We start from the raw sequence: 112,199 nt of genomic DNA on the forward strand, positions 1-112,199 counted from the left end.
CTGATATAAAACAACTGCAACTGCCGAGTCAGCGTCAGTTGGTCGATCGGGTGCTGCATCTGGTCGAGTTTGATTCCCCTTTCGTACTGGTTAGCGGTCGGCCAGGCTCTGGCCGCTCCACCCTGTGCGAGCAGATCCTCGGACAACTGCCGGACACGCTGCGCCCGGTGACACTGATCCCGAACTCGGCCATGAAGATGGAAACGGTACGTGAGTACCTGTTGCGTCAGATGGTGCCCTCACCCCTCTTCAATCCTGCCGATGCCTTGGCCGACAGTTTCTTGCGCATGGCGCAGGGACTAAGGCAGCAGCTGGTGATCCTGATTGACGGTGTAGACAGGCTGCCTCGAGAGCTGCTGTCCGAGTTGTGGGCATTGATGCTGGCCAATGACACCTTGCCACAGCCCCATCGTCTTGCCATCCTGCTCACCGCCGATGAGCAATGGGTTCGGCAGCACCGTCCTCAGCTCAAGGGGAGGGCATTGCCCGCTCTGGAGGTGGAGATGGCACCGCTGACCGCTCCCGAGCAGAAGATTTTTCTCTATGAGAAGGGCAATCAACTCAAGGTGCCCTCTCTGTTGCTGACCAAAGAAAAGGTGGCCGAGATCCTGGCTTCGGCCAAGGGGCACCCGGCCACCATCATGATGTCTCTGGAGGAGCTGATGAGCGATCGTCGACCGCGTAAACGTCCGGAACCCTTTCCTGTTCGCAAGGCGGCCATCGGGTTGGCGGCGACCGCCGTGATATTGCTGGGATTGACCTATCTGGTGCCCGCGATTATGGGGGGCAAGGCTGACACACCCAAGGTTGAGAACATCTCCGGCACCTTGCCTGCCCCAGTGCCGACTGAGCCGGTTTCCACTGAGCAGAGTCAGCCTGCCACGCCGACGGCGCCGAGTAACCCGGCTGCGGTCGTTCAGGAGTGGAAGTCGGAGCAACCAACTCTGCCCGAGCAGGTGAAGAGTGCCACCCTCACCACTGAGACCCACAACTACGAGGGACGCCGTGTGGTGATCGGCGACGAAGTGGTGGAGCAACTGATGAAGAACAAGCCGGTCAGCGGCGCTCTGCCCACCGAGGTGGAGCAGGCCGTGGTGCCCGGCAAACCGGTGAGTGAGGTGCCAAGCGCCTCGGTTAAGACTCCTGTTCCTGTTCCTGCCCCTGCCGCCAAGCCCGACCGGCAGACGCTGAGTGTGACCCCGGCCAGCACCCTCAATCAAAAGCGTAGCAACCACTTCAGCGTGCAGCTGATGGGGGCAAGCAACATGAAGGCGGTCGAGGAATTTGTCGCTACCCATCAGCTGGCAGGTCAGGTTTGGGTCTATCAGACCAAGTTCAAGGGAACCCCTTGGTACGTCGTCATCAAGGGTGATTACGCCACTCTGGAGCTGGCACGGGCCGCCGTGCGGCAACTACCGCCTGCTCTGCTCAAGGAGCAGCCCTGGCCAAAGTCATTTGCCCAAGTGAAGAAAGAATTGAAGAAATAGCTCGGAAAAGGGGGTAAACTTCGCCCCCTTTCGGGCCTCACTCCACTCACCGGAACTCCATGAAAAAAACGCGTGCCTTCCTGAAATGGGCCGGGGGCAAGTTCTCCCTGATCGAAGAGATTGCCGAGCGGCTGCCCGAGGGGCGCGTGTTGCTGGAGCCGTTTGTCGGTGCCGGCTCCGTGTTTCTGAACACAGACTTCGAAGAGTATGTGCTCAACGACATCAATCCTGACCTCATCGACTTCTATAACCATCTCAAGTATTCCCCGGATCGCCTGATTGGTGAGGCGCGGCGCTGGTTTGAACCCGAGTTCAACAACAAGGCCGCCTACTACCGTTTACGCACCCAGTTCAATCAGGCCAGCGACAGTCTCGAGCGGGCTCAGCTGTTTCTTTACCTGAATCGACACGGTTTTAACGGTCTGTGCCGTTACAACAAGAAGGGCGGCTTCAACGTCCCCTTCGGCTCCTACAAGAAGCCCTATTTCCCGGAAAAAGAGCTGTGGCTGTTCGCCGAGAAGGCCAAGAAGGCCACCTTCATCTGCGAGAGCTATGTGGACGCCATGGCCCGCGCCGAGTCCGACTGGGTCATCTATTGCGATCCCCCTTATGCCCCCCTCTCTACCACTGCCAGCTTCACCAGCTATGCAGCCAGTGGCTTCACTCTGGACGATCAGGCCGTGCTGGCCCGAGTCGCGAGGCACACGGCGGCTGAGAAAGGTGTACCGGTACTCATCAGCAACCACGACATCGAGTTGACCCGCGAACTCTATCGCGGTGCCCGCCTCGACGAGGTGCAGGTCAAGCGCACCATCAGTCGAAATGGCGGTGGGCGTAACAAGGTGGCCGAGCTGCTCGCACTCTACCTGCCCGGTATCTCGCCCGAGCAGGGTTGGTATCCCGAGGCGCCTCACTCAGAGCCCGCCCGGCCGGCGTGATTCGGCCTCGTCTCGGCTCGGGCTTTGCGGTAAAATTGCGCCGTTTTTGTGCCCCGCAGCCAATGGATGACGCCGATGAAAGACTTTCTGATTGCCCCTTCGATCCTCTCAGCCGACTTTGCCCGCCTGGGTGAGGACGTGACCAAGGTGTTGGCCGCCGGTGCCGATGTGGTTCACTTCGATGTGATGGACAACCACTATGTGCCCAACCTGACCATTGGACCCATGGTGTGCCAGGCCCTGCGTGACTATGGCATCGAGGCGCCCATCGATGTGCATCTGATGGTCAAGCCGGTCGATCGTATCATCCCCGACTTCGCCAAGGCCGGTGCGTCTCTCATCACCTTCCACCCCGAAGCCTCTGATCACATCGACCGCACCCTGGGGCTCATCAAGGAGCAGGGCTGCCAGGCCGGCCTGGTGTTCAATCCGGCGACCCCCCTTTTCCACCTGGACCATGTGATGGACAAGCTGGACGTGATCCTGCTGATGTCGGTCAACCCGGGCTTCGGCGGTCAGAGTTTCATTCCTGGCACTCTCGACAAGCTGCGCCAGGTGCGCCGTCTGATCGACGAGAGTGGCCGTGACATCCGCCTCGAGATCGATGGTGGCGTCAAGGTCGATAACATTCGCGAGATCGCCGAAGCCGGCGCCGACATGTTCGTGGCAGGCTCTGCCATCTTCGGCAAGCCCGACTACAAGGCGGTGATCGATCAGATGCGTACGGAGCTGGCCCATGTCCGTCGTTGAGCGCCCCTTCGATCTCGTCCTGTTCGATCTCGATGGCACCCTGATCGACAGCGTTCCCCAGCTGGCGCTGGCGGTTAATCGTATGCTGGTTGAGTGTGGTTTTGATGAGGTGCCCGAGGCGCTGGTGCGAACCTGGGTCGGGAACGGTGCCGATAAGCTGGTACAGCGTGCCCTGCAGCATGTCGGTGCCGGCGAAGAGCTGTTTGCCACTGCCCGTCCCGCCTTCGGCCGCCATTACGACGCCTGCCTGTTGGAAGGTCTTGAGATGTACCAAGGGGTGGCCGCCACCCTGGCACGCCTCGATGCGGCCGGTTACCGCCTGGCCGTGGTGACCAACAAGCCGACCTCTTTCGTACAGCCGATCCTCGATGCCCTCGATATCGGCCGCCACTTTGCCCTCTGGCTCGGTGGCAACTGCCTGCCCGAGAAGAAGCCCCATCCCGCGCCCCTGCTGCACGCCTGCCACGAGTTGCAGGTGGCTGCGACGCGCACCCTCATGGTTGGCGATTCCGAAAACGACGTGTTGGCGGCCAAGGCGGCTGGCATGCAGGTAGTGGGTCTCACCTATGGCTACAACTACGGGCGCCCGATTGCCGACTCCCAACCCGATTGGGTCTTTGAACACTTTTCCGGGCTGGATACGATCCTGCCCGGTTAATAAAGGAACTCACACTCTATGGCTAAACCAATCGTACTGAGCGGCGCCCAGCCCTCGGGCCAACTCACCATCGGTAACTACATGGGGGCCTTGCGTCAGTGGGTCAACATGCAGGACGACTATGACTGCCTCTACTGCATCGTCGATATGCATGCCGTCACCGTGCGCCAGGATCCCCTGGCCCTGCGCAAGGCGTGCCTCGATGCGGCGGCGCTCTACCTGGCAGTCGGTATCGATCCCAAGAAGAGCACCGTCTTCATTCAGTCTCATGTACCTCAGCACGCCGAGCTGGGGTGGGTTCTCAACTGCTACACCCAGATGGGCGAGCTGTCACGGATGACCCAATTCAAGGACAAGTCGGCCCGTTTCGAGAACAACGTTAACGTCGGTCTGTTCGGTTACCCGGTGCTGATGGCCGCCGATATCCTGCTCTATCAGGCCAACCAGGTGCCGGTCGGTAATGACCAGAAGCAGCATCTGGAACTGACCCGCGACATCGCCTATCGCTTCAACAGCCTCTATGGTGAGGTCTTCACCATGCCGGACCCCTTCATCCCGACCGAAGGGGCACGGGTGATGAGCCTGCAAGACCCGACCAAGAAGATGTCCAAGTCCGATGATAACGAGGCCAACTTCATCGGCCTGTTGGAAGATCCCAAGCAGATCGCCAAGAAGATCAAGCGTGCGGTCACCGACTCCGACAACCCGCCCGTGGTGCGCTTCGATGTCGAGAACAAACCCGGCGTCTCCAACCTGTTGACCCTGATGTCCGGCGCGACCGGTCGCTCCATCCCGGAGCTGGTCGAGCACTTCGATGGCAAGATGTACGGTCATCTCAAGGGAGAGTGTGCCGACGCCGTGGTGGCCATGCTCGAGCCGATGCAGGCCCGTTTCCACGAGCTGCGCCAGGATGAGGCGTTGCTGCTCTCCATTTTGGCGCAAGGCGCACAAAAGGCGCGTGAAAGGGCTGAAAAAACTCTTTCCAGAGTATATGATGTAATCGGCTTCGTTCCTCGAGCCTGACATACTGGGAAGGTGTAGTAGAAGAGAGCTGGGTTATGACCTGGCTTTCTTTGTTTTTGTTGCCGACAATGGTCACTGATGGATCGATTGCCGAATATTCCCGTTCAAAGTAATTCTATTGAGAAAGCATGACCGCTCACGCCGACATACCCATGACCGAATTGGAAGACAAGGGGCACTGGCTCCGTAAATTCCGTAAGGCAAAGAACGTAAATACCCTGCAACTGATGGTCTCCAATGCCATCGACAGACATCACACCATGCCCTCGGTGGCCGCTGCCATCTATCTGGCCGAGTGCCAACGCGAGCGTGAGCTGGAGCAAGGGCGTCTGCTGGATCGTTAAGCGGGCCCCCCTCTGTTTTGTGTGCCGGGCTGCCCGGGTGCACCTGGAAGGACCGTTTATCCCTGCGTCCAACCGTGTCAGAATGTGCCCCCGCCGGGCCAGCCTTGTCCCTTAGCCGAGTGTGTTCGCCTTTCTATGTTGCTGCTTATCGATAACTACGACTCGTTTACCTGGAACCTGGTGCAATATTTTGGGGCGCTGGGCACCGAGGTCGTGGTGCGCCGCAACGATGAGATCACCCTGGACGGAATTGCCGACCTGGCTCCGGATCATCTCGTTATTTCCCCCGGCCCCTGCACCCCCAATGAAGCGGGGATCTCTCTCGAGGCGATCCGTCACTTTGCCGGGCAGTTACCCATTCTCGGAGTCTGTCTTGGTCATCAGTCCCTGGCCCAGGCGTTTGGTGCCAGAGTGGTGCGTGCCCGCCGGGTGATGCACGGTAAAACCTCTGCCATTCGTCACACGGGGGAGGGGGTGTTTCGCGGCCTGGCCGATCCCCTGACCGTGACCCGCTATCATTCGCTGGTGGTGGAGTGGGACTCCCTGCCCGATGCGTTGGCGGTCACCGCCTGGAGCCAGGATGAGCAAGGGCGTCCCGACGAGATCATGGGGCTGCGGCATCAATCTCTTAACATTGAGGGGGTGCAGTTTCATCCGGAGAGCATTCTCAGCCAGCAGGGACTCGATCTGTTGGCCAATTTTGTCGGCGCCGCCCGCTGATTTCGTGATTTTCCTCGCAATTTTGATGTCAGATTCGCGTTCCCTCGCCTGATATTTTATTCATTCCTCATTACCGCCATATTGGGTCTTGCCAAGCAAGCCTGCTCCGTTATGCAATAGGCCCGCCTATTTTCTCATGCCCTGTCGAACATTGTTTGCCTAAGTCCGGCAGGTTGCAGACTTTTTTCTTTTTTTTTGTGATAATCCGGTCGTGTTTACACGGATTTAACTTTTCGGCGGTCAAATATTCTGAGTGCCGATCACAAGGAGCAAGCTATGTCAGTGCAAGTGACACGTGAGTCGTTCGATGAAGTGATGGTACCCAACTATGCCCCGGCCAAAATCATCCCGGTGCGTGGCGCCGGCTCCCATGTCTGGGATCAAGAAGGGCGTGAGTACATCGACTTTGCCGGCGGAATCGCGGTCAACGGCCTCGGCCACTGCCACCCCAAGCTGGTGGAGGCCCTCAAGAGCCAGGGTGAGCAGCTCTGGCACCTCTCCAACGTCATGACCAACGAGCCGGCCCTGCGCCTGGCGAAGAAACTGGTCGCGGCTACCTTTGCCGAAAAGGTTTACTTCTGTAACTCCGGCGCCGAGGCCAACGAGGCCGCCCTCAAGCTGGCCCGTCGCTACGCCCTGGAGCGCTTCGGTGAGCAAAAGACTCAGATCATCGCCTTCCACCAGGGCTTCCATGGTCGCACCTTCTTCACCGTGAGCGTCGGTGGCCAGGCTGCCTATTCCGACGGTTTCGGCCCCAAGCCGGGCGACATCACCCACGTCGCCTACAACGATCTGGCGGCCCTGGAGGCGGTGATCTCCGATAACACCTGCGCCGTGGTCATGGAGCCGCTGCAAGGGGAGGGTGGCATCATCAGCCCCACCGATGAGTTCGCCAAGGGAGTGCGAGCCCTGTGTGACAAGCACAACGCCCTGCTGATCTTCGACGAAGTCCAGTCTGGCGTGGGCCGCACCGGCCACCTCTACGCCTACATGGGGCTGGGCGTCACCCCTGACATCCTCACCAGTGCCAAGGCACTTGGCGGTGGCTTCCCGATCGGCGCCATGCTGACCACCACCGATATCGCCTCCCACCTGAAAGTGGGGACTCACGGCTCTACCTATGGTGGCAACCCGCTGGCCTGTGCCGTGGCCGAGGCGGTGCTCGACGTGGTCAACACCCCGGAGGTACTCGACGGCGTGAAGCGTCGTGAACAGCTGTTCCGCGAGGGCCTGGAGGCGATCAACGCCAAGTATCACTGCTTTAGCGAGGTGCGTGGCCAGGGCCTGCTGCTCGGCGCCGTGCTGAATGAGGACTACAAGGGGCGCTCCCGCGACTTCCTGTTGGCCTCCATCGACCAGGGGCTGATGGCCCTGGTGGCCGGGACCAACGTGGTGCGCTTCACCCCATCCCTGATCATCCCCGAAGCGGATATCAAGGAAGGGTTGGCCCGCTTCGAGAAGGCGGTTGCCCAGGTGGTCGGCGCCTGATCCTGTATTGAGGCGGGGAGATGATCCTGGCAGGAGCCGGGATCCCCGCCTGTCGTCAATCAAGGGAGTTGTCATACATGTTGGTTATTCGCCCCATAGAGCAGAAAGATTTTGCGGGCCTCAAGACCTGTGCCATCGAGTCCGGCACCGGCATGACCTCGCTGCCGGTCAACGACGAGTTGCTGCAGCGCAAGATCGATGCATCCATGCAGACCTTCTCCGATAAGCCGGCCGGCAAGGGAGATTGCCTCTACTTCTTCGTGGCCGAGGATCTCGAGACCGGCGAGATGGTCGGAACCTGCGCCATCGACGCCGCCGTCGGGCTCTCCCAGCCCTTCTACAACTACCACATCGGCAAGGTGGTGCACTCCTCGCCCAAGCTCGGCATCTACAACGTGGTCGAGACGCTGACGCTCTCCAACGACTACACCGGCAGCACCGAGCTCTGCACCCTGTTCCTGCGCGAATGTGCCCGTGAGGGGCAGAACGGGCGACTGCTCTCCAAGCACCGTTTCCTGTTTATGGCAGAGCATCAGGAGTTGTTCGACAACACCGTCTTCGCCGAGATGCGCGGTGTCTCCGATGAAGAGGGCCATAGCCCCTTCTATGAGTGGTTGCAGACCCACTTCTTCTCCCTCGACTTCCCGACCGTGGACTACCTGACCGGCATCGGCAAAAAGAGATTCATCGCCGAACTGATGCCCAAGTACCCCATCTACGTAAACCTGCTCTCCGATGCGGCCCGCGCCGTCATCGGCAAGACTCACGATAAGACCCGTCCGGCTATCAAGATGCTGCACGATGAAGGCTTCGTGAACCGCGGTTATGTGGACATCTTCGATGCCGGCCCCGCCGTGGAGTGCGAGCTGCAGAACATTCGCAGCGTGCGCCGCAGTCGCCGTCTGTCGGTGCAGGTGGGCGATCCGGTGGGTGGGCAGCCCTTCCTCATCTGCAACAACCGTTTCAGCCAGTATCGTGCCTGCTACGGTAGCATCAGCATCAACCCCGACACCCACGAGGCCATTATTCCGCCCAAGATGGCGGCGGCCCTCAAGGTGCAGGACGGGGACATGGTGCGGGTGGTTGAACTCGACTGATGATTTGCCGGGCGAGGGTCCGGTGTGACGGGCGCTGCCCGCTGGAGACAATGGAATGAATGTACAGCTGATTAACGGCCAGTGGCTGGCCGGTGAAGGAACAGAATTCGTCTCGGTCGATCCGGCCAAGAATCTGGTGGTCTGGCGTGGCCAGGCCGCCAGCCCGGCCCAGGTGGATGCCGCCGTCAAGGCGGCGCGCGCCGCCTTCTACCACTGGGGGGATCGCCCTCTGGATGAGCGTCTGGAGATAGTGACCCGTTTCGCCGAGCTGCTCGGCGAGCATAAGGAGTCCCTGGCCCTGACCATAGCCCGTGAAACCGGCAAGCCCCTGTGGGAGACCCGTACCGAGGTGGCCGCCATGCAGGGCAAGATAGCGATCTCGATCCGTGCCCACGAAGAGCGTACCGGCACCGTCGAGAACCCCATGCCGGGTGCCAAGGCGTTCGTTCGTCACAAGCCCCACGGTGTGGTGGCGGTGTTTGGCCCCTATAACTTCCCCGGTCACCTGCCCAACGGCCACATAGTGCCGGCCCTCATCGCCGGTAACACTGTCATCTTCAAGCCCTCCGAGCTGACCCCCCTGGTGGCCGAGGCGACCCTCAAGGTCTGGCAGGAGGCCGGTCTGCCGGCCGGCGTGATTAACCTGGTGCAGGGCGAGGTCGATACCGGCAAGGCCCTGGCGGGCCATGCCGATATCGATGGCCTCTTCTTCACCGGCTCGTCGCGCACCGGCCATCTGCTGCACCAGCAGTATGCCGGTCAGCCGGGCAAGATCCTGGCCCTCGAGATGGGCGGCAACAACCCGCTTATCGTCAAGGATGTGAGCGACATCGACGGCGCCGTGCATGCCATCGTGCAGTCCGCCTTCATCACCTCTGGCCAGCGTTGCACCTGCTCGCGCCGCCTCTTTATCCAGCGCGGTGCCGCGGGCGACGCCTTGCTGGCGCGTCTGCGCGACGTGGCGAGCCGCATTCGTGTTGGCCATTACGACGACGCGGACCAGCCCTTCATGGGCGCCATGATAAGCGAGAAGGCGGCGCTGGGCATGGTCGCGGCCCAGAGCCATCTCAAGAGCCTGGGCGCCGAGTCCCTGCTCGAGCTCAAGCACCTGGAGCCGGGCACCGGCTTTGTCTCCCCCGGCATCATAGACGTCACCGGCGTCGCCTCCCTGCCGGACGAGGAGTACTTCGGCCCACTGCTGCAAGTCATTCGCTACGACGACTTCGACGCCGCCATCGATCAAGGTAATGCCACGAGTTTCGGCCTCTCCGCCGGTCTACTGGGTGACCGCGAGGCCGACTGGCAGCACTTCTTCAAGCGCATCCGTGCCGGTATCGTCAACTGGAACAAGCCCATCACGGGCGCCTCCAGTGCCGCACCGTTTGGCGGCATCGGCGCCTCGGGCAACCACCGCGCCAGCGCCTACTATGCGGCCGACTACTGTGCCTACCCGGTCGCCTCGGTCGAGGATGGCAAGGCGGCCATGCCGGAACAGCTGTCGCCTGGTCTTCATTTCTAAAACAAGGGGGGCCCATGAAGGCGCCCCGGTTTGTACCCCGCAAGCAAAGGAAAGAGAGATGCAAAAGGATATCGAGACCCTGTTCGGTCATCTGTGGGACAACTACATCAAGGTCACCCCGAGCGCCCACAAGGTGCACGCACTGCTGGGCGGTGGCGAGCCCATCGTCAACGATCATGTCGCCTTCCGTACCTTCAACCTGCCCAAGGTGGGGTTGGAGAAGCTGGCGGCCCACTTCCTGGCCCTGGGCTATGAGGAGAAGGGGCAGTACGAATTCAAGGCCAAGAAGCTCAAGGCCAAGCATTTCGAGCACAAGGATCCGGATGCCCCCAAGGTCTTCATCAGCGAGTTGAAGGTGGAGGAGCTCAGTGCCCCGGCCCAGGCCATCATCCAGTCTCTTGTTGATCAGGTGCCCGACTATCTGACCGATGCCCCGGCCTTCCTCTATGCCGGCGCCCCGTGGCGCGTCTCCTACGCCGACTACCAGACCCTGCTGGCCGAGAGCGAGTACGCCGCCTGGATGGCCGCCTGGGGCTATCGCGCCAACCACTTCACCGTCAGCATCAACCGTCTTCGCGACTTTGACACCATAGAGGCGGTCAATGCGGCCCTGAAGAACGCCGGCTTCGTGCTCAACTCGGTTGGTGGTGAGGTGAAGGGCGATCCGGAAGTGATGCTGGAGCAGTCCTCCACCATGGCCGACAAGGCCGATGTGGCCTTTACCGACGGGGTGAAGACTATCCCGAGCTGTTTCTACGAGTTTGCCCTGCGCTACCCGCAGGCCGACGGCATCCTCTACCCGGGCTTCGTCGAAGCCTCGGCCGACAAGATCTTCGAGTCGACCAACGCCATGTAATCGCGGGCGCCCTCGGGCGCCTTGTTTTTTCTCTCCCCGCCACAAGCTTTACGCGCCCTTGACGGCGCCGTTCAATCCCTTTGGTTAGTATCTCCTTGCCTGCATGATGGCCTGCGACAAGCACGCACCCAACAGGGTCTGCTTGTTCCATTTTCTGCGAGGAGTCGTTCTATGAAAGCCCTTTTACTCTTGCTCGTTTACCTCTTTGCCCTGTCGGCCAGTGCCGCCGAGCAGGCACGCAATGCCCCACCCGAAGGGCCGCGCGAGATGCCGGTCGAGATGAAGGCGGCCCTGGAGGCGTGCAAAGAGAATGGCCGCCCCCTGGGCGAGGCGTTTGACAGCTGCATGGAGCGCAAGGGATTTGGCAAGGCGAAAGGGGGTAAGGCGCACCTTGAGGAGATTCTGCCCGGTTTGGGGGCCTTGGCCTGATACCTCAGGGCGACCCATGGTCGCCCTGCTCTGCGGTCAGGCCGGTTGTTGGTTTAGAACCCCGTCGGTGGCCAGCACCGTATCCATGCCGGCGGCGCGACCGGCTTGCAGGCCGATCTCGGTATCTTCGAACACCAGGCAGCGAGCCGGTGTGACACCGAGCCGTGCGGCGACGGTGAGGAAGGTATCGGGGTGGGGCTTGTGATTGTCCACGTCATCGGCGCTCACTACGGTCTCGATATAGGCGTCCAGACCGGTCTGGCGCAGGATCTGCTCCACATGGCGGCGCGGTGAGCCGGTGCCAATGCCCATGGGGCGCTTGCCGTACTGGCTCTTCACCAGCTCCCACATCTGGGGATAGACCCGTACCTTGTCGATACTGGCCAAATAGAGGGCGACCTTGCGCCGGGTGAAGGCCTCGACATCGATATCGAGCCCCAGCTCGGCGGCCAGAAAGGCGACGATCTTGCGCGTCGGTATGCCGCCCATGCCGTGAATGCGAGTGCGATCGAACGGCAAGCCGAATTCGGCTGCCGTCTGCTCCCAGGCCTCCAGATGCAGGGACATGGAGTCCACCAGGGTGCCATCGAGATCGAAAATCAGGGCGTCATACTGCTCAAACATGGGCCTACCTCGCAATGTTGAAGAGGGCCAGACTAGCAGAGATCGCAGCGGGATGTTGAGGTGCCGCTCTCAGGGTATTGCTAATGTGGTTTTTGGGAATAAAGAATGCCTTTTTATTCTTTGTTGTTATTCACTCACCCCGTTAGGCTCGATGAAAACCTCCTCATGGAAGATTCGAGCTATGTCATTGAAGGGTCTCTCCCCCCTGTCGGATGAGCAGCAACAACAGCTCTCCCAGGTGCTATCCGGTCTCAACGTCCAGCAGCTGGCCTGGGTCAGCGGTTATCTCTATGGTCTCTCTCAGGGCGGCATCGCGCCGGCTGCTCCCGTCATCGCCGCAGCATCCGGCTCCCTGACCATCCTCTACGGCTCCCAGACCGGCAACGCCAAGGGCGCCGCCGAGGGCGTGCGCAAGCTGGCCGAAGGGAAGGGGATCCCTGTCACCCTGGTCTCCATGGCCGACTACAAACCCAAGCAGCTCAAGAAAGAGACCCACCTGCTGGTGGTAGTGAGCACCTACGGCGAGGGCGAGCCGCCCGAGAGCGCGGTGGATCTGCACGAGCAGCTTAAGAAAGGCAAGGTCGGCAAGCTCGATGGCCTCAAATTCGCCGTGCTGGGGCTGGGTGACAGCTCCTACGAGTTCTTCTGCCAGACCGGTAAGGATTTCGAGACCTTCCTCACCCAGGCTGGCGCCGAGCGCGTGGTCGAGAGCGCCTTGCTCGACGTGGATTACCAGGCGGCCGCCGCCAGCTGGGGTGAGCAGGCGCTCACTGCCCTCGCCGCGACCCTGAGCACAGGCACCAGCGTCAGCAAGGCCGTCGCCCAAGCGGTCGGCCACAGCCAGTACAGCAAGGAGCACCCCTTCCCGGCACGGCTCTCGGTCAACCAGAAGATCACCGGCCGCGATTCCACCAAGGACATCCGTCACATCGAGATCAGCCTGGAAGAGTCCGGCATCCGCTACCAGCCGGGGGATGCGCTGGGCATCTGGTTCGACAACGATGCCGATCTCGTGGGCGAAGTGTTGGCCCTGGCCGGTCTGACCGGCGATGAGGCGACCGCCCACGGCGACCTGCGCAGCGCACTGACCCGTCATTTCGAACTGACCCGGCTGCACGGCGGCTTTATCACCGGCCTTGCCGAGATCTCGGACAACGCGGCGCTCAAAGATCTGGCCGGTGACAAGGCCCAGGTCAACGCGCAGGTGTCCTCCGCCCAGGTGGTGGATGTGCTCAAGCGCTTCCCGACCGCTCTCTCTGCCGAACAGCTGATCGGCCTGCTGCGCCCGCTCACTCCACGCCTCTACTCCATCGCTTCCAGCCAGAGCGAGGTGGAAGAAGAGGTACACCTGACTGTCGGCGTGGTGCGCTACCCGCAGGAAGACGGCACTGTGCGCTCTGGCGCCGCCTCTTCCTATCTGGCGGACCGCTTGGCCGAAGAGGCCGAGGTGCGGGTGTTCGTGGAGCACAACGACAACTTCCGCCTGCCGCAAAACCCCGATACCCCCGTCATCATGGTGGGGCCAGGCACCGGCATCGCCCCCTTCCGCGCCTTTATGCAGGAGCGGGAAGCGCAAGGGGCCGAGGGCAAGAACTGGCTCTTCTTCGGCAATCCGCACTTTACCCAGGATTTCCTCTATCAGGTGGAGTGGCAGCGCTATGTGAAATCCGGCCTGCTGTCGAAGATCTCCCTGGCCTTCAGCCGGGATCAGGCCGAGAAGATTTATGTGCAGGATCGCCTGCGCCAGGAAGGGCGTGAGCTCTATGCCTGGCTGGAGCAAGGGGCCCACCTCTACGTGTGCGGTGATGCCAATCGCATGGCGAAAGACGTGCAAGAGGCCCTGCTGGAGGTGATTGCCGAACACGGTCGCAAGAGTCGTGAGGAAGCAGAAGAGTATTTGAGCGAACTGCGTCGTGCCAAACGTTATCAAAGGGATGTCTACTGATGAGCAAGCAAATCGTTCCCGGTCCGGTGGAAGGACCGCTCTCCGACAACGAGCGCCTCAAGCGTGAGAGCCACTTCCTGCGCGGCACCATAGAGCAGGATCTGCAAGACCCGCTTACCGGTGGCTTCAACGGCGACAACTTCCAGCTGATCCGCTTTCACGGCATGTATCAGCAGGATGACCGTGACATCCGCCCCGAGCGCGCCGCCCAAAAACTCGAGCCGCTGCACAACGTCATGCTGCGCGCCCGCCTGCCCGGCGGCATCATCACCCCGGCCCAGTGGCTGGTGATCGACCAGTTCGCCGAAGAGCACAGCCTGTATGGCAGCATCCGCCTGACCACCCGCCAGACCTTCCAGTTCCACGGGGTGCTCAAGCGCGACATCAAGCTGATGCACCAGACCCTCAATAGCACCGGCATCGACTCCATCGCCACCGCGGGCGACGTGAACCGCAACGTGCTCTGCACCAGCAACCCGGTGGAGTCCGAGCTGCACCAGGAGGCCTACGAGTGGGCCAAGAAGATCTCCGAGCACCTGCTGCCCAAGACCCGCGCCTACGTGGAGATCTGGCTGGACGGCGAGAAGCTGGGGGAGGACGAGGAGCCGATCCTGGGGTCGACCTACCTGCCGCGCAAATTCAAGACGACCGTGGTGATCCCGCCCCACAACGACGTGGACATCCACGCCAACGATCTCAACTTCGTGGCGATTGCCGAAGGTGGCAAGCTGGTGGGCTTCAACGTGCTGGTGGGCGGGGGTCTGGCCATGACCCACGGCGACACCAGCACCTATCCGCGCAAGGCGAGTGACTTCGGGTTTATCCCCCTCTCCCACGTGCTGGAGGTGGCAGCCGCCGTGGTCAGCACCCAGCGCGACTGGGGCAACCGGGTCAACCGCAAGAACGCCAAGACCAAGTACACCCTCGAACGGGTGGGCGTCGAGGCCTTCAAGGCCGAGGTGGAGAAGCGCGCCGGCATTCAATTTGGCGAGGTGCGCCCCTATGCCTTCACCAGCCGCGGTGATCGTTTCGGCTGGGTCGAGGGGATCGACGGCAAGCACCACCTGACCCTGTTTATCGAGAACGGCCGCCTGCTGGACTTCCCGGGCAAGCCGCTCAAGACCGGCATGCTGGAGATCGCCAAGGTGCATCAGGGGGATTTTCGCCTCACCGCCAACCAGAACCTCATCATCGCCGGCGTCCCGGCCGGCGAGAAGGCCCGAATCGAGGCGCTGGCGCGCCAGTACGGCCTGCTGGATGACGGCGTGAGCGAGCAGCGCAAGCAGTCCATGGCCTGCGTCGCCCTGCCCACCTGCCCGCTGGCGATGGCCGAGGCCGAGCGTATGCTGCCGGCGTTTGTCACCGACATCGAAGGCTTGCTGGCCAAACACGGTCTGGCCGATGACGCCATCATCTTCCGGGTCACCGGCTGCCCCAACGGCTGCGGCCGCGCCATGCTGGCGGAGGTGGGCCTGGTGGGCAAGGCGCCGGGGCGATACAACCTGCACCTGGGGGGAAATCTCGAGGGGACGCGCATTCCGCGCCTGTACCGGGAGAACATCACAGAGGCGCAGATCCTGGCCGAGCTGGACGCCCTGATCGGTCGTTGGGCCAAGGATCGCAACGGTGGCGAGTGCTTCGGCGATTTCGTCATTCGCGCCGGGATCATCGCCCCGGTCATCGACTCCGCGAGGGACTTCTATGCAGCCTGAACAGACTGATACAGCCCGGCTGGCGCGCACCGCCGACGGTCGGCTCGACCTCGACGCCCTGCTGGCCTTGAGCCGGGAGGAGCAGGTCGAGGCGCTGGCTCCCCTCAACCGGGAGCTGGACGCCATGAGCGCCCCCGAGCGGGTACGCTGGGCCCTGGCCAACCTGCCGGGAGAGCATGTGCTGTCGTCGAGCTTCGGCATCCAGGCGGCGCTGATGCTGCACCTGGTGAGCCGCGAGCGGGCCGACGTGCCCGTGGTGCTGACCGATACCGGTTATCTCTTCCCCGAGACCTACCGTTTCATCGACGAGCTGACCGAGCGCCTCGCCCTCAACCTCAAGATCTACCGGGCAGAACTCAGCCCGGCCTGGCAGGAGGCCCGTTTTGGCCTCTTGTGGGAGCAGGGCGTGGAGGGGATCACCCGCTACAACCAGCTCAACAAGGTGGAGCCCATGGACCGCGCCCTGAACGAGCTGGGTGCCCGCACCTGGTTCTCGGGCCTGCGCCGTGAGCAGTCAGGCAGCCGGGGCAAGCTGCCGGTGCTGGCCATCCAGCGCGGCCGCTTCAAGTTCCTGCCGGTGATCGACTGGAGCAACAAGGACGTCTTCTACTACTTCAAGGAGTTCGACCTCCCCTACCACCCCTTGTGGGAGCAGGGTTATCTGTCGGTCGGCGACGTGCACACCACCACCAAGTGGGAGCCTGGCATGAGCGAGGAGCAGACCCGCTTCTTCGGCCTCAAGCGCGAGTGCGGGCTGCACGAAGAGGGCAAGGAGCAGGACGGCTCCGGGATTTGAGACTTCACATCGATGAAGAAGGGGCCGGTCGGCCCCTTCTGCATTGAGTGCTCCCGGCGGGGCGCTCCCCCAGATAACGAGTCAGGCGCAATAGATAGCCGTCGGGATCCTATGGCAGGAACGCCTGTTGTCCGCTCTCTCTTTGGCCGCACGGCCGCGGCTCATGTCTCGCATCAGGGCGGTGGCGCTTCCAGAACATGGCGCTTGTCCTTGAGTAGAAGAACTTAGGGTGGGCGTCAAATGGGCTTTTTGGCAGTGACGGCCCGAGGCAGAAGGACTAGCATGGCGTTGCTCGTCGTCGGGCTGTGGGCATCCTCGTTTCCTTATGGAGAATTCAGGCATGAATGCACCAATCGATACCCAGATCAACACCAAGACCGGCCTCTTCCTTGCGTCCTTCCAGATCGGCAAAGCCATGCCCGGGGCACCCTTGCTGCATCTGAACCTGGCTGTCTACACACCGGGCGAAACGGTGACTGGGGTCTCCCACGTGACTCAGGCGACCAATCCGCCCCTGGATGTGGCCTCTGAGCTGAAGGGTCAATACACCTATATGACCGTCATGCCGAACAAGAGTCACATACTGGTGACGGCTCAGGGTTATCCCATCGTCAAGTGGCCTCAGCATGGGGGGCTCGGCCCCGTAATCCAGCCGAATCTGGAGCTGCGCATGGTGCTGAGTGACGACTGGAAATCCGGCACGGCCAACTATAAGTATCAGGATGGCAATCAGGTGTGGCATGAGGTGAAGGATGTGCCCGTCACCCTGGTGCCAGCCGCCGTGCTGGCGTGAGTCGCCGGTGTTATGAGACAGACGCGCCTTCGGGCGCGTCTTTCGTTAGTCGGGCTCAGAGGGCGCGCATTACCTCGGCGCCGATGGCGAAGGATCGCTTGCGTGCATCGTGATCCGTGATGGGGCCGTTGAACATCAGCTCGTCGGCACCCGTCTCGACCAGCAGGGACTTGACCCCGTGGTAGATCTCGTCCGGGTTGCCAACCAGGGAGCGGGCCAGGGTTCGTTCCATGGCGAGCAGCTCGTGAGGCGCCCAGCCGTCGAGCTCCTCCACCGGGTGGGGCAGTTCGCCCGCGTCACCCCGGTGCAGGCGCAAGAACTGCTGCTGCACAGTGGTGAAGAGGCGCCGGGCCGTGGCCGAATCGTCGGCGGCGACCAGGTTTACGCACACCAGGGCATGGGGTTTCGGCCAACGCGCCGAGGGTCTGTACTGGCTGCGGTAGAGTTCGAGGGCCTGCAGCAGCATGGCCGGCGCGAAGTGGGAGGCGAAACCAAACGGCAGTCCCATGGCGGCGGCGAGTTGGGCACCGTAGAGGCTGGAGCCGAGCAACCAGACCGGCACCTCGAGGCCGCGTCCGGGGACGGCGCGCACCGGACCGCGGCTCTTGCCGAAGTAGTCCATCAGCTCGGCCACCTCGGCCGGGAAGTCGTCGATGCTCTGATCCTTGTTGCGGCGCAGGGCCCGCATGGTGGTCTGGTCGGTGCCGGGGGCGCGGCCGAGGCCGAGATCGATGCGATCTCCGAACAGGGAGGCCAGGGTGCCAAACTGCTCGGCCACCACCAGGGGGGCGTGGTTGGGCAGCATGATGCCGCCGGCCCCGAGGCGAATGCGCGAGGTGCCGTTGCCGAGGTGGCACAGCAGCACCGAGGTGGCGGCGCTGGCGATCCCCGGCATGTTGTGGTGCTCGGCGAGCCAGTAGCGGGTGTAACCGAGCTCTTCGGCGTGGCGGGCGAGATCCAGCGAATGGCGGAATGACTCGGCCGGGCTCGAGCCTTCCGGAACGGGCACCAGGTCGAGCAGGGAATAGAGGGTCATGAGGGTCTCCACGATTGAGGCGAATATCCACTCTAACAGGGTGATACCAAATGAGTCACCATGGAAAAAAGCGGTAAATACGTCAATAAGTAATGTCGACTTTCTCAACGGATTGAGGACGACACATGTCCACCAGCTTGCCTTACCGACGCCCTTTCTACCTGCACATCGCCAGCCTGTTTTTCGGCCTGTTCGCCGTGATAGGGGGCTTGTTACTGTTCCAGCAATATCGGCAGACGCGGGATCTCGCCGTGGAGCATCAGCGCGAGAGTTTCAGCCTCTATCGCCAGCAGCTCAATCTGGCGCTGCAGCAGAATCTGGTGCCGGCGCGCACCAGCCTGAGCCTGTTACAGGCCGGCCAGCTGCCGACCATGGGAAGCCTGGCCGAGCGGCTCACCGCGCTCCCTCAGCTCGCCAAGGTGCTGGAGGGGAACCCTGGTCTGGCAGCCGTCTATGCCGGCTATGATGATGGCGACTTCTTTCTGGTGCGCCCGCTGGATCGTCAGGTGCTGGCGCGGCTCGGCCTGAGCGCGCCTGGTGGCAGCCGGCTGCTGGTGCAGAGCCGCGCCGGAGGAGAGGGGCACTACCTCTTCTTCGATCTCTCCCTCTCCCTGCTTGAGCAGAGAGCCATGCCCGGTTACGACTTCGATCCCCGTAGTCGCAACTGGTTCAATATGGCCAAGGGGAGCACAGATACCGTGGTCACCCGCCCCTATCTCTTCTACAGCACCCGGGAGCCGGGGGTGACCCTGGCCCTGAGGGCCGGGCGCGCCGTGCTAGGTATAGACGGCAGCGTGCACAGCCTGTCCGAGGTGATTGGCCGGTTGCCCTTGCCGGAGGGGGGGCGGCTCGCCCTGATCGATGACGAAGGGCATCTGCTGGCGGCGGATCGGGACACCCTGCTCGGCCTCGAGGGTGCAGAGACCCTGCCCGATCTCACCCGGATGCCGGCTCCCTTCGTCGAGCTGGCCGGCCACTTGAGGCAGGGGGAGTTTGAACTGGTGTCGGGGGGCAATACCTGGTTCGGCTCGCTGGCTCGTTTGTCGCCCCATTCACGCTTCTCCCTGGTGTTGCTGGTGCCGGATGCCGTGTTGACCCGGGCTGCGGTGAGGCAGGCCTGGCACTCGGTTCTGCTGGGAGGGCTGGTGCTGTTGTTTCTGTTGCCGGCCATCTGGCTGGTGGCCCGCAGCACGGCCCGGCCGTTGCAGGCTCTGACGCTGGCGGCGCAGCAGCTGCGCCGGTTCGACTTCGGCGGTGGCGCCCTGCCCGGCTCGACCATCAAGGAGATCGACGAGCTCTCGGTGGCCATTTCGGGCATGAAGCAGACACTGTGCAACTTCATCGCCATGGGGCGCAGCCTGTCGGCCGAGCGCCAGCTCGAGTCCCTGCTCGATCGCATGCTGCAAGAGAGTGTGGATGCGGTCGATGCCCTGGGCGGCGCTATCTTCCTGGCCCAAGAGAGCGGTTACAGCCCGGTACGGGGATGCTGGGGGACGGCGCCGCGGCCGGCTGAGTCCACAGACGCACTGCTTGCACGCTTTAGCGGCGAGCAGCGCCTGGTGCACGAGCTGACCGAGCCTCTGTGGCAGGAGACCCTGGCTGAGATGGCCCCCTATCCGGGGCCACACTGGCTGGTGATGGAGCCCCTGTGCAACGTTGAGCATACCCGGGTCGGCCTGTTGGTGTTGATCCTGCCTTACTGCGACCATGAGGAGCTGGCGTCGAGGCTTGCTTTGATTGAGGCCCTTGCCGGCAGCGCCGCCTCGGCCATCGAGACGCGGCGTCTGCTGGAAGAGCAGAAGCGCCTGTTGTCGGCCTTCATCGAGTTGATCGCCGGCGCCATCGATGCCAAGAGTCCCTACACGGGGGGGCACTGCCAGCGGGTGCCCGAGCTGACCCGCATGTTGACCCAGGCCGCCTGCGACCAGAGTGACGGTCCCTTCGCCGGGTTTGCCCTGACCGAAGAACAGTGGGAGGCGGTGCACATAGCGAGCTGGCTGCACGACTGTGGCAAGGTCACCACACCCGAGTTCGTGGTGGACAAGGCCACCAAGCTGGAGACGCTGTACGATCGGATCCACGAAATCCGCACCCGTTTCGAGGTGCTCAAACGCGACGCCTATATCGAGGCCCTGAGTGCCCGCCTGGCCGAAGAGGAGCGGGAGCGGGCCAGGGCCGAGGCAGCACCGCGCTGGAGCGAGTTGGATGAGGAGTTCGCCTTCGTCGCCGAGTGCAACCTGGGCAGCGAGGGGATGGACCCGGCCCGGCTCGAGCGGCTCACCGCCATCGCTGCGCGCACCTGGTTGCGTACCCTGGACGATGGGCTGGGGCTCTCCCACGAGGAGCGGGCCCGGCGCGGTGAGCGGCCGGCACCTCCCTGCCTCGAGACCCTGTTGGCGGACAAGCCGGAGCACCGCATCGTGCGCCCCGAGGAGGATAGGCTGGACGACGACAACCCCTGGGGATTTAGGGTCAAGGTGCCAGAATGGCTCTACAACCGGGGCGAGCTCTACAACCTCTCGGTGATGCGCGGCACCCTGACCGAGGAGGAGCGCTACAAGATCAACGAGCACATCATCCAGACCATCCGCATGCTGCGCCGTCTGCCCTTCCCCGGGCATCTGGCGGCCGTGCCCGAGATGGCGGGGGGGCACCACGAGAAGATGGACGGCACCGGCTATCCCTGTGGCCTCAAAGGGGAACAGATGAGTGTGCCGGCCAGGATCATGGCTATCGCCGACGTGTTCGAGGCGCTGACCGCCTCGGATCGCCCCTACAAGAGCGGCAAGACCCTCTCTCAGTCTCTCGCCATCCTGCGCTCGATGGCGGCGGGCGGCCACCTGGATCCGGATCTCTATCGCCTGTTCCTGGAGAGTGGCGTCTGGCGCGACTACGGAGTTCGCTTCTTGCGCCCCGAGCAGCAGGACTCGGTCGATCTCGCCGCCCTGCGCCTGCCCGAGGCGGATGCGGGACTCGTGCCCTCCTGAGCGGCAGTAGAAGAGCTCATTCAGGAGCCCTTTTGGGTGGCAGGGTGCCTGTCCTCAGCTGGCGAGGCGCACCGGGCGCAGGGCGAGAATGGCCCCTCCAAACAGCAGCAGGGCCAGCAGGGCCATAGCCATGGGGCCGGCGCTGTAGGCAAAGCCGGCGACGGCGGACCAGAGCGCCACCCCGAGGTGCATCAGGGTCATGGCCAGCGACATCAGCATGCCGCGCTGGGCCGGGGCAAGCTGGGCGATGTAACCCTGCAGCGCCGGCGAGCCGATGCCGCCGGCCAGCGCCCACAGGCCCAGCGGCAGGGCGAGGCTGGCCAGGCTGCCGGCCGGATAGAGGTAGAAGAAGGCGCTGACCAGGGCGCACACCACCAGGGCGCCGCGCATCAGGGGGCGGCCGCTTTCCACATAGCCGGCCAGGCGCGGCATCAGCACGTTGCCGACCACGCTGATCACGCCAAGGGCGCCGTAGAGCAGCCCCACCGACCAGACGGGCAGCCCCTGGCTGTCGTGCAGGTGTTGGCCGACCAGGTTGAACAGGCCGATGCCGCCCCCCAGTCCCAACCCCATGGCGAGCAGGGCACCGAGTGCCCCCGGAATGGCCAGTACCGAGCCCTGCGGCGCGGGGTGCGTGCCGCTGGCATGCACTTGCGGCGTGCGCACCGTGAGCCAGGTCAAGGCTCCTGCCACGGCCCAGGCGCAGAGGCCGAGCACGATGAAGGGGGTGCGCCAGCTGCTGAGCTGGGCCAGCAGGGCGCCCACCGCCGGGCTCGAGATCATGCCGAGGGTCAGCCCCGACTGCACCCAGGCGATGCGCTTCATGGCATCGGCCGGCGCCCCGTCCGCCGCCATGGCGAAGGCGATGGGGAGCATGCCGGCGCTGGCCAGCCCGGTGATCACCCGGGTCGCCAGCCCAACCTCGAAGTTCGCCACCAGGCCGGTGGCCACCGAGGCGGCGCCAAACAGCAGGGAGGCCGGCAGCATCACCCGCAGCCGGCCGTAGCGATCCGACAGGCCGCCGAGCAGGGGGGCGATGAGGGCCAGCGCCACGCTGTAGGCGGTGATGAACAGAGTCACCCGCTCCGGAGCGACCCCCAGCTCGGCGCCGATGGGGGCGAGCAGGGGGCCCAGCATCAGCTCATCGGCCCCGACCAGAAACGCAATCAAAAACAGCAGTACTTTCAGTAACATAATTTTTATTCCTTAAGCTTGGGTCGACACGGCGGCGAACTGCTGGATGTCCACCACCCGATCCGGCCAGTCGGCCACAAAGGCCGGATCGTGGCAGACGGCGAGCACGCTGCCCGGGTAGTCGCACAGGGCCTGGCGCAAGGCGGCCTTGGTGGCGGCATCCAGGTGGGTGGTCGGCTCATCCAATATCAGCAGATGAGTGGGCTGCAGCGCCAGTCGGCACAGCTTGACCCGGGTCTGCTCGCCGCCGCTCAGGGCACTGATGGGCTGGATGGCCAGCTTGCCGCCGATGCCAAGGCGCGCCAGCTGCTGGCGGGCCCCCTTGTCATCCAGCCCGGGGGCGACGGCCTTGACCAGGGCCAGCGGGGTGGCCGCGGGATCGGGCCAGTGCAGCGCCTGCTCGAAGTAACCCGACTTGAGGCCGGGGGCCAGGGCCAGTTCACCGGCAAGCGGGGTGAGGCGGCCGGTCAGGGTGTTGAGCAGGGTCGACTTGCCGATGCCGTTGAAGCCGGCGATCACCACCTTCTCGCCGCGGCGCAGCTGCAGGCTGAGCGGCGCCAGCAGGGGCTGGTGGTAGCCGATCTCCAGCTCGCTTGCGGTCAGCAGCTGCGGGTGGCCCCCCTGGGCTGTGCGAAAGCTGAGGGTGACCGGTTTGGCCTGCTCGGGGGCGGCCAGGCGCTCGATGCGCGCCAGCTGCTTCTTGCGGCCGTTGGCGATGCTGGCGTTGACCCCGGCCCCGTTCTTGGCGATGAACTGCTCGAGCCTGTCGATCTGCCGCTGCTGGGCCTGGTATTGACGGGCGTGCAGCGCCTCGGCTGCGCCCTTCTGGGCCAGCGCCTGGTCGAGGTTGCCGCGATAGGTGTGGATCTGCTGGCGGTCTATGTCGGCGATGGCGGTGGCGATGCGATTGACGAAGGCGCGGTCGTGGGAGACCACCAGGAAGGCGCCGGGGAAGCGCTCCAGGTAGCCCGCCAGCCAGTCGACGTGGGCCGTGTCCAGGTAGTTGGTCGGCTCGTCGAGCAACAGCACCTCGGGCGTGCGCAGCAGCAGGCCGGCCAGCATCACCTTGTGGCGCTGGCCGCCGCTGACATTGGCGAGCAGGGTCTGCATCCCGAGCTGGGTCAGGCCGAGGCCGGCCGCCACCTCGTCGATACGCGGATCTAACTGGTAAAAGCCCTGACTCTCCAGGTGCGCCTGCAGATCGGCCGCCCGGGCCAGCTGCCGCGGCCCCAGTTCGGGGTCGGCGTAGAGGGCCAGCATCTCGGCTTCCGCCTCATAGAGGTCGGCGAACACCGACTGCAGGTAGCCCCGCAGGGTGAGGTGGCCATCCCGCGCGGCGTGCTGGTCGAGATAGCCCGCCTTGATGCCGGGCTGCCAGAGGATGTCGCCGCCGTCTGGCAGACGCTCCCCCTGGATCAGCTGGAGCAGGGTGCTCTTGCCGGCACCGTTGTGGCCGGTGAGGCAGACATGCTCGCCGGCGTTGAGACGAAAGCTCGCCTGCTGGTACAGGGTCTTGTCGCCGATGTGGTAGGTCAGGTTGTGGATAGTGAGCACACTCATGGTTGTAACATCCATAAAAAAACGGGGGGCAGGTACGCGACGTACCGGGCCCCCCGTCTCAGCAAGGTGAAACGCTGCCAAATGGCAGAGACAAAAAGGCCGGCGATGAAGCATCTCGCCGGCCTGTGTCTCCTGTTTTCATCAGATGCGGGGCAGCCTCCCAAAGAGAGGGCATTCGCGCAGCTGATGAAGATTCAGTCGATGGGCTCCGGGCAACACTTCATCGTGTTAGTGCACGGAGCACAGCCTCCTGACCGAGCATTTGAACAGGATGTACAACATTGAAAAGCGGTCCTACAAAAATTCTGGTCGCAAAATACCCAGCTTGCGCCCGTGCGTCAACCCGTGAGTTTTTTCGCCGCCATACTCGTGGCGGTAAGGCATGTGGCCAGCACCAGGCTTCCCCCGAAAACCGGTGCATCGCCATCTCAGGCTTTCTGCTGCTCGCGTTGCTCCTCGAGCTCCTTGCCGAGGAAGTAGTTGAGGAAGGTGCGGATCACCGCGATCACCGCCAGACGGATCAGCTCCTCCTGGCTCGGGGCTATGGTGGTGGCCAGGATGTCGGCGGCGAGCTGGAACTCCAGCGCCAGGATGAGCCAGCTGCCAAAGCAGAGGCGGATGCGCGGGAAGCCGGGTTCATGGTCCCGTTGGCGCAGGGCCAGCAGCAGGGTCTTGCCAAGGCCGATGACCACGCAGGCCACCGAGATGAGTTCGAGAGCGAACTGGACCAGCTCCACGCCGTGCAGCATCGCCGATTTCCACTGTGCAAGTTCCAGCCAGGGCATGGTCGCAACCTTTGGGTGCAAGATAGATGAACTCATCTTATTAACATATTGATCCATAAAGGACAAACGGACCAAGGCGAGATGGCCGATGGCCGTGGTGAACATGATTGGGTTCCACTTGACTGCAATGCTATGCCCTCGCGACAATTCGGGCTTCGAGATGGATGTGACCGATAAAGGGGTATCGTCATGACAGTGATGCAGGCGCCGGCCATAGGGATCGACCTGGGAACCACCAACAGTGCGATCGCCATATGGCGGGAGGGCAAGGCGCAGCTTATTGCCAACGCCCATGGGGAGGAGTTGACGCCCTCCATCGTCTGTATCGGTGAGGACAACACCCTGCTGGTGGGTCAGGCTGCGGCCACCCGCCTGCTGACGGACCCGGCCAATACCGCGTCTCACTTCAAGCGTTTTCTCGGCAGCGAGCGTCGTTACCGACTGGGCAAGGAGCACTACACGCCGACCGAACTGTGCGCCCTGGTGCTGGGCAGCCTGAAGACGGATGCCGAGGCCTGGCTGGGTCAGAGTGTGCGCGAGGTGGTGATCTCGGTGCCGGCCTATTTTGGCGATCAGCAGCGCAAGCAGGTGCGGCTGGCGGCCGAGTTGGCCGGGCTCGATGCGGTGCGTCTCATCAACGAGCCGACGGCGGCGGCCATGGCTTACAGCCTGCACGAGCAGCACAGCCGGCGTTTTCTGGTGTTTGACCTGGGGGGCGGTACCTTCGATGTGACCGTGGTGGAGTATCAGGATGGCATCATGGAGGTGCGCGCCTCGGCCGGTGACAACCGGCTCGGTGGTGAAGACTTCACCCAGGATCTGGTCGATGCGGTGCTCGGCCGGCTGGGGGCCGATCGCGGCGACCTGCCACTGTCGCAGCTGGGTCAGGTCTATCTGGCGTGCGAGCGAGCCAAGCGGCACCGCAGCGGCGACGGTCTGACCATAGAGCTGGGCGGCACCTGGAGCCAGGCGGTCAGCTTCTCCGAGAGCGAGCTGGCCGAGATCTGGCGCGAGACCCTCACCCGGCTACGTAAACCCCTGAGTCAGGCGCTCTCCGATGCGCGCCTGCGGCCCGACGAGGTGGATGAGCTGATCTTCGTCGGCGGGGCGAGTCGTCAGAGCGAGGTGCAGCAAACGGCGGTGCGCCTGCTCGGCCGCTTTGGCCGCTACGAGCTGGATCCGGATCGGGTGGTGGCCATGGGCGCCGCTATCCAGGCAGCCTGCCGCCTGCGCGACAGCGCGGTGGAGGAGCTCATCATGACCGACGTCTGTCCCTTCACGCTGGGTATCGCCGTCAGCCAGGGTGACCAGCACGGCATCTTCAGTCCGATCCTGGAGCGCAATACAGTGGTGCCGGCCTCACGGGTGGAGCGTTACCGCAGTGGCCACGAACAACAGAGCTCGGTGTGCATCAGCATCTATCAGGGGGAGCGGTTCTGGGTGCGCGACAACCTGCATGTGGACGATCTCGAGATCCCGTTACCGACCGGCAAGGGCATTCAGGAGGTGGATGTGCGTTTCAGCTATGACATCAACGGCATGCTGGAGGTGGACGTGACCCTGGTGAATTCGGGTGAGCAGTTCCAGAAGGTGATCGACAGGAGTCCGGCCGGCGTGACCGAGGAGGGCAAGCGCGAGAGTCGCGAGCGTCTGGCCCGTCTCAAGCACCATCCACGCGATACGCTGCCCAATCTGACCCTGAGCGAGCGGCTGGAGCAGCTGTATGAAGAGAGCACAGGAGATGAGCGGCGTCAGATAGAGCAGTGGCTGCTGCAATTTGAGCGGGTCCTGGCTGGCCAGGACCCGCAGCAGATCCGCTCATTTCGTGAAGAGATGAACGCCCTGCTCAAGCAGTGGCACTAGCCAATAATCTCCTCAAGCGACATGCGGCCCTTGGCATAGAATGCCTTGGGCCACCCGTGGCGCAGCTCTCCCGCTTTGACGCCAGAGATGGCGAGCAGATGCCCCAACCAGATGGGCAGCCCCCAAAACGCCGAATTGGAGAGAAACAGAATCGAAAACCACATCGCGCTCCATAGCCAATAGAGCTGTAACACGGGCCGCCGTTTGGTGCTCCGCGTGACCTGATAGATGAGATAGACGTTCAAGAACAAGACGCTACAGAGGGAGACCAGACTGGCGCGCTCCGTCTTCCAGGCCATGTAGGGATCACCCAGTATGGAGAAGGGGTGGTCGCTCAACGGGAAGACCATGAAGAGTTGCAGCAAGCCGATGAGCATGGTGAACAGGAGCGCGCCCTTACCCAGCTGTTTGAAGCGTGAGCGGTCATGGGCTCTGTCATGTTCAAGCTGTTGATTGAGCTTGTCTTCGAGGTAACCGAGCGTGAGGCTGGCCGCCTCTCGCTGGGGTGGGGAGAGCGATTCCTGGTCCCTTAGCAGCGGCTGGATGAGTCGGCTGTTAAAACCACTTCGATTCACGTCATGGGTCAGTAGCCCGAGGCAATAGCAACTGGGATGGACAAAGGTGGCGGCATTCTCACAAGGAAGATGCTGCTCCAGAATCGTGGGCGCGGTGATCGTGTCGGTGTCCTGAATCAGATATCCGTATATGAGGGACTCCTTGTTATACGGATAGTTTGCCAAATCCAGATTCCACTCCTTTCTGATGGCCTCCATTCGTCTGCGTAGCGGGCTCAGCAGGTAGGCATAGGCCGCGTTGCTCTCCGGGTGGCAGAGCAGCAGGTTCCACAGCACTATGTTACTGGCGAGATCCGGCTCGTTATCGAGGCGCCGGCCAATCAGGGCGGCGAGCGCGGGCAACTCATGGGCCCTGGCTCTGTCGAGCAGCGACTGATCGCTCACCTCCGAGTTACGCAGCAGATCGGTCTGATTGCTCAGGGTCACTGACAGCACATATTGCTCTGGCCAGCGGGCGCACGCCGTGGTGATGGCCGCCTGATAGACAGTGGGCTGTGCCGAGAGACGCAGTACGGTGGCGAGTGGGGTGTCATCCTGGCTGGGGGGCAGCACGCCCATGGCGTGGCGCAGGGCAGCGAGATGCGGTATCGGTGTCCAGGCGTAGGCGTAATAGAACTGTGCCCAGCGGAAACAACCGGGCCAGCTCTCGCCGTGCCAGGCGTCGCCAAGGCGGGTGTCGCTGTAGAGACGCTGGTGTGAGAGATAAGCCCCCAGATGTGTCCCCTTAACCATGTCGTCTTGCCACCCTTCCTCGTCGGCACGCTGAGCGATGGCCTGGAACCAGGCGTCCGGCATCAGCGGATAGCGGCGCAGGCACTCGAGCCACTGCTGCGGCGTGGCGCAGGCAATCTGCTCGGCACTGGGGGGCGCGATACTCAGCCAGTCATCGCTGCCGTACTGACTGAGCAGGCCGCCAAGCAGCGGTAACTCGGGGCGCTCGGCCAGCGTGCGGCGAGCGTGACGCTGCAGCAGGCGCGCCACGAATAGCCAGCCCCCTTCGGCCTCGGCCAGCTCGGGCTGTGTCAGAGCCTCCTCCAGCGCTTGCCAGGTGCCGAACTCACTGCACCACCAGAGGCGGGCCAGTGCGCCCCTAAGTCCAGGAATGGGCTCGAGTACCAGTATCGTCCGGGGCGCCTGGTCCAGTCTCAGCATCAGATCATGCAACCACTCCTCCATGGGGTCGGGCTGTTGCCAGGGCAGCATCAGCCACTGGGGCTCCCAAAAGGCACTGCGGGCGGTGGACCAGTCGCTGGCGATGGCAAAGGCCTGTAACCAGCGGGCCAGCGTCTGATCGCTGCCCAGATGCCACTGGATAAGGTGATTGGCGAGCAGCGCCTCGAATTCCCTCTCTTCCAGCGCCTCGGCGATCTGCATCACCAGCTGCTCCTTGCCACAGCGCAGGGCGGCGTCGGAGAGCAGGTGCCAGTCGTCTTCACTCAGCGACTCTTGCTCCAGCAGGGCGAGCGCGAGTGAGAGGCGATGAGTGGTATCGCCGTCGTCACCGGTGGCGCGCAGGGCTCGCAGCTGCAGGCGCAGCAGATCAGGGTGATCGCCGACCAGGTGCTGGGGGTAGTGATAGAGCAGCCCCAACACGCTGTTGCGATCGCCGGCCTCGAGCGATAGCAGCAGTGGCTGATAGAAGGAGAGCACGGCGCGCTGGCGTGCATGATCCAGGGTTGCGAGCCACGCCAGCGGCGCCGGCAGCGGTGCCTGGCGCCAACTGTCGAGATATTCGCCCTGCCGTTGCAGATCGCCGTTACGGCGCAGCAGCGCGGCCCAGTCGAGCGCCTGCCACAGGCGCTCGATGAGTGGTCCCGGCAGCCAGTGCCACGCGAAGATGCGCTCAAGCACTTCGTCCGAGAGTTGGCTCTGCTGCAGCAGCGAGAGCGGCTGCAATGACGCCTGCCAGCGATCCCACTCGCTGGCGACAAAGCGGCGCTTGGCGTCCCCGAGCAGCGCCAGCAGCGCGGCCAGCTCGGGGGCCTCGGCCGGACGGGCCAAGCCGCCCGCTTGCTCTGCGGCATCATGCATGGCGGGGCGTGGCCGGCTGGCGGCCTCATAAGCCTCACGCAGCAGGCGAAATCCCTCTGGGTCATCCTCCGGGTGGCAGTCACGCAGCTTGAGGTGGTAGGCGCGCTTGATGGCGGCCAGATCGTCGGTCTCCGGGATCCCGAGTCGTTGCCAGATATCCATGTTTATTCCTGCGGCTCGCTGTTGAAGAGGTCGATGAGGCTTTGCGGTTGTGCGACGTCAGGCAGTGGCACCTCATACCAGCTCTGCCCGTGGATCGGGTTGTCGGGATCCTTGAGGGCGTCCGTCAACATGGATCGCATCAGCTTGGCGATCCAGCCGTGCAGCAACGCATGAGCGGCCTGCTCCGGATCGCCCTCTTCATGGCTGAACTTCCAGAGGCAGCGACCGGCATACCAGGCCTGGGTGTACTGCTCCCAGGAGTGGTAACGCCGACGAGCCTGGTGGGCGAGATGGTTGTGGATGAAGCAGAACTCCTCCTCGCTGACCCAGCCAAAGCGCAGCCCCTCGCGGGTGAGGTACGAGGCGCGCCCATAGTCCCACGCCTGCACACCATGGGGGCCGATGTAGGGGGCGGTGCGAGCGACAAAATCGAGAGAGGCGCGGTGACGCGGCGAGGTGGCGCGCTCACACATGGCCTGCCACTGGCTCGGTGGCAGGCAGTGAAAGGCGCCGTACTCCTCGAGCATGAGGTGGCCATGGCATTGGCCGAAGGCCAGCTCACGGACCTGCATGTGCAGATCGATGCGATTCTCTATGCCCCAGTCGTCGGCGAGCACACTCCTCTCTTCCAGACCATCTCGCAGTGAGGTGGGTTTGAGATACTCGCGCCACTCGGTCTGGAAGGCGATCTGCGGCGAGGTCAGGGTCAGCCACCATCGTTCATGTGGGGCAAGATTGGCACTGTCTAACATGGGCTTCACCAGGGGGCATTTGAGTCAGCAGCAGACTATAAAGGCGTGCAAAAGTGGATGCAATTGATCCTCTTTTACCGGCCGCGCAGCCAGCCGGCGAGCTGGTCGATGAGCTGGCGCGCCGCCGGGCTGATGGCAGCCAGCTGGAAGTAGCCATGGGTGACCCCGAGCTGGCGCTGGCAGGCGGCCTCGACCCCATGCTCTATCAGGGCGCGGTAGAGCGCCTCCCCTTCGTCCCGCAGGGGGTCAAACTCGGCGGTGAGGATCAGGGTCGGCGGCAGGGCTGGCAGTGCCGGATGGTGCAGGGGGCAGGCCTCGGGGTGGTCGGGCGCCACGGGGCCGAGGTAGGCGGCAAAGCCGCTTTGCAGCATGTCGGCTGTGATGAGGTAGTCCTCACCGAGGGTGCGGTAGCTGTCGCTGCGCCCGGCCGGGTCGAGCATGGGGTAGAGCAGGCACAGGGCAGAGGGCAGCCTGGCCCCCGCACTGGCGAGACGTAGGGCGGTGACCAGGGCCAGGTGGCCGCCGGCGCTGTCGCCGGCCAGGGCCAGACGCTCGGGGCTGCCGCCCCAGGTGGCCAGCGATCCCATGATGGCACGGGTCGCGGCCAGGGCGTCGTCGTGGGCGGCGGGGTAGGGGTGCTCAGGGGCGAGGCGGGTGTGCACGGCAAACACCAGGGCGCCGGCGCAGCGACAGAGCATACGCAGCTGGCGGTCGTGGGTGTCGAAGTCGCCGCTCACGAAACAGCCGCCGTGAAAGTAGATGAGTGCCGGCCGATCGAGCCCGGCCCCATCCGGTTGGTAGAGGCGCACCCGGCACTCACCTTCCTGCCACTCCTGGATGGCGCCCACGTCCTCGACCTCACCGCCGAGGGGGGCGCTGGCCCGGTAACCGTCGCGGCGGGCCTGCCAGCTCTGCTCGCTGGCCTTGGGGCGACCGGCGGCGACAAACTCATCGACCATCTTGGCCAGGGCGGGTTCGAGAATAGGATTCATAACGTTGCCTGTATAAAAAAACAGTTATTTTGCACCTTGGATACCAAATGGCAATGAATTTAGGGGAGGGGCCCACCATGCGGGGTCAATGAGCCCCGCGCAGGAGCGATGAGGGCAATCGTCGGAAGTGCGGCGGTTTGGTATGCCTTGCCCCCGTGTTTCCGGTAGAATCATCGCCGTTTTTTCAAACCGGTGAGGAGAGGGGATGACGGTCCAGTTCCAGGCGTTTCACACAGTCGGTGCACTCGATGAAGAGCAGGTGTTGCTCAACTGGTCCGGCACCAATCCGTTGGCCCGGATCGAGCAGATTTACCGCCCCCGCAGCGAGACCGAGTTGCAGCAGCGCCTGCGCGACGAGCCGGCGCGAGCCATTCGCCTGATCGGCTCCAGCCTCTCGTATGAGCCTATCCACAGCGTCTTTCATGACCCCCATGCCCTGTTGGTGGATCTCTGTCACCTGCAGGGGAAGGTGGCGCAAGATGAGCAGAGTGTGACCTATCGGGCCGGCACACCGGTCGATACCCTCTATGCCGATCTCATCGCCATGGATCGCATGTTGCCTGCCTCACCGGGGGTGATCGGCATCCAGACCCTGGGCGGGGCGCTCAGCACCGGCACCCACGGCCAGGGGCTCGGGCAGTCTTCCCTGTGCGAGGCTGTGCTCGCCCTGCGGGTGCTGCTGGCGAGCGGAGAGATAGTCCGGATTGAGCGGGATGATCCCCGCTTCGGCGCCTTCGTGATGGGGCTCGGCTGCCTCGGCATCCTGCTCGAGGTGTGCCTGCGCACTGTGCCCAACCGCATCATGCGCTGCACCAAGTTCACCACAGATTACGACTGGTTGTTTGAGCACAACGAACGGGTCAACCGCGAGCACGGCTTCGTCAAGAGTTGGTGGTTTGCCTGGACCGGGGAGAGCCATCTCTGGTTGGTCGATCCGGCCTCGGAGGAGGAGGTGGCCCGCTATCGGGCGGGGGGCAGCGAGGTACTGCCCCTTGGCGATGTCCTCGACTCGCGCATGAATGCCACCATAGAGCAGACCCTCGGCAAGATGGCCCGGGACACCAAGGATCTGCAGCAGGCCGGCGAGCACTTCGAGACGGTGCGCCGCTTCAAGGATGCCACCAACCTGGTGGGCAACGTCTACCAGATCCTCTGCAAGGGGATCCCGGCGCCCCAGATCAACTGCGAGATCGCCGTTCCCCTGGATCGCATGCAAGAGGCCCTCACCCTGCTCAGCCAATGGCAGGAGGCCAATCCGGGGGTGCTGCACTATCCCTTCATCCTGCGCTGCTGTGGTGCCTCGCAGGCCTGGCTCAGCCCGGCCTATGGTCGCGAGGTGTGCTGGATTGGCTTCCTGGTCTATCTGGCGGCAGACGGCACCTTCGTCGGGGGATCCCTCGATCAGATGCACGAGCTGCAGCGTCTGCTCGCCCCCCTGGGTGGCTTGCCCCATTTCGGCAAGCACCTGGTCCCCTCCCTTTATGACTTTCCGGCCCGCCTGCCGCGCTGGCACGACTTCCAGGCCCTGCGCCGGGAGCTGGACCCGAGTGGCCGTCTACTCAATCCCTGGCTGCGCAACCTGTTTGAACCGGAGACCTCTTCATGCTGACCGACGCCAACGATCCGCGTATTCCCGTCACCCTGCTCACCGGCTTCCTCGGCAGCGGCAAGACCACGCTGCTCAACCACTGGGTCAAGCAGCCCGAGCTCGGCGAGTGCGCCGTGCTTATCAACGAGTTTGGCTCGGTCGGGCTCGACCACCATCTGGTGCAGCAGATCGACGAGCAGGTGGTGCTGCTCGATTCCGGTTGCATCTGCTGCTCGGTGCAGGGCTCTCTGGTGGAAGCCCTGCAAGGGCTCTTCATGAAGGCGGTGCAAAAACAGATCAAGCCGTTCAAGCGCCTCATCATAGAGACGACTGGGTTGGCCGATCCGGCCCCCGTGCTGTTCACCCTGCGCGAGGAGGGCTTCATCGCCCAGCGTTATCGCTTCGATGGCACCGTCACCGTGGTCGATGCGGGCCACATCGGCCAGCAGCTGGCGACTCAGTATGAGGCGGTCAAGCAGGTGGCCCTGGCCGATCTGCTGGTGGTGAGCAAGGGGGATCTGAGCGACGAGGCGACCCTGGGCGAGGTCGAGGCGCGCCTGAGCGCCCTCAACCCGGCCGCCCCCATCGAGCGGGTCAGCCACGGCGCGCTCTCGCCGGCCGTACTGGATAAGCTCGGCGTTTACAACGCGGCGGCGGGGCGCGATGTGCGTCAGCTGCTGGCCTGGCTGCGGACCGAGGCGCCGCGTCAGGGGCTGGCCTCTCCCATGCGGCCCCGAGTCGCACCGCTGGTTGCTCAGGTGGGGGCCAGTTCCCCCTCCCACTTCGAACACTCGGATGTGGAGAGCTTCTCCCTGCGTATCGGCGAGCCGCTCAAGGCGAGCCGCTTGCTGGCCGCCATCGATGCGGTTCAGGCCCAGTTTGGGGATGCCCTGTTAAGACTGAAGGGGATCTTGCAACTGGAAGGGGAGAGTCAGCCTGTGGTGATCCACGGGGTACACGGACAGCTCTACCCCCTGCAGACACTGGGCGATTGGCCGGAGGGCAAGGCCCAGTCACGTCTGGTGTTTATCGTACGCAGTGCCGATCGGGCCGCGATCCAGCGCCTGTTCGAGCAGACCCTGAGCGCCCCTGAACCGAGCCTCGAGGAGCGACTGCGCGCCATGCTGGGTGGTGACATCTCATAAAGGGGGGGGGAGTGCATGTCTGTGAGTGCGTTTGAACGCAAGGTGCTGCCGGGGCTCGCCGCCTTCGGCTTCTTCATGCAGGCGTTGGACTCCACCATCCTCAACACGGCCCTGCCCACCATGGCCAGGGCGCTCGGCGAGAGCCCGGTGCAGATGCAGGCCGTGGTGATCGCCTACGTGCTGACCGTGGCCCTGCTTATTCCCGCCTCGGGTTGGCTGGCCGACCGTTTCGGCACGCGCATCGTCTATCTCTGGGCCATCGCCCTGTTCACCCTGGGCTCGCTCGCCTGTGCCCTGGCCTCGACCCTGTCGGCCCTGGTGGCGGCGCGGGTGCTGCAAGGGGTCGGCGGGGCGCTGCTGGTGCCGGTGGGGCGGCTGGCGGTGCTGCGGGTCTTTCAGGGCAGTGAGCTGCTGCGGGCCATGTCGTTCGTCACCATTCCGGGTCTGGTGGGGCCGCTCATCGGCCCGGCCCTCGGCGGCTGGCTGGTGGAGGTGGCGAGTTGGCACTGGGTATTTCTCATCAATCTGCCGGTGGGGCTGCTCGGGCTGCTGGTGTGCTGGCGTTTCATGCCGGATCTGCGTCAGGAGACGCGCGGCTTCGACTGGCAGGGATTCATCCTCTTCAGTCTGGGATTGGTACTGGCCTCCCTCGGTCTGCAGGGGATGGGAGAGCGCAGCTTCTCCCTCGGGATCTCACTGCTGATGCTGCTCGGCGGCCTGGCGGCCATGGCCGGATACTGGCTCTATGCCGCCCGGGTCGAGCGCCCCCTGTTCGCCCTCTCCCTCTTTGCGACCCCCACCTTCGCCATCGGTATCCTCGGCAACCTGTTTGCGCGCCTCGGGAGCGGCGCCATGCCGTTTCTCACCCCGCTGTTTCTGCAGCTGGGGCTCGGCTTTGCTCCGAGCGTGGCAGGCATGACCATGATCCCCACCGTGCTCGGTGCCATCCTCACCAAGACGCTGGTCAATCGCCTCATCCCCCGCCTCGGTTTTCGCCGCATCCTCATCGGCAATACCCTGCTGCTGGGGGTCATGATGGGGGCCTTCTCTCTCATCGACAATGAGCTCCCCTACTGGGCGCTGCTCGGTTGGATGGGGCTGTTCGGTGCCGTCAACTCGCTGCAGTTTTCGGCCATGAACACCCTGACTCTCAAGGATCTCGGGTCCGAGCAGGCGAGTGGTGGCAACAGCCTGCTGTCGGTGGTGATGCAGCTGGCCATGAGCATGGGCATAGCGGTGGCCGCCAGCCTGCTGAGCCTGTTTCACCCCGAGGGGGGGCAGTGGCTGCCCACCTTCCATCTCACCTATCTCTGTGTCGGCCTGATGTCGATGCTGGCCGCCCTCATCTTCTATCAGCTGGATCAGACCCGGAACTGATCCACGGCGCGGGCCAGCTTGCCGGTCTGCTCTTCGACCTGCAGGGTGGCCGCCAGGGACTCCTCGGCCTGGCCGCGCACCTGGTTGGCGATGTCGCGGATCATCACGGCGTTGCGGTTGATCTCGCTGGCCACCGAGCTCTGCTCTTCGACCGCGGTGGCGATCTGGGTGTTCATGTCGAGCACCGCCTCCATGCGTTCGGTGATCAGGCTGAGCTGTTCGCCCGCCAGGTTGGCGGCGGCGACGCTCTGCTCGCCATTGTCACGGCATTCGCCGATCTGGGCGACCATGCTGGCGGTGCGTGATTGCAGGCTGCCTATGATGGTGGCGATCTCTGTGGTGCTCTGCTGGGTACGCATGGCGAGGCTGCGCACCTCGTCGGCGACCACGGCAAAACCGCGCCCCTGTTCCCCGGCCCGGGCCGCCTCGATGGCGGCGTTGAGGGCCAGCAGGTTGGTCTGCTCGGCAATGGCACGGATCACATCCAGCACGCTGCTGATGGTTTGGCTCTCGCTGGCGAGGGCTGCCCCCTCCTGGCTGGTGCCGACCAGTCGCTCAGAGAGCTGACGAATGGTCTGGCGGGTCTGTTGCACGCTGTCGCGTCCCTGTCCGGCTGCGTGGTGGGTGTCGCGAGCACTGGCGGCGGCGGTCTCAGTGTTGTCGGCGATGTTGGCGATGGTGGATTCCATCTCGGTGGCGGCGCTGGCCACCAGATCGCTCTCCTCGAGCTGTTTGAGCAGGGCGAGCTGGGTCTGCTCGGCCTGACGGCTCAGCATCCTGGTCTGGGATTCGAGATGGCTCACCGAGCCCTTCACCTGCTCGATGAGGGCGTGGAAGTGATCGAGCATGGTGTCAAAGTCGCGCCCCATGGCGGCCAGCTCGTCCTCTCCGCGCAGGCGGGCGCGCAGGGTCAGATCGCTGCTCTGGGTCACCCGGCGCATCACGCCGGCCAGCTGATCTATGCTCCCCATGATGCTGCGGCCCAGGCCGAGGTTGAGCAGCAGAGCCGTGAGAATGCCGGCGGCGCAGAGCAGGATGATCATCCACATCTGACGAGTGTGCTGGGCATCGGCATAGCGGGTCAGCTCCTCGAGCAGGGTGGCACTATAGCTGGCCATCTGCTGCTCCTTCCCGGTCAGGCTGGCGCGCAGCCCCTCCTGGCCGGTCAGCCCCAGCTGCTGTTCGGCGGCGACCAGATCGCGAAAGTGCTGGCGATAGCGTGCCAGCAGGGCGGCCTGCTCGGGGGTCGCCGCAAGGGCCTCGGCCAGGGGGGCTGAGTCCTCCTCCAGCTTGGTCAGATAGCGCATGTCCCGGCGCAGCATGAAGTCTTTCTCGTTGCGGCGCAGTTGCAGCAGCATCACCTGGAGCTGGGGCTCGTTACGCTCCTTGAGGGAAGCCTCGAGCGCATGGGTGGCGGCCCTGAGCTGACCGTAGAGGCCGCTCTCCGGGGTGAGGCCCACCTTCTCCTGTTGCTGCTGAAGGTTGAGAAACTCCCCCTGATACTCGTCCAGCCCCTTACCCAGGTTGGTCAGGTGGTTAGCGAGCTCTGCGGGCAGCACCTCGCCGAGGCGTGCCATGGTCTCGCGCGCCAGTTGGAGTTCGCGGGAAAATTCTTGAACCAGCGCAGGATCCTTGCGCAGCAGATAGAGCTTCTCGTCGAGGGCCAGTTGGGTGCGCTGGGTATCCAGTTGCTGGGTCAGCCGCTTGGCGGTCGCGAGAGCTTCACTGCGTTCGGAGAAATAGAACAAACCACCCACCAGCAGCAGCTGGATCAGGGTGATGAGAAGGGCGGACCAAAGTAATTTCTGTCTGACACTCATTACAGCCTCACAACGACGGGGGGTCTCTATTGCTATCGACCTGTTCAGAAATTACTTTAATAAAATCTTTATTATCAATAGGTTATTGATTCACCACTCGGTTCAGATGAGGCCTGTGACCAGCTGAAATCGACGGGCTGCAGCCGCTGGCTCTGCTTGTCATAGGCGGCCCACAGGGCGCCATAGCTCTGGCCTGTGACAGGATGGCGACGCCGGGGGGCCAGCTCGGCTAGGGGCCAGAGTACGAAGGCGTTGGTCAGGATCTCGGCACGCGGCAGGCTAACCGGCTCGGCACAGACCAGATCGTCGTAGAGCAGCAGGTCGAGATCCAGGGTGCGTGGCGCAAACTTCTTGGCATCGACGGCGCGGCCGTGGGCAAACTCAAGTTCGCGCAGATCCCGGGTGACCCGGGGGAGGGGGTGATCGGTATCGGCGCCGACCACCAGGTTGTAGAAGGGGCTGCCGGCAAAACCGACCGCCTCGCTCTCGAAGACCCGTGAGACCTCTAGCGGGCCATAGAGACGGAGCAGGGCGTCGAGACCGGCACGAATGTGCTGCTCCCTGTCTATGTTAGAGCCGAGGCTGATATAGATGCGCGCCATTACTGCTCGCTTGGTCCGGGCTGCTGATGGCGCAGGATCTCGACGCCGACACCGGCTGCGTTGGGGACGGCGCCGGGTTTGGTCAGGGTGACACGGACCCACTGCACCCGGTTATCGGTCAGCACCAGGGTGGCGACCTGCTCGGCCATGGTCTCGACCAGTTCCACCACAGTCGTGCTCATGTGGCGAGTGATGCGTTCGCTCAGGGTCGCATAGTCGAGCGCCTGGTGAATGTCATCACCGGCGGCGGCCGGGCGGTTGTTGAACCCCATCTCGAGATCCACGATCAGCTTGCGGCGGATCCCCTTCTCCCACTGGTAAACGCCAATGGTAGACAAAACCTCCAGACCGCGAATAAACACCTTGTCCATAGCACTACTTCTTCTTTACTCTTGGGTTATTGCAAGCATCAGGATGCTGGCAGCGGCAGACCTTCTGCCGCGGGGCACACAGGGATGAACCGTGCGCCACAGGGAGCCCGCATTCTACTCCATTCACCGCTAGGTAAGAACGACCAAGATGACGGCCCTGACGTTTTTGATGATTGTTCTGGCGTATCTGGGAGGCTCACTCTCCAGTGCCGTGCTGATCTCCCGCGCCTGTGGCCTGCCTGACCCCCGCGACTATGGCTCGCACAATCCCGGCGCCACCAATGTACTGCGGCTCGGTGGACGCGGTGCCGCCGCCGCCGTGCTGGTGCTCGATATCCTCAAGGGGTTGATCCCCGTCTATCTCTCCTGGTTTCTCGGCATTACCCCCCTCTTCCTCGGCTTTATCGGGGTGGCCGCCTGCCTCGGACACATGTACCCCGTGTTCTTTCGCTTTCGTGGTGGCAAGGGGGTGGCGACGGCGCTCGGTACCATGCTTCCCATCGGCTTCACCATGGGGGGGCTGGTGATCGGTTGCTGGCTGTTGGTGTTGCTCGTCAGCGGTTACTCTTCCCTGGCCTCCATCATCACTGTCCTGCTCACCCCTGTGTTCACCTATCTGCTCAAACCCGAGTACACCCTGCCGGTCTCGCTGCTCTCCTGTCTTATCCTGATCCGCCACCACGAGAATGTGGCGCGCCTGATGCGGGGCGAAGAGCCCAGGGTGTGGCGCCGCTGCACTCCTCGAAAAGACACAACTGATTAAAATCGGGTCCGGTGGATAAAAAAGAGACGAACGAGACGAAAACTGAAATTTCCCGTTGACCCGCCGAACCAAAATCCGTTTAATAGCGGCCACGCCCAGATAGCTCAGTCGGTAGAGCAGGGGATTGAAAATCCCCGTGTCGGCGGTTCGATTCCGTCTCTGGGCACCACTTTAAAGTGGTGAAGCAGAAAAATCTGTTTTGCACACAAAGGCTTAACGTGTGCCGGCTTAGCTCAGTAGGTAGAGCAACTGACTTGTAATCAGTAGGTCACCAGTTCGATTCCGGTAGCCGGCACCATTTGCCCAGATAGCTCAGTCGGTAGAGCAGGGGATTGAAAATCCCCGTGTCGGCGGTTCGATTCCGTCTCTGGGCACCACTTTAAACAGCTTGGCTGTAGAAAGGTTTGTTCCTCCGTAGTTCAGTCGGTAGAACGGCGGACTGTTAATCCGTATGTCACTGGTTCGAGTCCAGTCGGAGGAGCCATATAAGAAGCCCCTGTCGCAAGACAGGGGCTTTTTTCATTTCATCACAACAACAAAACAATCACCGCTCAGAGACAGGACAGACATGGATAATCAAGCCGTCACCGAATCCCGGGAGATTCGCCACACTTCACTGCGACGCTGGCTCGAGCCGGTGCTGGTGCTGACCATTTTGGGCAGCCTGTTTGGTTACCTTGGTAGCCAGATGGGGCTCTCCGCCATGGTCAACACCCTGTTCAACACGGCCCACCAGCTGTTGCTCAATACGGTGCTCTTTATCATGGGGATCACGGTTCTCTCGGGGGCGCTCAGCCAACTGCTCAGCGAGTTTGGCGTGATCCGTCTGCTCGAGGTGCTGCTGGCCCCCCTGATGAAGCCGGTGTTCCGCTTGCCCGGTCGCACCGCGCTGGCGGCCCTGATGACCTTCTTCTCCGACAACCCGGCGGTCATCAGCCTCGCCAGGGACAGCCGCTTTCGCAAGGGCTTCACCCCCTGGCAGCTGGTGTCGCTGACCAACTTCGGTACCGCCTTCGGCATGGGGCTTATCGTGGTCACCTTCATGGCTACCCTGCAACTGGGGGACGGCGGTTCGACCGTCAAGGCTGCCATGATTGGTCTGCTCGGAGCCCTGATTGGCTCGGTTGTCTCGACGCGCCTGATGCAGCGAATGATCCGCCCCCTGGTGGGAGAGACGCCGGTTGACGACGGCGCCGTCTCCCAAGGCCCCAAGCCGGGTCTCTCTCATGAGCAGGCGCCGACCTGGCTGCGGGTGCTCAACTCCCTGCTCGACGGGGGCAAGTCCGGGGTCGAGCTGGGGATGGCGGTGATCCCCGGGGTGCTCATCATCAGCACCTTCGTCATGCTGCTCACCTTCGGCCCGGGTGACAAGGGCTACACCGGCGAGGCCTTCCAGGGGGTCGCCCTGCTGCCGGTGCTGGCGGCCAAGGTCGGTTGGCTGTTTGAGCTGCTGTTCGGTTTCACCCAGCCCGAGCTGGTTGCCTTCCCGGTGACGTCCCTCGGCGCCGTGGGGGCGGCCATGTCCCTGGTGCCGCCCTTTATCGCCAAGGGTTGGATCGGTGGCAACGAGATCGCCGTCTTCACCGCCATGGGGATGTGCTGGAGCGGATTTTTGAGCACCCATACGGCCATGCTCGATGCCCTCGGCTATCGACACCTTACCTCGCGAGCCATCGTCGCCCACACCCTGGGCGGGCTCAGTGCCGGCATAGCGGCGCATCAGCTGTTCGCTCTGTTGGGGTGAGTCTGGGTTGAAAATAACAAGAGGCGCTGCGGCGCCTCTTTGCATTTCTGTCATTCATGCCATCAGCCCTGTGCTTTCCTTACCTATATGGCTGCTGCGTCGTGGCAAGGGCCGACTGGCCTCTGGCAGGAGAGGGGAGCATGAAAACAGGTGTGTGTGGGGCCATGTTGCTGGCCGGGTCGCTCTGGGCGGCCGAGCCACCGGTGCAGATCTGCCTCGGTGATGGCAACGAGTGGGCGCCCTTTACCTATTGGGAGCGCAGCAATGGTGAGCCGGATCGCACGCGTCTGACCGGCATCGCCAGCGGTCTGGTACTCGAGGCCCTGCGCCAGAGCGGGTTCGACTATCGCATCAGCTATCTGCCCTGGGCCAGGGTGCAGCAGGAGCTCAAGGAGTTTGCCCGCAACCGGGAGTGCGAACTGACCTGGGATGCCAGTTACAAGGCCGAGCGCGCCGAATTCGCCCTCTACAGTGTCCCTCTCTACCAGACCCGCCTCGGTCTCTTCTATCTGGGGCGGCGTTTCCCCGAGGGGCCCGACATGCAGACGGTGCAGCGCTCCCGGGTGTGCGGCGTCGTGGGTTACAACTACACCCCCTATGAGTTGCAGCAGGAGGTGCGTCTGGTGCGCCAGATCCAGCAGGTGCTGGACATGATGGAGCGCGAGCGCTGCGACTTCTTCCCAAGCGAGATAGAGCCGCTGCTCGGCGGCTTGCAACTTGGCATCTATCACAGCCAGGGCGAGCTACAGACCCTGGCGATACCGCGCAGCAAGCGTTTCTATCTGCTGGTGAGCAAGGGCTCACCGCGGGCCGATGCCCTGCTTAACCGACTCAATCAGGCGTTGATCCGTTTCGACGAGGAGGGCTACAGCGCGACGCAGTTTCGCCGCTTCCTGCCCAAGGCGCAGCCATAAAAAAACCGGGCCAGGGGCCCGGTTTGTCATCGCACTGGGGTTACTGGAGTACCAGTACCATCAGCAGACCTACCGTGATGGCTGACACCAGGAAGGCGAAGCCATAGAACACATAGTGGTGCAGCTTGGTGGTGTGGATCCCCAGATCGTGCAGACCGTGGTAGACCCGGTGCATGCCGTGCCAGATGGGCAGAGCGATGAGCACCAGTACGATGGCGGCACCCCACCAGGAGCTGGCGAACTCGAGCACGCGATCATAGCTCATGGTCTCTACGTCCATGATGCCGAGCGGCACCAGGATGCCGGTGATGAGGACGATGATCGGCAGCAGCATGGCGACCACCATGCCACCCGCACCAAACAGACCCCAGTAGATAGGTTCATCGGAACGTCTCATGGTCTCACTCCTCATGCCACGATGATCAGAACAAGCACGGATACCACCGCCAGGGCCACGTACTGGGCCAGCACGATGGGCTTCTCGGGGATCAGCTGATCGCCCTTGAAGATACGCATGGCCTTGGGTGCCAGCGCAAACCAGGTCTTGGCATGGAACAGGCAGGCGGCCAGGGCAACCACGTGGAACAGGATGGCCAGCGGGCTCTGCAGGGACTCGAGCCAGCCGTTGAAGGCATCGGCCCCCTGTACCAGGCGCATCAGGCCCCACATCAGCACCACGGCGTAGATGGAGACGAACAGGCTGGTCCCTTCGCGCACCATGTAACCGGTGTAGAAGGCGTTCTTCAGCCACCAGTCCTTCTTCATCTCGCGCACATAAGGCTTGCGTTTGCTGTTTGCGTTATTCATGGTCTCACTCCGGCTTGAACATGGCGATCATGTAGTCCTTGGCGCTCTCGACCTTGCCGAGCTGGATGGCTGCGGCGGGGTCGACCCCCTTCGGGCACACGTCGGAGCAGTAGCCCACGAAGGTGCAGCTCCACACGCCGGCGTCCGCGTTGACGATCTTCATGCGCTCGGCGGCCGCGCCGTCACGGCTGTCGGCGTTGTAGCGGTAGAGCAGCGCCAGGGCGGCAGGACCGGTGAACTCCTTGTTCAGGCCATACTGGGGGCAGGCTGCATAGCAGAGACCACAGTTGATGCACATGGAGAACTGGCGGTACTTCTCGAGCTGGGCCGGGGTCTGGGTGTATTCACCCTCGCACAGGCTGCGCTCTTCCTTCGGCACGATATAGGGCTTGATGCTCTCGAGCTTCTCGATGAAGTCGGACATGTCCACCACCAGATCGCGCTCGATCGGGAAGTTGTTGAGGGGCTCGATGCGCATCTTGCCCGGGGTGTAGTCGCGCAGGAAGGTCTTGCAGCCCAGCTTGGGAATGCCGTTGACCATCATGCCGCAGGAGCCGCAGATCGCCATCCGGCAGGACCAGCGGAAGCTTAAGGTTGAGTCCAGGTGGTCCTTGATGTAGTTCAGGGCCTCCAGCAGGGACATCTCCTTGGCGAAGGGCACCTGGAAGGTCTGGAACCAGGGCTCGTTATCCTGCTCGGGACGGTAGCGCAGGATCTCAATTTCCATCATCTCAGCCATTCTTCTTGGCCTCCTGTTGTTCTGCCTCGGCACCGTAGACACGCTTGGCCGGCTGCGACTTGGTGATCTTCACGTCGGAGTACTCCAGGTTCGGTGCCCCTTCGGGGTTGTAGAACGCCAGGGTGTGCTTGAGGAAGTTCACGTCATCACGCTCTTCGTAACCGTCCAGGCGCTGGTGGGAGCCGCGGGACTCTTTACGGTTGATGGCGGAGTGGGCCATGGATTCGGCCACGTCGAGCAGGTAGCCCAGCTCGATGGCGTACAGCAGGTCGGTGTTGAAGACGGACGACTTGTCGTTGATCTTCACCTTCTTGTAGCGGGCCTTCAGCTCGGTGATCTTGTCGATGGTCTCTTGCATCAGCTCACCGGTGCGATAGATACCGACGCCGGCTTCCATGGTGCGACCCAGGTCGTTGCGGATATCGGCCGGGTTCTCGGTACCCTCGTTGTCCATCAGGGCCAGGTGCTGGTCGATCAGCGCCTTGGCCTTGGCGGCCAGGGCCTCGGTGTTGCCGTGCTCGCTCTCGAGGGCGTGCTTGGCGGCCGACTCACCGGCGACCTTGCCGAAGACCACGATCTCGGACAGGGAGTTGGAGCCCAGACGGTTGGCACCGTGCAGACCGACCGAGGCGCATTCGCCGACGGCGAACAGGCCAGGCAGGCGGGTGGCGCACTGGCCGTTGGTTTCGATACCGCCCATGGTGTAGTGCACGGTCGGGCGCACCGGGATCGGCTCCTTGACCGGGTCCACACCCACGTAGGCCTTGGCCAACTCGCAGATGAAGGGGAGACGCTCTTTGAGGTACTTCTCGCCGAGGTGGCGCAGGTCCAGGTGCACATAGTCGCCCATGGGGGACTCGAACACGCGGCCCTTTTGCTGCTCCTGCCAGAAAGCCTGGGAGAGGCGGTCGCGCGGACCCAGCTCCATGTACTTGTTCTTCGGCTGGCCGACCGGGGTTTCCGGGCCGAGGCCGTACTCCTGCAGATAGCGGTAGCCATCCTTGTTGAGCATGATGCCGCCTTCACCGCGGCAGCCTTCGGTCATCAGGATGCCGCTGCCCGGCAGACCGGTCGGGTGGTACTGAACGAACTCCATGTCGCGCAGGGGCACGCCGTGACGGTAGGCCAGCGCCATGCCGTCGCCGGTCACTATGCCGCCGTTGGTGTTGAAGCGATAGACACGGCCGGCACCGCCGGTGGCGAAGATCACCGACTTGGCCTGGATGAAGCGGGTGATGCCGTTCTGGATATCGAACACCACCACGCCCTGGACGCGGCCCTCTTCGACGACGAGATCGAGACAGAAGTGCTCGTCGAAGCGCTGGATGCTGGGGTACTTGATGGAGGTCTGGAACAGGGTGTGGAGGATGTGGAAGCCGGACTTGTCGGCGGCGAACCAGGTGCGCGGGATCTTCATCCCGCCGAAGCGGCGGACGTTGGCCTTGCCGTCCGGCTTGCGGCTCCAGGGGCAGCCCCAGTGCTCCAGCTGGATCATCTCTTCGGTGGCGTGCTCGACGAAGTAGTCCACCACGTCTTGTTCGCACAGCCAGTCACCGCCGGAGACGGTGTCGTTGAAGTGGTTCTCGAGGGAGTCATCGTCACGCACGACGCCGGCGGCACCACCCTCGGCGGCCACGGTGTGGCTGCGCATCGGATAGACCTTGGAGATGAGGGCGATCTTCATCTCCGGATGGGCTTCTGCTACGGCGATAGCGGCACGCAGGCCACCACCACCGGCACCGATGATGGCAACATCGGTCTTGATAATATCCACATCTGCCTCCTTTGGGATAGATTTGCTGGGCACGATTTTGCTCTATGAAAAAAATTCAGGCTTGATGCAAGTCAAACAGGTCTGTTTTAGCGTTCTGGCATAGTGAATTTCTCCACGTGCCCCGTGTTCCATGGGTAAAGACTCTGCGGTCTCTCGCCATCCAAGGATTAGATACAGACGTCGTCTGGTCAGTTAAGCGTTCCAAGACAAGGCATTATAGGCCAGCGGTGCTGACTAAAATGCGAAATGCCTCTCTTTTTAGGTACTCACCCCTATAATTTTTAAGGTTTTTATTGAGTTAGTTGAGCGACCCTGTTGCTACATTACTCAATTTGATGCGAAACGCTCTCAATTTCATTCATGATGGTGAATGATTATGCGTAAATGTCGCCTTCTCTGGGTCAGATCAGGTGGAAGTGAATGACGAAGAGAGGGGGCCGGTGAGGATAGATGGTGTCGATCACCGCCCTGAGCTCATCCAGGGTCATGTTCTCCTGACGGGCGTGCTCCTCGGTGAGCAAATCGAAGGCGATGGGGGTGACCGACTCCACCTCGATGAGGCCAAACGGTTCGTTCTCAGGGTTGGTAAAGAGTGCCAGATGCTGGCCTGGCACCCACTGGGCCTCACTCTCGTCACGGATGGTGATGGTCTTGCGTCCGGCACGAATGTCATCGACGAAGCGGCGGTAGAAGGTAAAGACGGGATGACTCATAGGCTCCTCACAGTTTCAGATAGGCGCGCAGCGCCTGGTGGTCGCGGATGACCAGCTCCCCCTCCCGCTTCTCGACCAGCCCCTGGGCGATCAGTTCGCCGACGGCGCGCCGGTAGACCCGCTCGGTAGTGCCGAAACGGGCGGCCTCGAGGGCACTCTGGCGAGAGCCCAGCATGGGGGTGCGCCGCTTGGCGTGCCACAACTCGAAGGCGATGTTGTAGGCGATAGGGTGGAGTAGCCGCTGGGTGGTGATCTCCAGGCTGTCGAGGTAGTCGCCGGCCAGGGCGCAGGTGAAGAAGAGCAGCAGCTCCGGGGCCTGCTCGAGGCGGGCGCTGAGCCTGCCGGCGTCGATCACCTCGGCGTCGAGCTCGCAGCGGGCTTCGACGCTCCACTGGATCGGCGTGCCGCCAAAGAGTTCCATCTCGCCGAGGATCTGGTCGTGGCACTCCACCTCGCCGAGCTGGAACAGACGCCCGGAGGCGACGCCGGAATAGAAGGCGATGCGTCCGCTGGCGACCCGCAGCAGTTCGAGCAGGGGCTCACCTTGGGTCAGCATGCGCTCGCCGGGTAGGAAACGGCGGGTGTAGAGGCAACAGTCGGCCAGCATGGCGTCGAATTGGGGCTGCAGGCGAGAGAGGGTCTCACCGAAGCGGGGGTGGGGATAGGGGGTACGCTGCATGGCCTCCTCCAGACGGGTAGGAGAGCGTAGCAGCGCAGCCCCCTCAGGACCAAGGGGATTGCTCTCAGTTCGTGAGCGCGCTCAGGGCGGCGCGGATGGCGAGTTGCTCGGCCTCCATCATACGTGCCGCGGCGGCGGCGTAGTCGGCCACCCCCTCCTGCACCTCCTGCTGCCAGGCCACCACGTTGCAGAGCACGGCGGCGACGCGCACTCCCCGGTAACGCCCCACCGCCAGCAGGGCTCCGCTCTCCATGTCGGCGGCCAGGATGCCACGCCGGTGCCACAGATCACATACCGCCTGCTCGTCGTCCCGATAGAAGGCGTCATGAGAGCGAACCAGGCCGTGATGCAGCGGGTGGCCGGTGGCGCGGACTGCCGCCAGCAAACCTTGCTGCAGGCCGAGATCGGCGCAGGCAGGGTATTCGGCGGGCAGGTAGGCCAGCGAGGCCCCGTCGTGGCGTACCGCTCCCTCTACCACCACCAGATCGCCGAGGGCGACGGCGGGTTGCAGACTGCCGGCCGAGCCCACTCGCACCAGCTGGCGGGCACCGGACTGAACCAGCTCCTCCAGGGCTATGATCGCCGAGGGAGCGCCGATGCCGGTGCTGCAGACCGTGATATTTCGGCCCCGGTAGCGGCCGTTTGCCAGGCGAAACTCGCGGCTCTGGCCGAGCAGCGCTACGTCATCGAGCTGGGCCGCGATGCGATCGACCCGGGCCGGATCGCCGCACACCACGACCCGTTCGGCGATCTGCTCGGGGTGACACTGAAGATGGGGCAGCAGGCTCATGCCAGGGCCTCCTCACGGCGATCGCGGCGAGCGGCCAGTATCCAGAGGCGGGTGCCGTTGGCGGCGATGAAGAGCAGGATCAGGTACTCCAGGGACATGGCATAGACCCCCTGGGCGGCGTAGACGCCGACGCTGATGATGTTGATGACCACCCAGAGGATCCAGTTTTCCACGTACTTGCGGGTCATCAGGATCTGGGCGACCACGGAGAGCACCGTCATGGTGGCATCCCAGAAGGGGAAGGCATCCGGCTGGGGCTCGGGCAGGGTCAGGCCGGCACCCAAGGCATTGAGCAGGGAGACGGAGGTGCGGGCCAGGGCGGCGAACACCGGATCTATGTACAGGGTGAGCAGGGCGATGGCGATGGCCGAGATGGCGGCCGTCGTGATCAGCTTGTTTCTGGGGAGCCAACGGATCGCCAGGGTGTCACCCTGATCGTTGGCTGGCCGACTCCAGGCATACCAGCCGTAAAGGTTGGCGCAGAAGAAGAAGAGCTGCAGCAACAGCAGGCCGTAGAGCTGGATCTGGAAGAAGATGATGGCAAACAGGGTGACGTTGATGAGGCCGAACAGGTAGTTGATGGTCTTCTCCTGGCTGGCCAACCAGATGCAAGCGAGGCCAAACAGGGTGCCAACAGCCTCGATCCAGGACATGGCATAACCCCCTTCGCCGAGGGGAATGGTGACTAGCGTGTTGCCGATATCGAACCAGGACATGGGATGCTCCTTGGGGAAAGGGGGATAGACGGCGGCATTCTAGATTGCCCTGGTCCAAGAGGGCAGGACTTTTGTCCGCCTGAATTGGAGCCAGGCCGCATTTTGGGCAAAGAGGGGATACAGGGTGCAGAAACGAAAAAACCAGCCGAATGGCTGGTTTTGACTGTGTGGCAATGGTGCGGAAGGAGAGACTCGAACTCTCACGCCTAGGCGCCAGAACCTAAATCTGGTGCGTCTACCAATTTCGCCACTTCCGCAAAGAAGATGGTGGCTATGACGGGATTCGAACCTGTGACCCCCGCATTATGAGTGCGATGCTCTAACCAACTGAGCTACATAGCCGGAATATGGCTGGGGTACTAGGATTCGAACCTAGGTATGGCGGGATCAAAACCCGCTGCCTTACCGCTTGGCGATACCCCAACAGCGGCGACGATCAGTGATCGAAGCGCTTTTAAAATGGCTGGGGTACTAGGATTCGAACCTAGGTATGGCGGGATCAAAACCCGCTGCCTTACCGCTTGGCGATACCCCAACAGAATATGGTGGCTATGACGGGATTCGAACCTGTGACCCCCGCATTATGAGTGCGATGCTCTAACCAACTGAGCTACATAGCCGTGTGTCAACGATGCATGGCACCGATAACGAAAGATGGCTGGGGTACTAGGATTCGAACCTAGGTATGGCGGGATCAAAACCCGCTGCCTTACCGCTTGGCGATACCCCAAGAGTGATGCTCGCCTTGGCAAACATCCTTTGAAAATGGCTGGGGTACTAGGATTCGAACCTAGGTATGGCGGGATCAAAACCCGCTGCCTTACCGCTTGGCGATACCCCAGCAGAGATGGTGGCTATGACGGGATTCGAACCTGTGACCCCCGCATTATGAGTGCGATGCTCTAACCAACTGAGCTACATAGCCATCACTGCTGTCAGTGCGAGTCACCTCGTCACTGTGCGGCGAGATTATGCGGATCGAGCCTGGGGGCGTCAACCCTTTTTTTGGTTGAGAAACTCAATTTGAGTGCGTTTGACCAGTTATTGGTCGCTATTGCGCAAAAGCCCAACAATTCTGGCATTTTCACGCCTGGCCGAGGCGTTTACGGGGGAATGGACCCGGGGGATTGGCGCGCAGTGGATGGGGCTGACAGGATGGCCTCGCAGGGAAAATAGGCCAAGCCGGAGAACTAAATATCATCTAAATCATGCCATTGCTTTGATCGGAAACCCATCTCTTGATAGCTGTCACCGACCCGCAGGGGCTTGCTCTAAGCGCCGGCAGTGGGAAGGCACTGTCACAGCCTGATGGGGCTTGTCTTGGCTGCCAATCCTGATTGAAGCAGCCGGCCCAGCCGGATATGACAGCATGTTTTCACGGTTGCGCCGTGATTTTGGCCGGAACCTCAATCTTGTCGGCTCTGCCGAGGGGTGGCCGCGTTTAATCAGGGTCATGTCAGTGCATCCCGGCTGGAACATGTCCACTTGCTCGCAGTGATGGGTCAGGGCATGCGGTGAGCGAACCCGACACCAAAAAATAATGTTAACCATTTTCATAAGAATTTTTAATGGTGAATCGAGAGTGCCTATGCATTGAATTTAAAAAATATTTTGGTTGGCGGCTTCGCGAGGGCCAACGTGGAGCTTGCCGGCAAGGGTGGGTGTGCGAGTGACGGAACTATAATGATTACTCGCAAGTCCAGAGTATTTGCTGGATAGAGGACGTTGACATGAAGACGTTAAAACTTGCCTTGCTCATAGCGACATCGCTATTGATCGTAGCCTGCTCCTCTTCGCCCATTCCGGATGAACCAACTTCATCGGGTGGTGCTGCATCCGGAGACATGATGAGTCCTTATGGTAAAGGAGGGGGTCGGAATAACTTTGCGGCCATCACACCGCAGGTTGACCAGAGAGATACAGTTGTTTTAACAAGATGAGTGCATTGCCCTGGCTCGATCCCACAAGCCAGGGCATACAGACGGCCAGTTTGTCGCTGCCCGCTTCCCCTGTCACAAGACCCATGTCTTCCCATCCTGATACCTGAAGAGCAGACCGACGTGCTCTATTCAGGATGCCTGCGCCTCGCTGCCATGCTATTCGCCCTGAGCTTGAAGGCGGCGTTTTCTGTGCGGTAAGGCGGCAACCGGGATTTCACGCAGGAAAGGAGTGGTTGGCACCTCTGGTGTTGGGGTTAGTCCCAATGAGTCTCGTGGTGGCGCCTGGGTTGTCTTGAGCTGGAGGGGGCTGATGGGGTCGGCGGCCAGAATACTGGGCGGGGCAAGCATAACGTCAATGCTTGAAAACAAGCGGGGTTGCCCCCTGGTCCGATCGGTGTCAAACCCGGGAAGCAACCCCGCACTCATACCATGCGTTTTAATGACGCGGGGTATTACACATTGAACAGGAAGTTCATGATGTCACCGTCTTTGACGATGTAATCCTTCCCTTCGGCGCGCATCTTGCCCGCTTCTTTGGCACCCTGTTCGCCCTTGAACTGGATAAAGTCGTCGAAGGCGATGGTCTGGGCGCGGATAAAGCCCTTCTCGAAGTCGGTGTGGATCTTGCCGGCCGCCTGCGGGGCGGTGGCACCGACCGGGATGGTCCAGGCGCGCACTTCCTTCACACCGGCGGTGAAGTAGGTCTGCAGGTTGAGCAGGGTGTAGCCTGAGCGGATCACCCGGTTCAGGCCCGGCTCTTCGATGCCCAGATCGGCCATGAAGTCTGCGCGATCGGCGTCGTCCAGCTCGGCGATGTCGGACTCGATGGCGCAGCAGACAGGTACCACCACGGCGTTCTCGGCGGCGGCGATCTCACGTACCTTATCCAGGAAGGGGTTGTTCTCGAACCCGTCCTCGGCCACGTTGGCGATGTACATGGTGGGCTTCAAGGTCAGGAAGTTGAGGTAATCGACGGCGGCGATCTCCTCCTTGGAGAGGTTCAGACCACGGATCATCTTGTCCGCTTCCAGGCCGGCCTTGATCTTCTCTAGCACTTCCACCTCGAACTTGGCGTCCTTGTCGCCACCCTTGGCACGCTTGGATTGGCGCAGGATGGCGCGATCGCATGCCTCCAGGTCGGAGAGGGCCAACTCGGTGTTGATCACCTCGATGTCGTCGGCCGGGGAGACCTTGCCCGCCACGTGAACGATGTTCTCGTCTTCGAAGCAGCGTACCACGTGACCGATGGCGTCGGTCTCGCGGATGTTGGCCAAGAACTGGTTACCCAGGCCTTCACCCTTGGAGGCACCGGCCACCAGGCCGGCGATGTCCACGAACTCCATGGTGGTCGGCACGGTACGCTGGGGTTTTACGATCTCGGCCAGCTGGTCCATGCGGGGATCCGGCACCGGCACCACGCCGGTATTCGGCTCTATGGTGCAGAAGGGGAAGTTGGCGGCTTCGATACCGGCCTTGGTCAGCGCATTGAACAGGGTGGATTTGCCCACATTGGGCAGGCCCACGATACCGCATTTAAAACCCATGGTCGTTTACCTTACTTGATTGATGCTGTGGAGTGGCTCACTCGGCCTTGAAGCTGTGCAGCCGGTTCATGGCCTTGGTCATGTCCTGCTTGAACAGGATGTCGGTGGCGCGCAGGGATTCGTCCAGCGCGGCATCGATCAGATCCTGCTCCTTGGCCGGAGCCTTGGTCAGCACGAAGCCGGCGACCAGCTCCTTGCTGCCGGGATGGCCGATCCCGAGGCGCAGCCGGTAGAAATTATTGTTGTTGCCAAGCTTGGCAATGATGTCCTTGAGGCCGTTATGCCCCCCGTGACCACCGCCCTGCTTGAACTTGGCGATGCCGGGTGGCAGGTCCAGCTCGTCGTGGGCCACCAGGATGGCCTCCGGCTCGATCTGGTAGAAGCGCGCCAGGGCGGCGACCGCCTTGCCCGACAGATTCATATAGGTGGCCGGGATGAGCAGGCGCACATCCTGGCCGTCCACCTGCAGACGAGCGGTGTGACCGAAGAACTTGGGTTCCTCGCGCAGGCTGACGTTGTGCCAGCGCGCCAGCTGCTCCACATACCAGGCGCCCGCGTTGTGGCGGGTCTTGGCGTATTCGGGGCCGGGATTGCCGAGGCCCACAATCAACTTGATCTGGCTTGTCACGGGTTCACTCTTTCGTCGATATCAGGATGACTGGCAGGGGTGTGCCCGAAGGCAAGAGGCGTATTCTAGCCGTGGGGCGGCGATCTCTCAACCAAACCGCCCCGCAGAACGCTCAAGGATGGCGGTTCAGGGCAGACGCTTGAGGGTCACCACCTCGTCACCCAGGGCGATGAGGGGGTTGCGAGCAGCCCGCACATACTCGGTAAAGGCGGCCGCGTCGGTGCCACAGTCGAGCCCCTTGGCCTTGCAGTCGAGGGCCGTGCCCCGATAGCGCACCGCCACCTTGTCCCCCGTTCGGGTGACGCCGGCAACGGGGAAGGCGGTGAGAGCCCCATCGACCCGGGCCAGCTCGACCCGCTCGCTGCCCGGCTGTTGCTGGGCGCGGTAGAGGGCATCCCAGCCGTCGTTGCCGTTGGCGCTGTAACCGTTCATCACCACCCGATAGCGGGCGTTATCCAGCAGCGGTTGCCATTGGCCATCGCGGCTCTGCCACTCCAGCACCGTCACCTTGCCGCCTTTGCCAGCGCTTGTCTCTTCGAAGGTGTAGCGCAGGTGGCCACCGTAGGGGAACTTGCCCGCGTGGGCACCGGCCGCCAGGGTTGCGCTCACCGTCTCGGTAATGAGAGCGCGCACATCGCTGCCGCTGACGGTCAGCACCGACAGCTGGTTCTTGAAGGGGAGCAGGGTGAGGGCGGCATCCCCCTCGCGCCACTCACCGGCACCTATGTCGGCGCGCACGCCGCCGACCGCCGTGATGGCAAAGTCGACCGGCTGGCCGAGCAGGGCCTGCACCGGGGCGCTGTTGGCCCACCAGTACTGGGATTCGGCCACCAGGGGCGCCACGTCGGAGCCATGAGCATCGCTCTTGTCGTCGCCGGGACGGCGCGGGTTGGGTAGATCGGCGGGCACGCTGGCGATCACCTTGCCGAAGGCCTGCTCCAGATCCGGCTTGTAGTGGCTGTCGATGAGGCCGCGCAGGCGGGCATCCTCATCGACCCTCAGTATGTTTTCCTGCTTGTCGACGAAGGCGATGGCCTGTTCCCGGGCCTGGCTCGCCAGCGGCGCCTGGCGGGCCGCATCCCCATAGAAGTCGGCGCTGGCGAGCAGGGTGTTCTTGCCCTCGCATCCGGTGATGCGGCCATCACCATCGAAGCTTACCTCGACCAGTCCCATCGCCTGGGCATAGGAGCCGGCCTGTACCACGCAGGTCTGGCCTATGCCGTCCGGGTTGGTGACCAGCTGGGCGTAGCGGGTGGCGCTTTGGCCCATGCCAAGGTTACTGAAATCCCCCAGCAGGCTGTGGGAGTGGCCACCGACGATGACGTCGATGCCGTTGACCTGGGCGGCGAGGGTCAGATCGCGCTGGTTGCCGATGTGGGTCAGCAGCACCACCTTGTTGACCCCTTTCTGCTTGAGCAGATCCACGGTGGCCTGGGCCGAGGCCGCCTCCTTGGCAAAGCGCAATTTGCCGGTGTTCGGCGCTATGTCACCCATCTCTTCCAGCACCAGACCGACCACGGCCACGATGGGCTTGTCGGCGGGAAGGGGATCCCCCTCCTTGAGCGGGGTCTTCTGGTTGCCATCGAAGGTGAACAGGGCGTAGGGCTTGAGGTTGGTCATGCCCTGCAGATCGGCATCCTGACGGGTATCCAGATTGGCGGCCAGCAGCGGGAAGTTGACCCCCTTGATGAAACGCGCCAGCCGGGCGTTGTCGAGGTCGAACTCATGATTGCCGAGCGCCATGGCGTCGAGACCGAACTGGCTGAGCAGCTCGGCATTGGCCATCCCCTCGTTGAGCTTGAAGTAGCCGCTCCCCTGCCAGGCATCTCCCCCGTGCAGGGTGAGCAGGGCCCGATTCTGACGCCGGGCATCGGCCTGCAGCGCCTTGGTCATGGTGAGCAGGCGCGGATAGCCGCCGAAGCGGGTGTAGACGGTGTCGTTCTCAACGCCCTGAGCCGCCAGCGCCGGGTTGCGCAGGGTGGCGTTAACCGGATCGAACTGGGAGTGGGTGTCGTTCATGTGGGCGATGCTGAGCACGAAGGTCTGGGGCTCATTGCCTTGCTGGCAGGCAAACAGGGCACTACAGAGGGTCGCGACAAGCAGGGGACGGAGTGGAGACATGGAAACTTCCTCGCTGCCTTGGTGGGTGGGATACGTTTTCGTGGATATCAAAAAGACGAAAACCGCCGTGCGGCGGTTTTCGTGAATCACTCTCTATCAATGCTCAAACATGGCAGAGATGGACTCTTCGTTGCTGATGCGGCGAATGGCCTCGGCCAGCATGGAGGCCAGGCTGAGCTGCTTGACCTTGCCGATGGCCTTCATCTCGTCGGTCAGCGGGATGGAGTCGGTGATGATCACCTCGTCGATCACGGAGTCCTTGATGTTCTGCAGGGCGTTGCCGGAGAAGATCGGGTGGGTGGCGTAGGCAAACACACGCTTGGCACCGCGCTCCTTCAGGGCTTCGGCCGCCTTGCACAGGGTGCCGCCGGTGTCGATCATGTCGTCGACTATGATGCAGTCGCGGTCGGCCACGTCGCCGATCAGGTGCATGACCTGGGAGACGTTGGCGCGCGGACGGCGCTTGTCGATGATGGCGATGTCGGTGTCATCCAGCAGCTTGGCGATAGCACGGGCACGCACCACGCCGCCGATGTCCGGAGAGACCACGACCGGGGCTTCCAGGTTCTTGGCCTTCATGTCTTCGAGCAGCACCGGGCTGCCGAACACGTTGTCCACCGGCACATCGAAGAAGCCCTGGATCTGTTCGGCGTGCAGATCCACGGTCAGCACGCGGTCGACACCGACGCTGGAGAGGAAGTCGGCGACCACCTTGGCGGTGATGGGCACACGGGCGGAGCGGACACGACGGTCCTGACGGGCATAGCCGAAGTAGGGGATCACGGCGGTGATCCGACCGGCAGAGGCACGACGCAGGGCATCCACCATCACGATCAACTCCATCAGGTTGTCGTTGGTCGGGGCGCAGGTGGATTGAATGATGAAGATATCGCCGCCACGTACATTCTCGTTGATCTGTACGCTGATCTCGCCGTCGCTAAAGCGACCTACGGCAGCATTGCCGAGTTTGATAAACAGGCGATCTGCGATCTTCTGGGCCAGTTCCGGCGTAGCGTTACCAGCAAACAGCTTCATGTCAGGCACGGTTTGAAACCTCGGGGTTGCATCCAGTATGTGGGGTGGACCAAGAGTCCGCTCGTTCGGGGGCAAACGATTTATCAAGGTGGCGGACGAAGCCCGGCCAGGGAAGTGAGGCGCTCATCTCTGCTCGCCTAGATGCTGCCGGCCACATTTGCATGACGAGCCAGTTGCAAGATATTGGCCAGAGGTGATATGTTCACGCCCTTGGCAACAAATCCCATCCAGCCGTCAGGCAGTTTTGCCAACACTTCCCGAGCAAGGCTCTCGTCTTCGAATGCTGCGAAGACGCAGGCTCCGGTGCCCGTCATTCTTGACGGCGCGTATTCTAGCAACCAGCCGAGCGCATTGGCAACCTCGGGGTGGCGCTTTTTGACAAGCCCCTCGCAATCGTTTTTCCATTCTCCTGCCAGCAGATCCTGCAATCTCATTTTCGGGGTATCTCTCGGCAGGTCCGGATCCTGAAAAATGGCGGCCGTGGCCACATGGCATTCGGGCTTGATCACCAGATACCAACGCTCCGGGATCTCGATCGGCCGGAGCCGCTCACCGACCCCCTCGGCAAAGGCCGCTACCCCGCGAACAAACACCGGCACGTCGGCGCCGAGGCGCACCCCTATCTCGGCCAGCTCATCCACCGACAAATCGGCGCCCCAGAGATGGTTGAGGGCCACTAGCGTGGTGGCCGCATCCGACGAGCCACCGCCGATGCCACCGCCCATGGGCAGCACCTTGGTGAGCCGGATCCTGGCTCCCTTGGGCGTCGGCAGACGTGTCTGCAACAGGCGCGCGGCGCGGATGATGAGATTCTCCTCATCCGGTACGCCGGGGATCGCTGGGGAGAGGGTGAGGGCGGGATCCTCGGTTACCTCGAAGCTCAGGGTGTCGCCGTGGTCGAGGAAGATAAACAGGGTCTGCAACTCGTGGTAACCGTCGGGACGACGACCGTTGACGTGCAAGAACAGGTTCAGCTTGGCAGGCGCCGGCCAGAGGATGTTGCTCATTTCAGGCTCCACTCGTTGATCAGCAGCTTGAGGCGGGTGCCTTCCCCCTGCAGGGAGAGTTGATGGGGCAGGCGATAGCCGTCCTGGTCACGGTATTGCTGGTAGTCGATCTGCCAGGCGCCGTCGGTGACGCTGGCCAGACTCTTGTCCGGATTGAGCTGGTACTGGGCATCGCCCGGTAGCCCCTTGATCCACTCGGGCAGGCCGTCGATGGGCAGCTCCCAGCCGGTCAGGCGGTAGATGAGCTCGCCCGCATCCTGACTCTGGTGGCGGTTGCCATCCCGGTCAGTCAGGGTGAGGCGGCCATGCTGGCGGGTCAGCTCGAGGATGTGGGTGCCGATGACGCTGGTGAGATTGAGGCGGTAGTCATCCCCCTCCTGCTGCCAGTTGAGGCGGGCGCTGCCCTTCTCTTTTTCGGTGATGATGGCGAGCTTGCCCGAGAGCTGCCAGTGGGTCAGCTGCTCGAGGCGTTGCCGCTCCTGGCTCCAGTCCACCTGCTGGCGCTGGGGTTGGGGAGTGGTGGCGCAGCCTGCCAGTAGCAGGGCCAGGGTGAGGAGTATGAGACGAAGGGGCACGGGGTCGGCTCCGGATGATGATTTGCGACAGTATAAGTGGCGGCCGTATCGCTTTTAAAGGCCTACCCTTTCCCGTACAATTAGCGCCCTGCCACTGCCCTGCTCCAAGGATTACCCCACAGCCCCATGAGTCTGCTCGCGCTAGGAATCAACCACAAGACGGCCAGCGTCTCGTTGCGCGAGCGTGTGGCCTTCGGTCCCGACTGCATCGAGCGCGCGCTGCACGATCTGGTGCAGCAGCCCGGGGTGAGCGAGGCGGTGATCGTCTCTACCTGCAATCGCACCGAGATCTACTGCAACCTGGATGCGGGGCAGGGGGAACAGGTGCTGCACTGGTTGCAGCGCTTCCACCGGCTGGAGTGCGGTGAGCTCGACAATGCCACCTACCTCCATCACGACGAGGAGGCGGTGCGCCATCTGATGCGGGTGGCCTGTGGCCTCGACTCCCTGGTGCTCGGCGAGCCCCAGATCCTGGGGCAGATCAAGCAATCCTACGGCACCGCCCAACAGGTCGGCGGCCTGCGGGCGATCCTGGAGCGGCTGTTCCAGAAAGCCTTCTCGGTGGCCAAGCGGGTGCGTACCGACACCGAGATTGGCGCCAGCGCCGTGTCGGTGGCGTTTGCCGCCGTCAGCCTGGCGCGCCAGATCTTCGCCGATCTCTCCCAGACCAAGGTGCTGCTGGTCGGCGCCGGTGAGACCATAGAACTGGTGGCCCGCCATCTGCGCGAGCAGAACGTGACCCAGATGATGGTCGCTAACCGTACCCTGCAGCGGGCCCAGGGACTGGCCGAGGAGTTCGGTGCCCAGGTGATGACCCTGGAGGCGATCCCCGAGCATCTGCACGAGGCGGACATCGTCATCAGCTCGACCGCGAGCCCATTGCCCCTCATCGGTAAGGGGATGGTGGAGCGGGCCCTCAAGGCGCGCCGCTACCGCCCCATGTTTCTGGTCGACATCGCCGTGCCGCGCGACATCGAGGAGGAGGTGGACGAGCTCTCCGATGCCTATCTCTACACGGTGGACGACCTGCAGGGGATCATCGAGCAGAACCTGGAGGCGCGCCGCCGCGCCGCCCAGCAGGCCGAGCGCATCGTGCTGGAGGAGCGCGACGACTTCATGGGGTGGTTCCGTTCCCTCCATGCGGTCGATCTGATCCGCGACTATCGCCAGCAGGCTCAGGGTTATGCCGAGGAGGAACTCTCCCGCGCCTTGCAGAGCCTGCAACAGGGTGAGGAGCCCGAGGCGGCGCTGCGGCGTTTGGCCCATCGCCTCACCAACAAACTGATCCATAATCCGACCCAGGCCCTGCGTCACGCCGGTGAGCAGGACGATCGGGAACAGTTGGCCCTGCTGCGAAGTGCCCTCGGCCTGCAGCAGGAGTGACCCGTCGGCCACCCTTGGCCAATGCCCATTTTTGAGAGAACCATGAATCCATCTGTCATTCGCAAGCTGGAAGGGCTCATCGAGCGCCACGAGGAAGTGCAGGCCCTGCTCGGGGAGCCGGACGTCATCAACGATCAGGATCGCTATCGCGGCCTGACCCGGGAGTACTCCCAGCTCGAGGAGATCGTCGGTGGCTTCCGCCGCTGGCGCCAGGCCGAGGAGGACCTCGAGGCCGCCAGGCTGATGCTGGAGGAAGATGACCCCGAGCTGCGCGAGATGGCGCAGGAGGAGCTGCCGCTCGCCAAGGCCAACCTGGAGAGCCTGGAGCAGGAGTTGCAAATCATGCTGCTGCCCAAGGATCCCAAGGATGACAACAACTGCTACCTCGAGATTCGCGCCGGAGCCGGTGGCGATGAGGCGGCCATCTTCGCCGGCGACCTCTATCGCATGTATTCGCGCTATGCCGAGCGCCAGGGCTGGCGCATCAGCATGGTCAGCTGCAACGAGGGGGAGCACGGTGGCTTCAAAGAGGTGATCGCCAAGGTCGACGGTGAGCGGGTCTACGGCCGCCTCAAGTTCGAGTCCGGTGGTCACCGGGTGCAGCGGGTGCCCGAGACCGAGTCTCAGGGGCGGATCCACACCTCCGCCTGCACGGTTGCCGTCTTGCCCGAGGTGCCCGAGGCCGAGCAGATCGAAATCAACCCGGCGGACCTGAAGGTCGACACCTTCCGTGCCTCCGGCGCCGGTGGCCAGCACGTCAACAAGACCGACTCGGCCATCCGTATCACCCACCTGCCGACCGGTCTGGTGGTGGAGTGTCAGGACGAGCGCTCCCAGCACAAGAACCGCGCCAAGGCGCTGGCGGTGCTGGCGGCGCGTCTGCAAGCGGCCGAGGATGAGCGTCACCGCGCCGCCGAGCAGAACACCCGTCGCAACCTGGTGGGCTCGGGTGATCGCTCCGAGCGCATCCGCACCTACAACTACCCCCAGGGGCGCCTGTCGGAGCACCGCATCAATCTCACACTTTACCGTCTCTCCGAGGTGCTGGAAGGGGATCTGGACTGCGTCATCACCCCGCTGGTGCAAGAGTATCAGGCCGATCAGCTCGCCTCCCTGGCGGATAACAGCTGATGCGCCTGGACGCCGCCCGCGCCTGGCTGACCGAGGCCCTCGCTGGAGGCGAGTCGCCGCGGGCCGATGCCGACGCCCTGCTCTGTCATCTGCTGGAGCGGGATCGCGGCTATCTGCTGAGCTGGCCTGAGCGTGAGCTCACTCCCGATCAGCTTGCCCGGCTCGAGGGATGGCTGGCGCGTCGCCAGCATGGTGAGCCGGTGGCGCACATCCTCGGGGAGCGGGAGTTCTGGTCCCTCTCCCTGTTGGTGAGCCCGGCCACCCTGATCCCGCGCCCCGACACCGAGGTGCTGGTGGAGCAGGCTCTGATGCGCCTGCCGGCCACCCCCGCCCGGGTGCTCGATCTCGGAACCGGCACCGGTGCCATCGCCTTGGCCCTCAAGTCGGAGCGACCCGATGACGAGGTGTGGGCAGTCGATGCCCAGCCCGATGCGGTGGCGCTGGCGAGGCGTAACTGCGAGCGGCTTCGCTTGCCGCTGCTATTGCGCCTCGGCTCCTGGTTTGAACCTCTGGGCGATGCACCCCGTTTCGACCTCATCGTCTCCAACCCGCCCTATATCGATGGGACGGACCCCCATCTTGCCCAAGGGGACGTGCGTTTCGAGCCCCTCACGGCGTTGGTGGCCGACGAGGAGGGGCTGGCGGATTTGCGCCATATCGTGTTCGGGGCCAGGGCCCATCTGGCTTTCGGCGGCTGGTTGCTGCTCGAGCACGGCTGGCAGCAGGGCGCCAGCGTGCGCCGTCTCCTGGCCGAGGCGGGCTATGACGCCATCGAGACGGTACGCGATTATGGTGATAACGACCGCGTCACACTGGGACGCTTCCAAGGAACTACCTGATGTACCCAATCCTGAAACATCTTCATCTGCTGCTCATCGCCCTGGCTGTGTTGGCCTTTATCCTGCGCTTTGCCCTGCTGCAGCGCGCCGCCAACCCGGTCAGACAGGCCCAGCTGGTGCGTGCCAGCGGACTGCTCAACGGTCTGGTGGTGCTGTCGGGACTGGCCCTGTGCCTGTTGCTTGGCATCAACCCTATCAACAACGCTGTGCCCTGGCTCAGTGAGAAACTGGTCTGCATCCTGATTGCCGCCTTCCTGGGCTGGATGTCCCTGAGTCGCTTCGGCAGCCGGACCACCCGCTGGTTCGCCTTCCTCGGCTCCCTGGGTTGGGTCTACTTCGCGGCCAAGCTGGCTGTGCTCAAGCTGCCTACCCTGTTTGGTTGAGGAAAAAATGGCGAGTTTGCATATCGACGAGTGGACCGACTTCGAGGGGCACGAGCTGGCCGAGCTGGCCCTCAGCGTCGCCGGTGAGGTCTACGGCGATGAGCGTGCGGCCGAAGGGCAGGCCCACCTCAAGGCGCTGGAGGCGCGGCTGACCCTGCTGCGACAGGCGCCTCAAGAGGGGCTGCGTCCCTCCCTGCTTGACCTGCTCTATCGTGAGTTGGGTTTTTGCGGCGACTGGCAGGATTATTTCAATTCGGAAAACTGCGATCTCGGCTCTGTGTTGGCCCGGCGCCGCGGCATACCCGTGAGTCTCGGCATCCTGCTGATCCAGCTGGGGCGAGAGCTCGGCCTCAAGGTGGAGGGGCTCTGCTTCCCCGGCCACTTCCTGGTCTGTTTCGAGGAAGGGGATCAGCAGGTCTATGTGGACCCCTTCAACGGTGAGGTGCTCTCACTGCACCGGGTCGAGCTGCTGCTGCGCGGTGCGCTCGGCAATTTCGCTACCCTGAGCGGCCAGTACCTGATGCCGGCGAGCCAGTGGGAGATCCTCGAGCGCCTGCTCAACGTGAGCAAGGCGGCCCTGCTGCGGGAGGGGCGCATGAACGAGGCCCTGCGCTGCTGCGAGTTGCTGCTGCGGATGAAGCCGGGCGATCCCCTCGAGACCCGGGATCGCGGCTTTATTTACGAACAGCTCGATTGTCCCCAGTTTGCTGCGGGGGACTTTGAATACTTTATTGAACAGTGTCCGGATGACCCTGTGGCCGATCTGCTCAAGGCGCAGCTCAAGGCCCTGGATCTCACCCCCAAGACCCTCCATTAAGGAACCCGTGATGGAACAGAAAATCGTCAAGGTAAATGCCATCGACGTCGCCAATGACAAGCCCTTCGTGCTGTTTGGTGGCATGAACGTGCTGGAGTCCCGCGACATGGCCATGGCCGTTTGCGAGAAGTACGTGGAAGTGACCAGCAAGCTGGGCATTCCGTTTGTGTTCAAGGCAAGCTGGGACAAGGCGAACCGCTCCTCCATCCACTCCTACCGCGGTCCGGGTCTGGAAGAGGGGATGAAGATCTTCCAGGAGCTGAAGGCGACCTTCGGCATGCCGGTCATCTCCGATCTGCACGAAACCTGGCAGGCCAAGCCGGTGGCCGAGGTGGTGGACGTGATCCAGCTGCCCGCCTTCCTGGCGCGCCAGACCGATCTGGTGGAGGCCATGGCCCGCACCGGCAACGTCATCAACATCAAGAAGCCGCAGTTCCTGAGCCCGAGCCAGATGAAGAACATCACCGAGAAGTTCGAGGAGTGTGGCAACGATCGCCTCATTCTGTGCGAGCGCGGTGCCAACTTTGGCTATGACAACCTGGTGGTGGACATGCTGGGCTTCGGTGTGATGCAACGCAGCACCGGCGGCTATCCGGTCATCTTCGACGTGACCCACTCCCTGCAGTGCCGCGATCCGCTGGGGGCCGCCTCCGGCGGGCGCCGTGATCAGGTGACCGAGCTGGCCCGTGCCGGCATGGCGGTCGGCCTGGCTGGCCTGTTTATCGAGTCCCACCCCGATCCTAAGGCGGCGCGCTGCGACGGCCCGAGTGCCCTGCCGCTCGACAAGCTGGAAGGCTTCCTCAAGCAGATGAAGGCTATCGACGACCTGGTGAAGGGGTTTGAACCCCTCGATACCTCGGCCTGATGAGCCCCCGACGCCCCGCACCGCGGGGCGTTGTCGTTCAGGTGCCTCAAGCGCCGGTTTCCACAGGGATTTTCACCGATCCTCCGCTTGTGCTTTCTTTTGTCTTGAGGCCGAATATGGGAAACTAGGCCGCTTCAAGGAGACACACTGCATGCGGCTATTCACCCTGATCCTGCTGGCCCTGCTCGGCGGCCTGCAATATCACCTCTGGTTCGGCAAGAACGGCCTCGATGACTACTACATGATGTCCGATACGGTCGCGCGCCAGCAGCAGGACAATCAGTCGCTCAAGGATCGCAACGGCCTCATCTACCGGGAGATCGCCGATCTCACCAGCGGCCTGGAGGCGATCGAGGAGCTGTCGCGCAACGATCTCGGCTATATCAAGCAGGGGGAGACCTTCTACCGCATCATCCCCAAGAAGGAGAAGCAGGAGGAGGCGAGCCATGAGTAACACCGTGACCGCCGTGGTCCCTGCCGCCGGTATCGGCAGTCGCATGGGAAGCGAGCTGCCCAAGCAGTATCTGATGCTCAATGGCAAGACCATACTCGAGCACACCCTCGGCCGCCTGCTGGCCCATCCGGCCATCGAGCAGCTGGTGGTGGCCCTGGCGCCCCACGATACCTGGTTCGATGCCCTGCCGATGGCCCGGGATCCGCGTGTGCTGCGGGTCGAGGGGGGCGGCGAGCGGGCCAATTCGGTGCTCAATGCCCTGATGGTGGTGCAGAGCGACTGGGTCATGGTGCATGACGCGGCGCGCCCCTGCATCACGGCGGGGGATCTCGATCGGCTGATCGCCGTGGCGCGGGAGGGGGAGGGCGCCCTGCTCGGCAGCCGGGTGCGCGATACCATGAAGCGCACCAACGCCGCGGACGAGGTGATCGCCACCGTCGATCGCGACCAGCTGTGGCATGCCCTGACCCCCCAGATGTTTCCAACCCGTACCCTGCGCCGCGCCCTCGAAGAGGGGCTGGCACTGGGGGCTCTGATTACGGATGAGGCGTCGGCCATGGAGCGGGCCGGCTATTGCCCAAGGATGGTGGAGGGGCGGGCCGACAACCTCAAGGTGACCCGTCCCGAGGATCTGGCGCTGGCCAGCCTCTACTTGCGTCAACAAGACGCCTAACGTTTTTCAATCGCGCGGCCGAGGCCGCGGCAGGAGGAGATGGCGTGATCCGGATCGGACATGGTTTTGACGTGCACAAGTTCGGGGGCGAGGGCCCCTGCATGCTGGGTGGTGTGGCCGTTCCCTATGAACAGGGGCTGCTGGCTCACTCGGACGGCGATGTGGTGCTGCACGCGGTGAGCGACGCCCTGCTCGGCGCCATCGCTGCCGGCGACATCGGCCGCCACTTCCCGGACACCAGCGCCGAGTTCGAGAATATCGACAGCCGCATCCTGCTGCGCGACGTGTTCGCCCGCGTCAAGGGGGCCGGCTATCGTATCGGCAACCTGGATGTCACCATCATCGCTCAGGCACCCAAGATGGCGCCCCACATCGACGCCATGTGCGCCGTGCTGGCGGCCGATCTCGAATGTGAGCTGAACCGGGTCAACGTCAAGGCGACCACCACAGAGAAACTCGGCTTTACCGGCCGCAAAGAAGGGATCGCCACCGAAGCCGTGGTATTGCTGGTGAAACAATAATGCTCGAACAACTGACTTATCTGCACGGCCAGCCGGCCGTCACCGGCGTGCTCAAGGCCGCTCCGTCCGACTTCGTCGTTATCGAGGATCTCGGTTTCGAGCCCTGCGGCGAGGGAGAACATATCTTCGTTCGGGTGCGCAAGACCGGCGAGAACACCGCCTGGGTGGCGGGCCTGTTGGCCGACGCCGCCGGGGTGAACCGCAATGCGGTGACCTGGGCCGGGCTTAAGGATCGCCACGCGGTGACCGAGCAGTGGTTCGGCATCCACCTGCCCGGCAAGGCAGAGCCGGACTTGAGCGTCATCGAGAGCGACAGCATCCAGATCCTCGAGGCCAAGCGCCACAACCGCAAGCTGCGTACCGGCTATCTCAAGGGTAACCGCTTCACCCTGCGCCTGACCGGGCTGTCGGGCAGCGAGGGGCTCGAGGCCCGCCTGCAGGCGGTAGCCGAGCAGGGTGTACCCAACTACTACGGCGAACAGCGCTTCGGCCGGGGGGGCAACAACCTGGAGGCTGCCAAGGCCATGTTCGGCGGTAAGCGGATCAAGGATCGCAACAAGCGCTCCCTCTACCTGTCGGCGGCGCGCAGCATGCTGTTCAACACGGCCGTGACCGCCCGCATCGAACAGGGGCTGGCTCACACCCTGCTCGCCGGCGACTGCCTGATGCTCAAGGGCTCACACTCCATCTTCAGTGAGCCCGAGGTTACGCCCGAGCTGGCCGCCCGTCTGGCCAGTGGCGATGTGCAGCTGACCGCGCCCCTGTGGGGACGTGGTCGTCTGGCCAGCCAACATGAGGCCGCCGCGTTTGAAGAGGCGGCCCTGAGCGAACTTGCCGAGTGGCGCGAGGGGCTCGAGAAGGCCGGGATGGATCAGGAGCGCCGCCCGCTATTGCTGCGTCCCGAGGCGATGAGCTGGCAGCTGGAAGGCGATACCCTGACCCTGGCGTTCTTCCTGCCGGCCGGGGCGTTTGCCACCAGCGTGGTGCGCGAGCTGATCGATGCCCGCGAGGCGGATCACCACGGAGAGGCCCATGCGCATTCTGGTGAGTAATGACGACGGGGTGCATGCCCGCGGCATCCGGGTGCTCTCTCGGGCGCTGACCGAGTGCGGCGAGGTGGTTGTGGTCGCCCCGGATCGCAATCGCAGCGGCGCCAGTCACTCCCTGACCCTGGAGGTGCCCCTTCGGGTCAGCCTGATGGAGGAGACCGGTTTTCATGCGGTAAAAGGGACGCCGACCGACTGCGTGCACCTGGCGGCCAACGAGCTGCTCAAGCCCGAGCCCGACATGGTTGTGGCGGGTATCAACCACGGCGCCAACCTGGGGGATGACGTCATCTACTCCGGGACAGTGGCGGCGGCCACCGAGGGGCGCCATCTCGGCTTCCCCTCCATTGCCGTCTCCCTGGTCGGTGACACCCATTTCGAGAGCGCCGCCCACTACGCGGTGCAGCTGGTACGCGCCCTGATGCGCTACCCGCTGCCGGCGGACCAGATCCTCAACGTCAACGTGCCGGATCTGCCGCTGGAGCAGATCAAGGGAATGAGGGTGACCCGCCTGGGTAACCGCCACCGGGCCGAGTCGGTGATCCGTGAACGCGATCCGCGTGGTCACGCGATCTACTGGATTGGCCCACCGGGCGCGCGCCAGGACGCCGGGGAAGGAACCGACTTTGCCGCCATCGAGCAGGGTTATGTCTCCATCACCCCGCTGACCATCGACATGACGGCATATCGCAACATGAGCAACCTGGAGGCCTGGCTGGCACAGCAAGGGTGAGGGTGTGATAGAGCAGCGCCTATTGAATCAACTTATTGCCAAAGGGATCACCGATTATCGCGTGCTGGCCGCTATTGCCGATATTCCGCGGGAATACTTCGTGGATGAGGCGATGGCACACCAGGCTTGGGATAACACGGCCCTGCCCATCGGGCACGGCCAGACCATCTCCCAACCCTATATGGTGGCGCGTATGACCGAGCTGGTGGTGGCGAACGAGCCGGCCCATGTGTTGGAGATCGGCACAGGTTCTGGCTATCAGACGGCGGTGTTGGCGCGCCTGGTGGATCACGTCTACACGGTTGAGCGCATCAAGTCCCTGCAATATCAGGCGCGGCGGCGGCTGCGAAATCTCGATCTACACAATATCTCGACCCGGCACGGCAATGGCTGGGAAGGGTGGGCATCGAAGGGGCCCTTTGATGCCATTTTGGTGACGGCGGCCGCCAGCGAAGTGCCCCAGGCATTGCTGGAACAGCTGGCCGATGGCGGGCGCATGGTGATCCCGGTGGGAGAGAATCTGCAGGCCCTGATGCTGATTGAACGCAATGGCTCCCAGCTGACTCAACGAGCGCTGGAGCCGGTGCGATTTGTGCCTCTTGTGAACGGAGAAATTGAGTGAAGTTATTTTCCCGCCTCTACATCATGGTCATGGTGTGGGCTCGTCACCGCCATGCCCCCTTCTATCTGTCGGGTACTGCCTTTATCGAATCCATCTTCTGGCCGATCCCGGTCGATGTGATGTTGGCTCCCATGGCGTTGGCCAAGCCGCAGAAGGCGTGGCATTACGCCGGGCTGGCGACCCTCTTCTCTGTGCTGGGGGCGCTGTTTGGTTATGCCCTGGGCTACGCCCTGTGGGAACCCGTCGTGCAGCCCATGGTGGCGGCCGTGGGTTATCAGGACAAGATAGTGCTGGCCGAGCAGTGGTTCGAGCACTGGGGGATCTGGGTCATCTTCATCGCCAGTTTCACCCCCATCCCCTACAAGGTGTTCACTGTGACGGCCGGACTGTTGCATATGGCGTTGCTCCCCTTTATTGTCACCTCCCTCATCGGGCGCGGCATGCGTTTCTTCCTGGTCGCGGGGTTGATGCGCTGGGGAGGCGAGAAGATGGAGCGCAAGCTGATGCACTATGTGGATGTGCTGGGCTGGCTCTGTATCGCTCTGGCCGTGGCGGCCTATTTCTGGTTTAGCAAGTAAGGGATTGTTATGAGTCTGTCGCAGTGGCGAAAGAGTAGCGCGGTGCTGTTGTCCGGTCTGTTGTTTGCCTGCTCTTCCAGTCAAAACCCGGCACCGGTCGGCAGTATCAATAATGACTATCAGTCAGGCAGTGCGGCGCGCTATGTGGGCAAGCAGCGGACCCTGTCTGGCAACAGTTATACGGTGAGAAAGGGCGACACGCTCTACTCCATCGCCTTCAATGCCGGCACCAATGTGCCCGCCATTGCCAGCCTCAACGGCATCTCTGCGCCTTACAACATCTATCCGGGGCAACAGCTGCGTCTGCACGTCTTCGAATCCCAGTCTCTGGGCAGCAAGTCCGCTGGGGGCGCCGTGGTGGTCGCACAGCCGGCGGTTGTCAAGCCAACTGGTCAGACTTCCCGTTGGGTGGAGAAGAAAACCGTTGCTGCGCCTGCGCCAAAAGAATACGCTCAAGAAACCGCTCAAAATAACAACAACCCTGTTAGTAGCACGCTTGGATGGCGCTGGCCTGCTGAAGGAAAACTGGTCGAGGGATTCTCTACTGCCGAACAGGGCAACAAGGGAATCGATATCGCCGGCTCCAAGGGACAGCCCGTTTTTGCGGCAAGTGACGGCAAGGTGGTCTATGCCGGCAGTGCACTGCGGGGATACGGCAAGCTGATCATTCTCAAACATGACGATGAGTATCTCTCCGCTTATGCCCACAACGACCAGTTGCGGGTGCAGGAGGGACAGAGTGTCAAGAAAGGGATGGTCATTGCCGATATGGGAAGCACGGATGCGCCGGATGTGCGTCTGCACTTTGAAATCCGGTACAAGGGCAAGTCGGTTAATCCGATGAGCTATCTGCCCAAGCGTTAACCCCAGAGAGAAAGCGTGACTCTGGTTCTGGAGGGATGCCATGAGCCAAGAAGATAAGCTGGATGTACAGGACGTTGAATTCGAGCTTGATGAAGAGATAGAGAGCGCAGAAGAAGAGGAGGAGCTCACCGTCGTTGCCACCGAAGAAGGGGTGAGTGACGAGGTGTTTAGCCCTGAACTCAATCGGGTCATGGATGCGACCCAGCTCTATCTGGGAGAGATTGGTTTCTCTCCGCTCCTCACTGCCGAAGAGGAAGTCTACTTTGCCCGCCGCGCCCTGCGTGGCGACAAGGCCGCCCGCAAGCGGATGATCGAATCCAACTTGCGACTGGTTGTAAAAATTGCCCGCCGTTACAACAATCGTGGTCTTGCCCTGCTCGATCTGATCGAAGAGGGGAATCTGGGCCTCATCCGCGCCGTTGAGAAGTTTGACCCCGAGCGGGGTTTTCGCTTCTCCACCTACGCCACCTGGTGGATCCGCCAAACCATAGAGCGGGCCATCATGAATCAGACCCGCACCATTCGACTGCCGATCCACGTCGTCAAAGAGCTCAATGTCTACTTGCGTACCGCCCGTGAACTGGCACACCGCCTGGATCACGAACCTACCGCAGAAGATATCGCCTCTGCCTTGGACAAACCGGTCGAAGATGTGAGCCGCATGCTCAAACTCAATGAGAAGATAAGCTCGGTCGATACGCCGATCGGTGGAGACAAGGACAAGGCTCTGCTCGATGTCCTCTCCGATGAGCGGGGATCCGGTCCCGAGCTGGAGACTCAGGAAGATGACATGCGCAGCAGCATAGTGCACTGGCTGGAGGAGCTTAACCCGAAGCAGCGAGAGGTTCTCGCCCGTCGCTTTGGCCTGTTGGGCTATGAGGCGGCGACGCTGGAGGATGTGGGGCATGAGATCGGATTAACCCGCGAGCGGGTGCGTCAGATCCAGGTGGAGGCCCTGCGTCGTCTGCGTGAGGTGCTGCTCTCTCAGGGGCTCTCTATCGACGCTCTCTTTCGTAACGGTTGAGCAGGATAAGTGAAATGGGGAGGGGGCTGGTCCCCCTCATTTTATTGGCGGGATGTACAGGTCTGCGGCCAGAGTCGCCGGTTGTGTGATTGTTTCCGCAGATCTTGATGAAAAGCCCGCCATTTGAGGGCTCAAAGGGGATAAAGGCTTTGCCTGACAACCTCTTTTTGCATAGAGTGAAGCCGTGCTAATTGCCAGTTGATAAAGGATAACTTATGAACAAAGCGCAACTTGTCGATGCTATCGCCGCGAAAGCCGATCTGAGCAAGGCTCAGGCCAAGGCTGCTCTGGAGGAGATCCTGGCAGGTATCACCCAGAGCCTGAAAGAGGGCGATGCCGTCCAGCTGGTTGGTTTCGGCACCTTCAAGGTTAACCACCGTGCTGGCCGTACCGGTCGCAACCCCCAGACCGGCAAGGAGATCCAGATCGCCGCTGCCAACGTGCCTTCTTTTGTTGCCGGCAAGGCGCTCAAGGATGCCGTCAAGTAAGACGCTCGTTTCTACCGAAAACCCGGCCTGATGTGCCGGGTTTTTTATTGTGCTTACCCCTCTCTTTTTCGGATAAACTGAAGGGAAAGCGGTAGCGGGAGGTAGGTATGGCACATCCCATGACCATAGGCCAGGTGGCCATTCCCTGGGCCCCTTCCAGGCAGTTATCGCCCGGGTTGGTGGTAGTCGATCTGCATCACGACATCTGGGGTGATACCCTGAATATCGCCTTGGGACGAGCTCGCAGTATCGATATTCCCCCGCTGACCCAGTGTCATGTCTATTTCCACCATGTGTTCGCCCTGCGGGTGGTGGAGGATGGGGATCTCTCCGATGGTATGAGTAGCCACACCGTCGAGGAGCAGATCCAGATCATCACCCCGTCGCGCTTCGCGGCCTGGTTTCATCAAGAGTCCAAGGGTGTGCATCTGGATGAGGATCTGCAGCACTACCGGATCTCGACCTGGGATTATTGTGTCGACATCCTGACCTCACGCCCCCCCGAGTTGCATCTGGTTGAATAAAACAGGGGAGACCCTGGTCTCCCCCGTGACAACCTGAATAGGGATTACTCCACGTAGAAGGTGTGCTGGAACTCCAGCGGCCACTGCTTGCCGTTGCCCATCAGGGTCAGGGAAATGCGATAGGTATCTTCATTGCGGTAGGGAAGCTCGGCCAGGTAGTAGATGGCCTTACCCTCTTTGACTTCCCTAAAGGTAAGAGTCCGTACCGTGCCGGTCAGATTGCGTGCCTCACCGACGATGCCGACCGTCTGGGAAACCCCCTGCTTGTCTTGTACTGCTATGTTGATGACGCCGTTATAGCGGCTGCGCTCAACCTGGTATTGAGTGGCGACCTCCGGTGTCAGGAAGCTGGAGGCGAAGGCACTGTAGTGCACATTCCATGGACCCACCTCCTTCACTTGCTCTGCCTGGCTGGGGAGTGCCAGCATCATCCCCAGCAGAGCGCCTAACCATGCTCTCATCGTCGCTTCTCCTTGTCCGTGACATTCACTCTCAGTTTAACAGGGCTGCAATCTCATCGGGGATGACGCGCGGCGCGTCTATGCTGACCGCCTTATGGCGCCCCAACTCGCCGCGAATCACCTTCACCTGCCCCTTGGCCACCTTGAACTGCTTGGCCAGATATTTGACCAGGTGGGCATTGGCCTGTCCGTCCACCGGAGGTGCCGTAATGGCCACTTTGACCTCTTCCCCGTGGAGCCCAACGATCTGATCCCGGCTCGCCTTGGGCTGGATAAGGAGCTGAAGTACCAGTACTTCGCCCTGCCAGCAGGCCGCCGTCATCAGATCATCCACCAGAGTTGACCGAAGAGATCGCCGAGCAGGTAGTTGATTGCCTGTAGGGCGATGAAGGCGACCAATACGGAGAGATCCAGCCCGCCCAGGGAGGGCAGAATGCGGCGAATCGGCTGCAAGAAGGGTTCGGTCAGCTGATGCATCACGTACTCGATGGGGTTACGGCCCTGGCTTACCCAGCTCAGGATGGCGCGGATAAGCAGGATCCAGAAGACCATAGAGCCGGCCTTCTTGAGGACGGTCAGACCGGCGAAGAGAGCGAGGCTGAGCCAGTCGGCCTGCAACACCCCCAGACTCTTGAGCAGTGCCAGCTTACCCATCGCCACGGCCAGGGCCAGCACCACAGAGGCGAGATCCAGGTTGCCCACGCTGGGGATCACCCGGCGCAGGGGGATGAGCAGCGGTGAGGTGAGCTTGACCACGGTCTGGCTCAGGGGGTTATAGAAGTCGGCGCGGGCCCATTGCAGCCAGAGGCGCAGCAGCACGACCATGAGGTAGAGATCGAAGACGGTGTTGATAAGGAAAAAGGCGGTATTCATCGAGACTCCTTAAAAGAGTGATTCCATCTCGCCCGCACGGCGAACGGCGGCCTGCATGGCGTGGCTGGTGATCTGCTGCAACCCCTGCTCCTGGAAGGTGCGGATCGCTTCGGCGGTCGTACCTCCCTTACTGGTCACCTGCTCGCGCAGCTGTGACAGGGAGAGGGTTGGATTTTGCTCCACCATGGCGGCGGCGCCGATGGCGGTCTGCTGGACCAGGGTGCGGGCCTGCTCGGGGGTGAACCCCATCCGCTCGGCTTCTTCACAGATGGCCTGCATGAAGAGAAAGAAGTAGGCCGGAGCGCTGCCGGCGGCGGCAATGACGCCGTTGATGCCCGCCTCTTCGGCAACCCAGAGGGTCTGGCCAACGGCCTGCAACATCTGCTCTGCGAAGTGGCGATCGGCCTCATCCACTTGGACAGGCGCGTAAAGCCCGGTCATGCCGAGCCCGAGCAGGGCGGGGGTGTTGGGCATGCAGCGGATGATACGGGTCTGCCGCGTCATCTGGGCGAGGCGCTCGACCCGGATTCCTGCGGCGATGGAGATAAGCAGCTTACCCTCCAGTATGCCCGGCTCGGCGCATAGCTGCGCCAGCATATCGGCCATCAGCTGGGGCTTGACCGCCAGCACGATCACGTCGGCTCCCCGCGCCGCCTCAAGATTGTTCTGGGTGATCTGGATGCCGGTTTCGCCGGCCAGAGCATCGAGCTTGGGACGGCTGGGGTTGGCGGCCGTGATACAGCGGGCCGGATAACCGGCGCGCACCAGCCCCAGTATGATGCTGCGGCTCATGTTGCCGGCCCCGATAAAGGCGATCTGTCTGTGTTGCATAGGCATCCTGCTTATGAATAGTCGCGGGCACCGAAGATGGCGGTGCCGATCCTCACCATGGTGCTGCCATGGCAGATCGCGGGTTCGAGATCCTCGGTCATGCCCATGGAGAGGGTGTCGACAGAGGGATATTGTGCCTTGAGACGAGTGAACAGTTGCTGCATACGCGCCATCTGCTCGGCCAGACGCCCGGCATCGGCGGTGTGCTCGGGAATGGCCATCAGGCCTCTGAGCACCAGTCGATCACAGCCTGAAACCAGTCTGGCTAGGTGGAAAATCTCCTCCTCCGTGGTTCCTGATTTGCTGCTCTCTCCGCTAATATTGATTTGCAGACAGATATTTAGCGGCGGCATATGGGGCGGTCTCTGGGATTGCAGGCGCTCGATCAGCTTGGGTCTGTCTACACTCTGTACCCAGTGGAAGCGTTCAGCCACCGGCCGGGTCTTGTTGGACTGCAGGGGGCCGATAAAGTGCCACTCCAGGGTATCAAAGGCGGGATCCTGGCGCAGATGGTCGATCTTATCGACCGCCTCCTGGGCATAGGATTCACCGAAGCGACGCTGTCCGCAGCCAAAAGCGGCAACAATGGCCTCCAGGGGCTTGGTCTTGCTGACCGCCAACAGGGCGACGCTGCCAGCGGCACGGCCGGCCTTGGTTTCAGCGTTGGCAATTCTATCCGCCACCTCGGCGAGGTGCTGGGCAATCTGGCTCATGGTTCAGTTAGTGATGCGCAATGGGAGAATGACAAGTCTATGGATATCACAGAGTTATTGGCCTTCAGTGTAAAGCATAAAGCCTCGGATCTACACCTTTCTGCCGGGGTGCCGCCCATGATCCGAGTCGATGGGGAGATGCGCAAGATCAATCTGCCTGTCCTGGAGCACAGGGAGGTTCATGCCCTCATCTACGACATCATGAATGACCAACAACGCAAGGAACTTGAGGAGAATTACGAGGTCGACTTCTCCTTCGAGATCCCCGGCTTGGCCCGTTTTCGTGTCAACGCCTTCCAGCAATCCCGTGGCTCTGGCGCCGTCTTTCGGACCATTCCGAGTACGGTATTGACCCTGGATGAACTCGATGCCCCCGAGGTATTTCGCAAGATCGCCGAGTACCCGCGCGGGTTGGTGTTGGTGACGGGGCCGACCGGTTCGGGTAAGTCGACGACCCTGGCCGCCATGGTCAACTACATCAACGAAACCTTTCACCATCACATCCTCACCATCGAGGACCCCATCGAATTTGTGCATGAGAACAAGCGTTGCCTGGTCAACCAGCGCGAGGTGCACCGGGATACCAAGAGTTTTAATAACGCCTTGCGCTCGGCACTGCGTGAAGACCCCGACATCATACTGGTGGGGGAAATGCGGGATCTCGAAACCATTCGCCTGGCGATGACGGCGGCCGAGACGGGTCACCTTGTGTTCGGTACCCTGCACACCTCGTCTGCGGCCAAGACCATCGATCGTATCATCGACGTCTTCCCCGGGGCGGAAAAGGACATGGTGCGTTCCATGCTGTCCGAGTCACTGCGGGCGGTCATCTCACAGACCCTGCTCAAGCGTATCGGCGGGGGGCGGGTAGCCGCACACGAGATCATGATAGGTATCCCGGCGGTGCGAAACTTGATTCGCGAGGACAAGGTCCCCCAGCTTTACTCGGTGATCCAGACCGGTATGACGCACGGCATGCAGACCATGGATCAGTGCCTCAAGCAGTTGGTGGGGCGCGGTGTGGTTACTCAACAGGATGCCAGGAGTAAGGCAGCCGATCCCAACAGCATATAGGAGTTCCTATGAGCATGGATGCCTGGTTGTCCGAGCTGGTGGCACGACGCGGATCCGATCTCTTCGTCACCACCGGCATGGCCCCCACAGTGAAACAGGCTGGGCACTTGGTAGCCCTTGCTGATGGGCCCTTGTCAGCAGAGGGGGTCACCGCGGCGATGACGGCGATCATGGATGAGGAGACTCGCCGCCGTTTTGAGCAGACCCGTGAGGCCAACTTCGCGATTCATCGTCCGGGACTGGGTCGTTTTCGGGTCAGTGCTTTCTTGCAGCTGGCCCAGCCCGGTATGGTGCTGCGCCGTATCGAGAGCCGTATTCCCACCTTTGAGGATCTCAAGCTGCCGCCTGTTCTCAAAGAGGTGGTGATGGCCAAACGGGGGCTGATCCTCTTCGTCGGTGCCACCGGCGCCGGTAAGACCACCACCCAGGCGGCCATGATTGGCTATCGCAACCAGCATGCGGACGGCCATATTCTCACGGTGGAGGATCCGGTGGAATTCGTGCACCAGCATGGGCGCAGCATCGTCACCCAGCGGGAGGTGGGGCTGGATACTGTGTCCTTTGATGCCGCGTTACGCAGTTCACTGCGCCAGGCACCGGACCTTATCCTGATCGGTGAGATCCGCTCTCAGGAGACCATGGAGTTTGCCCTCCAGTTCGCCGAAACGGGCCACATTTGCATGGCAACCCTGCACGCCAACAACGCCGACCAGGCGATCGAGCGGATCATGCATCTGATGCCTGAGGGGCGCCAGCGCCAGCTACGCTACGATCTCGCCTTCAACCTCAAGGCCATCGTCGCTCAGCAGTTATTGCCGCTGCAGCAGGGGGAAGGGCGCTGCGCCGCCTTCGAGATCCTGTTTAACACCCCGTTAATTGGCGACATCATCCGCAAGGGAGAGGTGGACAGGCTCAAGGAGGTGATGGGGCGCTCCCGCGAGTTGGGGATGGTGACTTTCGATCAATCCCTGTTCGATCTCTATGTGGCCGGGCAGATCAGCATGGAAACGGCCCTTGCTCATGCCGATTCGGTGAATGACCTCAGGTTGATGATCAAGTTGAAGGGGGGTGAGAAACTTGGCTCCGGCTCTCTGGATAATGTTACCCTGCAGCCGGATATGGACTGATACTGAGGACGCTTATGCTGATGGTGGTCTCTCCGGCCAAGACGCTGGATTATGAATCCCCCCTGCCGACCCAACGCCACACCTTGCCTGGACTCCTGGATCACTCGGCCGAGCTGATCGCCAGGGCTCGCCAGCTGACCCCTGCCCAAATTGGCGCGCTGATGAAGATCAGCGACAAGTTGGCGGGGCTCAATGCGGCACGGTTCGCCGAGTGGCAGCCGGGCTTTACCCTCGACAATGCGCGTCAGGCCATCTTCGCCTTCAAGGGCGATGTCTATACCGGGCTGGATGCCGAGAGCCTGGACGAGGCCGATCTGCGCTACGCTCAGGAGCACCTGCGCATGCTCTCCGGTCTCTACGGCGTACTGCGTCCGCTCGATCTGATGATGCCCTATCGCCTCGAGATGGGGACTCGTCTCGATAACCCGCGCGGCAAGGATCTCTATACCTTCTGGGGCGACATCATCACCGCCACGCTGAACCAGGCTCTGGTCGACCAGGGTGACGACGTGCTGGTGAACCTCGCCTCCGACGAGTACTTCAAGTCGGTGCGCCCCAAGGCACTCCAAGGGCGCATCGTGACCCCGGTGTTCAAGGATGCCAAGAACGGCCAGTACAAGATCATCAGCTTCTATGCCAAGAAGGCGAGGGGAATGATGGCCCGCTGGCTACTGGTTAATCGCATCAGTCGGGTAGAGGATGTGTCGGCGTTTGATGTGGATGGCTATTACTTCGTGCCGCAGGAGTCGAATGCTGACACGCTGGTATTCAAACGGGAAGAAAAAGCATCGTAACGATGGAACCAACAGTGCTGACCGGAGTCTTATTCATTGAATCCTCTGTTGTAAGCACTTTCTTAAGGCCGATGTCTGAATGATATCGGCTTTTTTTATGGACCCGCGTCACGGTCTGGCACTCAGCCCGACTTCGTCAACCCTGGCGTGCAGCCAGTCGAGGAAGGCGCGCAGACGCCGGCTCATGTGGCGGCGCTCGGCATAGAGCACTGCGAAGGGCAGGGGCGGGGGGAGGTGGGTTGGCAAGATGGCCTTGAGCTCACCGCTCGCCAGCCAGTGGCGCACCCCGTACTCGGGGGCCTGGATGATGCCGATGCCGGCAAGGCAGGCGGCGGTGTAGGCCTCGGCACTGTTGACCGTGAGTGCTGCCGCCATGGGCAGGGGATCGCCTCCCGCGCGCTCGAAACCGGCCGGTCTCCCTGCGAGCCGGGCGCTGAACTGGATCAGGCGGTGTCCGGTGAGGTCCGCCAGTGTGCTGGGTACGCCGTGGCGGGCGAGATAATCCGGGCTGGCGCAGTTGATCTGGGGCAGCCAGCCAAGTGGGCGAGCCACCAGGCTGGAGTCCTCCAGCGGACCGACCCGGATCACCGCATCGAATCCCTCGGCCACCGGATCGACCCGGCGATCTGTGCTGCTCAGCTGCAGGTGCAAGTCGGGATGGCGCTCGAGGAAGGTGGGCAGGGCCGGGATCACCAGATGGCGGGCCATGCCGGTCGGCATGTCGATGCGCAGCACACCACGCAGCTGTTGCTCGGGGCGAAACAGCTGCTCCAGCTCGTCGAACTCCCCGAGCAGGACCAGGCTGCGCTCGTAGTAGTGCTGACCGTCCTGGGTCAGCTCCACCCGGCGGGTGGTGCGGTGCAGCAGGCGCACCCCGAGCTGGGCTTCCAGCCGTTGCAGCGCCTGTGAGACGCTGCTGCGCGGCAGGCCGATCTGCTCGGCGGCGCGCACGAAGCTGCCGAGTTCGGCGACGCGCAAGAAGATGCGGATCTGGGTCAAACGGTCCATTGTTCGCTCCATGCGGATAGTGCATCCGAGTACTGGGGGCTTATTCGCTGTTATTCGCACAATACACTGAGCGCGTCTCAATGCGAATCACAGGAGTCGACCATGACACAGAAGATTGTTCTCATTACCGGCGCCAGCCGCGGTCTCGGCCGCCAGATGGCGCGTTCCCTGGCACAGCGTGGTGTCGATCTGGTGCTGACCTATCGCAGTGGTCGTGCCGAGGCCGAGGCGCTGCAGAGCGAACTCACCGCCTTGGGGCGGCGTGTTGCCATCCTGCCGCTCGACACCGCCGAGTGCGGCGGCTTTGCCGCCTTCGCCGAGGTGCTTGACGACACCCTGCGTACCACCTGGGGGCGTGAGCGCCTCGATGCCCTGGTCAACAACGCCGGCATCGGCATCCACGTCCCCTTCGTCGAGACCACTGAGGCGCAGTTCGACGCCCTGATGCAGGTGCACCTCAAGGGGGTCTTCTTCCTCACCCGGGCCTTGCTGCCGCGTATCGAGGACGGTGGGCAGATCCTCAACGTCTCCACCGGGCTGGCCCGCTTTGCCCTGCCGGGCTACGCCGCCTACGCAGCCATGAAAGGGGGCGTCGAGGTGCTCACCCGCTACCTTGCCAAGGAACAGGGCGGGCGCGGGATCCGGGTCAATGTGCTGGCGCCGGGGGCCATCGAGACCGATTTCGGGGGCGGGGTGGTGCGCGACAACGCGGACGTGAACCGCTACATCGCCAGCCAGACCGCTTTGGGGCGGGTCGGCCTGCCGGAGGACATCGGCAACGCGGTGGCCATGCTACTGTGCGAGCCGGGACTCTGGGTCACCGGTCAACGCATCGAGGCCTCGGGGGGCATGTTCCTGTAAAACGCGACAGGCCGGGGAAACCCGGCCTGTTGTGTTAGCGCTTCTTGCCCTTCTTCTTGGCCGACTTCTTCTTGTCGTCCTTGGGCTTCTTCTTCTTGGTCGGCACCTTGGCTTCTTTGTGCTGGGGACGCAGGCCATCGATGACGCGGCGCTTGAGGCGCTCCTCGGTGTAGCGTTCAATCTTGCCAACCACGGCCATGTCGTGGGCTTCGGTCAGGCTGATGGCACAGCCACGATTGCCGGCGCGGCCGGTACGGCCGATACGGTGTACGTAGACGTCGGCGCTGTAGGGCATGTCGTAGTTGATGACATGGCTGACGTTGGGCAGGTCGATGCCGCGGGCCGCCACGTCGGTGGCGATCAGGAAGGGCACGTCACCCTCGCTGAACTTGCGGATCGCCTCGACCCGTTTCTCTTGCTCCATCTCGCCACGGATCCAGGCACACGGGATGCCGGCGGTCTGCAGCTGGCCGGAGAGCTCGGCCAGGCGCTCGCGGGTCTTGACGAAGATGATCGCCTTCTTGGTCTCCGGATCGCGCAGTATGTGGGTCAGCAGGGCCAGCTTGTGGGCGGCGCTGTCGGCCAGGTGGACCCACTGGGTGATCTTGCGGCGCTCGCTGCGCGGCGGTTCGGCGTGCAGTTCGACCGGCTCTTTCAGGATCTCGTTGGCGAAGCGGGTCAGACCCGTCCCCTCCAGGGTGGCGGAGAAGAGCAGGGTATGCTTGCGGTAGCGCGCCTCGGCGGCGATACGGCTCACGTCATCGATGAAGCCCATGTCGAGCATGCGGTCGGCCTCGTCGAGCACCAGCACCTCGATGTCGTCGCTCTCGAACTCACCGGCGTTGATGTACTCGAGCAGGCGGCCCGGGGTGGCGACCACTATGTCGGTGGTGCGGGTCAGTGCCGGGCGCTGCTCTTCGTGGCTCACGCCGCCGATGATGGTCTCGATGGCCAGATGGGCGTGAGCGGCCAGCGCCTTGGCGTGGGCGGTCACCTGCAAGGCCAGCTCGCGGGTCGGCGTCAGCACCAGCATGCGGCAGGGGCCGGGTTTGCGGCGCGGGAAGTCGAGCAGGTGCTGCAGGGCCGGCAGCAGGAAGGCGGCGGTCTTGCCGGTGCCGGTGGGGGCAGAAGCCAGAATATCGCGACCTTCGAGGGCCGGCTCCAGCACCATCTGCTGAATGGTCGTGGGGCGGGTGAAGCCCATCTCGGCCAGGGCCTGGTTGAGGGCTGGGTGCAGGTCGAAGTCGTCGAAGGACATGCTCATGGCGATACTCGATTAGAAGGGAAACGCCGCATTATAGGTGATTGTGGCCGCTACTCCTATGGTTGATGCGGCGGCTGTCGTTATAATCCGCGCCGCTTGGCGAAGGAGGAGTGGATGGCAAGTCCTGGCTTTACGTTCAAACAGTTTCATGTGGCTCACGATCGCTGCGCCATGAAGGTGGGCACCGATGGGGTGTTGCTGGGGGCCTGGGCCCCGGTGGCGGGCGTGCGGCGGATCCTCGACATCGGTAGCGGCACCGGTCTGGTTGCCCTGATGCTGGCACAGCGCAGTGACCCCGAGTGCCGAATCGACGCGGTGGAGATAGACCCGGCGGCGGCGGCACAGGCGCGAGACAACATTGCCGCCTCTCCCTGGCCGGAGAAGATCCGGCTACATGAGGGCGCCATCCAGGCGTTTGCTGGAGGCCCGTTTGATCTGATCGTCTCAAATCCGCCTTATTTCGTGAGCGGTCAATCCTTTAGCGATCCAGCAAGAGCGCAGGCAAGGCATACGGGGAGCCTGGACCAGCAGGATCTACTGGCCGCCTGTCGACGGTTGATTGCTCCAAATGGACTGGTTGCACTGGTACTTCCCCGCACAGAAGGCGAACGTTTGCGTGACTTGGCAGCACAATATGATCTTCATTGTGTATGTAACGAAACTGTTATCGCCAAGGAAGGAAAAGAGGCAAATCGTGTTTTGCTACTGCTTTCCAGAGTATTTAATCGGTGTGAGGTGGGGCAAATTGTGATCCATTCTGCTGAAGGTGGCTATGCCGACAGATATGTCCAACTGGTCCGCGCCTTCTATTTGAAGATGTAAATTTCGTCTTGCACTTATTTTTCACTCCTTTATTCTGACTCATAAATGAGCACCCGCTCCCGGCCAGCGAAAACCACTGATGCTGACCAAAAAAACAGCGGTGCTCTTTTTTTTAACCCCTCGCTCAACTCGGAAGAGCGGGAATAAAAAATATAAAAAGCAATAAGTTACAAGACAGACGAGGTTGACCTTGACGAAATCACTCAAACTCTCCGACGTGCTCGGACTCGGCTTTATGACCTTCGCCTTTTATCTGGGCGCCGGTAATATCATCTTCCCCCCGTTGGCAGGCTTCCTCGCCGGAGAAAACCTCTCCTTCGCCATGCTGGGCTTTCTGGTGACCGCCGTCGGTCTGCCGCTGATCACTATCATTGCGGTCGCCAAGGCCGGTGATGGTTGGGAGGGGATGACCCGTTTGCTGCCTGCCGGTATCGCAACCGCTCTGGCTGTCGCTATCTATATCATCATAGGCCCGGCCTTCGCCGCTCCGCGGACCGGTCTGGTGGCCTACGAGATGGGTCTCAAGCCGTTCCTGGGTGAAGCTGGCCAGTCGGGTCTGCTGATCTACACCCTGGTCTTCTTCGGCATGGCCATGTTGGTGTCGCTGAATCAGGGCAAGCTGATGGACGCCATCGGCAAGTTTCTGACTCCTGTGCTGATCGTGCTGCTGCTGGCCCTGGCCGCCGGCGTGGTGATTGCCCCTCAGGGCTCTATGCCTGCCGCCTCCGGTGACTATGTCAACAGCCCCTTCATCAAGGGGATGCTGGAAGGCTACAACACCATGGATACCCTGGCTTCCCTGATGTTTGGTGCCCTGATCGTCGATCTGCTGCGCCAGAAGGGGATCAATGACTACCGCAGCCAGTTCAAGTATCTGGCGATTGCCGGCACCATCTCTGCCGTCGGTCTCTCCATCGTCTATGTTTCCCTGTTCCAGTTGGGCAACACCGCCCTGGGAGTGGTGAGTGAAGCCAGCAACGGTGGCGCCATCGTCAGTGCCTATGTGCTCAGCCTGTTTGGTCAACCGGGTCTCTTCATCCTGGCCGGCATCATCACTCTGGCCTGCTTTACCACTGCCGTGGGCCTTATCTCCGCCTGTGCCGACTTCTTCCACAACTTGACCGGCATGGCCTATCGCAAGCTGGTGCTGATCCTGGGTGTCATCTGTGCCATCGTGGCCAACGTAGGCCTGAGCCAGCTCATCAGCCTCTCCATCCCTGTGCTGGTGGCCATCTACCCGGTCGCCGTGGCCCTGGTGCTGGTGACCTTCTTCAAGGAGCAGTTCGGTCGCCCCAAACTGACCTTCCGTCTGGTGCTGACCATCGCCTTCCTGTTTGGTTGCCTGGATGGTCTGGGTGCTGCCGGCCTGAAGATGGATGCCTTCTCCTTCCTGCCCCTGTTTGACAAGGGCCTGGCCTGGTTGCTGCCGACCCTGTTGGCCTGTGTCGTGGGAATGCTGATCCGTCGCAACGATGAGGTTGCCGCCGAGGTCGCCTGATCCCATATCTGCTAATACAAGAGGGCCTGCATACCGCAGGCCCTCTCTGTTATCAGGGGTGGTTAGTTCCCTGAATTAATAAGGCCTGCATCTGCAGGCCTTATTCTTGTGGGTTATCGCTCATCCTTGATGGGGTGATCCGGGCCCTCTAACCCATACCAGTCGCCCTGCCATTCACCGGCATGCCAGATGACCCTGGCCCAGGGAAAGAGGGGTTGCCAGCGCGGCAGACGTACTTCAACCCGGTTATCCTCGTATTTATAGAGGGAGGTGTGAATACGAAAGTCACAGATGATGAGCAACATGGCCCAGAGTATGAAAATCCATTTCAGTATTCGCCACATCCTGTGGCCTCCTTATTCGAAGCAGATCTCTATGGTTGCGCGCCCAAACTCTGACTCGAAGGGCATCATCAACTTCATACCATCGGCCTTGTGAGTGATGGTGTGGCTCGGCCCAGAGACCACCACAGGGGTCGCCATGTCGAACTCGTAGCCCTTCTCACCCAGCATCCGCTTGGCACCCCCGGTGACCATGTTGGTGATCTCGCCAACCATGTCGGTCACCTCTTCATTGATGCTGCTCGGCGCTTCTCCCAGCATACGGCGCATAATCTCCAGCGCCAGCCCCTTCTCAAAGCTGATGGAGAGGGACCCGCGCGTCTGGGGGCCCACCATGCCGATAAGACCCGAAACGTCACCCCGGGCCAGCTCGTCGGATTTGCGCTTGGGTTTCCCCGGCTTGAGTTCGAGCTGAGCCATGGTGGACATGACGTTGAGCAGTGACAAGAGAAATGGATTGATGAAATCTGCCTTCATGTTGCTTCCCCGCAGGTCAGGCGCACCGGGCGCACTGACCATGAGCCTCAATGGTCTTGTTAGTAATAGTAAAGCCGTGCTGCCTGGCCTGCTCGAGAAACGCGCTGTCAATTGTGCTGTCATGCAACTCCACCACATTGCCGCAGCTATCGCAGATGAGCAGTTGCATGGGGTGGGCGTGGTCGAAGTGACAGCAATAGATATAGGCGTTGAGTGACTCCACCTTGTGGGCAAAACCCTGCTCGAGCAAGAAATCGAGGGCTCGATAGATGGTGGGTGGCTTGGCATTGGGTTCGGTGAGGCGCAGTTGGTCAAGCAGATCGTAGGCACTGATGGCATTACCGTGTCTGGCGAGCAGGCAGAGTACCTGCTGACGCGTGGCGGTAAAACGCAAACCCCGCTGTTCACACAGACGCCGGGCGCGGCTTAACAGTTGTTCCAGATCCATGACTCGACCAATGACCCCTCAAGTGAGGTCTCATAGTATCACAGGGGGAAAAATTGAGATGCCCTTTCCCCTTGGGGGCGGGGCTCCCGTCAACCCGGCGCCTCGATTTTGTGACGCCGGGCCTCATCGAACGGGGTGGCCCCGACCGGTCAGAAGTGCAGATTCAGCATGTCGCGCACCAGGCCGATGAGGGGCTGAGGTGCAATACCGAACAGGACCACCAGGAGTGCCGAGAGGAGGACCACAACACCACCGGAGGAGAGATGCCATCCCGCTTCGGCATCGCGGCGCTGCATGCCGGGTTCGCGCAGGTAGAGGATCACCATGACGCGCAGGTAGTAGAAGAGGCCGAGAGCGCTGCCGAGCACGATAGCGCCGGCCAGCCACCATAGCTTGGCCTCCACAGTGACCCCCACCAGGTAGAACTTGCCGATAAAGCCCAGCGTCATGGGAATGCCGGCCAGAGAGAGCAGCATGACGGTGAGTACGGCCGTCAGATAGGGGCGGTGCCAGAACAGGCCGCGATAGTGGTGCAGGCCATCGGCGTCTTTACCGTGGAAGGGGCTCGACATCATGCTCACGACCCCGAAGGAGCCGAGGCTGGTGAAGAGGTACATGAGCAGATAGACGCCGGCCGCCTCCATGGGGAGCTGGCCAAGCCGGCTCGCCACAATGGCGGTGAGCAGGTAGCCAAAATGCGCGATGGAGGAGTAACCCAACATCCGCTTGATATTGCTCTGCATCAGGGCCAGCAGGTTGCCGAGCAGGATGGAGAGGATGGCGATGGCCGCCAGCAGCCAGTGCACCGCCGGATCTGCGGCGACGGGGACGGCCAGGTAGAAACGCAGTAGCACGCAGAAGACGGCCAATTTGCTGACCGTCGCGAGGAAGGTGGCGACGGGGGCCGGTGCCCCCTCATAGACATCCGGGGTCCAGAGGTGGAAGGGGGCCAGCGACAGCTTGAAGCCAAAGCCCACCAGCATCAGGCCTATGCCGGCCAGCAGCAGAGGGTGATGGGAGGGATGAGTGCTCACGGCTTGACCCAGGTCGGCGAAGCTGAGGCTGCCGGCCTGGGCATAGAGCAGGGCCATACCAAAGAGCAGAAAACCGGTGGCGGCCGCCGAAAGCACCATGTATTTGATGCCGGCTTCCAGGCTGTGGCGTTCGCCACGGGCATAGGCCACCAGGCCAAACATGGGCAGAGTCAGCATCTCGATGCCGATGAAGAGCGAGGCCAGATGACGCGACCCGGCCAACACCAGCCCCCCCGCGGTGGCGATGAGCAGCAGCAGGTAAAACTCTTCACGGTTGTCGGGCAGCGTCTTGAGCCAGCTATGGGCGAAGGTACAGGTGGCCAGAGCGCCGATCAGTACCAGCGCCGAGTAGAAGAGGGCGTAGCCATCCATGTACAGCAAGGGCGTGACCGACTGGGGCACCAGGGAGAAGAGGAAGGGGATCGAGACGAGAGCCCCGTTCAGCCCGGTAATGGTCACCAGGTAAGCAAACTCCTGGTTGCGCCGCCAGGCGATGGCCAGCATCAGGGCCACCAGAGTGGCGCTGGTGAGCAGCAGGGGCAGCAGCGCCAGCAGTTGGGAAGCGGTAAAGGTCATTGCAAGGCTCCGGGAGTCACAAACCAGTGCATCACCTGGGTGACACTGGCGCTGGCGGTATCCAGCACGGGTTGCGGGTAGAGGCCGAGTAGCACCAGCAGGGCCGCCAGACCCAGCATCATGGCGACCTCACGACCATCCAGTGCCGGCAGGGGATCGCTACTCTTGGCGGGGCCAAAACTGGCACGATGCAACATAACGAGGGAGTAGACGGAGGCAAAGACCAGACCGAAGGTGGCGACCGTCGTCATCACGGGGGCGATGGGGAAGCTGCCAAGCAGGATCAGGAACTCGCCCACGAAGTTGCCGGTCCCCGGCAGGCCGAGGGACGCCACCGCGAAGAACATCATGATCCCCGGCAGGTAGCGCAGACGGCTCCAGAGTCCGCCCATCTCGCGCAGATCGCGGGTATGGAGTCGCTCGTAGAGCTGTCCGCACAGGATAAACAGGCCGGCGGCGGAGAGGCCATGGGCGATCATCTGCACCACGGCACCTTGCAGGGCCAGCTCGGTACCCGAGTAGATGGCGATCATCACGAAGCCCATGTGGGAGATGCTGGTGTAGGCCACCAGACGCTTGATATCGGTCTGGGCGAAAGCGGCCAGCGCCCCGTAGAAGATGCCGACCAGACCCAGCCCCATGGCGATGGGGGCAAACTGGGCCGAGGCCTCGGGGAACAGCGGCAGGGCGAAGCGCAGCAGGCCATAGGCGGCGGTTTTTAGCAAGATCCCGGCGAGATCCACCGAGCCTGCGGTCGGAGCCTGGCTGTGGGCATCCGGCAGCCAGCCGTGCAGCGGCACCAGGGGCATTTTCACGGCGAAGGCGATGAAGAAGCCGAGCATCAGCACCCACTGGGTGGTCTCGCTCATCTCGGTATGGAGCAGCTCTTGATAGCTGAAGGTGAAGACGCCGGTGCCGTGGTAGTGAGTCAGTACCAGCCCCAGAATGGCGACCAGCATGATGAGACCGCTCGCCTGGGTGTAGATGAAGAACTTGGTGGCCGCGTTGATGCGCGACTTGCCGTCACTGACCGAGTGACCCCACAGGGCGATCAGGAAGTACATGGGGACCAGCATCATCTCCCAGAAGAAGAAGAAGAGGAACAGATCGACCGCCATGAAGACGCCGAGCACGCCCCCCAGGATCCAGAGCAGGTTGAGGTGGAAGAAGCCCACCCGCTGCACGATTTCCTTCCAGGAACAGAGGATGGCGAGCACCCCGATGAGGGCGGTCAGCAGTACCATCAGGATGGAGAGGCCATCCACGGCCAGGTGCAGATCGATGCCAAAGCGCGGGATCCAGGGCAGACGCAGCTCGGCGGTCCACTGGATGAGTCCGTCTTGGGGCAGGGCGTAGCGACCGCCGAGCCAGAGCGAGCCGGAGAGCAGCAGGACCGCCGTCATCGACAGCAATGCCACCCAGCGCACCCAACGGAAGCCAAAGCGTTCCCCTTGCCAGCAGAGCAGACCGCCGAGGAAGGGGATGAGCAGGATCAGGAGTAGAGTCACGATATCCTCGCTAAATGCGGTGATGGCTCAGCCATCACACCAACAAGAGCACGGCCAGCACCAGCACGGCGCCCAGCCCCATCGAGGCCGCATACCAGCGCAGCTTGCCGGTCACGGTCAGGGCCAACATGCGGTGCGCCCACAGGGCCAGGGCTGCGTTCCAACCCATCACCCGATCCGCCGGGTCCGGGCCGCAGAGTTGGGTCAGGGCCAGGAAGGGCCGTACAAACAGGCGATCATAGAGCCAGTCAAAGCCCCAGGCGTGCAGCCAGAGGGTGGCCAGCGGGCGTCCCAGCGTGCTCTCGCCCAGCGCCCTGGTGAGGCGGCGCTCGCCGAGGAACAGGAAGGCCGACAGGGCGATGCCCCCCATGGCCACGATCCCCGAGAGGATCTCGAGGCCGTGGCGTCCCTCTTCGACATGATCCCCCGGCCCGGCCGGCAGCACGCCGGCCAGAGGCGGCACTATCAGGGCGCCGACACCGGTGGAGAGCACCAGCAGCACCAGCAGCGGCAGATGGTGGGCGAGACCCTGACCGGGATGGGCCTGGGTCTGCTCCTTGCCGTGGAAGGCGATGAAGATGAGGCGGAAGGTGTAGAGGGAGGTGAGGAAGGCCCCCACCAGACCCGCCAGCAGCAGGCTCTCCTGGCCTGCTGCCTGCACCTGCCAGAGGATGGCGTCTTTGCTGTAGAAACCCGAGGTGACCAGCGGCAGGGCCGTCAGCGCCGAGCCCCCGACCAGGAAGCAGGCATAGACCAGCGGCAGGCGCCTTCTCAGCCCGCCCATCTTGAAGATGTTCTGCTCGTGGTGACAGGCGAGGATCACCGAGCCCGACGAGAGGAATAGCAGCGCCTTGAAGAAGGCGTGGGTCATCAGGTGGAAGATGGCACCCTGCCAGGCGCCGACACCGAGCGCCAGGAACATGTAGCCTATCTGGCTCATGGTCGAGTAGGCCAGGATGCGTTTGATGTCGGTCTGCACCAGGGCGGCGAAGCCGGCCAGCAGCAGGGTGATGGCGCCCACTATCCCGACCAGATGCAGCACGTCCGGCACCATCACAAACAGGCCGTGGGTGCGGGCGATGAGGTAGACCCCCGCCGTCACCATGGTCGCGGCGTGGATCAGCGCCGAGACAGGGGTAGGGCCCGCCATGGCGTCGGCCAGCCAGGTTTGCAGCGGCAGCTGGGCGGATTTACCCACGGCGCCACCGAGCAACATCAGGCAGGCCAGCTCGAGAGCCGGCGAGCCTTGGGTGAGCATGGCCGGCGCACGCACCAGCAACTCATGAATGTTGAGGGTGCCGAGCTCGCGATAGAGGATGAAGAGGCCGATGGCGAGGAAGACGTCACCCACCCGGGTCACCACGAAGGCCTTGAGGGCCGCGGCGCCGTTGTTCCTGTCTTTGTAGTAGAAGCCGATCAGCAGGTAGCTGCACAGCCCCACCCCTTCCCAGCCCAGATAGACAAACAGCAGGTTATCGGCCAGCACCAGGAAGATCATGCTGGCGATGAAGAGGTTGGTGTAGGCGAAGAAGCGGGAATAGCCCTCCTCACCGCGCATGTACCAGGAGGCGAACAGGTGGATGAAGAAACCCACCCCGGTCACCACCCCCATCATGGTCAGCGACAGACCGTCGAGGGAGAGGGTGAAGGCAGGGGTAAAGTTACCCACCGACAGCCACTGCCACAGGGTCTGGGTGAAGACGCCTGCCTCGGGCGGGTTGCCGAGAAAGTCGATGCCGACCCAGAGGGTGGTCAGGGCCGACAGGCCTATGCTGCCGACGCCGATGAGGGCCGAGCGCGATTCGCTCAGGCGCCCCTGGGCGAAGGCCAGCAGCAGCCAGCCCAGCAGCGGAAATACGAAAGTAAGAGTTAGCAGGCTCATCCGCGCATCTCGCTCACAGTGTCCACGTTCAGGGTGTGGTAACGACGATAGAGCAGCAGCACCAGGGCCAGCCCGATACTGGCTTCGGCGGCTGCCAGGGAAATCACCAGGATGTACATGATCTGGCCATCCGGCTGCACCCAGTGGCTACCGGCCACCACGAAGGCGAGCGCCGAGGCGTTCATCATGATCTCGATGCTCATCAGGATGAAGAGCAGGTTGCGCCGGATCAGCAGGCCGCACAGGCCAATGCAGAACAGGATGGCGGCCAGCAGCAGGCCATGTTCCATGGGGATATTGATCATGCCTCACCTCCCTGATGTTCTTTCTGCTTGGGCACCGACAACACCTCACCCGGCTTCTCTTCGCGTCCCAGGTGCCAGGCGGTGACCAGACCGGCCAGCAGCAGGATGGAGGCCAGCTCGACCGCGATGACGTAGGGGCCAAACAGGCTGATCCCCACCTGCTTGGCGGTCACCTCCATGGTGCCGAGCTGACCACCGGTCAGCCCCAGGATGCCGTCGATGAGAAAGCCCAGCAGTAGCAGAGACAGCACGGCGGGCCCCACCCAGGTGGTGGGAGAGAGCCACTTCTTCTCCTGCTCAGAGGCAGACCCCAGGTTGAGCATCATCACCACGAAGACGAACAGCACCATGATGGCCCCGGCGTAGACGATCACCTGCATGGCGCCGGCAAACGCCGCCCCCAGCACGAAGAAGATGATGGCCACCGCGATGAGGGAGACGATCAGATTCAGCAACGCATGCATGGGGTTGCTGGTGCTGATGACCCTCAGGGTGGCGTAGACGGCGACCAGGGCCGCCACGTAAAACAACAGTTCCATGCACTCTCCTCAGGGCATCAGGCTCTTCACGTCGATGGGCTTGGCCTCGTTCTCGGCAGCCCCTTTCGGCTTGCCGTCGATGGCCATGCCGCTCATGCGATAGAAGTTGTAGTCGGGATACTTGCCCGGTCCGCTGATGAGGAGATCCTCCTTCTCGTAGACCAGGTCCTGACGGCGGTACTCCCCCATCTCGAAGTCGGGGGTGAGTTGAATGGCCGTGGTGGGGCACGCCTCCTCGCACAGGCCGCAGAAGATGCAGCGGGAGAAGTTGATGCGGAAAAATTCCGGATACCAGCGGCCGTCGTCGCGCTCGGATTTTTGCAACGAGATGCAGCCCACCGGGCAGGCCACGGCGCAGAGGTTACAGGCCACGCAACGTTCATCCCCGTCCGGGTCACGGGTCAGCACGATGCGACCGCGATAGCGGGGGGGAAGCGGTACCGGCTGCTCCGGGTAACTCAGGGTCTCACGGGGGCGCCAGGCGTGGGAGAAGACCATGGCCAGGCTGCGGATCTGTGAGCCGACACCTTTGATAATACTGACTATTTTCATCTCAAATTGCCTTAGCCATTGACCAGTACCAGGGCCCCGGTCACCAGCATGTTGATGAGGGTCAGGGGCAGACACACCTTCCAGCCAAACGACATCACCTGATCGAAACGCGGTCTCGGCAGCGAGGCGCGCAGCAGGATGAAGAAGACGATGAAGCAGGCGGTTTTGCCGGCAAACCAGACCACGGGCGGGAGCCAGGGGCCCTGCCAGCCGCCGAAGAAGAGGGTCACGATAAGCGAGGAGACCAGCACTATGCCGATGTACTCCCCCACGAAGAACAGCCCCCATTTCATGCCGGCGTACTCGATGTGGTAGCCGTCGGCCAGCTCCTGCTCCGCCTCCGGTTGGTCAAACGGGTGACGGTGGGTCACCGCCACGCCGGCAAACAGGAAGGTGATGAAGCCGAGGAACTGGGGAACGATATTCCACAGCCCCGTCTGGGCTTCGACGATGTCGCGCAGGTTGAAGCTGCCGGTCTGGATCACTATTCCCATCAGGGAGAGACCGAGGAACACCTCGTAGGAGAGGGTCTGGGCCGAGGCACGCAGGCTGCCGAGCAATGAGTACTTGTTGTTGCTCGACCAGCCGGCGAACAGCACCGCATAGACCGCCATGCCGGCGATGGCCAGGACGTAGAGCAGCCCCACGTTGAGGTTGGAGACGCCCCAGGTAGGGGTCACCGGCACCACGGCGAAGGCCAGGATAAAGGCGGTGAAGGCGATGACCGGCGCCAGCACGAACAGGCGGCGATCGGCGAAGGGGGGGATCCAGTCCTCCTTGAAGAACATCTTGATCATGTCGGCCAGCAGTTGCAGCAGACCGAACGGGCCCACCCGGTTGGGGCCGTGGCGGTCTTGCCAGAGCCCCAGCAGTCGACGCTCGATGAAGCTCATGAAGGCGCCGGCGCCGATCACGGCGATGAGGATCACCAGCGCCTTGCCCACCTCGATCAGCAGGTTCAGCATCTCGTCGCTCATGCGATCGCCTCCTTGAAATCCGCCAGCACCGCGTGCTGCAGGGCGGTCGGTAAGCCATCCATGCCCAGCGGCAGGCCGATGAGGCCGGCAGGGAAGTGTTCACTCACCCGCATCTGGCATTGCCAGTGCTGGCCGCCCCAGGAGAAGGCCGCCTTGCGACCGTCGGTGAGGCCGAGGCGCGCCGCGTCGGCGGCGCTGAGCCAGCCCTGCGGCACGCCCATGCGTTGCTGGAACACCGGGCTGCGGGCAGAGAGCTCTTCACTGCCGAACAGCTGGGCCAGGCTCACCACCTGCAGACCGGACGAGGGGCGTGCGTAGGGAGACGGTGCCTGGAACCAGGGCAGGTTACCCTCAGTGGCCTCGAAGAGGCGGCGACCCGGATCGCCGGCGCGCAGGTGGCCACCCACCTCGTCCTGGAACTTGTTCCAGGCCGACGGTGAGTTCCACCCTGGCGCCCAGGCGAATGGCACCTGGGCCAGGGGTTGCCGGGCACCGGCGTAGCCTTCCATGGAGAAGGCGAAGGGGGAGTCGGGGTCTTGGGCAACCCGCGGTTCGTGCACGTTACGGTCGGCCAGCATGGAGGTGCGACCGCTGTAGCGGTGCGGCTCGCGGGCCAGCTTCATGCCGCGAATGCGCAGACCGGCATTAGGGGCCGGCTCCTTCATGGGGGCGAGGACGGGGTGGGCGTGGATGCACGCCTCGCACACCTGGATCCACTTGTCCCAGCGTGGCCCCAGCCCCTGCAGGGCGCCTTCGAGGGCGCCGAGCCAGCGCCAGCTCTCTTGCACCAGCACGTCCGGCTGGTACCAGTAGGGATCGAACACCTGGAAGCTGCGCTGGGCGCGTCCTTCCATGTTGATCTGGGTACCATCTCCCTCGGCAAAGGTGGTGGCCGGCAGCACCAGGTGGGCGCGGCTGGCGGTCTCTGTATCCTGATGATCGATGACGATCAGCTCCTGCAGCCGAGTCAGAATGGCATCGATCCGCTGGCGCGGGGCACGGCGATAGAGATCGTTCTCCATCACCAGCAGGGTCTGTCCCGCTTGGCCTTCCAGAGCGTCGAAGGCCGCCTCGAGCGGCATGCCGCCGAGCATGGCCAGACCCAGGGAGTTGACCTCGGCGCCGACCAGGGCGAGCTCGGCCTCCTGGCCACGCGCCTTGAGGGCGCGCGCCAGGTTGGCTGCCGCCTCGATGAGGGCCGGGGTGCGCGCCTGAGTGCCGGCGATGATGAGTGGTTTCTTGGCGCCAGCCAGCAACTCGGCCCAGTGGCGGGCCAGGGTGGCGCTCGCCTCATCCAGATCGGTCACGGCGGGGGCCTCGGCGCTGAGCTGGTGGGCGATGGCAAAGCCGAGGCGCGCCTGATCGACCGGAGCACCGTGCCAGGTGGCCTCGGCCGCATCGTCGAGACGGCTCCCATGGGTGCCGGTGATGAGCAGGGGCCAACGGTCGAACTGGCCCAGGGTCGCCACGGCGGCCACCTGCCACTCGTCGACCTTCATGGCTCGGGCCTTAGCGCGGGCCTTGCCCTTGACCGCCTGGCGCAGGGCCAGGGCGATGCGGGCGGCGGTCTGGGTCACATCCTCGCCGAGGATCAGAATGGCGTCGGCCTCTTCCATGTCGCGCAGGCTGGGGGTGCGTACCCCCCCTTCCTTCAGCACCCTGTGCATCAGGGTGAGGCACTCCCACTCGCTGCGCTCTATGCCGCAGGAGAAACGGTCAGCGCCGACCAGTTCGCGCAGGGCGAAGTTGCTCTCCAGGCTGGCGCGAGGGGAGCCGATGCCGATGACGCCGGTGCCGGCGCGCAGGGCGTCGGCGGCGCGATTGATCCCCCCCTCGCGGGTGATGCTGATGCGGCTATCGCCCTCGCGCAGCAGAGGCTGCATGGGTCTGTCTTCCCGGTTGACCCAGCCATAGCCGAAGCGGCCGCGGTCGCACAGGAAGTAGTGATTGATGGCGCCGTGATAGCGGTTTTCGATGCGGCGCAGCTCGCCGTAGCGCTCACCCGGGCTGATGTTGCAGCCGACCGAGCACTGCTGGCAGATGCTGGGGGCAAACTGCATGTCCCACTTGCGATTGAAGCGCTCGGAGTGAGTCTTGTCGGTGAACACCCCGGTCGGGCATACCTCGACCAGGTTGCCGGAGAACTCGCTCTCCAGGGTGCCGCTCTCGACCCGGCCGAAGTAGACGTTGTCGTGGGCGCCGTAGACGCCGAGGTCTTCGCCGCCGGCGTAGTCCTTGTAGTAGCGCACGCAGCGATAGCAGGCGATGCAGCGGTTCATCTCGTGGGCCACGAAGGGGCCGAGATCCTGATTCTGGTGGGTGCGCTTGGTGAAACGATAGCGGCGGCTGTTGTGGCCCGTCATCACCGTCATGTCTTGCAGGTGGCAGGCACCCCCTTCCTCGCACACAGGGCAGTCGTGGGGGTGATTGGTCATCAACCACTCCACCACGCTCTGGCGAAACTCTTTGGCCTCTTCGTCCTCGATGGCGATGAAGGTGCCGTCGCTCGCCGGCGTCATGCAGGACATGACCAGCCGGCCGCGTTTGTCGTCGGCATTCTGATACTGCTTCACCGCACACTGGCGGCAGGCGCCGACGCTGCCAAGCGCCGGGTGCCAGCAGAAATAGGGAATATCCAGGCCAAGAGAGAGACAGGCCTGCAGCAGGTTATCGGCCCCGTCTACTTCGTACTCTTTGCCATCAACATGAATGGTTGCCATACAGCCTCGTTCCTTCGCAACAGACTCGCCGCGCCCAATTACCAGCGCTGGCTCAGCAGGTTGGGTTGCACGCCCTTGATTGCCTTGCGGTTATCGCCCGCACCCTTGATCCCGGCTTCGAACTCCGGGCGGAAATACTTGATGGCGCTGGCCAGCGGCTCCACCGCTCCCGGTGCGTGAGCGCAGAAGGTCTTGCCCGGACCCAGCTGGCGGCAGAGCTGCTCCAGGGTCTCGATGTCGCCGGTTTCCCCTTGGCCAAGCTCGATGGCGCGCAACAGCTTGACGCTCCAGGGCAGGCCATCGCGACAGGGGGTGCACCAGCCGCACGACTCGCGGGCGAAGAACTCCTCCATGTTGCGCAGCAGAGAGACCATGCTGATGCGATCGTCCACCGCCATGGCGAGGCCGGTCCCCATCCGGGTGCCCACTTTGCCGATACCGGCCGTGTACATCTGGGCATCGAGGTGTTCGGGCAGCAGGAAACCGGTGCCGGCACCGCCCGGTTGCCAGGCCTTGAGGGTGTAACCGTCGCGCATGCCGCCGGCATACTCTTCGAACAGCTCTCGGGCCGTGATGCCGAAGGGAAGCTCCCACAGACCCGGATTGTTCACCTTGCCCGAGAAGCCCATCAGTTTGGTGCCGTGATCTTCCGAGCCGGGCAGGGCCAGCCCCTGATACCAGCTCACCCCGTTGCCGATGATGGCCGGCACGTTGCACAGGGTCTCGACGTTGTTGACGCAGGTGGGTTTGCCCCAGACCCCGGAGACGGCGGGGAAGGGGGGCTTGGCGCGCGGGTTGGCGCGGCGCCCCTCCAGAGAGTTGATGAGCGCCGTCTCTTCGCCACAGATGTAGCGGCCGGCGCCGGTGTGGACGAACAGCTCGAAGTCAAAGCCCGAGCCCAGGATGTTCTTGCCGAGCAGGCCGGCGGCCTTGGCCTCTTCCACGGCACGGCGCAGGTTGGTCGCCGCGTCCACGTATTCGCCGCGCAGGAAGATGTAGCCGCGGTAGGCCTTCAGCGCCCGGGCCGAGATGAGCATCCCCTCGATAAGCAGGTGGGGCAGCTGCTCCATCAGCAGTCTGTCCTTCCAGGTGTTGGGCTCCATCTCGTCGGCGTTGCACAGCAGGTAACGGATGTTCATGCTCTCGTCTTTGGGCATCAGGCCCCACTTCACCCCCGTGGGGAAGCCGGCCCCGCCGCGCCCCTTGAGGCCGGCATCCTTGACGGTCGCAACTATCTCGTCCGGGCTCATCTGGCCGAGGGCCTTGCGAGCGGCCTCATAGCCCTGCTTGGCCTGGTATTCGTCCAGCCAGACCGGCTGGCCGTCGTCGCGCAGGCGCCAGGTCAGCGGGTGGGTCTCGGCGGCCCGGGCGATCAGATTGGCGGTGCCAAAGGAGGTCAATCTCATGGGTAGTTCTCCAGAGTCCGGCGCAGGGCCTCACCATCGAGACCACCAAAGGTGTCGTCGTCGATCATCATGGCTGGCCCCTTGTCGCAGTTGCCCAGACAACAGACCGGCAGCAGGGTGAAGCGGCCGTCCTCTGTGGTCTGGCCGGGCGCGATGCCGATGTGCTCTTTGAGGGTGGCCAAGACCCCCTCGTGACCGTTGATGTAGCAGACCATGCTGTCGCACACCCGGATGATGTGGCGTCCCACCGGCTGGCGGAAGATCTGGCTGTAGAAGGTGGCGACCCCCTCCACGTCGCTGGCGGGGATCCCCAGTTCGGTGGCGATGGCTGGAATGGCGCCGTCAGGCACCCATCCGCGAGCCTGTTGCACTATCTTGAGGGCCTCGATGCTGGCGGCGCGGGGATCCTCGTAGTGGTGCTTCTCGTGGGTGATGGCGTCACGCTCGGCATCAGAGAGGGCAAAGCCTCCCGTGCATCCCTGTGCGTCTTGTTGTAATGCGCCTTTCTGGCACTGACATTGCTGGTGGCTCATGGCTTAGCGATCCACATCCGACATAACGAAATCGATACTGCCCAGATAGACGATGAGATCCGACACCATCTGGCCGCGGATCACCGAGGGGATCTGCTGCAAGTGGGCGAAACTCGGGGTCCGGATCCGGGTGCGATAGCTCATGGTGGAGCCGTCACTGGTCAGGTAGTAGCTGTTGACGCCCTTGGTCGCCTCGATCATCTGGAACGACTCGGCGGCGGGCATCACGGGCCCCCACGACACTTGCAGGAAGTGGTTGATGAGGGTCTCGATGTGCTGCAGGGTGCGCTCTTTCGGTGGCGGCGTGGTGAGCGGGTGATCAGCCTTGAAGGGCCCCTCCGGCATGTGCTCGAGGCATTGGGCTATGATGCGCACGCTCTGGCGCATCTCCTCGAGGCGCACCATGGCGCGATCATAGGCGTCGCCGTTGGCGCCCACTGGCACCTCGAACTCGAACTGGTCGTAGCCGGAATAGGGGCGCCATTTGCGAATGTCGAAGTTGAGACCGGTGGCGCGCAGGCCGCCTCCCGTGGTCCCCCAGGCCAGCGCCTGCGAGGTCGAGTAGGCGGCGACACCGACGGTGCGGCCCTTGAGAATGCTGTTGCGCATGGCCGCCTTCTCGTACTCCATCAGGCGCTTGGGCAGCCAGTCGAGCAGGTTCTCCTTGATGAGCTGGCGCCACCCTTGTGGCAGATCGTGGGCCACGCCGCCGATGCGGAACCAGGCCGGGTGCATGCGGGCCCCGGTGATCGCCTCGATGATGTTGTAGATGCGCTGACGGTCGGTGAAGGTGAAGAAGACGGGGGTCATGGCGCCCACGTCCTGAATATAGGTGCCGATGAAGAGCAGGTGGCTCTGGATGCGGAACAGCTCTGCCAGCATCACCCGGATCATGTCGACCCGCTGGGGCACCTTGATGCCAGCCAGCTTCTCGACCGCCAGCACATAGGGGAGGTTGTTCATCACCCCGCCCAGGTATTCGACCCGGTCTGTGTAGGGGATGTAGCTGTGCCAGGACTGGCGTTCACCCATCTTCTCGGCGCCGCGATGGTGATAGCCGATGTCGGGCACACAGTTGAGGATCTCTTCTCCATCGAGCTGCAACACCAGGCGAAATGCCCCGTGTGCCGACGGGTGGTTGGGGCCAAGGTTCAAGAACATATAGTCCTCGTTGGCATTGCCCCGACGCAGCCCCCACTCTTCCGGTTTGAACAGCAGGTTCTCCTGCTCCATGTCCTGCTTGGCGGCATCGAGCATGAAGGGGTCGAACTCGGTGGCCCGTGCCGGATAATCCTTGCGCAATGGGTGTCCCTGCCAGCTGCGCGGCATCATGATGCGGGTCAGGTGGGGGTGACCGTTGAAGGTGATGCCGAGCAGATCCCACACCTCGCGCTCATACCAGTTGGCGTTGGGATAGATAGTGGTTGCGCTCGGCAGGGTGAGATCCCCCTCCTGCAGGGGCACCTTCAGCATCAGGTCGCTGTTTCTGTCGATGGAAAGCAGGTGGTAGAAGACGGTGAAATCCGAGGGGGGGAGCCCCTCGCGGTGGCTGCGCATCCGCTCGTCGACCCCGTGCAGATCGTAGAGCATCACGAACGGCTTGGGTTGCTGGCGCACGAAGCGCAGCACATCCAGCAGCAACTCTCTGGGTAGCCAGAGTACGGGGATGCCGGTACGGGTGGTCTGCAGGGTAAAGGGCTCGCTCCCGAAATGGGCGAACAGTTCGCCGACGATGGGCGCCTGTGCCTGGTCGCCCGGTTGCCACTGGGCCATCTCGGCATTGGTCGGAAACTCGTTAGTCAATCGCATATCAGCTCTCGTCCGGGGTCCGCAGGTTCTTGACGGCGATCCGCTCGCCCCGCTTGCGCTCTTTCATCGCCTCCAGCTGAGGGCGGTAGATGCCCTGATCCCCCGCCACCCAGGAGAGGGGGCGGCGCTCCTTACCGATAGAGTCCTGCAGCAGCATCAGGGCTTCGAGGAAGGCCTCGGGACGGGGCGGGCAGCCCGGAATGTAGACGTCGACCGGCAGAAACTTGTCGACCCCCTGCACCACAGAGTAGATGTCGTACATGCCGCCCGAGTTGGCACAGGCGCCCATGGAGATGACCCACTTGGGTTCGAGCAGTTGCTCGTAGAGGCGCTGGATGACGGGCGCCATCTTGATGAAGGGGGTTCCGGCGATCACCATGAAGTCGGCCTGACGGGGTGATGCCCGGATGACCTCGGCGCCGAAACGGGCCACGTCGTGGGGGGAGGTAAAGGCGGTACACATCTCCACATAGCAGCAGGAGATGCCGAAGTTATAGGGCCAGAGGGAGTTCTTGCGGCCCCAGTTGACCGCGTCGTGCAGCACCTCCTCGACCCGGCCGAGCAGTATGCCGCGTTCGGCACTCTGGGCCAGGGGATCAGCGACCGTCTGGCGCTGCTCTTGGGGGTAACGCTCCAGAGGGGCGTCGGGATCGATCCGGGTCAGGGTGTACTTCATGAGCAGACCTCAAAGACGGGTTAGTCCTGTTGCTGGTTGAGGGGTTTCTTGCTGGGGGACCAGTCGAGGGCGCCGATACGCCACAAATAGAGGAGGCCGACCAGCAGCAGCACGATGAAAATGGCGGCTTCGATAAAGCCGACCCAGCCGGTCTCCCGCACCGATACAGCCCATGCGAAGAGGTAGAGGGCCTCTACATCGAAGATCACGAAAAACATGGCGACGAGATAGAACTTTGCCGAGAAGCGCAGGCGGGCGTTACCGACCGACTCAACACCCGATTCGAAGGGTTTATTCTTGGCGCGTCCCCGGGCTCGCCCTCCCAGAAAGGCGGCCAGCCCTATCATGGTGAAACAGATAGCAAAGGCGGCGATCACATAAACGGTGAAGGCCCAATGTTCTGGAATGACTCCTGAAAACATAGGTGTTGTTTCCTACCGAGACGAAAGCGGCAGTAACAATGATGTCATTTTATCCAGAGGCTTGGTAGATAAAAGTGAACTCAATGTTTTGTTTTTTAATTAATCGTTCCTTTTGTTGTATTTGTTTTTACAATTGAAAATGAGAACTTATTTCATCTGGTTTTGTTTATTAACATCGGGGGCGTTTAGTAGGGGGAGCGACTGCTCCGAAGGGGTGCCCTGAGTCAGTGTTATTTCGACTCTGCGGTTGCCTTCCCGGTGAGCGACCGAATCGTTGGGAAAGCGTGGCCGAGTATCCGCCTTGCCTTGTGCGACGATGCGAGTGGCGTCGAGGTGGGGATCCTTAATCAAGACATGCACGATAGCCGCGGCTCTAAGTACCGATAGCTCCCAGTTGCTCTGATAGAGCTCGGTCGGAGGCTGGCTATTGTCGGTGTGGCCCGATACGGCGATCTGGCCGGGTATATCGGCCAATATTGCCGCGATGCGTTCTACCAGCGGAATAAACTGGGGTTGCAGGTAGGCGGAATCGGAAGGAAATAGGGTTCTCTCTCCGATGCGGATGATGAGCTCATCACCGAGTTGCTCTATTTCTATCTCTTTATTTTGTATCTCGCTCTTGAGCCTTTTATCGAGCTTTTCTCTGCTCTCTTTCATCCAGCCACTGGCCTCCGGGTTGGGATGGGGCCAGGAGTTGTTGGCATCGGGTTTGGCCGATTGCCCGATCGTCTCGTTAATAGGGTCGGACGCCGGCTTGTGCTCACTCTCCATCACGCTGGGTTTCTCATCGACACTCTCTGTGGTGTGGGACTCGGGCTCCAGGATGCCGGTCCCTCCCTGTAGCACGGGAGAGCCTGCCGGGGGGGAGATGAGACCTATCTTGCCCAGCGACTCGATAAATCCCTGGATGATGACCCTCGCCTCCGATTGCTTGGACATGGCAAAGGAGTAGAGCACCACGAACAGGGCAAACAGCAGGGTCATGAAGTCGGCATAGGAGACCAGCCAGCGTTCATGGTTCTCCGGGGCTTCAGCCTTTTTCTTTTTCATTTGCCTCGTGTCCTAAGTAGGGGCTCAGGCTGACCTGGAGTCGCTGTTGTGATTCGCCATCCATGATGCCCATGATGCCGGTGATGCTCATCTCCTTGTAATGGCGTATCTGATGGCCAAAGGCCTTATAGCGGTTGCCAAAGGGAAGGAAGATCAGGTTCGCCGCCGAAACGCCATAAATGGTCGCGACGAAGGCAACCGCGATGGCGCCCCCGAGCTTATCCGGTTGATCGAGCAGGCCCATGGCGTGAATGAGGCCAAACACAGCCCCCACTATCCCCATGGTCGGGCAGTAGCCCCCCATGGCTTCGTAAAATTTCACGGTCTGCTCGAGATCCTCTTGCTCGAACTCCACTTCTTTCTCGAGCACCTCGAAGATTTTGTCCTTCTCATAGCCATCCACCATCATCTGTATCCCTTTTCTCAGAAAGGGATCCGAGATTTGGTCGAGCATGCTCTCCAGCGCCAGCATGCCATTACGACGGGCATTGCCTGCCAGCTCCTGCAGTAATTCGGACTGGGCGACGAGATCGATCTTCGGGGGAGCAAGCAACCACTTGAAGCGCTTCATTGAGGCGCCGATGACGGAAAAAGGAAACTGGGTCATGGCTGCGCCTACGGTGCCGCCGATGACGATCATAAACGCCGGGAGATCGAGCAGGGCGCTGGGATGCCCCCCTTCGATCATGTTGCCGCCCAGGATAACGAGAATGGCGAAAATCACACCGATGAGGCTCATGACGCTCCTTGCTGAGTGAGAGACCTGTTTGTTGACCAAAGTGGCATCAGGGTGAGCATAGATCCACTCTGATGGGTCGGGAACGGGTTTAATTCTACTCTGAGTGATTTTTCGGTCGGGTGCCCGTGGTGGGGGGGGCGCCGGGCGATCCAGGGCTTCTGTTTGGCTCAAACGAAACGGGAAGCCCCGTAGCGTTAAATGTGGAATATCCGGACTAAGTTCGCCCATTCATCGACATTAATTGTTAAATATTGTGTTTTGTGCTGACGGTCACCAAATTGTTACATTTTTGTTCATGTTGGACTCAGAAATCCGTCACCATACTGAATCGACATTATGGTTGAGACGGAGACAACGACATGACACACAGAGTCGGGCTCTCCATCTTGTGGGGGTTGGCCACGTTTGGACTACAGGGTGAGTTCGTGGCCAGCCGCGAGGGGGAGCGCCGTCATTGGTCTGCCTCGAGGCTCGAGATGGAGGGGATGGTGATTGCCCCCCTCAAAGAGGGGCGCTGGCTGTTTGATGATGGCACTCGCAGCGTGGTGTTACTGATGCCCGAGGGCGTGACTCCCCCCGTGGGTCATCCTGTCTCTTTGAAGGGCCGGGCCTGCCAGCTGGCCGGTGCCGATTGTCTGTTGGTTGAGCAGCTCGATGGAGAACCGCTCATCATAGCCTGATGCCGCGGTCATACAATCGGGGAGGGGGCAGCGCCGCGCTTTGGATTGCCTTATATTTGCAGAGTGAGAGCTTGCTCTCAAAGCCGGAATAATCCACTGTGTAAAACGTTTGCTTGCGGGTAATCTCGCACTTGCCAGTTTAGAAGGTGACCCCCTTCTAATGTTTCTTGCGATGCGAAATCGCAATTCCGTAGCACCTATTTTTAAGGCCCGTTATCCCCTGGATAGTGGGCCTCGTTTTTTAGGTTAACCGGTGTAGTGACCGATACTGGGACGGCGGCTTGGGCCTGCAAGATGAATGTCGACCGGGTTAAACGCCTTGATCGCCTCGAAGCTGAAGTCGCCGATCGCTCGATGCAGGCTGTCGGGGGCGTGGTTGGTGATAAGAATCACGCTCTTGGATAGGTTGCGACGGCGGCGCAACAGATGGCCGAGAAAGCTGGACTGGCTTTCGGCCAGCTTGGCCCGGTTGGCGGCCACCTCGTCGATGATGAGCAGATCGACCTCCTCGAGGGCGCGGCGGTACTGGTTGCGCTCCTCTTGATCCTCGATGACGTTGAAGAAGAGGCGATCGACGATAGAGGCCCATTGCTGGAAGATGACCGATTTTTGGTGGCGCTCGATCAGCTCGTGGGCGACGGCGCCGGCCAGGGTCGACTTGCCGGTGCCATAGTCTCCGTAGATCAGCATGCAGCCCCCACCACTCTTCTCCCAGTGCTCGAAGCCGCTGATGAAATAGCGCGCCGTTTCGATGGCATATTGCAGGGCGGGATCCTGATGATCCATGCGATCGAATACCCACTCCGGATTGAGATCTGCCTGGGCGATTAAGCGCTTGATGCGATCCTGACGAGCCTGCTTTTGCAATTCACGCACCTCGGCGTTGGCCTTGGCCTCGTACTCTTTACGCAGGGTCTCGTAGTCGTATTGGCTCCCTCCGGTCTCATGCTGCAAACGGCGAATGCGTTCCAGCAAGGAGCCCACGTGGCGTTGCAAGTCCGGATCGTGCTGTTGCCGTCCTTGTTTCTCGCGATTGATCTGTTGGCGCCTGGCGTCGATGTCGGCCAGATCCTGCTTCAGGGGATCCTGATCATGAGCCATGCTCTTGTTCCTTCTGCTGGGCCAGACGTTTGGCCTCTTCGATCATCTCTTGGGCTCGGCGGCTGGGGCCGGCCTCTGTGGTGTGTATTGTCACCTGCTGATAACCCTGCTCTTGGGAGTGCTGGCGTTTCACATAGCGACGAGTTTTAAGCGCCCGGATGAATTTGAGGGTCCACTGGTGCTGACTGTCGAACACGTCGGGGCGTCCCAGCCAGTAAGCGATGAACTCCCCGAGGTCTTCCTCACTGTAGCTGCAGTCTATCACGCCACACAGGCGCGCCAGTGCTGGCATACTCTCATCGGGTCGCCACTCCAGATGCATGGGAAACGGGGTCTGCGGCAGGGGAGAGGAGGTCTCCTGTTGCAACAGTGGCAGGGTAAAAGGCTGAGTGTGGAAATGCTCGCCAGCGAGCTGTGCCTCGAGCAGACCGGCACCGATCAGCTCCTCCAATAACAGAGTGAGCTGACGACCATTGACCTGATAACTGAACCCGCTGGGTGAGTCAGGGTCCGTGACCGCCAGTGCCCTTCCCAGCTGGGGATAGTTCAGGATCCTCGGCTGTTGTTCGATCCAGATCCGCCTCAGATGCAGGCAATAGAGGCTTCTGGCCGGATGCGACAACCTGGGATGGGAGAGGGCATGGTACTCGGCTGGGGTCATTGAGCATCTCTTCACTGCAAGATGGCGCCATTATCGCCGATGGCTGGCGGAGGTACAAACGCTCGTCATCGGTGACCGATGCTTGGGCTCTTGATGGAACCCTCTGCTTTCCTCTAGCCGAGTGACCAATATCGTCGTCTTGTCCAGTGGATCCAAGCTGAAATTCACCTATTGATTGATATATTATTCTGGCTCAATACGGGAGTAAGTCGTACTTCTGGGCTAGGATTAGCCCAATGGTCACTACGGGGTATTAAGGCGGGGGTTTTGGATGTCGCTCTCGGGGGTTCGCATACTGCTCATCGAAGATGAAGCCGTCTTTCGTCATATGTTGAGTGCTTATCTGCAAGGTCTTGGCGCCGAGGTCTTTCATGCCGATGATGGCATCGAAGGGATGGCGGCTGCCGCACTACACAGGCCACATGTGGTGTTGTGTGACCTCAACATGCCCGCCATGGATGGGCATGAGGTGGTGGCCTGTCTGAGTGCTCGCTATCCCCGGTTGCCCGTCATAGTCGTGTCGGCGCAGAGTCGTATGGATGTGGTTGCGCTAGTCCTGCGCTCGGGTGCCAAAGATTACCTCATCAAACCGATCCGTGACTGGGAGCTGGTTCGCTTCAGCATCGAACAGTGCCTGGAGCAACAACCCAGTGCCATGCAGCAGCTGGAGTTGTTGGATCATATGGATGCACTGCGCCAGGATCGCCTGGCGACGCGTCTGGTGGCGTTGCAGAAGCACCCGGCCATGCAGGAGTGGGGGGAGTGGCAGGTTACCAGCCAGGGAGGGGGACATCTCTTTTTGGTCGAGAGCTTCAAGGTGGGCCAGCGGTTGCTGTTGCTGGTGATGGAACTCCCCCTGTTGGGACCCGATGGCCCCTTCTGCTCTGCGCTGGTTCGGATGTTGATGAACACCCCTTATCGCCAATACCAGCAGGGGGAGAGCTCTTTATTAGAGCAGCCAGGTAAGTTGCTTTACTTCCTCAACTGGAGCCTTCTTGAGTCTGGCGTGCATCAGCCCATCAGCGTGGCGGCCCTGCTATTTGGCCAGGATGACAACCTGCTCTTCGCCAATGCCGGCTTAACTTCACCACACTGGCTGGCTCGTCATGGTGGATTGCCACTCGGGCTGATGCGGGATGCCGACTATCCCTTGCATCGGCGTAGTTGGCATGCCCCCTTCTCGCTGCAGGTGGGTAGCGAAATGGGGGGAGTGTTGAGTCTCAGCATTCATCGTCAATAAGAAGGGCGCCATCGGCGCCCTTCTTGTTCAAAGCATCGAGGTTCAAACCGCACGCGGCTGCAGCTTGCTCTCTTCCTCATGCGACTCCTGAACGCTGTGCCCTTCTGCACCATGCATCCAGTAGACCAGGCGGTTGGCCATGGTCAGCAGGATGACGGCGGAGAGGGTGGCCGCCACGGCGATGCCGCCGAAGATGGCCAGCGGGCCGGACTCGCCAATGAAGGAACCGATAAGGCCGGCGGCGTAGTTGGCGATCGCGATGAAGCCAAGCCAGGCACCCATCATGAGGGAGGCCAGGCGCAGCGGAGCCAGCTTGGTCACCATGGAGAGGCCGATCGGAGAGAGGCAGAGCTCACCCAGGGTGTGGAACAGGTAGGCACCGATCAGCCAGAACATGGAGGTCTTGACGGCGCTGTCGCCACCTTGCTGCAGTGCGGCCCCCACCATGAACAGGAAGCCCACGGCCAGGAACAGCAGACCCATGGCGAACTTCACCGGAGAGTTGGGCTCGCGCTTGCCCATCTTGACCCAGATGGCGGCCATGATCGGCGCCAGGGTGATGATGAAGAAGGGGTTGAGGGACTGGAACCAGGCGGTCGGTACTTCGAAGCCGCCGATCATGCGGTCGGTGTACTCCTGGGTATAGAGGTTCATGAGACCACCGGCCTGCTCGAAACCGGCCCAGAAGATGATGGTGAACAGACCCAGCACCAGGATCACCTTGATGCGATCCACTTCCTGTTTGGTCAGGGGGGCGCGCTGCTTGTTCTGGTTCAGCTCGGCGGCACGTTTGGCAGCCGGTACACGGCCGATGTCACCAAGGAAGCGTTGGGCCAGGGTGGCTTGCAACACCAGCGAGATCAGCATGCCGATCCCGGCGCCGACGAAGGCGGCTTGCCAGCCGTAGGCGGTAGCTGCGGCACCACAGACGACACCGGTCAGCAGGGAGCCCAGGTTGATGCCCATGTAGAAGATGGTGAAGGCGCCGTCACGACGGTGATCGCCCTCTTCATACAGGTCGCCCACCATGGTGGAGATGTTCGGCTTGAACAGACCGTTACCGATGATCAGCAGGGCCAGGCCAGCGTAGAAGACGTTGACGACTTGATCCGGGAACAGGCCATGAGGCAGGGCCAGGGTGAATTGGCCAAGGGCCATGAAGACTGCACCGATCAGGATGGCGCGGCGCTGACCGAGGAAGTTGTCAGCGAGCCAGCCACCGATCAGCGGAGTGATGTAGACCAGGCCGGTATAGATGCCGTAGAGCTTGAGGGCATCGGACTCGGTCCAGCCGAGACCACCGTTGGTGGTCTGTGCGGTGAGATAGAGCACCAGTACGGCGCGCATGCCGTAATAGGAGAATCGCTCCCACAGCTCGGTACTAAAGAGCAGAAAGAGCCCTTTAGGGTGACCTAAAAAGGTCCCTTTGGTCGGGGTATTCATGGAACTTCCACCTGTATTTGATGTTTTATTTGTGATTTTATGCAAGGGCTTTGGAACAAGCCTAAACCCTTATAGAACATGGTGGAACTAATTACAAGAAGCTGATTTAGCAGATTTTTATCAATCAAGCATTGATAAATTGTTGCTTAAATGAAAACTGGGCATCGTATGATGCCCAGCTATTTATGCTAGTAAAAAGAAAAATCTCGTTATTACAGTTGTTTGGCGAAGGCCTTGAGCCAGTCGATGAATTCGCCATTGAGCTCACGATGTCGTGCGGCGTATTCGACGTTGGCCTTCATATACCCCAGTTTACTGCCACAGTCGTGGCTCTTTCCCTTCATGAAGTAGGCATTGACCTGCTCCTGCTCCATCAGGGCGGCGATGGCATCGGTCAGCTGGATCTCGTCACCGGCCCCGGGCAGCGTCTTCTCCAGCAGTGGCCAGATGTTGGCAGAGAGCACGTAGCGCCCCACTACGGCCAGATTGGACGGCGCTTCGTCACGGGCGGGCTTCTCGACGATGGCTTGCATCGGCAGGGACATGCCGGCGCTCAGGGTCTCGCCCTTGATGTCGGCGATGCCGTATTTGTCGACCTCAGTATGGGGCACCTCTTCCACCATGATCTGGCTGATGTGCCCCTCTTCATAGAGATGCACCATCTCGGCCAGGTTATCGCGTTTGGGATCGCTGGCGACGTCGTCGATCAGTACATCCGGCAGCAGCACGGCGAAGGGGTTGTCACCGATCAGCGGACGGGCACACAGGATGGCGTGACCCAGACCCTTCGCCTCGCCCTGGCGCACGTGCATGATGGTCACGTCTTTCGGGCAGATGGCCTGGACTTCGGCAAGCAGTTGACGCTTGACCCGCTTCTCCAGAGTCGCTTCCAGCTCGAAGCTCTTGTCGAAATGGTTCTCGATGGAGTTCTTACTGGAGTGGGTGACCAGTATGATCTCCTTGATACCCGCGGCGATGGCTTCGTTGACCACATATTGGATCAGGGGCTTGTCCACCACCGGCAGCATCTCTTTGGGGATGGCCTTGGTGGCGGGGAGCATGCGGGTACCCAGTCCGGCGACGGGCAATACGGCTTTACGAACTATGGTGGGACTCTTTTTCATGGAGAGATTCCGGCGAGACATGATGGCGGCATCTTACTCCAACAAAATGAAGGCGGCCACTGGCCGCCTTCGACTTACTTGAGGACAATCATGTCTCGATTCGCATCCAGTGTGGCCGGCCCGATGCCGCTGACATCGGCCAACTGGTCGATCGAGGTGAAGCTACCCTGTTTATCCCGATACTCGATGATGGCTTGCGCCTTCTTCTCACCAATTCCCTTAAGCTGCGTCAACTGCTCCAGGGAGGCGGTGTTAATGTTGATCTTGTCGCTCGCCGTGACGGTGGCCACTTTCTCTGGCGCCGTCGCTGCTTTCTGCGCCGCCACGGCCGGTGTGCCCAGCAGGGGCAGGCAGCTCAGCAGCAGGGGCAGGATCAACGCCCGTGTTTTCATCGTACTCTCCTTCTCTTGTGGGGGATTCCTTCCCAGTTCTAGTGCACGGGTGCCGGGTTGACGCTGGAATAAACCACAGGAGGATAAGAGTGTTGAAAATGCTATAAGGACGTGGGATGGACCTGTCGTATGATGGCAACATGATGAAAGATAAAGGAAAGAAACCAAGATGCCGATGACAGATGGATTGCGCCAGCAGGTAGTCAGGTTGGCTCGAGACGCAGGGGCTGCCATCCTCTCTCTCTACGAGAGCCCTCTCGAGGTGGATTACAAACAGGACAGCTCGCCTCTGACAGAAGCTGACCGTCAGGCCCATGCCGTCATCTGCGCCGGCCTGCAGGCTTTGACGCCTGACTGGCCTGTCCTCTCGGAGGAGTCTTCACCCGAGGTGATGAGCGCGCGCCATGGCTGGAGCCGGTTCTGGTTGGTCGATCCCCTCGATGGCACCAAGGAGTTTATCTCGCGCAATGGCGAGTTCACCGTCAATATCGCCCTCGTGGAGGACGGTCGGCCTGTGTGGGGAGTGGTGCATGCCCCCGTACTGGGCGTGAGTTGGTATGGTGGTCGCGGGATTGGCGCAACGCGAGAAGAGGCGGGGGGAATTCGCCTTATCAAGGTTGATCCCCATCGAGACGGAGAGGTGTGGAAGGTGGTGGGTAGCCGTCATCATCTCTCGGCCGAGACGCATGCCTATTTGGAGCGGCTAACAGATCCGGTCGAGCTGGTCTCGATGGGTAGCTCCCTCAAGCTCTGTCTGGTGGCCGAGGGCCGGGCGCATCTCTACCCCAGACTGGCGCCCACCTGTGAGTGGGATACTGCGGCCGCCCAGGCCGTGGTCGAGGGGGCAGGAGGCCGGGTGACGACCCTGGAGGGTGAGCCGCTTCGTTATGGCAAGGCGGAGATCCTCAACCCCTGGTTTGTGGTCTCGGCCTCCTGATAAAAAACGCCGGACTCAGTCCGGCGTTCTCTTTCAAAATACCCGCTTGAAGGGTTTGACGGTCACGCTGCCATAGACCCCGGCGCTCACATAAGGGTCGGCATCGGCCCAGGCCTGCGCGTCTGCCAGAGTGGCAAACTCGGCGATGACGGTCGAGCCGGTAAATCCAGCCTCACCCGGGTCATCGGCATCGATGGCGGGGTTGGGGCCGGCGGTGAGCAGGCGCCCCTCATTCTGCAACGCCTGTAGTCTGGCCAGATGGGCCGGTCTGGCCTGCTTGCGCAGGGGCAGGCTGCCTGGCACATCCTCGGCAAAAATCAGATACCACATATCACTCTCCTTGTCGGGGTTATTTCTTCTGATCGGCCGGCAGGTGACGGTAGAGATAGAGACCGCTCAGCAGGGTCGAGACCAGCGTCAGTCCGAGCAGACCAAACACCTTGAAGTTGACCCAGATTTCCTGTGGCAGATTGAAGGCGATGTAGAGATTGAGCACTCCGCACAGGGCGAAGAAGGCGACCCACCCCAGGTTGAGGCGATCCCAGACGGGATCGGGGGCGCTCAGCTCCTTACCCAGCATCTGTTTGAGCAGGTTCTTGCCAAAGCCGTAACGACCGATCAGCAGGGCGAGGGCAAACAGGGCGTTGATGACGGTGACTTTCCACTTGATAAAGGTATCGTCGTGAAAGATGAGGGTGAGGGAGCCAAAGAAGGCGACTAGCACGAAGGTAAAGAGCTGCATCTTCTCGACCTTGCGATACTTGAGCCAGCCATAGAGCAGTTGCAGGCCCGTCACCACCACCAGGGCTGCGGTGGCGTAGTAGATGTCATAGAGCTTGTAGATCGCGAAGAAGACGATCAGGGGAATGAATTCGATAAATTGCTTCATAAGGGTTCACACATCCGATTTGCCCCAGTCTAACCGACAGGGCTCTCTCATGACAGAGCCGGGAAGAGTTCCTGGGCGATGACCAGCCCAAGGTGTTTCTGTTCGTCCAGCAGCGCCTCGATATGTTCGCGCCGGATCCCGGGGTTGAGCTGTACGGCTCGCAGCAGGGTCAGCGGCTGCTCACCATAGCGGGTAACGGCCCGCTGGGTGCGAGAGACAAAGCTGTGCCCCTCGGCACGCTGCCGTTTCTGCAGGGCGATGTTGAAGGCATTGATCTGAATATTTGCTGACGCATCCAGCGGCTTGCCCTGCAGATGCGGGGGAATGCAACGATAGGCCAGCAGGTTCATGACCGGGGCTGCCATCAACTCGAAGGCGGGGTCAGCCTCGATCAGGTTGGCCATCAGCCTGGCCCTGTCATAGTTCTCCTCGATGAGGCGGGCGTAGCCCTGTTCACCGATGAGGTGGAAGGCGGCATCCAGGTAGAGGGCGTTGGCAGGGCGTGTCCCTTCCAGGGTAAAGCGTCCCTGATCGAAGGAGCTGGCACGAATGGCGTAGGGCGCCTCGCGTTTGACGGCCATCATCAAGGAAGGTTCGCGGCACAGCAGCATACCGGTGCCGAGCGGTACCAGAAGCTGCTTGTGGCCATCCAGCGTGACGGTGTCGGCCTGCTCCATGCCGCTGAGCAGGGGGCGATAGCGGGCGGAGAAGGCCGTAGGGCCGCCCCAGGCGGCATCCACATGGAAGTGAACGCCCTCGCGTCTGGCGATGGCGGCCATCTCGGGCAGTGGGTCGATGGAGCCAAAATCGGTCGTACCTGCCACCCCGATGAGGGCGATCACCTTGATCTTCTGCTCCTGGCAGTGGGCCAGCTCGGTCTCCAGTGCAGACAGGCAGAGGCGGTTGTGCTCATTCACAGGCAGACGGCGCACGCTGGCGGCCCCCGCGCCCAACAGATCCATCCCCTTGTCGAAGGAGTAGTGCATCAGGCGAGACCCCAGAATGGCGATGCCACGCCACCCCTGCTCGGCCAAGGCAAACAGGTTATCACCGCAGGCCCGGTTGCGGGCCAACCAGAGGGCGGTCACGTTGGCAATAGTGCCGCCACTGGTCATGACGCCGAGCGCCGCATCCTTGGCATGCATGAAGGCGTCGTAGAAGGACTGCTCCTGCCCGAACACCAGGCGATGGAGTCTGGCCAGGCTCTCACGCTCCAGAAAACTGAGCAGCCGTGATGACTCCATCTTCATGGGGTTCTGGTTGAGCATGGCCAGCAGGCGCGAGAGTTCTCCCGTATAAGCGGGCAGGGGGGCTGTCATGTGCCCCATGTAGCGCGGTGAGGCGAGGTGGGAGATGCCCGGCAGCAGTTGCTGCAGGCGCCGCAGATAGTCAGCCAGGGCCATGTGGCCATCTGGCATGGCAGAGTCGGCGAGTCGATGGGTAAAGTCGCTGCGGTCATAGGGCAGCAGGCTGTCATCCATCTCGTGAAAGGCCTGGATCAGTGAACTGATATGACCGTCTAGGTCCTGATGGGGGGAAACAAACAGCTCTTCTAGTTGCATCGGCGGCTCCGGATCCTTGACTCTGCGCCTCTCTACCGGCCGCAGAGCATAACCCCAATTGGCGTGCGATGACAGCCAAGTTGCGGTGGTGCAGCAGGGAGAACGTCAACGTTATAGCCATTAATTGGTAGTTTTATGGGTTGCGCTTGCCAAAACGTGCACCGAGCCACAGTCCATGAGCGGACGAGCTGCGAAGCTAGTGGCAGTTTTCATTTAAGGAGAGATTGATGAGCGATATCGCACTCGCCATCAGCATGTTGGCGCTGGTTGCCGTGGTCGGATTGTGGCTGGGCAACTTGAAGGTCTACGGAGTGGGACTCGGTATTGGCGGTGTTCTGTTCGGCGGGATCCTGGTGGGCCACTTTGCTGGTGCCATGGCGCTCGAGCTGGATGCTCATACGCTGCACTTCATTCAGGAATTTGGCCTGATCCTGTTTGTTTACACCATCGGCATCCAGGTCGGTCCCGGTTTCTTTGCATCCCTGCGCAGCTCAGGTCTCAAGCTCAATGCCTTTGCCGCCCTGCTGGTGGTGCTGGGCGGGCTGATGGTGGTCATCCTCTACAAGCTGTTTGACGTTCCTCTGCCGGTGATCCTCGGTATCTTCTCGGGAGCGGTGACCAATACCCCTTCTCTGGGGGCCGGACAACAGATCCTCTCCGAGCTGGGGGCTGAGTCTGGGCTCACCAGCATGATGGGGATGGGCTATGCGGTGGCCTATCCATTCGGGATTTGCGGCATCCTCCTTACCATGTGGCTGGTGAGGCTCTTCTTTCGCATCAAGGTCGACGATGAAGCCGCCGAGTTCGAGAAGCAGAGCGGCAAGACCAAGGAGAGTCTGCACACCATCAACATTGCCATTCGCAACCCCAATATCAACGGACTGATGATCAGCGAGATCCCCTGCATGAACGAGAGCGACATCGTCTGCTCTCGCCTCAAGCGTGGAGAGGAGCTGACGGTGCCGCGAGCAGATACCCGGGTCGAGCTGGGGGACCTGCTCCATCTGGTGGGTGAGAAGCGGGCGCTGCATAACGCCTTGCTGGTGCTGGGGGAGGAGGTGGATGCCTCTCTGTCGACCCGCGGCACCGATCTGCGAGTCGAGCGGGTGGTCGTCACCAACGAGCAGGTGCTCGGCAAGAAGATCCGCGACCTCGACATCAAGCAGCGTTACGACGTGGTGATCTCGCGCCTCAACCGGGCGGGGGTCGAACTGGTGCCAACCAGCCAAACCAGCCTGCAGTTTGGGGATATTCTCAATCTGGTGGGGCGGCTCGACGCCATCGAATCGGTCACCAACATAGTCGGTAACGTCCAGCAGAAGCTGCAACAGGTACAGATGCTGCCGGTCTTTATCGGGATCGGTCTTGGGGTCTTGCTCGGCTCTGTGCCTTTCTATCTGCCGGGCTTTCCGGCAGCCCTCAAGCTCGGTCTGGCCGGCGGTCCTCTGGTCGTGGCCCTAATCCTGGCCCGGATCGGCAGTATCGGTCGTCTCTATTGGTTTATGCCTCCGAGCGCCAACCTGGCACTGCGCGAGATTGGCATAGTGCTCTTCCTGGCCGTGGTGGGATTCAAGTCTGGGGCCGGCTTTTTCGATACCCTGCTGCACGGGGATGGTCCGGCCTGGATGTTCTATGGCGCCCTGATCACTCTGGTGCCACTCCTGACGGTCGGTTGCCTGGCGCGTTGGTATGGCAAGATGAACTACCTCAGCCTGTGTGGCTTGTTGGCCGGTTCGATGACCGATCCCCCCGCCCTGGCCTTTGCCAATGCCATGCATCCGACCAGCGGCGCCAGCGCCCTCTCGTATGCCACTGTCTATCCTCTGGTGATGTTTCTACGCATCATCTCACCCCAGCTGCTCGCCTTGTTGCTCTGGGCCGGCGGGTAAGCGGCGCAACGCCAGAAACAGAAAGAGCTCCACAGGGAGCTCTTTTTTATGTTGCTGATAAATAACACTTTTAACCTTTCGCTTAAGTCGCATACCACTCCCCGCTGGCGAACTTTCATTCGATATTTCGAACTGGTTGTCCACCCCCCAGATTGGGTACCCTTAGGGGCTATTTTGCATTATTTCAGTGTCAGGAGTCGTCATGAGCACCACTACCCTTCAGCATGATGCGGTTATCTCGCAGTTGAGTGGCAAGGTTTACCTTGTCAACGAAGATGGCACGCGTCGACTGGTTCTCGAAGGGGAGTTACTACCCAAGGGGGCAGTAGTGGTGTCTGACGATGGGGCTTTCGAGCTGCGCGATCCAGCCCCCTTAGCCCAGGGCGATGAGCCTGCCGAGCAGGTCACCGCCAGCGTCTCGGGCGACATCGATGCCTTGCAACAGGCCATTTTGGAGGGGCAGGACCCGACACAGGCCTTTGACGCCACCGCGGCGGGTGGTGCTCCCGCAGCCGGGGGCGGTGTGGCCGGTACCAGTAACAGCGGTTTCGTCGTGCTTGAGCGTAGTGGCTACGAGACCCTGGCTGTGGCGGGGTATGACACGACGCGTACAGAGACGGTTGCTCTGTCCGAGAATGTCACGCCAGGCATTGACGATTTCAAACCCGATGCCGAATTGACCCTGAGCGCCGATGGTTCGGTCAGTGAAGGTGGCAGCATTACGTATGTGGCTACCGTCGACCATCCGGTCTACGGGAGCGAGCTGGTCGTTACCCTATCTAACGGTGCCACCATAGTGATTCCTCTTGGGCAGACGACCGCCTCGGTTGTGGTTGCTGCACCGGGGGATGATGTCTATCTGGATGCCTCTACTCTCTCTGTCTCGGTTACGGGTACCAGTGGTGGCAACTTCAATACTGTCACAGCCGGTCCCGCAGTGACGACAGAGGTTACCGATACCATCGACACGGCAACCGCAACGCTGACGGCGACGCCGAGTGTCACCGAGGGGGGCGTCATCACTTACACCGTGACATTGAGCCATCCGGCTCAAGGGGAAGTGAGCCTGACGCTTTCCAACGGCCAGATTGTGACGGTCGCAGACGGTCAGCGCATCGGTAGCATTGACTTTCAAACCCCGCCTAACGACGTCTACAACAACGGCAGCACTGTGAGTGCCACTATCACTGCGGCAAGTGGTGGCAACTTCGAGCAATTGGCGGTAAGCCAGGCTCCGGCAGAGACTCGCATTAACGATTCTATCGATGTCACCACAGTGACGCTGAGTTCTGCCACTCAAGGGCAAAACGTGGTTGAGGGCGGCAGCATCGTCTACACCGCAACTGCGAGCAATCCGGTCACCGAGACTCCTCTGCTGGTCACGTTGAGTAATGGGGTGGTCATCACTATCCCGGTCGGAGCAAGCAGTGCCAGCAGTGAGCCTATATCGGTGCGTGGAGACGATATTTATCAGCAGGGTAATGAGGTGCTGAGCGTGACTATCACCG

Annotated in this window: 111 protein-coding genes and 12 tRNA genes (3 of these 123 cut by a window edge); 57 read left to right on the forward strand and 66 right to left on the reverse strand. The window is 62.1% G+C overall.

Annotated features, from left to right (window positions below; all coding sequences use genetic code 11):
• On the forward strand, positions 1-4 hold the 3' portion of the coding sequence (aroB, locus tag BN1121_RS12815; RefSeq protein WP_005348542.1) for a 3-dehydroquinate synthase. Its footprint begins 1,076 nt before the window's first position; only the last 4 of its 1,080 coding nucleotides appear in the window; its start codon lies beyond the left edge, outside the window; the stop codon is at positions 2-4.
• Positions 1-1,487, forward strand: the 3' portion of a protein-coding gene (locus BN1121_RS12820) for an SPOR domain-containing protein (protein ID WP_005348540.1). It extends 4 nt beyond the left edge of the window; the window shows 1,487 of its 1,491 coding nt (coding positions 5-1,491); its start codon lies beyond the left edge, outside the window; its stop codon occupies positions 1,485-1,487. The genes aroB and BN1121_RS12820 overlap by 8 nt, the downstream gene beginning before the upstream one ends.
• A gap of 59 nt (positions 1,488-1,546) precedes the next feature.
• Positions 1,547-2,425: a Dam family site-specific DNA-(adenine-N6)-methyltransferase gene (locus BN1121_RS12825; protein ID WP_005348539.1), complete on the forward strand. Its 879-nt coding sequence runs from the start codon at positions 1,547-1,549 to the stop codon at positions 2,423-2,425.
• Positions 2,426-2,500: 75 nt separating this feature from the next.
• Complete coding sequence (gene rpe / locus BN1121_RS12830) at positions 2,501-3,175, forward strand: ribulose-phosphate 3-epimerase (protein ID WP_005348537.1); 675 nt, start codon at positions 2,501-2,503, stop codon at positions 3,173-3,175.
• On the forward strand, positions 3,162-3,833 hold the full coding sequence (locus BN1121_RS12835; protein ID WP_005348535.1) for a phosphoglycolate phosphatase: 672 nt from the start codon (positions 3,162-3,164) through the stop codon (positions 3,831-3,833). Before rpe ends, BN1121_RS12835 begins: the two co-directional genes overlap by 14 nt.
• An 18-nt stretch (positions 3,834-3,851) precedes the next feature.
• On the forward strand, positions 3,852-4,856 hold the full coding sequence (gene trpS / locus BN1121_RS12840; RefSeq protein ID WP_005348533.1) for a tryptophan--tRNA ligase: 1,005 nt from the start codon (positions 3,852-3,854) through the stop codon (positions 4,854-4,856).
• Between the two features lie 128 nt (positions 4,857-4,984).
• Positions 4,985-5,200: a hypothetical protein gene (locus BN1121_RS12845; protein WP_005348531.1), complete on the forward strand. Its 216-nt coding sequence runs from the start codon at positions 4,985-4,987 to the stop codon at positions 5,198-5,200.
• Positions 5,201-5,335: 135 nt separating this feature from the next.
• Positions 5,336-5,920 carry an anthranilate synthase component II gene (locus BN1121_RS12850; protein WP_005348529.1) on the forward strand — a complete coding sequence of 195 codons (585 nt, stop codon included), beginning with the start codon at positions 5,336-5,338 and terminating at the stop codon, positions 5,918-5,920.
• Between the two features lie 276 nt (positions 5,921-6,196).
• Positions 6,197-7,408, forward strand: a complete 1,212-nt coding sequence (locus tag BN1121_RS12855) for an aspartate aminotransferase family protein (protein WP_005348528.1) — start codon at positions 6,197-6,199, stop codon at positions 7,406-7,408.
• 77 nt (positions 7,409-7,485) lie between these two features.
• Positions 7,486-8,505 carry an arginine N-succinyltransferase gene (gene astA, locus BN1121_RS12860; protein ID WP_005348527.1) on the forward strand — a complete coding sequence of 340 codons (1,020 nt, stop codon included), beginning with the start codon at positions 7,486-7,488 and terminating at the stop codon, positions 8,503-8,505.
• A 55-nt stretch (positions 8,506-8,560) separates the two neighbouring features.
• On the forward strand, positions 8,561-10,024 hold the full coding sequence (astD, locus tag BN1121_RS12865; protein WP_005348525.1) for a succinylglutamate-semialdehyde dehydrogenase: 1,464 nt from the start codon (positions 8,561-8,563) through the stop codon (positions 10,022-10,024).
• 58 nt (positions 10,025-10,082) lie between these two features.
• Entirely contained in the window at positions 10,083-10,880 is a 798-nt protein-coding gene (locus BN1121_RS12870) for a DUF1338 domain-containing protein (RefSeq protein ID WP_005348523.1), read from the forward strand.
• Positions 10,881-11,051: 171 nt separating this feature from the next.
• Entirely contained in the window at positions 11,052-11,309 is a 258-nt protein-coding gene (locus BN1121_RS12875; RefSeq protein ID WP_005348520.1) for a hypothetical protein, read from the forward strand.
• Positions 11,310-11,345: 36 nt separating this feature from the next.
• On the opposite strand, the gene BN1121_RS12880 is transcribed toward BN1121_RS12875, so the two are convergent.
• The gene (locus BN1121_RS12880) at positions 11,346-11,933 is read right to left on the reverse strand and encodes an HAD family hydrolase (RefSeq protein WP_005348519.1); all 588 of its coding nucleotides are present in this window, start codon (positions 11,931-11,933) and stop codon (positions 11,346-11,348) included.
• 181 nt (positions 11,934-12,114) lie between these two features.
• Between BN1121_RS12880 and BN1121_RS12885 the strand changes: the two genes are divergently transcribed.
• From BN1121_RS12885 to BN1121_RS12900, 4 genes are all read left to right on the forward strand, one after another.
• Positions 12,115-13,878: an assimilatory sulfite reductase (NADPH) flavoprotein subunit gene (locus BN1121_RS12885; RefSeq protein WP_005348517.1), complete on the forward strand. Its 1,764-nt coding sequence runs from the start codon at positions 12,115-12,117 to the stop codon at positions 13,876-13,878.
• Complete coding sequence (gene cysI, locus BN1121_RS12890; protein WP_005348515.1) at positions 13,878-15,590, forward strand: assimilatory sulfite reductase (NADPH) hemoprotein subunit; 1,713 nt, start codon at positions 13,878-13,880, stop codon at positions 15,588-15,590. The genes BN1121_RS12885 and cysI overlap by 1 nt, the downstream gene beginning before the upstream one ends.
• Entirely contained in the window at positions 15,580-16,386 is an 807-nt protein-coding gene (locus tag BN1121_RS12895; protein ID WP_005348513.1) for a phosphoadenylyl-sulfate reductase, read from the forward strand. Before cysI ends, BN1121_RS12895 begins: the two co-directional genes overlap by 11 nt.
• 340 nt (positions 16,387-16,726) lie before the next feature.
• A complete protein-coding gene (locus BN1121_RS12900; protein WP_005348511.1) occupies positions 16,727-17,179 on the forward strand; it encodes a DUF1842 domain-containing protein in 453 nt (150 codons plus the stop codon).
• 55 nt (positions 17,180-17,234) lie between these two features.
• Here BN1121_RS12900 and BN1121_RS12905 read toward each other — a convergent pair whose 3' ends face one another.
• The gene (locus BN1121_RS12905; protein WP_005348503.1) at positions 17,235-18,215 is read right to left on the reverse strand and encodes an LLM class flavin-dependent oxidoreductase; all 981 of its coding nucleotides are present in this window, start codon (positions 18,213-18,215) and stop codon (positions 17,235-17,237) included.
• Positions 18,216-18,340: 125 nt separating this feature from the next.
• On the opposite strand from BN1121_RS12905, the gene BN1121_RS12910 reads away from it, so the two are divergent.
• Positions 18,341-21,202 (forward strand): HD domain-containing phosphohydrolase, encoded by a 2,862-nt coding sequence (locus tag BN1121_RS12910; RefSeq protein ID WP_005348501.1) that lies wholly within the window; start codon positions 18,341-18,343, stop codon positions 21,200-21,202.
• A gap of 54 nt (positions 21,203-21,256) precedes the next feature.
• Here BN1121_RS12910 and BN1121_RS12915 read toward each other — a convergent pair whose 3' ends face one another.
• From BN1121_RS12915 to BN1121_RS12930, 3 genes are all read right to left on the reverse strand, one after another.
• A complete protein-coding gene (locus BN1121_RS12915; protein ID WP_005348499.1) occupies positions 21,257-22,396 on the reverse strand; it encodes an MFS transporter in 1,140 nt (379 codons plus the stop codon).
• Positions 22,397-22,408: 12 nt separating this feature from the next.
• Positions 22,409-23,956, reverse strand: coding sequence for an ABC-F family ATP-binding cassette domain-containing protein (locus BN1121_RS12920; protein WP_005348497.1), 1,548 nt, complete (start codon positions 23,954-23,956; stop codon positions 22,409-22,411).
• A gap of 428 nt (positions 23,957-24,384) precedes the next feature.
• Positions 24,385-24,705 (reverse strand): DUF1622 domain-containing protein, encoded by a 321-nt coding sequence (locus BN1121_RS12930; protein WP_043157198.1) that lies wholly within the window; start codon positions 24,703-24,705, stop codon positions 24,385-24,387.
• Between the two features lie 225 nt (positions 24,706-24,930).
• Between BN1121_RS12930 and BN1121_RS12935 the strand changes: the two genes are divergently transcribed.
• Complete coding sequence (locus tag BN1121_RS12935; protein ID WP_005348482.1) at positions 24,931-26,604, forward strand: Hsp70 family protein; 1,674 nt, start codon at positions 24,931-24,933, stop codon at positions 26,602-26,604.
• On the opposite strand, the gene BN1121_RS12940 is transcribed toward BN1121_RS12935, so the two are convergent.
• The 3 genes from BN1121_RS12940 to BN1121_RS12950 form a co-directional block, all read right to left on the reverse strand.
• On the reverse strand, positions 26,601-29,372 hold the full coding sequence (locus BN1121_RS12940) for a J domain-containing protein (protein ID WP_005348481.1): 2,772 nt from the start codon (positions 29,370-29,372) through the stop codon (positions 26,601-26,603). The genes BN1121_RS12935 and BN1121_RS12940 overlap by 4 nt on opposite strands.
• 2 nt (positions 29,373-29,374) lie before the next feature.
• On the reverse strand, positions 29,375-30,124 hold the full coding sequence (locus BN1121_RS12945; protein ID WP_005348479.1) for a DUF1266 domain-containing protein: 750 nt from the start codon (positions 30,122-30,124) through the stop codon (positions 29,375-29,377).
• Positions 30,125-30,198: 74 nt separating this feature from the next.
• Entirely contained in the window at positions 30,199-31,116 is a 918-nt protein-coding gene (locus BN1121_RS12950) for an alpha/beta hydrolase (RefSeq protein WP_005348477.1), read from the reverse strand.
• A 205-nt stretch (positions 31,117-31,321) separates the two neighbouring features.
• Here BN1121_RS12950 and BN1121_RS12955 point away from each other — a divergent pair, with 205 nt between their 5' ends.
• Genes BN1121_RS12955 through mdtD form a run of 3 tightly spaced genes read left to right on the forward strand, consistent with a single transcriptional unit; the run spans position 31,322 to position 35,226 of the window.
• Entirely contained in the window at positions 31,322-32,725 is a 1,404-nt protein-coding gene (locus BN1121_RS12955; RefSeq protein WP_005348476.1) for a D-arabinono-1,4-lactone oxidase, read from the forward strand.
• The gene (locus BN1121_RS12960) at positions 32,722-33,849 is read left to right on the forward strand and encodes a CobW family GTP-binding protein (protein WP_043157197.1); all 1,128 of its coding nucleotides are present in this window, start codon (positions 32,722-32,724) and stop codon (positions 33,847-33,849) included. Before BN1121_RS12955 ends, BN1121_RS12960 begins: the two co-directional genes overlap by 4 nt.
• Positions 33,850-33,864: 15 nt before the next feature.
• Entirely contained in the window at positions 33,865-35,226 is a 1,362-nt protein-coding gene (gene mdtD / locus BN1121_RS12965; RefSeq protein WP_005348474.1) for a multidrug transporter subunit MdtD, read from the forward strand.
• On the opposite strand, the gene BN1121_RS12970 is transcribed toward mdtD, so the two are convergent.
• The 3 genes from BN1121_RS12970 to folB all read right to left on the reverse strand — a co-directional run bounded on the left by BN1121_RS12970 (position 35,211) and on the right by folB (position 38,019).
• Entirely contained in the window at positions 35,211-37,046 is a 1,836-nt protein-coding gene (locus BN1121_RS12970) for a methyl-accepting chemotaxis protein (RefSeq protein WP_005348473.1), read from the reverse strand. The two genes, mdtD and BN1121_RS12970, sit on opposite strands and share 16 nt — an antisense overlap.
• A 74-nt stretch (positions 37,047-37,120) precedes the next feature.
• Positions 37,121-37,648, reverse strand: coding sequence for a 2-amino-4-hydroxy-6-hydroxymethyldihydropteridine diphosphokinase (gene folK / locus BN1121_RS12975; RefSeq protein WP_005348472.1), 528 nt, complete (start codon positions 37,646-37,648; stop codon positions 37,121-37,123).
• A complete protein-coding gene (gene folB, locus BN1121_RS12980) occupies positions 37,648-38,019 on the reverse strand; it encodes a dihydroneopterin aldolase (RefSeq protein ID WP_005348471.1) in 372 nt (123 codons plus the stop codon). The genes folK and folB overlap by 1 nt, the downstream gene beginning before the upstream one ends.
• Before the next feature lie 148 nt (positions 38,020-38,167).
• On the opposite strand from folB, the gene plsY reads away from it, so the two are divergent.
• From plsY to BN1121_RS13015, 7 genes are all read left to right on the forward strand, one after another.
• The gene (gene plsY, locus BN1121_RS12985; RefSeq protein ID WP_005348465.1) at positions 38,168-38,782 is read left to right on the forward strand and encodes a glycerol-3-phosphate 1-O-acyltransferase PlsY; all 615 of its coding nucleotides are present in this window, start codon (positions 38,168-38,170) and stop codon (positions 38,780-38,782) included.
• Between the two features lie 93 nt (positions 38,783-38,875).
• A tRNA-Phe gene (locus BN1121_RS12990) sits at positions 38,876-38,951 on the forward strand.
• Positions 38,952-39,004: 53 nt separating this feature from the next.
• Positions 39,005-39,080: transfer RNA gene (locus BN1121_RS12995), tRNA-Thr, on the forward strand.
• Between the two features lie 3 nt (positions 39,081-39,083).
• Positions 39,084-39,159, forward strand: a tRNA-Phe gene (locus BN1121_RS13000).
• A gap of 31 nt (positions 39,160-39,190) precedes the next feature.
• Positions 39,191-39,266: transfer RNA gene (locus BN1121_RS13005), tRNA-Asn, on the forward strand.
• 84 nt (positions 39,267-39,350) lie between these two features.
• On the forward strand, positions 39,351-40,526 hold the full coding sequence (locus BN1121_RS13010) for a CD0519/CD1768 family membrane protein (RefSeq protein WP_005348462.1): 1,176 nt from the start codon (positions 39,351-39,353) through the stop codon (positions 40,524-40,526).
• Between the two features lie 140 nt (positions 40,527-40,666).
• Entirely contained in the window at positions 40,667-41,440 is a 774-nt protein-coding gene (locus BN1121_RS13015; RefSeq protein WP_043597939.1) for a substrate-binding periplasmic protein, read from the forward strand.
• Positions 41,441-41,480: 40 nt separating this feature from the next.
• Here BN1121_RS13015 and frdD read toward each other — a convergent pair whose 3' ends face one another.
• The 22 genes from frdD to lolB all read right to left on the reverse strand — a co-directional run bounded on the left by frdD (position 41,481) and on the right by lolB (position 56,508).
• Positions 41,481-41,837, reverse strand: a complete 357-nt coding sequence (gene frdD / locus BN1121_RS13020; protein WP_005351663.1) for a fumarate reductase subunit FrdD — start codon at positions 41,835-41,837, stop codon at positions 41,481-41,483.
• Positions 41,838-41,848: 11 nt separating this feature from the next.
• Entirely contained in the window at positions 41,849-42,247 is a 399-nt protein-coding gene (locus BN1121_RS13025) for a fumarate reductase subunit C (RefSeq protein WP_005351666.1), read from the reverse strand.
• A 4-nt stretch (positions 42,248-42,251) separates the two neighbouring features.
• The gene (locus BN1121_RS13030) at positions 42,252-42,986 is read right to left on the reverse strand and encodes a succinate dehydrogenase/fumarate reductase iron-sulfur subunit (protein ID WP_005351669.1); all 735 of its coding nucleotides are present in this window, start codon (positions 42,984-42,986) and stop codon (positions 42,252-42,254) included.
• The gene (gene frdA / locus BN1121_RS13035) at positions 42,979-44,760 is read right to left on the reverse strand and encodes a fumarate reductase (quinol) flavoprotein subunit (protein ID WP_005351675.1); all 1,782 of its coding nucleotides are present in this window, start codon (positions 44,758-44,760) and stop codon (positions 42,979-42,981) included. Before frdA ends, BN1121_RS13030 begins: the two co-directional genes overlap by 8 nt.
• Positions 44,761-45,161: 401 nt before the next feature.
• Positions 45,162-45,473 carry a N(4)-acetylcytidine aminohydrolase gene (yqfB, locus tag BN1121_RS13040; protein WP_005351676.1) on the reverse strand — a complete coding sequence of 104 codons (312 nt, stop codon included), beginning with the start codon at positions 45,471-45,473 and terminating at the stop codon, positions 45,162-45,164.
• A 7-nt stretch (positions 45,474-45,480) separates the two neighbouring features.
• Positions 45,481-46,152, reverse strand: coding sequence for a Crp/Fnr family transcriptional regulator (locus BN1121_RS13045; protein WP_005351680.1), 672 nt, complete (start codon positions 46,150-46,152; stop codon positions 45,481-45,483).
• A gap of 64 nt (positions 46,153-46,216) precedes the next feature.
• Positions 46,217-46,942: a nucleoside phosphorylase gene (locus tag BN1121_RS13050; protein ID WP_005351682.1), complete on the reverse strand. Its 726-nt coding sequence runs from the start codon at positions 46,940-46,942 to the stop codon at positions 46,217-46,219.
• Positions 46,939-47,658 (reverse strand): nicotinamide riboside transporter PnuC, encoded by a 720-nt coding sequence (pnuC, locus tag BN1121_RS13055; RefSeq protein ID WP_005351684.1) that lies wholly within the window; start codon positions 47,656-47,658, stop codon positions 46,939-46,941. The genes BN1121_RS13050 and pnuC overlap by 4 nt, the downstream gene beginning before the upstream one ends.
• A 174-nt stretch (positions 47,659-47,832) precedes the next feature.
• A tRNA-Leu gene (locus BN1121_RS13060) sits at positions 47,833-47,915 on the reverse strand.
• A gap of 8 nt (positions 47,916-47,923) precedes the next feature.
• Positions 47,924-48,000: transfer RNA gene (locus BN1121_RS13065), tRNA-Met, on the reverse strand.
• A 6-nt stretch (positions 48,001-48,006) separates the two neighbouring features.
• Positions 48,007-48,081: transfer RNA gene (locus BN1121_RS13070), tRNA-Gln, on the reverse strand.
• 37 nt (positions 48,082-48,118) lie between these two features.
• Positions 48,119-48,193: transfer RNA gene (locus tag BN1121_RS13075), tRNA-Gln, on the reverse strand.
• An 8-nt stretch (positions 48,194-48,201) separates the two neighbouring features.
• Positions 48,202-48,278 (reverse strand) — tRNA-Met (locus tag BN1121_RS13080).
• Positions 48,279-48,313: 35 nt separating this feature from the next.
• Positions 48,314-48,388: transfer RNA gene (locus BN1121_RS13085), tRNA-Gln, on the reverse strand.
• A 36-nt stretch (positions 48,389-48,424) separates the two neighbouring features.
• Positions 48,425-48,499, reverse strand: a tRNA-Gln gene (locus BN1121_RS13090).
• A 7-nt stretch (positions 48,500-48,506) separates the two neighbouring features.
• A tRNA-Met gene (locus BN1121_RS13095) sits at positions 48,507-48,583 on the reverse strand.
• A 1,467-nt stretch (positions 48,584-50,050) separates the two neighbouring features.
• Positions 50,051-51,142 (reverse strand): redox-regulated ATPase YchF, encoded by a 1,092-nt coding sequence (ychF, locus tag BN1121_RS13100; protein ID WP_005351686.1) that lies wholly within the window; start codon positions 51,140-51,142, stop codon positions 50,051-50,053.
• A 37-nt stretch (positions 51,143-51,179) separates the two neighbouring features.
• Positions 51,180-51,770 (reverse strand): aminoacyl-tRNA hydrolase, encoded by a 591-nt coding sequence (pth, locus tag BN1121_RS13105; RefSeq protein WP_005351687.1) that lies wholly within the window; start codon positions 51,768-51,770, stop codon positions 51,180-51,182.
• Positions 51,771-51,896: 126 nt separating this feature from the next.
• On the reverse strand, positions 51,897-53,891 hold the full coding sequence (locus BN1121_RS13110; protein ID WP_005351689.1) for a bifunctional metallophosphatase/5'-nucleotidase: 1,995 nt from the start codon (positions 53,889-53,891) through the stop codon (positions 51,897-51,899).
• 96 nt (positions 53,892-53,987) lie between these two features.
• Complete coding sequence (locus BN1121_RS13115; protein ID WP_005351690.1) at positions 53,988-54,935, reverse strand: ribose-phosphate pyrophosphokinase; 948 nt, start codon at positions 54,933-54,935, stop codon at positions 53,988-53,990.
• A 128-nt stretch (positions 54,936-55,063) separates the two neighbouring features.
• Positions 55,064-55,933, reverse strand: coding sequence for a 4-(cytidine 5'-diphospho)-2-C-methyl-D-erythritol kinase (gene ispE, locus BN1121_RS13120; protein WP_005351692.1), 870 nt, complete (start codon positions 55,931-55,933; stop codon positions 55,064-55,066).
• Positions 55,930-56,508, reverse strand: coding sequence for a lipoprotein insertase outer membrane protein LolB (gene lolB / locus BN1121_RS13125; protein WP_005351701.1), 579 nt, complete (start codon positions 56,506-56,508; stop codon positions 55,930-55,932). Before lolB ends, ispE begins: the two co-directional genes overlap by 4 nt.
• 126 nt (positions 56,509-56,634) lie before the next feature.
• Between lolB and hemA the strand changes: the two genes are divergently transcribed.
• From hemA to BN1121_RS13210, 17 genes are all read left to right on the forward strand, one after another.
• The gene (gene hemA / locus BN1121_RS13130; RefSeq protein ID WP_005351703.1) at positions 56,635-57,891 is read left to right on the forward strand and encodes a glutamyl-tRNA reductase; all 1,257 of its coding nucleotides are present in this window, start codon (positions 56,635-56,637) and stop codon (positions 57,889-57,891) included.
• 42 nt (positions 57,892-57,933) lie between these two features.
• A complete protein-coding gene (gene prfA / locus BN1121_RS13135) occupies positions 57,934-59,022 on the forward strand; it encodes a peptide chain release factor 1 (RefSeq protein WP_005351705.1) in 1,089 nt (362 codons plus the stop codon).
• Entirely contained in the window at positions 59,022-59,861 is an 840-nt protein-coding gene (gene prmC, locus BN1121_RS13140; protein ID WP_005351707.1) for a peptide chain release factor N(5)-glutamine methyltransferase, read from the forward strand. The genes prfA and prmC overlap by 1 nt, the downstream gene beginning before the upstream one ends.
• Positions 59,861-60,244, forward strand: coding sequence for a SirB2 family protein (locus tag BN1121_RS13145; RefSeq protein ID WP_005351711.1), 384 nt, complete (start codon positions 59,861-59,863; stop codon positions 60,242-60,244). Before prmC ends, BN1121_RS13145 begins: the two co-directional genes overlap by 1 nt.
• 7 nt (positions 60,245-60,251) lie before the next feature.
• Positions 60,252-61,061, forward strand: a complete 810-nt coding sequence (locus BN1121_RS13150; protein ID WP_005351713.1) for a SirB1 family protein — start codon at positions 60,252-60,254, stop codon at positions 61,059-61,061.
• Positions 61,062-61,071: 10 nt separating this feature from the next.
• Positions 61,072-61,926, forward strand: a complete 855-nt coding sequence (gene kdsA / locus BN1121_RS13155) for a 3-deoxy-8-phosphooctulonate synthase (RefSeq protein WP_005351716.1) — start codon at positions 61,072-61,074, stop codon at positions 61,924-61,926.
• Positions 61,927-62,077: 151 nt separating this feature from the next.
• Positions 62,078-62,380, forward strand: coding sequence for a cell division protein FtsB (gene ftsB / locus BN1121_RS13160; protein ID WP_005351718.1), 303 nt, complete (start codon positions 62,078-62,080; stop codon positions 62,378-62,380).
• Entirely contained in the window at positions 62,373-63,053 is a 681-nt protein-coding gene (gene ispD / locus BN1121_RS13165) for a 2-C-methyl-D-erythritol 4-phosphate cytidylyltransferase (RefSeq protein WP_005351720.1), read from the forward strand. Before ftsB ends, ispD begins: the two co-directional genes overlap by 8 nt.
• Positions 63,054-63,097: 44 nt before the next feature.
• Complete coding sequence (ispF, locus tag BN1121_RS13170) at positions 63,098-63,574, forward strand: 2-C-methyl-D-erythritol 2,4-cyclodiphosphate synthase (RefSeq protein WP_005351722.1); 477 nt, start codon at positions 63,098-63,100, stop codon at positions 63,572-63,574.
• Entirely contained in the window at positions 63,574-64,626 is a 1,053-nt protein-coding gene (gene truD / locus BN1121_RS13175; protein WP_005351723.1) for a tRNA pseudouridine(13) synthase TruD, read from the forward strand. The genes ispF and truD overlap by 1 nt, the downstream gene beginning before the upstream one ends.
• Positions 64,607-65,353 (forward strand): 5'/3'-nucleotidase SurE, encoded by a 747-nt coding sequence (gene surE / locus BN1121_RS13180; RefSeq protein WP_005351725.1) that lies wholly within the window; start codon positions 64,607-64,609, stop codon positions 65,351-65,353. The genes truD and surE overlap by 20 nt, the downstream gene beginning before the upstream one ends.
• Before the next feature lie 4 nt (positions 65,354-65,357).
• A complete protein-coding gene (locus tag BN1121_RS13185; protein ID WP_043157402.1) occupies positions 65,358-65,975 on the forward strand; it encodes a protein-L-isoaspartate(D-aspartate) O-methyltransferase in 618 nt (205 codons plus the stop codon).
• Positions 65,972-66,553, forward strand: a complete 582-nt coding sequence (locus BN1121_RS13190; protein WP_005351732.1) for a YqaA family protein — start codon at positions 65,972-65,974, stop codon at positions 66,551-66,553. The genes BN1121_RS13185 and BN1121_RS13190 overlap by 4 nt, the downstream gene beginning before the upstream one ends.
• Positions 66,554-66,562: 9 nt before the next feature.
• Positions 66,563-67,417 (forward strand): peptidoglycan DD-metalloendopeptidase family protein, encoded by an 855-nt coding sequence (locus BN1121_RS13195; protein ID WP_043157403.1) that lies wholly within the window; start codon positions 66,563-66,565, stop codon positions 67,415-67,417.
• A gap of 40 nt (positions 67,418-67,457) precedes the next feature.
• The gene (rpoS, locus tag BN1121_RS13200) at positions 67,458-68,441 is read left to right on the forward strand and encodes an RNA polymerase sigma factor RpoS (protein WP_005351737.1); all 984 of its coding nucleotides are present in this window, start codon (positions 67,458-67,460) and stop codon (positions 68,439-68,441) included.
• Positions 68,442-68,656: 215 nt separating this feature from the next.
• Positions 68,657-68,929 carry a nucleoid-associated protein HU-alpha gene (gene hupA / locus BN1121_RS13205; RefSeq protein WP_005351739.1) on the forward strand — a complete coding sequence of 91 codons (273 nt, stop codon included), beginning with the start codon at positions 68,657-68,659 and terminating at the stop codon, positions 68,927-68,929.
• Positions 68,930-69,036: 107 nt separating this feature from the next.
• A complete protein-coding gene (locus BN1121_RS13210) occupies positions 69,037-69,453 on the forward strand; it encodes a hypothetical protein (RefSeq protein WP_005351740.1) in 417 nt (138 codons plus the stop codon).
• 44 nt (positions 69,454-69,497) lie between these two features.
• Here the strand turns inward: BN1121_RS13210 and BN1121_RS13215 are convergent, their stop codons facing one another.
• Genes BN1121_RS13215 through BN1121_RS13235 form a run of 5 tightly spaced genes read right to left on the reverse strand, consistent with a single transcriptional unit; the run spans position 69,498 to position 72,331 of the window.
• The gene (locus BN1121_RS13215; RefSeq protein ID WP_005351741.1) at positions 69,498-69,914 is read right to left on the reverse strand and encodes a DUF4426 domain-containing protein; all 417 of its coding nucleotides are present in this window, start codon (positions 69,912-69,914) and stop codon (positions 69,498-69,500) included.
• Between the two features lie 31 nt (positions 69,915-69,945).
• Complete coding sequence (gene yggU, locus BN1121_RS13220; protein ID WP_005351743.1) at positions 69,946-70,236, reverse strand: DUF167 family protein YggU; 291 nt, start codon at positions 70,234-70,236, stop codon at positions 69,946-69,948.
• Entirely contained in the window at positions 70,236-70,787 is a 552-nt protein-coding gene (locus BN1121_RS13225) for a YggT family protein (RefSeq protein WP_005351745.1), read from the reverse strand. The genes yggU and BN1121_RS13225 overlap by 1 nt, the downstream gene beginning before the upstream one ends.
• A 9-nt stretch (positions 70,788-70,796) precedes the next feature.
• Positions 70,797-71,618, reverse strand: a complete 822-nt coding sequence (gene proC, locus BN1121_RS13230; RefSeq protein ID WP_005351749.1) for a pyrroline-5-carboxylate reductase — start codon at positions 71,616-71,618, stop codon at positions 70,797-70,799.
• A gap of 11 nt (positions 71,619-71,629) precedes the next feature.
• Positions 71,630-72,331, reverse strand: coding sequence for a YggS family pyridoxal phosphate-dependent enzyme (locus tag BN1121_RS13235; protein ID WP_005351752.1), 702 nt, complete (start codon positions 72,329-72,331; stop codon positions 71,630-71,632).
• 39 nt (positions 72,332-72,370) lie between these two features.
• Between BN1121_RS13235 and tapT the strand changes: the two genes are divergently transcribed.
• The 3 genes from tapT to yaaA are packed head-to-tail and all read left to right on the forward strand — an operon-like array spanning position 72,371 to position 75,326.
• Positions 72,371-73,405 carry a type IVa pilus ATPase TapT gene (gene tapT / locus BN1121_RS13240; protein ID WP_005351755.1) on the forward strand — a complete coding sequence of 345 codons (1,035 nt, stop codon included), beginning with the start codon at positions 72,371-72,373 and terminating at the stop codon, positions 73,403-73,405.
• An 8-nt stretch (positions 73,406-73,413) separates the two neighbouring features.
• Positions 73,414-74,532, forward strand: coding sequence for a PilT/PilU family type 4a pilus ATPase (locus tag BN1121_RS13245; RefSeq protein ID WP_005351757.1), 1,119 nt, complete (start codon positions 73,414-73,416; stop codon positions 74,530-74,532).
• 14 nt (positions 74,533-74,546) lie between these two features.
• Complete coding sequence (gene yaaA, locus BN1121_RS13250; RefSeq protein ID WP_005351764.1) at positions 74,547-75,326, forward strand: peroxide stress protein YaaA; 780 nt, start codon at positions 74,547-74,549, stop codon at positions 75,324-75,326.
• A gap of 108 nt (positions 75,327-75,434) precedes the next feature.
• Here yaaA and BN1121_RS13255 read toward each other — a convergent pair whose 3' ends face one another.
• The gene (locus tag BN1121_RS13255) at positions 75,435-76,334 is read right to left on the reverse strand and encodes a LysR family transcriptional regulator (RefSeq protein ID WP_043597942.1); all 900 of its coding nucleotides are present in this window, start codon (positions 76,332-76,334) and stop codon (positions 75,435-75,437) included.
• Positions 76,335-76,436: 102 nt separating this feature from the next.
• Between BN1121_RS13255 and BN1121_RS13260 the strand changes: the two genes are divergently transcribed.
• Positions 76,437-77,195 (forward strand): SDR family NAD(P)-dependent oxidoreductase, encoded by a 759-nt coding sequence (locus tag BN1121_RS13260; RefSeq protein WP_005351774.1) that lies wholly within the window; start codon positions 76,437-76,439, stop codon positions 77,193-77,195.
• Positions 77,196-77,229: 34 nt separating this feature from the next.
• Here the strand turns inward: BN1121_RS13260 and srmB are convergent, their stop codons facing one another.
• Positions 77,230-78,459: an ATP-dependent RNA helicase SrmB gene (gene srmB, locus BN1121_RS13265; RefSeq protein ID WP_005351778.1), complete on the reverse strand. Its 1,230-nt coding sequence runs from the start codon at positions 78,457-78,459 to the stop codon at positions 77,230-77,232.
• Positions 78,460-78,573: 114 nt separating this feature from the next.
• Between srmB and BN1121_RS13270 the strand changes: the two genes are divergently transcribed.
• The gene (locus BN1121_RS13270; protein WP_005351781.1) at positions 78,574-79,281 is read left to right on the forward strand and encodes a tRNA1(Val) (adenine(37)-N6)-methyltransferase; all 708 of its coding nucleotides are present in this window, start codon (positions 78,574-78,576) and stop codon (positions 79,279-79,281) included.
• A 190-nt stretch (positions 79,282-79,471) separates the two neighbouring features.
• Positions 79,472-80,779, forward strand: coding sequence for a branched-chain amino acid transport system II carrier protein (brnQ, locus tag BN1121_RS13275; protein ID WP_005351784.1), 1,308 nt, complete (start codon positions 79,472-79,474; stop codon positions 80,777-80,779).
• A 113-nt stretch (positions 80,780-80,892) separates the two neighbouring features.
• Here brnQ and BN1121_RS13280 read toward each other — a convergent pair whose 3' ends face one another.
• From BN1121_RS13280 to BN1121_RS13365, 18 genes are all read right to left on the reverse strand, one after another.
• Positions 80,893-81,123, reverse strand: coding sequence for a hypothetical protein (locus tag BN1121_RS13280; protein WP_005351797.1), 231 nt, complete (start codon positions 81,121-81,123; stop codon positions 80,893-80,895).
• A gap of 12 nt (positions 81,124-81,135) precedes the next feature.
• Positions 81,136-81,597 (reverse strand): chemotaxis protein CheX, encoded by a 462-nt coding sequence (locus BN1121_RS13285; protein ID WP_005351803.1) that lies wholly within the window; start codon positions 81,595-81,597, stop codon positions 81,136-81,138.
• Positions 81,598-81,613: 16 nt separating this feature from the next.
• A complete protein-coding gene (gene zur / locus BN1121_RS13290; protein ID WP_005351806.1) occupies positions 81,614-82,045 on the reverse strand; it encodes a zinc uptake transcriptional repressor Zur in 432 nt (143 codons plus the stop codon).
• A gap of 149 nt (positions 82,046-82,194) precedes the next feature.
• A complete protein-coding gene (gene nuoN, locus BN1121_RS13295; RefSeq protein WP_005351809.1) occupies positions 82,195-83,655 on the reverse strand; it encodes an NADH-quinone oxidoreductase subunit NuoN in 1,461 nt (486 codons plus the stop codon).
• Complete coding sequence (gene nuoM, locus BN1121_RS13300) at positions 83,652-85,163, reverse strand: NADH-quinone oxidoreductase subunit M (protein WP_005351810.1); 1,512 nt, start codon at positions 85,161-85,163, stop codon at positions 83,652-83,654. The genes nuoN and nuoM overlap by 4 nt, the downstream gene beginning before the upstream one ends.
• Positions 85,164-85,197: 34 nt before the next feature.
• Positions 85,198-87,045, reverse strand: coding sequence for an NADH-quinone oxidoreductase subunit L (nuoL, locus tag BN1121_RS13305; RefSeq protein WP_005351812.1), 1,848 nt, complete (start codon positions 87,043-87,045; stop codon positions 85,198-85,200).
• On the reverse strand, positions 87,042-87,350 hold the full coding sequence (nuoK, locus tag BN1121_RS13310) for an NADH-quinone oxidoreductase subunit NuoK (protein WP_005351816.1): 309 nt from the start codon (positions 87,348-87,350) through the stop codon (positions 87,042-87,044). Before nuoK ends, nuoL begins: the two co-directional genes overlap by 4 nt.
• Positions 87,347-87,889 carry an NADH-quinone oxidoreductase subunit J gene (gene nuoJ, locus BN1121_RS13315; protein ID WP_005351817.1) on the reverse strand — a complete coding sequence of 181 codons (543 nt, stop codon included), beginning with the start codon at positions 87,887-87,889 and terminating at the stop codon, positions 87,347-87,349. Before nuoJ ends, nuoK begins: the two co-directional genes overlap by 4 nt.
• A 9-nt stretch (positions 87,890-87,898) precedes the next feature.
• Positions 87,899-88,441: an NADH-quinone oxidoreductase subunit NuoI gene (gene nuoI, locus BN1121_RS13320; RefSeq protein WP_005351818.1), complete on the reverse strand. Its 543-nt coding sequence runs from the start codon at positions 88,439-88,441 to the stop codon at positions 87,899-87,901.
• A gap of 11 nt (positions 88,442-88,452) precedes the next feature.
• A complete protein-coding gene (gene nuoH, locus BN1121_RS13325) occupies positions 88,453-89,418 on the reverse strand; it encodes an NADH-quinone oxidoreductase subunit NuoH (RefSeq protein ID WP_005351819.1) in 966 nt (321 codons plus the stop codon).
• Positions 89,415-92,138: an NADH-quinone oxidoreductase subunit NuoG gene (nuoG, locus tag BN1121_RS13330; RefSeq protein ID WP_005351820.1), complete on the reverse strand. Its 2,724-nt coding sequence runs from the start codon at positions 92,136-92,138 to the stop codon at positions 89,415-89,417. The genes nuoH and nuoG overlap by 4 nt, the downstream gene beginning before the upstream one ends.
• A 38-nt stretch (positions 92,139-92,176) precedes the next feature.
• The gene (gene nuoF / locus BN1121_RS13335; protein WP_043157406.1) at positions 92,177-93,544 is read right to left on the reverse strand and encodes an NADH-quinone oxidoreductase subunit NuoF; all 1,368 of its coding nucleotides are present in this window, start codon (positions 93,542-93,544) and stop codon (positions 92,177-92,179) included.
• The gene (nuoE, locus tag BN1121_RS13340) at positions 93,541-94,077 is read right to left on the reverse strand and encodes an NADH-quinone oxidoreductase subunit NuoE (protein ID WP_005351832.1); all 537 of its coding nucleotides are present in this window, start codon (positions 94,075-94,077) and stop codon (positions 93,541-93,543) included. Before nuoE ends, nuoF begins: the two co-directional genes overlap by 4 nt.
• Positions 94,078-94,080: 3 nt before the next feature.
• Positions 94,081-95,886 carry an NADH-quinone oxidoreductase subunit C/D gene (nuoC, locus tag BN1121_RS13345; protein ID WP_043157408.1) on the reverse strand — a complete coding sequence of 602 codons (1,806 nt, stop codon included), beginning with the start codon at positions 95,884-95,886 and terminating at the stop codon, positions 94,081-94,083.
• Between the two features lies 1 nt (position 95,887).
• Complete coding sequence (locus BN1121_RS13350; RefSeq protein ID WP_005351836.1) at positions 95,888-96,562, reverse strand: NuoB/complex I 20 kDa subunit family protein; 675 nt, start codon at positions 96,560-96,562, stop codon at positions 95,888-95,890.
• 20 nt (positions 96,563-96,582) lie between these two features.
• Positions 96,583-96,984: an NADH-quinone oxidoreductase subunit A gene (locus BN1121_RS13355; protein ID WP_005351838.1), complete on the reverse strand. Its 402-nt coding sequence runs from the start codon at positions 96,982-96,984 to the stop codon at positions 96,583-96,585.
• Between the two features lie 147 nt (positions 96,985-97,131).
• Complete coding sequence (locus BN1121_RS13360; RefSeq protein WP_005351840.1) at positions 97,132-98,034, reverse strand: MotB family protein; 903 nt, start codon at positions 98,032-98,034, stop codon at positions 97,132-97,134.
• Entirely contained in the window at positions 98,015-98,773 is a 759-nt protein-coding gene (locus BN1121_RS13365) for a flagellar motor protein (RefSeq protein WP_005351842.1), read from the reverse strand. Before BN1121_RS13365 ends, BN1121_RS13360 begins: the two co-directional genes overlap by 20 nt.
• Positions 98,774-99,132: 359 nt before the next feature.
• Here BN1121_RS13365 and BN1121_RS19050 point away from each other — a divergent pair, with 359 nt between their 5' ends.
• A complete protein-coding gene (locus tag BN1121_RS19050; RefSeq protein WP_005351845.1) occupies positions 99,133-99,453 on the forward strand; it encodes a hypothetical protein in 321 nt (106 codons plus the stop codon).
• A 246-nt stretch (positions 99,454-99,699) separates the two neighbouring features.
• Here BN1121_RS19050 and BN1121_RS13375 read toward each other — a convergent pair whose 3' ends face one another.
• Both BN1121_RS13375 and BN1121_RS13380 read right to left on the reverse strand, forming a co-directional pair.
• On the reverse strand, positions 99,700-100,554 hold the full coding sequence (locus BN1121_RS13375) for a DnaA ATPase domain-containing protein (protein ID WP_005351849.1): 855 nt from the start codon (positions 100,552-100,554) through the stop codon (positions 99,700-99,702).
• Entirely contained in the window at positions 100,544-101,215 is a 672-nt protein-coding gene (locus BN1121_RS13380) for a DnaT-like ssDNA-binding domain-containing protein (protein ID WP_005351851.1), read from the reverse strand. Before BN1121_RS13380 ends, BN1121_RS13375 begins: the two co-directional genes overlap by 11 nt.
• A gap of 271 nt (positions 101,216-101,486) precedes the next feature.
• On the opposite strand from BN1121_RS13380, the gene BN1121_RS13385 reads away from it, so the two are divergent.
• A complete protein-coding gene (locus tag BN1121_RS13385; protein ID WP_005351852.1) occupies positions 101,487-102,455 on the forward strand; it encodes a response regulator in 969 nt (322 codons plus the stop codon).
• 42 nt (positions 102,456-102,497) lie between these two features.
• Here BN1121_RS13385 and BN1121_RS13390 read toward each other — a convergent pair whose 3' ends face one another.
• The 3 genes from BN1121_RS13390 to BN1121_RS13400 form a co-directional block, all read right to left on the reverse strand.
• The gene (locus BN1121_RS13390) at positions 102,498-103,898 is read right to left on the reverse strand and encodes a peptide MFS transporter (protein WP_005351853.1); all 1,401 of its coding nucleotides are present in this window, start codon (positions 103,896-103,898) and stop codon (positions 102,498-102,500) included.
• A gap of 212 nt (positions 103,899-104,110) precedes the next feature.
• Positions 104,111-105,022, reverse strand: coding sequence for a UTP--glucose-1-phosphate uridylyltransferase GalU (gene galU, locus BN1121_RS13395; RefSeq protein ID WP_005351855.1), 912 nt, complete (start codon positions 105,020-105,022; stop codon positions 104,111-104,113).
• Between the two features lie 74 nt (positions 105,023-105,096).
• Entirely contained in the window at positions 105,097-105,414 is a 318-nt protein-coding gene (locus BN1121_RS13400; protein WP_005351858.1) for a ComEA family DNA-binding protein, read from the reverse strand.
• 169 nt (positions 105,415-105,583) lie between these two features.
• Between BN1121_RS13400 and cysQ the strand changes: the two genes are divergently transcribed.
• Positions 105,584-106,351 carry a 3'(2'),5'-bisphosphate nucleotidase CysQ gene (gene cysQ / locus BN1121_RS13405; protein ID WP_005351860.1) on the forward strand — a complete coding sequence of 256 codons (768 nt, stop codon included), beginning with the start codon at positions 105,584-105,586 and terminating at the stop codon, positions 106,349-106,351.
• 33 nt (positions 106,352-106,384) lie between these two features.
• Here cysQ and BN1121_RS13410 read toward each other — a convergent pair whose 3' ends face one another.
• The 3 genes from BN1121_RS13410 to BN1121_RS13420 are packed head-to-tail and all read right to left on the reverse strand — an operon-like array spanning position 106,385 to position 108,802.
• Positions 106,385-106,681 carry a YciI family protein gene (locus tag BN1121_RS13410; RefSeq protein ID WP_005351862.1) on the reverse strand — a complete coding sequence of 99 codons (297 nt, stop codon included), beginning with the start codon at positions 106,679-106,681 and terminating at the stop codon, positions 106,385-106,387.
• A 19-nt stretch (positions 106,682-106,700) separates the two neighbouring features.
• Positions 106,701-107,240: a septation protein A gene (locus tag BN1121_RS13415; RefSeq protein ID WP_005351863.1), complete on the reverse strand. Its 540-nt coding sequence runs from the start codon at positions 107,238-107,240 to the stop codon at positions 106,701-106,703.
• Between the two features lie 47 nt (positions 107,241-107,287).
• A complete protein-coding gene (locus BN1121_RS13420) occupies positions 107,288-108,802 on the reverse strand; it encodes an aminotransferase class V-fold PLP-dependent enzyme (protein WP_005351865.1) in 1,515 nt (504 codons plus the stop codon).
• Between the two features lie 227 nt (positions 108,803-109,029).
• Here BN1121_RS13420 and BN1121_RS13425 point away from each other — a divergent pair, with 227 nt between their 5' ends.
• On the forward strand, positions 109,030-110,691 hold the full coding sequence (locus BN1121_RS13425) for a putative transporter (RefSeq protein ID WP_005351867.1): 1,662 nt from the start codon (positions 109,030-109,032) through the stop codon (positions 110,689-110,691).
• Positions 110,692-110,893: 202 nt separating this feature from the next.
• Positions 110,894-112,199, forward strand: part of the annotated coding region (locus BN1121_RS13430) for a retention module-containing protein (protein WP_156139399.1) (this coding region is incomplete at its 3' end). Its footprint extends 1,537 nt past the window's final position; 1,306 of its 2,843 annotated nt are in view.

Source organism: Aeromonas diversa CDC 2478-85, assembly GCF_000819805.1.
Classification (GTDB): Bacteria; Pseudomonadota; Gammaproteobacteria; order Enterobacterales; family Aeromonadaceae; genus Aeromonas; species Aeromonas diversa.

Bases quoted from the DNA above. Each gene is read 5' to 3' on its own strand.
- galU (WP_005351855.1), bottom strand. From the start codon at position 105,022: ATGAAAAAGAGTCCCACCATAGTTCGTAAAGCCGTATTGCCCGTCGCC.
- BN1121_RS12940 (WP_005348481.1), bottom strand. From the start codon at position 29,372: ATGGATATCTGGCAACGACTCGGGATCCCGGAGACCGACGATCTGGCC.
- BN1121_RS13415 (WP_005351863.1), bottom strand. From the start codon at position 107,240: ATGAAGCAATTTATCGAATTCATTCCCCTGATCGTCTTCTTCGCGATC.
- frdD (WP_005351663.1), bottom strand. From the start codon at position 41,837: ATGAGACGTTCCGATGAACCTATCTACTGGGGTCTGTTTGGTGCGGGT.
- BN1121_RS13050 (WP_005351682.1), bottom strand. From the start codon at position 46,942: ATGAGCCTGCTGCCCCATCTTCAGTGTCACCCCGAGCAGATCGCCGAA.
- zur (WP_005351806.1), bottom strand. From the start codon at position 82,045: ATGGATCTGGAACAACTGTTAAGCCGCGCCCGGCGTCTGTGTGAACAG.
- ispE (WP_005351692.1), bottom strand. From the start codon at position 55,933: ATGAGCAACATCCTCTGGCCGGCGCCTGCCAAGCTGAACCTGTTCTTG.
- BN1121_RS13420 (WP_005351865.1), bottom strand. From the start codon at position 108,802: ATGCAACTAGAAGAGCTGTTTGTTTCCCCCCATCAGGACCTAGACGGT.
- BN1121_RS13375 (WP_005351849.1), bottom strand. From the start codon at position 100,554: ATGGCTCATGATCAGGATCCCCTGAAGCAGGATCTGGCCGACATCGAC.
- astA (WP_005348527.1), top strand. From the start codon at position 7,486: ATGTTGGTTATTCGCCCCATAGAGCAGAAAGATTTTGCGGGCCTCAAG.
- astD (WP_005348525.1), top strand. From the start codon at position 8,561: ATGAATGTACAGCTGATTAACGGCCAGTGGCTGGCCGGTGAAGGAACA.
- BN1121_RS13210 (WP_005351740.1), top strand. From the start codon at position 69,037: ATGGCACATCCCATGACCATAGGCCAGGTGGCCATTCCCTGGGCCCCT.
- cysQ (WP_005351860.1), top strand. From the start codon at position 105,584: ATGCCGATGACAGATGGATTGCGCCAGCAGGTAGTCAGGTTGGCTCGA.
- BN1121_RS13390 (WP_005351853.1), bottom strand. From the start codon at position 103,898: ATGAATACCCCGACCAAAGGGACCTTTTTAGGTCACCCTAAAGGGCTC.
- BN1121_RS12855 (WP_005348528.1), top strand. From the start codon at position 6,197: ATGTCAGTGCAAGTGACACGTGAGTCGTTCGATGAAGTGATGGTACCC.
- BN1121_RS12870 (WP_005348523.1), top strand. From the start codon at position 10,083: ATGCAAAAGGATATCGAGACCCTGTTCGGTCATCTGTGGGACAACTAC.
- prfA (WP_005351705.1), top strand. From the start codon at position 57,934: ATGAATCCATCTGTCATTCGCAAGCTGGAAGGGCTCATCGAGCGCCAC.
- nuoI (WP_005351818.1), bottom strand. From the start codon at position 88,441: ATGAAAATAGTCAGTATTATCAAAGGTGTCGGCTCACAGATCCGCAGC.
- kdsA (WP_005351716.1), top strand. From the start codon at position 61,072: ATGGAACAGAAAATCGTCAAGGTAAATGCCATCGACGTCGCCAATGAC.
- ispD (WP_005351720.1), top strand. From the start codon at position 62,373: ATGAGTAACACCGTGACCGCCGTGGTCCCTGCCGCCGGTATCGGCAGT.
- BN1121_RS12845 (WP_005348531.1), top strand. From the start codon at position 4,985: ATGACCGCTCACGCCGACATACCCATGACCGAATTGGAAGACAAGGGG.
- BN1121_RS12825 (WP_005348539.1), top strand. From the start codon at position 1,547: ATGAAAAAAACGCGTGCCTTCCTGAAATGGGCCGGGGGCAAGTTCTCC.
- BN1121_RS13145 (WP_005351711.1), top strand. From the start codon at position 59,861: ATGTACCCAATCCTGAAACATCTTCATCTGCTGCTCATCGCCCTGGCT.
- BN1121_RS12880 (WP_005348519.1), bottom strand. From the start codon at position 11,933: ATGTTTGAGCAGTATGACGCCCTGATTTTCGATCTCGATGGCACCCTG.
- BN1121_RS12950 (WP_005348477.1), bottom strand. From the start codon at position 31,116: ATGAATCCTATTCTCGAACCCGCCCTGGCCAAGATGGTCGATGAGTTT.
- BN1121_RS12885 (WP_005348517.1), top strand. From the start codon at position 12,115: ATGTCATTGAAGGGTCTCTCCCCCCTGTCGGATGAGCAGCAACAACAG.
- hupA (WP_005351739.1), top strand. From the start codon at position 68,657: ATGAACAAAGCGCAACTTGTCGATGCTATCGCCGCGAAAGCCGATCTG.
- rpe (WP_005348537.1), top strand. From the start codon at position 2,501: ATGAAAGACTTTCTGATTGCCCCTTCGATCCTCTCAGCCGACTTTGCC.
- BN1121_RS12930 (WP_043157198.1), bottom strand. From the start codon at position 24,705: ATGCTGCACGGCGTGGAGCTGGTCCAGTTCGCTCTCGAACTCATCTCG.
- BN1121_RS12920 (WP_005348497.1), bottom strand. From the start codon at position 23,956: ATGAGTGTGCTCACTATCCACAACCTGACCTACCACATCGGCGACAAG.
- BN1121_RS12935 (WP_005348482.1), top strand. From the start codon at position 24,931: ATGACAGTGATGCAGGCGCCGGCCATAGGGATCGACCTGGGAACCACC.
- BN1121_RS13015 (WP_043597939.1), top strand. From the start codon at position 40,667: ATGAAAACAGGTGTGTGTGGGGCCATGTTGCTGGCCGGGTCGCTCTGG.
- hemA (WP_005351703.1), top strand. From the start codon at position 56,635: ATGAGTCTGCTCGCGCTAGGAATCAACCACAAGACGGCCAGCGTCTCG.
- BN1121_RS13355 (WP_005351838.1), bottom strand. From the start codon at position 96,984: ATGTTTTCAGGAGTCATTCCAGAACATTGGGCCTTCACCGTTTATGTG.
- BN1121_RS13110 (WP_005351689.1), bottom strand. From the start codon at position 53,891: ATGTCTCCACTCCGTCCCCTGCTTGTCGCGACCCTCTGTAGTGCCCTG.
- BN1121_RS13350 (WP_005351836.1), bottom strand. From the start codon at position 96,562: ATGAAGTACACCCTGACCCGGATCGATCCCGACGCCCCTCTGGAGCGT.
- BN1121_RS13215 (WP_005351741.1), bottom strand. From the start codon at position 69,914: ATGAGAGCATGGTTAGGCGCTCTGCTGGGGATGATGCTGGCACTCCCC.
- srmB (WP_005351778.1), bottom strand. From the start codon at position 78,459: ATGAGCATGTCCTTCGACGACTTCGACCTGCACCCAGCCCTCAACCAG.
- BN1121_RS13360 (WP_005351840.1), bottom strand. From the start codon at position 98,034: ATGAAAAAGAAAAAGGCTGAAGCCCCGGAGAACCATGAACGCTGGCTG.
- BN1121_RS13195 (WP_043157403.1), top strand. From the start codon at position 66,563: ATGAGTCTGTCGCAGTGGCGAAAGAGTAGCGCGGTGCTGTTGTCCGGT.
- BN1121_RS12970 (WP_005348473.1), bottom strand. From the start codon at position 37,046: ATGAGTGTCAGACAGAAATTACTTTGGTCCGCCCTTCTCATCACCCTG.
- nuoG (WP_005351820.1), bottom strand. From the start codon at position 92,138: ATGGCAACCATTCATGTTGATGGCAAAGAGTACGAAGTAGACGGGGCC.
- BN1121_RS13270 (WP_005351781.1), top strand. From the start codon at position 78,574: ATGGCAAGTCCTGGCTTTACGTTCAAACAGTTTCATGTGGCTCACGAT.
- folK (WP_005348472.1), bottom strand. From the start codon at position 37,648: ATGGCGCGCATCTATATCAGCCTCGGCTCTAACATAGACAGGGAGCAG.
- BN1121_RS19050 (WP_005351845.1), top strand. From the start codon at position 99,133: ATGACACACAGAGTCGGGCTCTCCATCTTGTGGGGGTTGGCCACGTTT.
- BN1121_RS12915 (WP_005348499.1), bottom strand. From the start codon at position 22,396: ATGTTACTGAAAGTACTGCTGTTTTTGATTGCGTTTCTGGTCGGGGCC.
- BN1121_RS12875 (WP_005348520.1), top strand. From the start codon at position 11,052: ATGAAAGCCCTTTTACTCTTGCTCGTTTACCTCTTTGCCCTGTCGGCC.
- ychF (WP_005351686.1), bottom strand. From the start codon at position 51,142: ATGGGTTTTAAATGCGGTATCGTGGGCCTGCCCAATGTGGGCAAATCC.
- pnuC (WP_005351684.1), bottom strand. From the start codon at position 47,658: ATGTCCTGGTTCGATATCGGCAACACGCTAGTCACCATTCCCCTCGGC.
- BN1121_RS13030 (WP_005351669.1), bottom strand. From the start codon at position 42,986: ATGGCTGAGATGATGGAAATTGAGATCCTGCGCTACCGTCCCGAGCAG.
- BN1121_RS13010 (WP_005348462.1), top strand. From the start codon at position 39,351: ATGGATAATCAAGCCGTCACCGAATCCCGGGAGATTCGCCACACTTCA.
- BN1121_RS13365 (WP_005351842.1), bottom strand. From the start codon at position 98,773: ATGAGCCTCATCGGTGTGATTTTCGCCATTCTCGTTATCCTGGGCGGC.
- BN1121_RS13235 (WP_005351752.1), bottom strand. From the start codon at position 72,331: ATGAGCCAGATTGCCCAGCACCTCGCCGAGGTGGCGGATAGAATTGCC.
- BN1121_RS12905 (WP_005348503.1), bottom strand. From the start codon at position 18,215: ATGACCCTCTATTCCCTGCTCGACCTGGTGCCCGTTCCGGAAGGCTCG.
- tapT (WP_005351755.1), top strand. From the start codon at position 72,371: ATGGATATCACAGAGTTATTGGCCTTCAGTGTAAAGCATAAAGCCTCG.
- nuoK (WP_005351816.1), bottom strand. From the start codon at position 87,350: ATGATCAATATCCCCATGGAACATGGCCTGCTGCTGGCCGCCATCCTG.
- truD (WP_005351723.1), top strand. From the start codon at position 63,574: ATGCTCGAACAACTGACTTATCTGCACGGCCAGCCGGCCGTCACCGGC.
- BN1121_RS12835 (WP_005348535.1), top strand. From the start codon at position 3,162: ATGTCCGTCGTTGAGCGCCCCTTCGATCTCGTCCTGTTCGATCTCGAT.
- BN1121_RS13425 (WP_005351867.1), top strand. From the start codon at position 109,030: ATGAGCGATATCGCACTCGCCATCAGCATGTTGGCGCTGGTTGCCGTG.
- BN1121_RS12955 (WP_005348476.1), top strand. From the start codon at position 31,322: ATGACGGTCCAGTTCCAGGCGTTTCACACAGTCGGTGCACTCGATGAA.
- nuoN (WP_005351809.1), bottom strand. From the start codon at position 83,655: ATGACCTTTACCGCTTCCCAACTGCTGGCGCTGCTGCCCCTGCTGCTC.
- BN1121_RS12850 (WP_005348529.1), top strand. From the start codon at position 5,336: ATGTTGCTGCTTATCGATAACTACGACTCGTTTACCTGGAACCTGGTG.
- BN1121_RS13285 (WP_005351803.1), bottom strand. From the start codon at position 81,597: ATGAAGGCAGATTTCATCAATCCATTTCTCTTGTCACTGCTCAACGTC.
- yaaA (WP_005351764.1), top strand. From the start codon at position 74,547: ATGCTGATGGTGGTCTCTCCGGCCAAGACGCTGGATTATGAATCCCCC.
- BN1121_RS12910 (WP_005348501.1), top strand. From the start codon at position 18,341: ATGTCCACCAGCTTGCCTTACCGACGCCCTTTCTACCTGCACATCGCC.
- trpS (WP_005348533.1), top strand. From the start codon at position 3,852: ATGGCTAAACCAATCGTACTGAGCGGCGCCCAGCCCTCGGGCCAACTC.
- BN1121_RS13260 (WP_005351774.1), top strand. From the start codon at position 76,437: ATGACACAGAAGATTGTTCTCATTACCGGCGCCAGCCGCGGTCTCGGC.
- BN1121_RS13410 (WP_005351862.1), bottom strand. From the start codon at position 106,681: ATGTGGTATCTGATTTTTGCCGAGGATGTGCCAGGCAGCCTGCCCCTG.
- BN1121_RS13150 (WP_005351713.1), top strand. From the start codon at position 60,252: ATGGCGAGTTTGCATATCGACGAGTGGACCGACTTCGAGGGGCACGAG.
- BN1121_RS12895 (WP_005348513.1), top strand. From the start codon at position 15,580: ATGCAGCCTGAACAGACTGATACAGCCCGGCTGGCGCGCACCGCCGAC.
- yqfB (WP_005351676.1), bottom strand. From the start codon at position 45,473: ATGAGTCATCCCGTCTTTACCTTCTACCGCCGCTTCGTCGATGACATT.
- BN1121_RS12945 (WP_005348479.1), bottom strand. From the start codon at position 30,124: ATGTTAGACAGTGCCAATCTTGCCCCACATGAACGATGGTGGCTGACC.
- surE (WP_005351725.1), top strand. From the start codon at position 64,607: ATGCGCATTCTGGTGAGTAATGACGACGGGGTGCATGCCCGCGGCATC.
- BN1121_RS13225 (WP_005351745.1), bottom strand. From the start codon at position 70,787: ATGAATACCGCCTTTTTCCTTATCAACACCGTCTTCGATCTCTACCTC.
- nuoL (WP_005351812.1), bottom strand. From the start codon at position 87,045: ATGAGCCTGCTAACTCTTACTTTCGTATTTCCGCTGCTGGGCTGGCTG.
- ftsB (WP_005351718.1), top strand. From the start codon at position 62,078: ATGCGGCTATTCACCCTGATCCTGCTGGCCCTGCTCGGCGGCCTGCAA.
- BN1121_RS13255 (WP_043597942.1), bottom strand. From the start codon at position 76,334: ATGGACCGTTTGACCCAGATCCGCATCTTCTTGCGCGTCGCCGAACTC.
- plsY (WP_005348465.1), top strand. From the start codon at position 38,168: ATGACGGCCCTGACGTTTTTGATGATTGTTCTGGCGTATCTGGGAGGC.
- proC (WP_005351749.1), bottom strand. From the start codon at position 71,618: ATGCAACACAGACAGATCGCCTTTATCGGGGCCGGCAACATGAGCCGC.
- BN1121_RS13400 (WP_005351858.1), bottom strand. From the start codon at position 105,414: ATGAAAACACGGGCGTTGATCCTGCCCCTGCTGCTGAGCTGCCTGCCC.
- BN1121_RS13245 (WP_005351757.1), top strand. From the start codon at position 73,414: ATGAGCATGGATGCCTGGTTGTCCGAGCTGGTGGCACGACGCGGATCC.
- BN1121_RS13025 (WP_005351666.1), bottom strand. From the start codon at position 42,247: ATGAATAACGCAAACAGCAAACGCAAGCCTTATGTGCGCGAGATGAAG.
- folB (WP_005348471.1), bottom strand. From the start codon at position 38,019: ATGGACAAGGTGTTTATTCGCGGTCTGGAGGTTTTGTCTACCATTGGC.
- BN1121_RS13280 (WP_005351797.1), bottom strand. From the start codon at position 81,123: ATGTGGCGAATACTGAAATGGATTTTCATACTCTGGGCCATGTTGCTC.
- BN1121_RS13385 (WP_005351852.1), top strand. From the start codon at position 101,487: ATGTCGCTCTCGGGGGTTCGCATACTGCTCATCGAAGATGAAGCCGTC.
- nuoC (WP_043157408.1), bottom strand. From the start codon at position 95,886: ATGCGATTGACTAACGAGTTTCCGACCAATGCCGAGATGGCCCAGTGG.
- nuoJ (WP_005351817.1), bottom strand. From the start codon at position 87,889: ATGGAACTGTTGTTTTACGTGGCGGCCCTGGTCGCCGTCTACGCCACC.
- rpoS (WP_005351737.1), top strand. From the start codon at position 67,458: ATGAGCCAAGAAGATAAGCTGGATGTACAGGACGTTGAATTCGAGCTT.
- nuoH (WP_005351819.1), bottom strand. From the start codon at position 89,418: ATGAGCGACGAGATGCTGAACCTGCTGATCGAGGTGGGCAAGGCGCTG.
- nuoF (WP_043157406.1), bottom strand. From the start codon at position 93,544: ATGAGATTGACCTCCTTTGGCACCGCCAATCTGATCGCCCGGGCCGCC.
- BN1121_RS13045 (WP_005351680.1), bottom strand. From the start codon at position 46,152: ATGCAGCGTACCCCCTATCCCCACCCCCGCTTCGGTGAGACCCTCTCT.
- nuoE (WP_005351832.1), bottom strand. From the start codon at position 94,077: ATGAGCCACCAGCAATGTCAGTGCCAGAAAGGCGCATTACAACAAGAC.
- BN1121_RS13380 (WP_005351851.1), bottom strand. From the start codon at position 101,215: ATGACCCCAGCCGAGTACCATGCCCTCTCCCATCCCAGGTTGTCGCAT.
- cysI (WP_005348515.1), top strand. From the start codon at position 13,878: ATGAGCAAGCAAATCGTTCCCGGTCCGGTGGAAGGACCGCTCTCCGAC.
- mdtD (WP_005348474.1), top strand. From the start codon at position 33,865: ATGTCTGTGAGTGCGTTTGAACGCAAGGTGCTGCCGGGGCTCGCCGCC.
- prmC (WP_005351707.1), top strand. From the start codon at position 59,022: ATGCGCCTGGACGCCGCCCGCGCCTGGCTGACCGAGGCCCTCGCTGGA.
- BN1121_RS12900 (WP_005348511.1), top strand. From the start codon at position 16,727: ATGAATGCACCAATCGATACCCAGATCAACACCAAGACCGGCCTCTTC.
- yggU (WP_005351743.1), bottom strand. From the start codon at position 70,236: ATGACGGCGGCCTGCTGGCAGGGCGAAGTACTGGTACTTCAGCTCCTT.